Below are 112,388 nucleotides of genomic sequence, written 5' to 3'. Positions count from 1 at the left end.
TCGGTGATGTTGATCTCCTCCTCACCGGTATCCGGGTTCATGTGACGTCGCGAGGTCGACTCGCCTACGTCCTCCGAACCGAGCTTCTTGAATCGCATGGCCTCTCCTCGAGAAAGCGCGGTGGGTCGGCTGCTTTCGAGTCAACAATGAGAACCAGCAGGAGCCGCCGCAATTCTCGGTGCCCGCCTGCCTGCCCTCGCTCGCCCGGGCCTCAGCGCTGCGGGAGCGCCGCGCGGCCGGAGGGGTAGACGGGCTCCACCTCCAGCAGCACCATGGCCAGCGCCAGCACCCGGGACAGCGTCTCGCGCACCGTGTACCGCCAGGGTGTCGAGCGCCCCTCGTCCGCCGCCACGCCCCACGCGTCGATGCCCACCGAGTTGGCGATGAACAGCGCCCGCGACAGGTGGAAGCGCTGCGTGACGAGCAGCGCCCGCTTCGCCCCGAACACGGTGTACGCCCGCAGGCAGCTGTCGTACGTGGACAGCCCCGCCTCGTCTCCCTGCACCACCGACTCGGGCACGCCGCGCTCCAGCAGGTAGCGCCGCATGGCCCGCGTCTCGTGGTGGAAGGGCTTCGACTGGTCCCCACTCACCAGCACCGCCTGCACCTTCCCCTGCTTCCACAGGGCAATGGCCGCGTCCAGCCGCTGGGCGAGCACCGGTGAGGGCACCGCGCCCGGCGCCAGCCCCGCGCCGAAGACGAGGGCCACGGGGGCCTCGGGCGCTCCCGCCAGCGGGACGATGCGGTCCTCGTAGCTCACCCGCACGAGGTGCGAGAGGGCAAGCAGGCCCAGGCCGAACACGACCAGCGCGAGGAGGCCCCTGCGCACCCACACCCTGCTCGCACCGACTGGCTTCATGGACCCCGAGAACACCGGTGGAAGGTCCATTGTGTTCCGACGCACCGTCCCGGGAAAGGGCCGAGACGCCCCACTGTCTCAGGGTGACGTGCCCGCCTGGGCTCCGGACGACTTCAGCGAGAAGCGCTCGATGACCTCCAGCAGCAGCCGGGGCTCCACCGGCTTCTTGAGGAAGGCCGCCACGTCGTAGTTGGCCGCGTACACGGCCCTGTCTCGCGGGTTCATCGCCGCCATGCCCGCCGACAGGATGATGACGGGCACCCCGGCCAGCGTCGCGTTCGCCTTGCGCGCCGTCAGCACCCGGTGGCCGTCCATGACGGGCAGGGCCATGTCGAGCAGGATGAGCGAGGGGCGCGGCGGCGTCTCCAGGTACTTGAGCGCCTCCTTCCCGTTGCTCGCGGCGCGCACCTCGTAGCCCTGGAGCTCCAGGTACCCCTGGAGGGCCTCCCGGATGTCCGCGTCGTCCTCGACGATGAGCAGGGGTCCGCTGGAGGCTGGCATGGAAGGCTCTCCGAGGGGCATGAACACCCTTTCAAGGTAAGTCAGCCACCCACCACCGGGAGTCCCCTGGGGGCCTGCCCGCCTGCTTTGCCCCGGCCGACCCGGCGCCGACCCGGGACAGGCATGCCGCCGTTGACCGGCCCCCGCCCCGCCTATATAGGGGGCCCCGCCGCTGTCCCCTGTCCCACCTGGGCGACGCGGGCTTGAAACGTCCCACAGGAGCTTCCCGGTCCCATGGCGTCCCTTCGTGACATTCGCAAGCGCATCCGCTCGGTGAAGAACACGCGGCAGATCACCAAGGCGATGAAGATGGTGTCCGCCGCGAAGCTCCGGAAGGCGCAGGACGCCATCCTCGCCGCGCGCCCCTACGCGACGATGCTGGACCAGATCATCGCGGACCTGTCGGCGCGCTCCGGTGGGGAGAACCTCACCCACCCGCTGCTCGTGGCCCGCCCGGTGAAGAAGGTGGAGCTGGTCCTGCTCACCTCGGACCGTGGCCTCGCCGGCGGCTTCAACTCCAACGTCATCCGCCGCGCCAACCGCTTCCTCTACGAGAACACCGCGCTGGAGCGCATCCAGCTCGCCACGGTGGGCCGCAAGGGCAACGACTTCTTCCGCAACCGCGGCCAGGCCATCCGCAAGGACTTCGGCGGCCTCTACCAGCGCCTGAACTACCGCGCCGCCGCGGACATCGCCGAGGAGCTGGTCGCCAGCTACCTCAATGGCGAGGTGGACGCCGTCCACATGGTCTACAACGAGTTCGTCACCGCCATCACCCAGAAGGTCTCGGTGGTGCAGCTGCTGCCGCTGCAGACGCTCGGTGCCGCGGACCAGGCCCCCGCCGAGGGCGCCCCCGCGCTGGTGGACTTCAAGTACGAGCCGGACCGCCAGGCGGTGCTGGACCGGCTGGTGCCCCAGGCCGTCAACATCAAGCTCTACCGCGCGCTGCTGGAGAGCGTGGCCAGCGAGCACGGCGCCCGCATGAGCGCCATGGAGAACGCCACCTCCAACGCGTCCGACATGATCGGCAGCCTGACGCTCACCTACAACCGCACCCGTCAGGCGGTCATCACCAAGGAGCTGATGGAGATTGTCTCCGGCGCCGAGGCGCTGAAGTAACCCCCCGCCTCCAGCAGGTCGCTCCCTGGGCCCGCTCCGTCTATCGGGGTGGGCCCTTCGCGTTCAAGGTCTCCGGCGGCGGGTGGGAAGCCCCCAGAGCGGCCTGCCGTGGGCGTACCAGACGGACGGCAAGCAAGAGGGTAGCGCTTGGCGCGTGGGTCCGCTAAGCCCGACTTACCCCAGAAGTGCCCGGGAGGCTTGACCCTACGGGAGGCCCCCGGTAAAGGGGGCCCGCCCTCCCACTCGGGCCGAAATTTAGAAGGGCGCGGCGTATGGCCGCTCCCCCCGCGAGGCAGACGAATTCCATGAGCGCTCAAGTTCCGACGGCAGGCAGAGTCATCCAGGTCCTCGGCCCCGTGGTCGACGTCGAGTTCCCGCCCGGCGGGCTGCCCGAGGTCTACACGGCCCTGAGGGTCACCAACCCCAACCTGGGCGCCGAGCAGGACAACCTCGTGCTCGAGGTGGCGCAGCACCTGGGCGAGAACACGGTGCGCACCATCGCCATGGACTCCACCGAGGGCCTGGGCCGCGGCATGTCCGTGCGCAACATGGGCTCCCCCATCCAGGTGCCGGTGGGCAAGGCGACCCTGGGCCGCATCCTGAACGTCACCGGTGACCCGGTGGACGAGATGGGCCCCGTGAAGGCGACGGAGTACTGGTCCATCCACCGCGCGCCCCCGCCCTTCACGGAGCAGGACGTGCGCGTGCAGATGTTCGAGACGGGCATCAAGGTCATCGACCTGCTCGCCCCGTACACCCGCGGTGGCAAGATTGGCCTGTTCGGCGGCGCCGGCGTGGGCAAGACGGTGCTCCTGCAGGAGCTCATCCGCAACGTGGCCGTGGAGCGCGGTGGCTTCTCGGTGTTCGCCGGCGTGGGCGAGCGCACCCGCGAGGGCAACGACCTGTACCACGAGATGCAGGACACGGGCGTCATCAAGACCGACAACCTGGAGGCCTCCCAGGCGGTGCTCGTGTACGGCCAGATGAACGAGCCGCCCGGAGCCCGCGCCCGCGTGGCCCTGTCCGCGCTCACCATGGCGGAGTACTTCCGCGACGTGGACGGCCGCGACGTGCTCCTCTTCGTGGACAACATCTTCCGCTTCACGCAGGCCGGCTCCGAGGTGTCCGCCCTCCTGGGCCGCATCCCCAGCGCCGTGGGTTACCAGCCCACGCTCGCCACGGAGATGGGCAGCCTCCAGGAGCGCATCACCTCCACCACCAAGGGCTCGATTACCTCCGTGCAGGCCATCTACGTGCCCGCCGACGACCTGACGGACCCGGCGCCCGCGACGGCCTTCGCCCACCTCGACGCGACGACGGTGCTCAACCGCTCCATCGCCGAGCTCGCCATCTTCCCCGCCGTGGACCCGCTGGACTCCACCAGCCGCATCCTCGACCCGGCCGTCATCGGCGCCGAGCACTACGGCGTGGCCCGCAAGGTCCAGGGCATCCTCCAGCGGTACAAGGAGCTGCAGGACATCATCGCCATCCTCGGCATGGACGAGCTCTCCGAGGACGACAAGCTGGTGGTGGCGCGCGCCCGCAAGATCCAGCGCTTCCTGTCGCAGCCCTTCTTCGTGGCCAAGGTCTTCACGGGCAAGGACGGCCGCTACGTGAAGCTCCAGGACACCATCCAGGGCTTCAAGGAGATCGCCGACGGCAAGCACGACGACATCCCCGAGGGCGCCTTCTACATGACGGGCTCCATCGACGAGGTCGTCGAGAACGCCCGGAAGCTCGCGGCATCCTGAGTCGTCCCGCTTCGCACTCTCTCCCGAGGTGACCATGCGTCGCCACGTGCTTGCCCTGGCCCTGCTGTTCCTGGCGCTCCCCGCCCTGGCGGAGGAGCGCAAGGGGAGGGCCCGGGTGAGCGCCAACGGGCTCTTCAGCGTGCACCTGGTGGAAGTCGCGCCGGGCAACTGCCGGCTGGAGGTGACGAAGGAGAGTGGTCCCGCCTGGTCGCTGCCGAAGTGCCTGGGCTCGCTGGACGACTTCTACTTCGTCTCCAACGACGGCGAGCGCGTCTGGGTGCTGTGGTCGCTGGTGGAGAAGGGCAAGGCGGCGCCCGCGCCGGTGACCCGGGGGAAGAAGAAGCCCAAGGGGCCGCCCGCGTGGGCCAATGTGGTGGTGGCGGCGCAGTACGACAGCAAGGGCAACCGGCTCCAGGAGAAGCGGCTGACGGAGCTGCTCTCCACGCGGCAGCTCTCCGAGGTGCGCCAGCTCACCCACCACTTGAAGTGGCTGGAGGGCACGCTCGGCATCCCCGGCAAGGGGCCCCGGCTGACGGATGCCGGGGTGGTGGAGTTCGAGCCGGTGGGTGGAACCACCCAGCAGCTCACGTTCTGATGCGGTAGTTCGAGGAGCCTCATGGCCAAGCTGACCGTGGAGATTGTTACCCCTGAGAAGCGCATCCTGTCGGTGCAGGCCGACGAGGCCGTCGTCCCCGGCGGCCGGGGCCTGTTCGGCGTGCGCCCGGGCCACACCCCGTTCCTGTCGCTGATGGAGCCGGGTCCGCTGACGCTCATCGACGGTGGCCGACGCGAGTCCTACTTCGTCGCGGGCGGCTTCGTGGAGGTGGGCAACGACAAGGTGCTGGTGCTCGCCGACGCGGCCGAGCCCGTGGCCGGCATCGACGTGGAGGGCGCCCGCCGCCGCATGGCCGAGGCGCAGGAGCGCATGAAGGGCCTGTCCGCCGAGGACGCGCGCTTCGAGCTGGAGCAGGCCACGGTGCGCCGCGAGGCGGCCCGCATCGGCGCCGCCAGCGTCGCCCGCGGCTAGCCCTTCCGCTTCACCCCGCGTCCAGGGCCCGCCACGTGGGCCCGGCGCTCCCTTCAGTGCAGGCAGCGGCGCGCGAAGGCCCGGCGCCCCCATGACAGGGGCCCGCTTCGACGCCTGGTCGCTCCGGGAAGCGCTCCCCTGCCAGGCGGCGCAAGTCCTGCGGGACGTCCCGGGGCTTCCGCGCTCGCGGCGCAACTCCTGCGCGGCGACATTCCTCGCTTCCGCTCCCGGGAAGCCATGGCATTTAAGATGCATTCATAATGCATCATTGAGCGCCCGGACCCGGGCGCGAGGAGCAACACATGACCACGGCTGCAGCGGAGAAGAGCGTCTACGAGCAGATTGGCGGGGAGCCGGCGATGGCGGCGGCGGTGGAGGTCTTCTACCGGAAGGTGCTGGCGGACGACCGCATCAGCCACTTCTTCGAGGACGTGGACATGGAGCGCCAGGCGGCCAAGCAGAAGGCGTTCCTCACCATGGTGACGGGAGGGCCGGCGAACTACTCGGGCCGGGACATGCGCGCGGGGCACGCGCCCCTGGTGAAGCGCGGGCTGAATGACCTGCACTTCGACGCGGTGGCGGGGCACCTGAAGGAGACGCTGGAGGAGCTGGGCGTGCCGGCGCCGCTGGTGGCGCGGGTGCTGGCCATCGCCGAGGGCGCCCGCGCGGACGTCCTCAACCGCTAGGGACACGGAGCGCGCCATGGCGAAGGTGAAGCATGAGTCGCAGTGGTATCCGCTGGAGTCGGGCGAGAGCGTGCTGGACGGGCTGCTGCGGCAGGGCGTGTCCGTGCCGAACTCCTGCCGCGCGGGGGCCTGTCAGTCCTGCCTGATGAAGGCGGAGCGCGGCGCGGTGCCGGAGGCGGCGCGCGTGGGGCTGAAGGACACGCTCGTGGCCCAGGGCTACTTCCTCGCGTGCACCTGCCGGCTCCCGGAAGGCACGGAGCTGGAGGTGGCGGGCGCGGAGGCCCTGCGCGTGCCGGCGCGACTCACCTCGCTGGCGATGCTGTCCCCGGACGTGCTGCGGGTGCGGCTGATGCCAGAGACGCCCTTCGCGTACCGCGCGGGGCAGTACGTCTCGCTGGTGCGTGAGGACGGGCTCGCCCGCAGCTACTCGCTGGCGAGCCTGCCTCGCGAGGACTCGCTGGAGCTGCACGTGCGCCTCCTTCCGGGCGGGACGATGAGCGGCTGGCTGGCCGGCGAGGCGCGGCCGGGTGACAGGCTCTTCCTCCAGGGCCCCGCGGGCACCTGCTTCTATGTCCCCGGCCGTCCCGAGCAGCCGCTGCTGCTCGCGGGCACCGGCACGGGGCTGGCACCGCTGTACGGCATCGTCCGGGATGCCCTGGAGGCGGGCCACACCGGTCCCATCTACCTGTTCCACGGGGCGCGGGTGCCGGAGGGGCTCTACCTCCTCGACGAGCTGCGCGAGCTGGCGGAGCGCCACCCCCAGGTGCGGTACCGGCCGGGCGTGCTGGCGGGCGGCAGCCGGGACATCGCCGAGGGGCCGCTCGACGTGCTCATCCGCGCCGAGTGCCCGAAGCCGACAGGCTGGCGGGCCTGGCTCTGCGGAGACCCCGGATTGGTGCTATCCCTTCGCAAGAAGCTCTTCCTGTCCGGGCTCTCGCTGAAGGAACTCCACGCGGATGCGTTCCTGCCGAGCACCCCCCAGGCGGGAGCTTCAGGAAACGCCGCTGTTGGAGTCCGCTGACCGTGCACCTCACCCTCCACGCCGACTACTCGCTGCGCGTCCTGCTCTACCTCGCCACCCGTCGCGGGCGGCCCGTCTCCACGCAGGAGATGGCGGACGCGTACGGCATCTCCAAGCACCACCTGGTGCGGGTGGTGCAGACGCTGGCGGCGCAGGGCTTCGTGGACGCGCGCGCGGGGCGTGCGGGGGGCGTGACGCTGGGGCGCGAGCCGAAGGACATCAACGTGGGACAGGTGCTGCGCGCCGCCGAGCCGGACTTCCACCTGGTGGAGTGCTTCGAGCCCGCGCGCAACACCTGCCCGATTGCCCCGGCGTGCGGCCTCAAGGGCGTGCTGGCCGAGGCGCGCGAGGCCTTCCTCGCCATCCTGGACCGGTACACGCTCGCGGACCTCGTGAGCCGCTCGCGTCCGGACCTCGCGGACTTCTTCCTGCCCGCCCGCGCGGGATGACGTCCGGCACGCTGGAGCTGTTCCACCGCATCGCCGACCCGCCCTCCGCCGAGGCGCGGCGCTACATCGTCGACTACGCGCTGGAGGACCGCGTCGTCTTCCGCAACGTGGCGTTTCGCGAAGCGGAATCCGACTGGCTCCGGCTGGGTGGCCACACCACACCCGCGCTGTGGGACGGCACGCACCTGCACCAGGGCGCCCAGGCGGTGCTGGCGCGTTTGCAGGCCGTCGTCAACCTGGGCCGCGACGACGCGTGACGGGCGCTCGCTCGCGTGTGCCGACATTCGCGCGCCGCTGCCACCTGTGCGCCCCTCGTGCGCCATGAGTGTCGCGCGCGAAGCTTCTGGAGTTGGACACGTGTGCAGGTGCGTGGATGCATGCGTGGGCACGGGCTTGCCGCGCCCGTGCTGGTTGCGGTAGTCAGCCCGCCCGCGCACGTGCGTGAGTGAGTCGTGGGCGAGGGAGGGTGGACGGTGATGACAACGTGCGTGTTGGTGTATGAAGAGGGAGCGCCGCCCGCGCGGTGCACCACCAGGCCCGCCGAGCGCGCGTCAAGCCCCGGCATGCTTCTTCCCACCTTCGCGTTCGCGCGTTTCACGCGCTTCTCCCTGGCCGTCCGGCCCTGAGCCTCGGTTAATCTCCACGCCCCCATGCCGCTGACTCCCGCCGAGCGCCAGGACAGGTTCCATGCGGCGTTCGTGGGACTCGCCATCGGCGATGCGCTCGGCTTCCCGCTGCGCGGCATCCCGCCCGCGAGTCTCGCGCGGCTGCCGAACCTGGCGGATGACTTCGCGCCCCGGCCGCGCGGCAAGTTCGCCAAGGGCCAGTTCAGCGACGACACACAGTTGCTGCTCGCCGCGGCGGAGAGCGTCATCCGCGAGGGCAAGGTGGACGGGCGCAGCGCGGCGGCGCACCTGGCGTGGCTGTGGCAGGAGGGCATCATCCTCCAGCCGCCCCGGAGCCTCGCGGACGCGCTGCAGCGGCTGGCCGCGGGCACGCCGTGGATGAGCGCGGGCGCGTCGCTGGGCACGAAGTGCCCGTCCGTGCTCAGCCGCGCGCTGGTGGTGGGCCTGCTGGAGAGCGGCCACCGCGCGCGCCTGCCGCATGACGCCGGCGTCCTCACCGTCATCACCCACAAGGACCCTGTCTGTGCCGCGGCGGCGGCGGCCTTCGCGCAGGCCGCGGCGCTGGGCATGGAGGAGGAGGCGCTGACGCCGGCCGCCTTCTGCGAGGAGCTGGCGCTGGCGGCGGCGGTGCATGACAAGGGGCTGGCGGAGGAGGTCCGCCACCTGCCGCGGCTGCTCACGTGGGACCCCGTGCGCGCGCTGGGACAGCTGCGCAAGGTGGGCGTGCCCCCCAGCGAGCTGAAGGGCGTGGACGGGCTGCCGCCGCACGTGGTGCCGGTGCTGCTCACCTCGCTGTACGCCGCCCTCAAGGTGCCGCACGACTTCCGCGAGGCCGTGGCGCTCACGCTGCGCTGTGGCGGCGAGGCGGACGTGGCCGCGGCGCTCACCGGGGCCCTCATCGGCGCGCACCTGGGCACGCGCGCGATTCCGGCACGCCTGCGCAAGCAGGTGCTGTACTCGGAGAACCTGGTGGACACCGCGGACCGGCTCTTCCGCGCCCGCCAGGTGCGCGAGACGCTGGCCACCGCGCTGGCCCACCACCGTCGCCGCTGAGCGGCCCCCGAGGGGGCTGTTGGCCGGAGGGCAGGCGGGCGGGCTTGGGCCCTTCTGCTCTCGGGACTTCTCTGATGAGTGTCTGCTGACCACCTTGTGCGAAGGAGCGGGGCCGCATGGGTGCCAGCCAGGCATGCGAGCGCACGAGCGGACCCGCGAAAGTCAGCGCAGGAGGCGCACGTCGTGGACCTCGAATCGGAACGCCTGGAGCGAAGTCAACTGGAGTCGCTCTCCACGGCGGAGCTCATCCGGCATGCCCTGGCGGAGTCTCGCCTGCTGGTGCGAGCCGAGCTGCTGCACGCCAAGAAGGAGCTGCGTGACGAGCTGAAGGCCGCGCGCACCGCCGGCATCCTCATCGGCGCGGGCGCGGTGCTGCTGCTCGCGGCGGCGCTGCCCTGCCTCTTCGTGGCGCTGGGACTGGCGCTACCGCTGGGCGAGGCCTTGGGCGTGCTGGCGGTGGGCGTGGCGCTGCTCGCGATTTCGGGCCTCCTGCTGTTCCTGGGCATCAAGCGGGTGCCCAAGAAGCCGCTGCCACACACGCAGGAGCGGCTGAAAATGGACTACCAGCTCACGCGGGAGACGCTGCAATGAATGGCAACGGCCGCGACGAGAACGTGGGCGGGCCCGTCGCAATCGAACGGCACGCCGACCACCACATCACCCGGGGCATGGATGACCGGAAGCAGGTGGAGCAGACGGCGGACCGCATCCGCGACGAGCTCATGCTGACGCTGGAGGAGCTGGACCGCCGCCGCGAGCGCGCGCTCAGCCTTCGCTACCAGGCGGAGCAGCACAAGGAGCTGCTCATCGGCGTGGGCGCCGTGGCCATGGTGACGGTGGGGCTGGGCGTGGGCTACGCCATCTACCGCGCGCGCCACCGCGAGGCGCTGCTGCGCCGCCAGCGCCGCATCGCCCTGAAGCGGGCCTGGGAGCACCCGGAGAGCGTGGCCTACGCCGCGAACCAGCGCCCGCTCGGCATCGAGCTGGGACGCAAGCTCGTCCTCATCTTCGCCACCGCGCTCGCCACCCGTATCGCCCAGAACTCCGTGCGCACCCTGGTGCCGGCGCGCGGGGCCCCGACTGCCGCTGCGGGTGTCCAAAAGAATAGTTAATTGCAGCGAAGACGCGCATAAAGCAGACTGATGGTCATGACGGACCTGCTCTATGCGCGGGCGCAGATGGGCCTGTCGCTCGCGTTCCACATCGTGTTCGCGGCGGCGGGCGTGGCGTTGCCGGTCCTCATGGTGCTGAGTGACTGGAAGGCGCGGCGCACCGGGGACGCGGACTACCGGCTGCTGAGCCAGAAGCTGGCGAAGGGGACGGCCATCCTCTTCGCGGTGGGGGCGGTGAGCGGCACGGTGCTGTCCTTCGAATTGGGCCTGCTGTGGCCCGAGTTCATGGGGCAGTACGGCGAGGTGATTGGGCTGCCCTTCAGCCTGGAGGGCGTGGCCTTCTTCACCGAGGCCATCTTCCTGGGCATCTACCTGTACGGGCGCGAGCGGGTGTCGCCGGGCCTGCACCTGTTCTCCGGCGTCATGGTGGCGGTGAGCGGCGCGGCCAGCGCGTTCTTCGTCACGCTGGTCAACACCTTCATGAACAACCCGTCGGGCTTCACGGCCACGCCCGGGGGCGTGACGGACGTGGAGCCGCTGGTGGCCATGTTCAGCCCGGGCTGGCAGTACCAGACGGCGCACGTGCTGCTCTCCTGCTACCAGGCGAGCGCCTTCGCCATGGCGGGCATCCACGCCTTCGTGCTGCTGCGCCACCCGGGCGCGGCCTTCCACCGCAAGGCGCTGTCGGTGGCGCTGCCGCTGGCGTGTGTCACCGCGCTCCTGCAGCCGCTGGTGGGGGACCTCTCCGCGAAGCACGTGGCCCGTGAGCAGCCGGTGAAGCTGGCCGCCATGGAGGGGCATTTCGAGACGGAGCGCGGTGCGCCGCTGCGGCTGGGCGGACTGCCGGACGTGGAGACGGGGCAGGTGCCCTGGGGCGTGGAGATACCGAAGGGGCTGTCCATCCTCGCCTTCGCGGACCCGGACGCGGAGGTGAAGGGGCTGAAGGAGTTCCCCCGCGACGAGTGGCCGCCGGTGGCCAAGGTGCACCTGGCCTTCCAGGTCATGGTGGGCACGGGCAGCCTCATGGCGCTGCTGGCGCTGGTGACGCTGGCGCTCCGGTGGCGGCGGAAGGCGTGGCCGGACGGGCGGTGGCTGACGTGGGCGTGGCTGCTGTCGGGGCCGCTCGGGGTGGTGGCGCTGGAGGCGGGGTGGCTCGTCACCGAGTGGGGCCGGCAGCCGTGGATTGTCCGCGGCTTCATGCGCACCGCGGACGCGGTGACGCCGGTGCCGCACCTGGCGGCGCCCTTCTGGACCTTCACCGTGGTGTACCTCTTCCTCGGCGCGACGGTGGTGTTCCTCATGGTGCGGCAGGTGGCGGGCACGCTGCCGGGCCGGCACGGTGGCCAGGGCGGAGGTGACGCTCATGTCCACTGAGGCGGTGCTGGGCTTCGCGGTGGCGGGGACGTTCGTCCTCTACGCCCTCTTCGGTGGCGCGGACTTCGGCGGCGGCGTGTGGGACTTGCTGGCCAGCGGCCCGCGCAAGAAGGAGCAGCGCGCGCTCATCGCCCATGCGCTGGGGCCGGTGTGGGAGGTGAATCACATCTGGCTCATCGTCGGCGTGGTGCTGTTGTTCGCCGGCTTCCCGCGCGCCTTCGCTGTGCTGAGCGTGGCGCTGCACGTGCCGCTGACGCTGCTCCTGCTGGGCATCGTCTTCCGGGGCGCCGCCTTCACCTTCCGCACGTACGACATGCGGGGGGACGCGGTGCAGCGGCAGTGGGGCCTCGTCTTCAGCGTGGCGAGCGTCATCGCGCCGCTGCTGCTGGGCATGTGCGTGGCCGCGGTGGTGAGCGGCTCCATCCGCGTGGAGGGCCGCGTGGTGGTGAGCGGCTTCTTCGCGTCGTGGCTCACCCCCTTCGCCTGGGTGGTGGGCGCGCTGGCGCTGTGTCTCTTCGCCTTCCTGGCGGCGGTGTACCTCACGCACGAGGCGCCCACGCCAGAGCTGCGCGAGGACTTCCGCCTCAGGGCCCTGGGCTCGGGCGTGGCTGTCTTCGTCGCGGCGCTGGCGGTGCTGCTGTTCGCTCGGCAGGGCGCGCCCCGGGTGTGGCAGGGGTTGCTGCACTCGCCCTTCGCGCTGGCGCTCCACGCGGGCACCGCGCTGGCGTCGGTGACGGCCTTCGCCCTGCTGTGGACGCGGCGCTTCCGGTGGGCGCGCGTGGCGGCGGCCACGCAGGCGGGCCTCATCGTCCTCGGCTGGGCCGCCTCGCAGCATCCCTATCTGGTGGTGCCGGATGTCACTCTGAGCAGCGCCGCCGCGGGCCCCACCGCGCAGCGCATGCTGCTGGTGGCGCTGGGAGTGGGCGCGCTCACCGTGCTGCCCTCGCTCGCGCTCCTCTTCCGCGTCTTCCGGCCCGGGCCCGCGCCCTCCGCTGGCGCGGAGAAGTGAGCCGTTTCACAGGCAAACGTCATTTGACGTGCTACTCGTGAAAGTCCCGCGAGTCTTTTGTCAGACATGAATTGCAGGGATTGAAAACACGACACTCGGGCAATTGTCGGGTTTTCTCCATGCGGGCGGGTACCCGGGAAGTTCCGTGCTTGCGGAGTGGAACGCGTCCGTGACGCGCCGCAGGTACGCTCTCCCAGGCCGTCTGGCGCGCTGCGCCGCCCTCGCCGCGCCGTGACAGTTCCCTGAGTGAGAATGGGCTGGCTGTAGCTTTCCCGTGTCTGCCTTTGCGTGGGGTGTGACGAGCTGTGACGGCGTCCAGGCCGCGCATATCTCTGGGCTCCGATTGAAAGACACCCATGGCGGCGGATGTGGTTTTTGTTTGTTGAACGCAAGGAGTTGCGCTCACCGCGTTGATAAATACAGACAGAGAGCACACCGCTTCTGCCGACACGGGGGTCGTCGCATGGGTGCCATCACGCGTGCTGTCATGCTGTTGAGTCTCCTCTCGATTCTTGCTCCGGCGACATCCCAGGCGTCGGACTCGTTCGTGAACTGGGAGGACCCGCAGGTCCACCCGCTGGAGCTGACGCCGGATGGGACGCGGCTGCTGGCCGTCAACACGGCGGACAACCGGCTGATGGTGTTCGACCTGACGTCACGGGGCGGGCCGGAGCTGGTGGCCTCCATCCCCGTGGGCCTGGACCCGGTGTCGGTGCGCGCCCGGAGCAACCATGAGGCGTGGGTGGTGAACCACATCTCCGACAGCGTGAGCATCGTCGACCTGAAGCAGGGCTACGTGAAGGCCACCGTCCAGACGGACGACGAGCCCGCGGACGTCGTCTTCGCGGGCCACCCGCAGCGGGCCTTCATCACCTGCTCGCAGGTCAACCGCGTGCTGGTGGTGGACCCCCACCGCCTCGGCGCGGAGCCCCGGCGAATCACCCTCAAGGGCGAGGACCCGCGCGCCCTGGCCGTGAGCGCCGACGGCCGCTCCGTCTACGCCGCCATCTTCGAGTCCGGCAACGGCAGCACCGTCCTCGGCGGCGGCCTGCTGATTCCGGACGCCTTCCCTCCCAACGGTGTGGGTGACCCGCGCGGCCCGTATGGCGGCATCAACCCGCCGCCCAACGCGGGCGCTTCCTTCGAGCCGGCGCTCAACCCGGCCAACCCGCCGCCGCCGGCCGTGGGCCTCATCGTGAAGAAGGACGACCGGGGCCGGTGGATGGATGACAACCGGGGCGACTGGACGCAGCTGGTGAGCGGCGCGTACGCCTCGGTGACGGGGCGGCCCATGGGCTGGGACTTGCCGGACCGCGACCTGGCCATCATCGACACCCACAGCCTGAGCGTCACCTACGCCCCCCGGCTGATGAACCTGAACATGGCGCTGGCCGTCCACCCCTCCGGCTCCGTCACCGTGGTGGGCACCGACGCCACCAACGAGGTGCGCTTCGAGCCCAACGTCAACGGGCGCTTCCTGCGCGTGCTGATGGCGGTGGTGGACCCGAAGCGGCCCACCTCGCGCAAGGTCCATGACCTCAACCCGCACCTGAACTACGCCACGCCCACGGTGCCCCAGTCGCTGCGCAACCTGTCCGTCGGTGACCCGCGCGGCATCGCCTGGAACGCCTCCGGCACTCGCGCCTACGTGACGGGCATGGGCTCCAACAACGTGGTGATGGTGGGCCCGGGCGGCGCGCGCCTGGGGCAGGTGCCGGTGGGCGAGGGGCCCACGGGCGTCGTCTTCGATGCCCGCCGCGAGCGCGTCTACGTCCTCAACCGCTTCGGCGCCAGCGTGTCCGTGCTGAGCGCGGAGCGCCACCAGGAGCTGGTCCGCGTGCCCTTCTTCGACCCGTCCCCCGCCGCCATCAAGAACGGCCGCAAGCACCTGTACAACACGCACAAGACGTCCGGCCTGGGCCACATCTCCTGCGCGTCCTGCCACGTGGACGCGCGCATGGACCGGCTGGCGTGGGACCTGGGCGACCCGGCGGGGACGGTGAAGTCGCTGGACGGGCAGAACCTGGGCATGAACCTGCCCATGCCGGCCTTCGAGCCGTGGCACCCGATGAAGGGCCCCATGACGACGCAGACGCTCCAGGACATCATCGGCAAGGAGCCGCTGCACTGGCGTGGCGACCGCGCGAGCCTGGAGGAGTTCAACCCCGCCTTCGAGGGACTGCAAGGCGACGACGCCCAGCTCACCCCGAAGGAGATGGCGGAGCTGCGCTCCTTCCTCGCGACGCTGAGCTTCCCGCCCAACCCCTTCCGCGGCCTGGACAACTCGCTGCCGAAGAATCTGCCGCTGCCGGGCCACTACACCACCGGCCGCTTCGGCCCCGCCGGCCAGCCGCTGCCCAATGGTGATGCGACGAACGGGCTGAAGCTGTTCCAGCCGCCGAGGCTGCTCGCGACGGGGCTGTTCGCGTGCAGCACCTGCCACACCTTCCCCTCGGGCCTGGCGCCCAGCATGCAGTGGACCGGCACCATGTGGATGGACCTGCCGCGCGGGGCCAAGGGCGAGTCCCACCACGCGCTCGCCTCCACGGATGGCAACACGAACGTCAGCATGAAGGTGCCGCAGCTGCGCAACCTCTACGAGAAGGTGGGCATGGAGCTGACGCAGAAGGAGAGCCTCTCGGGCTTCAGCTTCCTCCACGATGGCAGCGTGGACTCCATTGCCCGCTTCGTCAGCGAGCCCGTCTTCCTCCCCGCCAGTGACCAGGAGGTCGCCGACCTGGTGGCGCTGCTGCTCTCCTTCGCGGGCTCGGAGCTGCCGCGCGGCGTGGCCACGGAGCTCTTCAGCCCGCCGGGGCCTGACAGCCTGGACTCGCACGCGGCGGTGGGACAGCAGGTGACGGTGGGTTCCTCGGGGCCCACGCCCGCGCAGCTGGGGCGGGTGCTGCTCTTCACGGCCCTGGCGGAGCGGGGCCAGGTGGGCCTCGTGGTGAAGGGACGGCAGCAGGGCCGGGTGCGCGGCTACACCTACGCGGGCCGCGGCGTCTTCCAGTCCGACCGGGCCCAGGAGAAGGTGAACGCGTACGTGCTGCTGGACCGCGCCGGTGCCGGCAGCGAGCTGACCTACACCGTGGTGCCTCCCGGTACGCAGTGGCGCATCGGCGTGGACCAGGACGAGGACGGCACGCTGGACCGCGATGAGCTGGACCGGGGCTGGCGGCCGGATGCGCCGGGCAATGAGCGGGACCTGGTGATGAATCTGGTCGAGGCGCCGCGGTAGGGCTCGCGGTGATGCCGGCCCTCCGAGGTTGCTCGGAGGGCTCGGGGTGCGACGGGGTAGGGGCATGAAGGCACAGCCTTCGCGCCCCTGCCCCGTCGCCGTTTCCTGGGGAGCCGCGTCATGACGCGGGGTGCGGGCGCACGGTGGACATGCCGTCCCACCGCGCCGCGCGAGGGGTTGCGCGCGCAATCCCGGGGCGATACGTCACCCGGGAGCCTCAATCGAGGACGCGGAGGACGCGTGAACTGCCGCTTCACCATGGCTGCGCACATGCTGGGAATGCTCGCGTGTGCGGCGCGCGAGGAGCGCTGTTCGCTGACGTCCGAGAACATGGCGCGCAGCATCCAGACGAACCCGGTGGTGGTGCGGCGGCTGCTGCGGGACCTGGCGCGCGCGGGGCTGGTGGAGACGAAGCGGGGCGTGGGCGGCGGGGTGTCCCTGGCCCGTGGCGCGGAGGACATCACCCTGCGCGACGTGTACGAGGCGGTGGAGGAGGACGCGGAGCTGCTCGGCCGCTACCCCTCCGGGCCCAGCCAGTCCTGTGACCTGGCCCCCGTGGTGGCCGAGTACCTGGAAGAGGTGGTGGGGCGCGCCGAGTCGGCCTTCAAGGAGAGCCTGGAGGAGACCACCGTGGCGATGATGTCCCGGGGGCTGGGCGCGCGCATGCGCCGCCGCAGCTCCCGCCGCCGCGCTTCAGGGAGCTGAGGGCGCCGCGGGCCACACGGCCCGGGGTTCCTCGTCCCCCTGCGCCAGCAGCACGCTGGCGCCCTCGAGCAGGTCCTCGGAGTCCAGCGCCTCCACCACGGTGCGCACGCCGGCATCCGCGTCCATCACCCGGCAGTGCACGCGCAGGCGCTGCTCCCGCAGCTCGCCGCCTTCCACCTCGCCATTGCCCGTCCAGCCGAGCGCGTCCGTGAGCAGCTCCTCCACGGCCACGCGCTTCTCCAGGTCATGGCCGGAGCCCTTTCCCTCCACGGCGTACTGGACGATGAGGGTGACCATGGCGTCCGGGTCGGGCTCGTCATAGCCCTGGTCCACGAGAGGACCGGCGGCCTCGGCGATGGCCATGTCCGGGTCCTCGTCCGGGGGCACGGGCTGCTGCCGCTCCTCGCCCACCTGGCCGACGGGGCCCCAGTGCACGGTGAGGCTGCCCTCGTGCACCCAGGCTTCCCAGTAGTGGAGGGTGTCGCCTTCCTTCTTGTAGAGCTTCAGCACGCGTGCGGTCTCATGCGGAGGGGCCCTGCATAGCATGGGGCGCGCCGGGGCTTCCCGTCAGAAGGCACGGCCCTGTCCTCCATCGACCGGTAGGGTGGCGCCCGTCACCCAGCGCGCGCGCTCCGAGCAGAGGAAGGCCACCACGTCGGCCACCTCCTCGGGGGCGCCGAAGCGGCCCCAGGGCAGCTCCTCGCGGACGAGCTTCTCCACCTTCTCCGGGTCCGCCTGCCGGCGCTTGTCCCAGCTCCCACCGGGGAAGAGGATGGAGCCCGGCGCCACGCCGTTGACGCGGATGCGGTGGCGGGCGAGGTCCACGGCCATCTCCTTGGTGAGCGCGGTGAGGCCGGCCTTGGCGGTGGTGTAGGGCGCGCTGGTGGCGTACTCGCGGCCGTAGATGGAGTTGATGTGGATGATGCAGCCGCCGCCCTTGGCGCGCATGACCTCTACGGCGCGCTGGCTGCACCACACGGCGGACATGAGGTTGCGGTCCATGATGGAGGCCCACTGCGCCACGGTGGCCGCGTCGAAGGCGCCCGCGCCGCCGCTGCCGCCCACGTTGTTGACGAGGATGTCCAGCGTGCCGAAGGCATGGACGGCCGCGTCCACCGCCGCCACCGCGCCGGGTTGGGTGGCCACGTCCGTCACCACGGTGGTGACGTCCGCGCCGGAGGCGCGCAGCTCCGCCGCGGTGGCCTCCAGTGCCTCGGCTCCGCGCGCGGTGAGGCACACCCGTGCGCCCTCGCGGGCCAGCACCGTGGCGATGGCCCGGCCGATGCCCCGGCTGCTGCCGGTGACGAGGGCCGACTTTCCTTTGAGCTCCAGGTCCATGGGAGTGGGTTCTATCGCTTCGGCCGGTAGGCGGGTTGGCACACAAAGGGCTGCGCTTCGTCCTCCGGGTGCAGTGGTGGTCCACTGCACAGATGTCGGGGTCGTTGGGGTCGCGGGGGCCTGGTACGAAGCTCGGTCGCAGATGAGCCCGTCCGGGCAGGGAGCGGTCCCTGCCGCACGTGAACTCGCAGGCCATCCAGACCTCGCCTGGACGTTCGTAGTCGGTGGCGCATTGCTGGCTATCCGGCCGGCGGCCTTCACCGCAGTGGGATTGAAGCTTTGATGCCGTGACGGCGCCGTTCGTGCTCATCGCCGGCCAGGGCGGGGCGGCGGACAAGCTGCTGCTGGACAACCTGTACTTCACGGCGGAGTAGCCAGCGGCTCGGGCCAGGAGAGGACTGTTCCTCCCTGACCCTCCTGCTCGGCTCAGGGAGCCATCATGGGCGAGGGCTCTACCCGTGTCAGCGCGGCCATCAGCCCCGCGGGCCCGAAGGGCTCATTGCGGCGCAGGCACTCCAGCAGGGCGGCGCGGGCAACCCGGTGCATGAGGTCCGAGTAGGAGTAGGGAACCTCGCGATTGCTCTGCCGGACCAGGGTCTCCACCTCGGTGGGGGTATGGTCGCTCCCTCGGAGCAGGTGCTCGAACAGGCGCTGGCGCTCAAGCTGCCCGGGCCGGGTGAACTCAAGCGTCAAGGCGGCCCGACGCCGGATGGCGGGGTCAAGCGCGTTCACCCGGTTGGTGATCATCAGCACCGCCATGCGCACCTTCTCCCGTGGCAGGGTGTCCAGTTGCTTGATGAGCACGTTGAGCCCCGCACGGTCCTCGTGGTGGGCCTGCTGCTCGGAGCGGCTCATGCCGATGTCGTCCGCCTCATCAATGATGAGCAGGCCATATCCCTTCCCCACCTTGGACTTGGCCTGGGCGAACGCCTCGGTCACCCTCGTAGAGAGTTCTCCCACGAGCCCGGTGCCGCGGATATCGGAGGGAGTCTCCAGGACCCGCACCTTCTCCCCGAGCTCACGAGCGAGGGGGGTACCCACGGAGGTCGCCAGCGCGGTCTTCCCACAGCCGACCTCACCGCTCAGCAACACCAGGGGGGTCGTTCGCTGAGCGGTCGCCGCGAGGGGAAGCCCCTCGGAGTGGTGGCGCTTGAGCCATTTGGAAAGGCGATCCGGAGCCAGCAGGAGGAGCAATTCCTCGAGCAGCAGCTGCTTCTGGTTCTCCAGGCCGATAAGCGCGTCGAAGCCTTCCTGCGCCTGATCCGACGGGTGAGTCGTCTCCACGAGTTGCATCCCAGCCATTACCAGTCCCCCATTCGCTTTCGAATCAGCCCATAGCCCTGGTCCGAGTACGCCCTGTCCCGTGTTCCCTCTCCCTGGAGCGATGACCCACCGGAGACCCAGTCACGCCTCGTCAGCTCGGTGTCCGTCTCCGAGTCCAGCTGCCCCTCCCGGAAGGAGACGAAGATGGAGCCCCGGGTGCCATCCGGCAGCATGTAGAGCCGCTGCCCGCCGGAGCGGGAGCCCTCGAGCAGCGAGCCGTCATCGCTGACGTCGTACCGGAACCCGACCCGCTGCCCCTCGGGCGTCCTGAACTGCAGCTCGAAGTACGCAACGACTTGGCGGAACAGCATGTACGTCAAGTCGTCATTCCACTTCTGGGCATTCTCCAGCGAGATGAACCCCCGCCTGGCGGCGCCCACGAGCTCGTCGAACACCGACTTCATGACCTCCCGGACCCGGGCCTCGGTGAAGGTGGAGGTCCTGGTGTGAGAGAAGGTCATCCGTCCACCTCGCAGTGGTTCCTGAACGGATTGCCGAACAGCTCCACCAGGGACTCCAGGCTCGCGACATCATCTCCGCGGAGGTCTGCGGCAAGCGCCCGGTTGATGCTGTCGCAGCCCTCTTCCAGCCATTCCGCCAGCTCTTCGACCTGGAACTTGTCCCACTGCGACACGACGTTGTTCTCGGGATTGACCGGGTCGAGGACCGTCCACACGGCGTTGCCCGAGGCGGCCGGGATGCGGGCGAAGTCGGAGAAGGCGACCCGCTCCCGCTTGCGCACCGTGCCGGCCAGGAGGCTGAACCACCGCGATAGCGTGCCGGCGTAGGTCTCCTCGACCTCGAGGCGGTCGTAGGCGTGCGCGCAGAGCAGGTCGAGGAGCATGGACGGCACGTCCTTGAGGACGCGCGCCCCATCCACCCGGAACTCCCGCCACCACTTGAGGAGCCGGACGCAGTCGTTGAAGCGGACCCGCCCCGCCAGCAAGTTGCTCTTCCCGCTGCGGGCTGTGACGAACTCGATGTGCTTCTGGACGGAGGTGTGGCGCCTTTCTCCGTTGGAGCGCAGCAGCACCTGGGCAAAGTCGTCCCCGGGGACGGCGAGCATGGGCACCAGATCGTAGCGGAGCTTGGTGCCGACGAAGTCGAGCTGGATGGAACTTCGCGTCGGGGTGCGGCTGGTCTCCGGATATGAGGTCTGCGCGTAGCGGGCAAAGCGCCGGAGCAACTCATCGATGCGCGCGCCGTCCTCGTCACGCGGCGAGACGACGAAGGGGAGGTCCACGTCCTGGCCCTCGACGTAGGAGTGGCCTTGCAGGTGCCTCCTCAGGCCCGTCTTCTTGGCGAAGGACCCGGAGTTCGGGGTGGAGCGCACCGTCAGCCCGTCCGCCTCCGCCTGGCTGCGGATACGGTCGCGGATCTCCTGCGACTGCTTGATGATGATGTCGTCCTTGTCTCCCGCGCGAATCCAATCGACGAATGAGGACATACGGCTGTGGAGCTGGCTCCTCGTGCTCAGCTTGACCATGGGAAGTACCTCTTTAGGGAAAAGGGTTCCACGCACCACGGTGGGTGGCGTGCAAAGCGTTAAGGGCAGATGAGGCTCTAGAAGACGTCGACCGAGGGCTGGCCGTCGGCCGCCGCACGGAGACACAAGCGCCATTTGTAACGAGGCGTTTTCTCCTGCTCGAAGTTGTAGACGTAGCAGGGCCGCATCCAGGTCGTATTCAGCTCCTGGCCCAGATGGAAGGCGATGCTGACCGGGACTGCCGCGAAGATGTGGACGCTCCGGACGTCGGGGTTGCTCGTGAGCTGAACGTCCAGCATCTGCCGGAGCTGCTGCGCGTAGGCTTGTGCCTGGGACTTGCGCCGGATGACGCCTCGTCCGAACGACTCAAGCCGGCCGTGGAGGTCGAGCCTCACTTCCTCGTCCTTCAGCACCTCGCGACAGTCTTCGAGCCGGACGGTAGCGGAGATGGAGAGCCGGAGCCTGGCGGCAGTCCCTGACTCGTGGCGCTGGTCCTCAATGATGAGCGGCGGGAAGGGCGCACTGGACTCCGCCTCCCAGGTGAAGCGCTTCTTGTCCCGGTCGTACTCGAAGACATGCACCGGGCGCGTCTTCGCCAGGTAGCCCGCGAGGACAGCCAGGGGGACGAAGGGAAAGCCGAAGTAGACGAGCTCGCTGCCGCGCTCCGAGAGGGCCCGCCGGAACCTTCCGCGAGAAGAGACGAGCTGCCGGACCTCTGCCTCGAGCTTCTCCCTGCTCCAGTCGCGGCCCTCCAGCGCACGCGTGTGGTCGATGGGCACTTCGCGAACGGTCCGGTTCAGGAAAAGCTCCGGAGCATCGGGCGCGTCAGGCGCCGTATCAGCCTTGGCATAGGCCTCGTGGCGGATGAGCACGAGGTCGCCGCGCGTCCCTGGAGGAGGGGGCGCAGGAGGAGCAACGAAGGGCCGGAGCGCGGCTGCGTCATCCTCGCGTGCGTAGAGCTGGAGCGAGGCCCAGTCCTTGTGCCGTTGCTCAATGTGTAGGCGCCGCCGGGCGATGGAGAAGGCCTTGCACAGGTCCTTGCTGCTACCGAGCAGCTCGGCATAGAGCGTCTCGGTCAGCAGGTTGGATCCCTCGGTGGACAGGGGCATCCTGGAGGCAATCACCGCGGGGACCCCCTGCCGATTCAGCATCTGGGCAACGCTCCCCACCAGGGGGCCCGGCCGACCAGCATCGCCGCTCTGACAGGCGCACAGGGTGACAAGCCGGAGCGAGCGGGCATCCCTGAAGAGTGGTCGCAGTTCCTCCGAGTCGAGGTGCTCAGGAGGGTGTCCCTTCTTCAAGGAGTCCAGGCGCAGCCCATAGGCTCCGTTGGGCTTCACTCCGCCATGGCAAAGCAGGTGGAGCGCGGTGACGGGTCTGGCGGTGTCGCTCAGTGCATTCGCTAGGGACGTCCGCGTCACCGGAGAGAGCACGTCGCGGTCCAGGTCGAACTCGAAGCGCTCCTTGCGGCAGGCCTCAGCAATGGCTTTGAGGTGACCGGCAATGGGCAGCGCACCGTCAGTCGCTGGGACTGCCACCAGGATGCGCCCCACAGGGCGAGGCAGCTCGTCCTCGGGCGGACGCTGCGGCCACTCGTAGCGGATGCAGCAGTCCGGCAGCTCGACGAGAGGACCGCCACCGGGTTTGAGCTTCAGCAGCTCCCAGGGCAGGTAGTACAGCTCGGGCGCATTCGAGCGGATGGTGACGTGGATGGGACGCCCGGCCTTGCACGCCTGGTTGATGCGGTCCTCATCCTTCGCCCACGGCGTCCCGTGTAGGAAGTCCTGGAGGTACTTCCCCAGCCTCGCGAAGACGTTGGAGTCCGGGATGGGCTTCTCCAGGTCGGCCATCGCCTGCACGAACTCGGGCTCACCCCAGGGGAAGGTGGCCCTGCTTTCATCCCGGTCCGTGTGCTCGATGCGGTACTCCCGGGGCCCGGTTGGAACCTCATGCGGGTCCTGAATGCGGGTCAGCAGCGAGAAGCTGAGTGAGACCTTTCGCGGGCTGGAATTTCCAGACATGGGCGTGTCTTCCAATGATGAGGTGAGGCACCGCAAATACAGACGCCAAGCGTGCGGTTATTACCTCGCCTCTTCAGTGCGTAGCGCCAGCCGCGCCGCGGGGTCTCCGAGCAGCACGTAGCCGGCGAGGTCCTGCCGCCGCAGCCAGAGCTCCGCCTTGTCCTGTGGAGCCACGGAGCACGGCTTCCCGGCCTCGCGCTCCAGCGCCTCCCGCAGGTAGAGCACCGCCAGCGTGCTGTTCGCCTCTCCGAAGAAGCGCAACAGGGTGTGGATGGCGGCGCCGACGCGGCGGCTATCGAGGAGCGCCTGGACCACGCCCAGGAAGCGGGAGGGCATTCCTCGGCCATGGTCATCGAAGCCAGAAGTCCAGGCGAGGTCCACATGTCCCATGACGGCCAGCGGTCCCTCCGGGTTGGCCAGCACGGTTTGAGGGAGCGCGGCGATGAAGGGCCGGTCCCCTTGCTTGGGCAGGGCACCTGCCAGGACACGGGCCGCCTCGGGGTCCGTGCTGGCGAGGTCGCGCAGCCATGGCGTGTAGGAACTCGGCGCCGGGGTCCCCGCGCTGAAGCAGGCAAGACAGAACCACACCCCTCCAGGAAGAAAGGGCCTCGAAGCCAGGTCTGCAGCTGTGAGGAGCTGTCCGCCCGGAAGAACGAGTGCCCCCTGTCGCTCACGTTGCTGGGCAAGGGAAGGCCATCCCTTACGAGGGGTCCCCGCTCCGTGACTCAGCGAGAACAGTACGGACGGCCCGGGCTCCGCCGCACGTGCCAGCAGTTCCCCCGAGGGGTCACCCGCCTTGCCAATGATGTCGTGGACCTCGACCAGCGGCCGACCCTCGTCCGTCGTCCGGCTGCGACAGTCCGAGACGCCCGGCTCGATGAGCATTTCCCGCCCCCACCGGGTCGCGTCCGAGCCGTCCAGAGCGGTGTAGAAGATCACGCGCGGCCGGTGTGCGCGGGCCTCCGTGGCCTCCCAGCGCAGCACCTTATCGACGTAGGCGTCGTAGCCCTCGTCCGTCGGGAACGTCAGGCGGCCCACGAAGGCATCCGTGCCCAGTTCCTGCTGCAGCTCCAGCGAGACCTCGTCTAGGTCCCCCAGCAGCAGCAGGTATCGCGGGCGCTCCGCCTCAGACACGGCTTCGTCCCGGAAGACCGTCCGCTTCCAGTTGGCGGCGCTCACGCCATCCATGCCGGGCGGCACACAGTAGATCTGAGCAGGCCTTCCTCCCTGCTGCGCCTCGCGGTGCTCCCGCAGCCGGCAGACCCGCGCGAGCAGCTGCTGGCCCCGCGGCCCCTGTGGCACCACGAGGCCCCACCGTTGCCGGGAGAGCCGGTCATGGTCACCACTGGTGTCCCACAGCCGCTCGGGAAGGTCGAGCGGCTCGGGCTTCGAGGGAAAGTGAAGGGCTTCCATGGGAAGCCCCTCTGGAATCACGGGCTGGCCGTCATCGGCATGGGCCAGGAGCAGTTCAAGAGCCATGGTGGAGTCCTTCATCGGGTGAAGTACCTGCGAAGGCGCGGCTCCGGGAGCGGTGGCAGGGCCCGCAGCTCCACCCGGGCTCCTTCTCGCTTCATCTGCTCGATGAAGTCCCCGAGCTGATCCTCCACCCGGCCCACGCGCATGAAGTGCTCCTCTGCCTGCGAGCCGAGCATTCCGAGCGCGAGGAACTCGGCCGGGTCATGCACCGGGATGATGAAGGTCACCCGGTTGGAGCCGTCCCCTCCCGACCACAGGGCGCCTGTCGGGGACGGCGCGTACCGCTCCACTCCGGTGGCGACCAGCCCGCCAACGGGAGGGTTGGGGGGCTTCTCATACTCGTGTCCCTCCCAGGGGGGATCGCAGACGTAGCGCTCCAGCAGCCAGTGGGGCAGCGGGGGCTTCGCATAGAGTTCCACCCTGGCTCCCTCTCGGACGTTCCGGGAGATGAAGTGCCCGAGGTGGTCGGCCACCACGCCCCGGGCCACGAAGCACACCTCCTTCGAAGCTCGGGCTACACCGAAGCCGACGAACTTGGAGGGCGGTGAGGCGGGCATGAGGAAGATGCGCCGCTCGGAGGCTTCCTCTCCGCTCCAGAAGGGGGCGTCGCTGGAGAACTCAAGGTCATGGTACGGCAGGCTTGGCTTGCTCAAGGAGGGCTCCTGTCCAATGGGTGGAGTCCCTGAAACCACCCGCTGAATAGGACGTGACCTGCCTCGGTCGTTACCTGCCGACGGAGAAGAAACGCCTCAGTCGAAGAGCAGGACGCTGTGAATCCATGAACCACCCCTGCCTTCAGCCAGCCAGCGCATGCGCTCGTCGCGGAGCGCGATGGCCGGGTCCACGCCCGAGCGCATGCGCTCACGGACCGCGTCGAAGAATGTGCCTGCCTCCAGGTCGAGAATCTCCACCGTCGCGGCGAGCACGCCGCGCGCCCCTGCCTCGATGAAGGCGGCAGGAAGGCTGAGTGGCTCGTGGAGTGCGTACGCGGTGTGCGCAGCGTGACAGGCGGCCAGGACGACGAAAGGCGCGCCTGATAGCCGAGCAGCCCTGACCCTGGGTGCGCGCAGCTCGCTCCTCCCCTGCTCCGAGGCCAGCAGCAAGTAGGAAGCGTCGGAGTATCTATTGAGGACGCCGTGCGTGAAGAAGTCGATCTCCGTGGCGTTCTTCATCGCCGCAAGCACCCGGGTGGGCGTCGCTTCCGCCCCCGCGAGGGTGTCCCGCTGCTCACCAAGGACACGGGCTGGAGTCCAGGTGTTGAGGCGCCTGAGAGGCGTGCCAGAGGGCAGCTCGACGTTGGTGACCACCAGGCGGACCGGACGGAGTGTCGTGGTCGGAGAGCGCTCCGACAGACGCGTCAGGTAGCTCCAGGCCATGTCCGGGGGCAGCAGGCCGGGCCGGCCATGCAGGGGCGGACGGGCGATGACCTGCACCCGCGTGCATGCCCGGAGAGGTGCAAGGAGCACTTCCGGCACGAGCCCGTCGAGCTGTGGCCCCAGGGGCTCGCGCCGTAGCGCATCGTAGTGGCCGAGCTGGTCCCCCGCGGCCCCTCGCACCACGAGCAGTGTCCGCTCCGAATCCACGGCGGCTACCAGCAAGCACTGCGGAGGGAGCACCTGCCCGCGCTCGCGTGCTACCAGCTCCAGTGCTTCATCGAAGGCGCCGCGGCGGCCCGCTTCCAGGATGAGCGAGGTGAAGCTATATGCGCGGGCCCTTCGTGCTGCCAGGTCCTCTTCTGGGCCGTGGGGCTCTGCTTCTTCGATGGCCTTCCAGAGCAGGCTTCGGCCCTGGCCAGCATCCCGTTCGATGAAGAAACGCCCGAGCACATGGGTGGCAATGGCCTTCTCTCCGGGGCCCAGGCCGTGCATGGCTTCGTTCAGCGCACGTCGCAGGGCGGCCTCATCGTCCGGCGCAGGCCGCATCCGCGAGATGTCGGCCAGGGTCAGCGCTCCACTGAAAGACAGCGGCAGCCCGGTGGCCAGCGCCGCATCAATCTCGGCGCGCGCTTCTTCCACCCGCAGCTGGTGCAGGGCGATGTCCGCCAGATGCTGGCGGACGCGGCGGACCGTCTCCAGGTCGTCCGGAGCACCCGCGAGGAACTCCGTGAAGTAGGCACGGGCGAGCGAGGCATCATTCACGAAGCGCGCGACCTGGGCGAGGTCCCAGAGGAAGTCCCGCTCCAGGGCCCACTCGTTGCCGGCACGGGCCTCCTGCCATCCCTCCGTTGCTTGATCTCGTGCGGCGTCGAACTGGTACAGCTGGATGTAGAGACCCGACAGCTCGCGCCGCAGGAAGATGCAGCGGTACTCCAGCCCGGGCGCGGGGCAGAGCTGTCTGGCCTGGACGAGCAACTGGACGGCCTGCTCCTTGCGTCCCGCGCGCTCCTCCACCGTCGCACGCACCTGCGCCACAAGCAGCTGGAACCAGCGGTCGCCCGTGGCGCTGGCCATGGCTTCGAAGCGGGCAAGATGAGGCCCAACGGCGTCCATGAGGACGAGCGCCCCCAGGAGGATGTCCTCCTCGTCCGACGCCAGCAACTCCGTGAGGAAGGGCTGCCGTCGCTCTGCCGGGAGCTGTTTCCGGACGAGCGCCGCATAGTCCTGAGCCAGTGGCGCGCGGCGCGAGAAGTCGGCATCGGCGACCCGGCGCACATAGGCCTCGAGTACGCCTGCCTCGGACCGGGCATCCAGTTCCTGGGCCAAGGGCACCAGCGCGAGGGCCCGCTCCCGGTCGGGTGCAGCCCGGACGGCGTCATAGAAAAGGAGCCTGGCGATGTAGAACTGGCTGAAGCCCTCGGGCGGCGAAACCGGAGCCGGGTCGAGCAGAGCCTTGCCCGCCGCGACAGCCTCGTCCCAGCGCGCATGTCGCTGGGTGGCATCCCCTTGCAGACTCTCGGCGCGCTGGGTGGCTTCCTGGGCCCAGCCTTCCTCCGCCAGGGCTGCCATCTGCCTGAATGCCCGGGCCGCTGTGAGCGGGAGCTTCAGTTCCTCAAGCGCCAGCCCTTGGTTCCACATTGCCTGAGGGTGCCTGGACTGCTTCGCGAGGGCTGCATCGGTATGGCGGAGGGCTTCCAAGAACTCGCCCGAGACCAGCTTGGCCACGGCGCTGTCATTGTCCCGGTCCGCAGAAGGCGGCAGTTCCTTGAGATGCTGAATGGCCTGCTTCGTGAAGTCCTTGTCATTGCGTACAAGGTAGACGGCCGCAGCGCCCTGAGGGTCCGCCTTCTCCAGGCGAGCCAACTCCTCAAGCGGCAGCCGCTCCGCTCCTCTGTCACTTCCCATCGTTTTCGATGCAGGAGGACGATAGCGGTCAGCATCTCGATAGGAGAGACGCCCGTCCAGCAGGCGCTGGGGACGGTCTGCCAGCCAGACGGCTCCCTGTCCCGGGCTGGGGGTTGAACGCGGCCAAACGCCCATTACCAGCAGCAGGAGCACGGACATGGAGGCCGCAGCCAATAAGGCGGTACGTCTCCATAGAGGCAAGGGCCCGGGCGCCGGCGAAAACGACTGGGGCCGGGGCCCGACTCGCTCGAAATGGCGCTTGCCGATGAGCTTGAGATGGAGCAGCTCCGTGAGCTCTCGCTGACAGCGAGCACACTCCGGAAGATGGTCCCGGAAGGTCTGTGCCGCATCCGGCGGCAAATCACCGTCGATGAAGGGCTCGAGCTTGTCACAGGCGCCAGCCATCAGTTCACCCCCGATTGGAGATACTTCCGGAGAATGGTGCGCAGCTTGACGCGTGCATCGTGCAGCCGCTTGGCCACTGTTCCAGCTCGAATGCCAAGCTCGCGAGCAATGTCGGGGTTCTTCTTTCCGGCGACATGGAGTTCGAAGGTGGTACGGCCCACCGAGCCCAGCAGGCTGATCGCCTCTTCTATCTGCTCTTCCGAGAGGGACTCGTATGCTGGCGGAGGCACAGGTTGCTCGTTCCTGGATTCGGCAGCCAGGCTCAGGTCGCTCACCCTCCGCGCCTGTACACGCTGTTTCCGGCACTGGTCATAGAAGATGTGGGTGAGAGTGGTCACCAGCCACTTCGCGGCGGTGCGCTCGTTCGGCAGTGGGCTTGCGCTGCCAAAGGTGGCCATGAACCGGGTCAGAGTCTCCTGGACGAGATCCTCTGCATCCGGTGCATTGCGGCAGATGACCTTTGCCTGGGCCAGGAGCCAGTCGCGGAGTTGCAGCGCAATCGCCCCCGCCGCGTGGCTGCGGTCTCCCATTCCCATCAAAGGTGAGGCCCCTCCATGGATCGCCGCATTCTGCTCTACGATATGCAAGGGCCTTTGCGGCGCGCGAGCCTCCATCACTGCAGCGGAGGAGGCCTCCGCAGGCAGTTTCTCTGCCAGTGGGGTTGTATGGGACACCAGGGCGTTGGGTGGGGCCATGAGGATCTCGTGCCCACCCGGACGGGAATCGCTGGATTATTACCTCGGAATTTCGAAGGGGTGACCTGACCGACTGGGTGCCAAGGTCTCCTCACGTCCTGCCGTCCTGCCGGCGCCGCTTCTTCTCAGGGGAGGGCTTCGGCTTCTCGTCCTCTGGCAGGGAGTCCATCCACGCGCGCATCGTCTCGGCCTGCGTGGCGCGGCCGGATGCGGTGAGGCGCTCAGCGGCCTTCGCCGCCTTGAGCACTACCCGGGGCGGCTCGGAGCGGAAATTTCCTTCACGGCCCTGGGCGCCTGGTGGACGGAGGAGCGCATGCCGGCGCCGGGTCAGCGCGCCAGCCGCTGAGCCCGTGGCGCTCCACGCGTCGTCGGCGTGTCAGGCGCGCTTCGCGTACCGGGGAGACAGTGCCTTGTCCGCGAGCCAGTCCGCCGCGTCCGCCCACAGCGAGTCGCGGAAGGGCGCGCGGAAGAAGCCGAAGTGGCCGATGGCCTGTCCCAGCTGCTTCGGAGAGAGCAGCCGGTGGTCCACGACGGCATCCGCGTAGACGGACAGCAGCGCGCGCACCGAGGCCGGCGAGGCGATGGGGTCGTCCGTGAAGCTGTAGGCCCGTAGCGGCAGGTACAGCGAGGCATAGGCCTCGCGGCGTGCCTCACCGCCCTCGCTCAGCAGGTAGCTCGGCGCCAGGCACCAGCGCGCCCACTGCTCGGCCACGCCCGCGGGCAGGTCCTCCGCCGTGCCGGCCCAGCCCGGCAGCTTCCCGTACGCCTTCACCAGCAGGGGCGCCAGCACGCGCCAGTTGAGCGCCATGCGCAGCCGCTGGGGAAAGAGCCGGTAGTAACCCGAACCCGACGCCACCGTGAGCAGCGCCGTCACCGCGCGCGCATTGTCCGCGAGCCCGAGCAGCTGTCCGCCCGCGCTATGCCCCACCAGCAGCACCCGGCGGCCCGGGAAGCGCTCGCGCACCGTGTCGATGGCGCCCGCGAGGTCCTTCGCTCCCCAGTCCTCCATCCGGGCCCCGAAGCCCACGAGCGACGCGGGGCGCGAACCGCCAATGCCCCGGTAGTCATAGGTGACGGTGGGCAGGCCCCGCCCGGCGAGGTACGCGGCGAAGCGCGCGTAGTACCGCTGGCGCGCCCCCGTGGCGGAGCTGATGAGCACCACGCCTCCCAGCTCCGCGCCCGTGTGGGGGTAGAGCGTCCCGGAGAGCGCGTAGCCGTCCCGGGCCCGGATGGGAAACGGGACTCCCGGGCCGGTGTCCAGGCTGAGGCCCGTCGCGTCCGACGTCGTCTCCGGCACCGCCGGTCCCACTTCCCGCTCCAGCATCGCCGCGTGAGCCATGTCCGTCCTCCCGTCATGGGGACCGCCGTGCGCGCCCCATTGTCGCGAGATAGCGCCGGGAGGGCTGCACGGATGCAGTGCTTTGCTGCACCATTGCAGGCATGGACATGCGATGGGACGACCTGCGGTACCTGCTGGCGGTGGCGCGCCAGGGCTCGCTCGCGGGCGCGGCGCGCGAGCTGCGCGTGGATGCCACCACGGTGGGACGCAGGCTGGACGCGCTGGAGAAGTCGCTCGGCACGCGGCTGGTGCTGCGCGGCGCACGGACGCTCGCCCTCACGGAGGCCGCGGAGGCGGTGGTGGCCCGGGCGCGGGAGATGGAGGACTCCCTGCGCTCGCTGCACAGCGCCGTGGCGACCGAGGCCCGCGCCGTGGGCACCGTGCGACTCACCGCCACCGAGTACCTCGCCCACGCCTTGATTGCTCCGCGACTGGGCGAGTTGCACACGCGCCATCCCGGCCTGGACCTGGAGCTGGTGGCGGGCAGCGAGTTGGTGGACCTCCAGCGAGGCGACGCGGACCTCGCGCTCCGGCTCGCGCCGCCTCGGGGAGACGCGCTGGTGGTGCGGAAGGTGGCGGACGTGGCCTTCGCCATGTACGCGGCGCGCGGCTACCTGCGCCGCCACGGTGCGCCCAGGCCCGGGGACTTCCGCGGGCACTGTGTCCTCCTCTACCGCGCGGCCCTGACCTCCGGCGCCGAGTCGGACGAGCTGAAGCGACTGACGGCGGGCGCGCGCCGGCTCCTCCAGAGCAACAGTTCCACCGTGCTGCGCGAGGCGGCCGCCGCCGGGCTCGGCGTCGCGCTGCTGCCGTGCCTCAGCGGTGAGCGGGACTCTCGGCTGACGCGCGTGGGCGCGGGCGTCCTGGCGAAGCGGCCCCTGTGGCTCGTCGTCCACAAGGACCTGCAGCGAAGCCCGCGCGTGCGAGCCGCCTACGACTGGCTGGCGGAGCTGTGCCGGAAGGAGCGGGCGGGGCTCGGTGGCAGCGAGGGCGAGGCCCGGTAGCCATGCTGGGCGACCCGACCTCGCGCCCCCCGCCGTCTCCACGCCGTCACTTCACGCGGTAGCGCACCTCCGAGGGCCCCGGGCCTCCGGAGCGCAGCACGCCCCGGTCCGGGTTGGCGGCCAGGTGCTCCAGCACCTTGAACACCGTCTCCACCTCGTCCGGCATGCCGAGGTCCGCGGCGAGCTGCTCGGCGGAGCGGGGCTCCGCGCGGGCCTCGCCCAGGCGCGCCGTCAGCTTGTGCTGCAGCTCCAGCACCGCGCCCGCGGCCTTCTTGCCCGCCTCCACACCCGGCTGGTGGTAGGCATTGATGTGCACCAGGCTCGCGTAGAAGCCCACCGCGCGCTCGTAGAGAGCAATCAGCGCGCCCACCGTGTGCGCGCTCACGTCCGGCACGGTGAGGGTGATGGACTCGCGGCCCTTCTCGTACAGCGCGCGGCGCGTGCCCAGCAGGAAGCCCAGCAGGTAATCCCCGCTGGTGACGCCGGGCTCCACCTCGAAGGTTGCACCCTGGCGGTCCTTCAGCACCTCGATGAAGGTGGCGAAGAAGTTGTTCACGCCCTCGCGGAGCTGCTGCACGTACGCGTGCTGGTCCGTGGAGCCCTTGTTCCCGTAGACGGCGATGCCCTGGTTCACCACCTTGCCGTCCAGGTCCTTCTCCTTGCCCAGCGACTCCATGACGAGCTGCTGGAGGTAGCGGGACATCAGCAGCAGCCGGTCCTTGTACGGCAGGATGACCATGTCCTTCGCGCCGCGCCCTCCGCCCGCGTGGTGCCACATCAGCGCCAGCAGCGCGGCCGGGTTCTTCGCCACGTCGCGCTGCCGCGTCGCCGCGTCCATCTCCCGCGCGCCCGTCAGCAGCCCGTCGATGTCCAGTCCCTGCAGCCGCGCCGGCAGCAGGCCCACCGCGGACAGCACCGACGTGCGGCCGCCGACCCAGTCCCACATCGGGAAGGTGCGCAGCCAGCCCTGCTTGCGCGCGTGCTTGTCCATCTCGCTGCCCGTCCCCGTGACGGCCACCGCGTGCTTGCTGAAGTCGAGCCCCTTCGCCTGGTAGGCGCGCTCGGTCTCCAGCATGCCGTTGCGCGTCTCCTTGGTGCCGCCCGACTTGGTGAGGACCAGCGTGAGCGTCTCCGCCAGCCTGTCACCCAGCTGCGCCAGCACCCGGTCCATGCCGTCAGGGTCCGTGTTGTCGAAGAAGGACACCTGCATCGTGTCCGTCGCCGTGCCCAGCGCGTCCGCCACCAGCTGCGGCCCCAGCGCCGAGCCGCCGATGCCCACCAATAGGAGATGTGTGAAGCGCTGCGCCTTCTGCGGCTTCACCTTGCCGGCGTGCACGTTCCGCGCGAAGTCGTGGACGGCCGCCACCATGTCGGTGATTTCCTTCTTCAGCCCCGGCTCCGGGGCCAGCTCCGGCGCGCGCAGCCAGTAGTGGCCCACCATGCGCTGCTCATCCGGGTTGGCGATGGCGCCCTTCTCCAGCGCCTCCATGGACGTGAAGGCCTCTTCCATGAGCGGGCGCATCCGCTCCAGGAAGTCCGCCGGGAAGTGCATGCGCGAGACGTCGAGCGTGAACCCCACGGACGGCACGACGCACAGATAACGCTGGTACCGCTGCCACAGCTCACGCTCGGTCATGGCTCCTCTTTCTCCTCGGCTGCTCGCGCGGAAGGTGCCGTGTGGCTTAGCGCCTCCGCATGCGGGTGGGAAGCCGCACGCGAGGGCAGCATGAGGACAGGGCCCTCACGGAGGCCCAGTGCTCAACACCTCACGGCCCTCCGGGGGGAGGGCCCGACACTGGAGGAGACTTCAGGCCGACGGCCGGGCGGCTTCCGGCGACGGCGGCGCCGAGGGAGGCGTCAGCGGCTCCGGCTTCCAGGCCGGGTTGCGGAAGACGTAGCCCAGCCGGTGCCGCCACGGGCCGGGCTTCAGCGCGTCACGGGCAATGGCCCCGAACTCGTGGAAGGCGATGCGCAGCGGGTTGTGCGTCTGGAGGTTCTTCGTCAGCCCGTACACGGGCTTCTCGCCCTCGGGCTCGAAGGTGCCGAAGAGCCGGTCCCAGATGATGAGGATGCCCGCGTAGTTCTTGTCGAGGTAGCGCGGGTTGGCGGCGTGGTGCACGCGGTGGTGCGACGGCGTGTTCAGCAACCACTCCAGCGGGCGCGGCAGCCGGCCGATGGCCTCGGTGTGAATCCAGTACTGGTAGAGCAGGCTGACGCCCTGCTGCACGACAATCATCACCGGGTGGAAGCCCAGCAGCGCCAGCGGCGCCCAGAACACCCAGGCCGTGGGCGGCGTCCACGTCTGCCGCAGCGCCGTGGAGAGGTTGTAGTGCTGGCTGGAGTGGTGCACCACGTGGGACGCCCAGAAGAAGCGGCTCTCGTGGTGGACGCGGTGGAACCAGTAGTAGCAGAGGTCCTCTGCGAAGAAGAGCAGCACCCAGGCCACCACGCCCGTGCCCATGCGCAGCGGCGTCAGGTGGTAGAGCGCGAGGTAGCCGGCGAAGGCGACGAACTTCCACCCCAGGTTGATGGCCGCGTTGCCCAGCCCCATCGACATGCTGGCGATGGAGTCCTTCCAGGTATGGCCCACCAGCGGCCGTCCCTCGTCCCGCAGCTTCTTCACCCAGAACGCCTCGGCGATGACCGTGATGAGGAAGACGGGAATGGCGGGGGTGATGAGGTCGGGGATGCGTGCTGCGTCCATGCTGGGCCTCCTATGGACGGGAGCGGCGGCGAGGCCGCTCCGGGGTGGGTGAGAACGCGGTGCGCATGAAGCGCGTGAGTGTGTCCAGCATGCGGCGGTGGGCCGGGTCGTTCGGCCGGGCGCTGCCTCCGACAACGGCGCCCTGCACCGCGTCCAGCGCCAATTCCACCACCGCGTCGAAGTCGGGGTGCGTGGTGGCCACCTCGGGGAACAGCTCGCGAGCGACGCGGTGCAGGTTCTCCCGGTGCGGCCCGTCCACCGCCTCCAGCGCCGCCCGCAGCTCCGGGTCCGTGCGCGCCGCCACGTACAGCTCGATGGCTGCCTGCAGCTCCGGGCGCTGGTACGCGGCCCACAGCATGTCCACCGCCGCCGCGACGCGGTCCCTGCTCGACGGCCGGGCCCCGACGCCCGCCAGGTAGTCCTGGATGATGCGCGGGAAGAGGTGCTCCACCGCCGCGGCGAGCAGCTCCTCCTTGGTGTCGAAGTGCGTGAAGAGGGCGCCCTGCGAGAGACCCGCCCGCTTCGCGACCTCCACCGTCGTCAGCCGCGCATGGCCCAGCTCCACCAGCGTGGAGATGGTGGCGTCCAGCAGCTTGCGGCGCGTCGTCTCGCGGCGCTCCTGCTGGGTGCGGCGGGGAGGGCGCTGCCCTTCCGGCGGAGAGGTCTTCGAGGCCATTTCACCCAGAGGATAACGCCAAACTTAACAAGTGACCAGTCACTAAGTTCAAAGGCAGGCGGGCGGCCCGGCGCCGCTCGGGTCGGGTGGCCTCAGCCGGGTGCGTCATTCCGGCGGGCGCGAGCGGCCGCTCACCGTCGCTTCCGGACCGCTCGGCCTCGGGCGGTCCAGCATGCGGGCCCGGGCCCGCATGCTCGGTTGCATGGCCTCTTCGTCTTCCCTGTTCGTGATGCAGCCGCTGTCCGGCTCCATTGCACCTCCGGCGGTGGTGTCGCGGCGGAGGGGGTGGCTCGGGTTCGTCCTGGGGCTCGTCGCCGTCCCGTGGGCCCTGCTGCTGCTGGCCGCCGCGGGCTTCGTCGGCGCTTCGCCTTCGGGCTGGGGTTACGCCGTGGGTTTCGCGCTCGTGTCGGCCGGACTCGTGTCGCGGCCCTGGCGGAAGCGCCGGGGGCTGACGCGGGCGGGGCTCGCTGTCCTGCTGCTCATCGCCCTGGCGCGAATGGTGTTCGCGGACGGCACCCACGTGGAGACCCTGCGCCTGCCGGACCGGGGCCACCGGTGGGTGAACCGCCTTGTCGCCGAGCGGGATGGAACGCTGCTCGCGGCCCACGCGCTGGTGCTGTCCGGTGGCGTGCCGCGCTCGGATTCGCGCGACTTCATCTCCGCGCTGGAGTCCGCGTTCGACCGGATGGACGCCGCCGAGGGCGCGTTCGCCACTCCCGCCGTCGCCACGTACCTGGGCCTCCAATCCTCGAAGTCCTTCGACACGTTGGTCATCTCGCCGCCCGACGGCGCTTCGTCCGATACGGCCGTCGTCTTCCTCCATGGCTACGCGGGCAACTTCGCCGTGTATTGCTGGCAGATGGCGCGGGCGGCCCAGGCCATCTCCGCGCTCACTGTCTGCCCCTCGGTGGGCCCCGCCGGGGACTGGTGGTCACCCCAGGGGGAGCGCACGCTGGAGGCGACGCTGGACTGGCTCGCGAGCTGGGGCATCCGCCGCGTCTATCTGGGCGGGCTGTCCAATGGAGGCGCGGGGGCCAGCGTCCTCGTGAGCCGGGTCTCCCATCCCCGCATCGAGCTGCGGGGCCTGGTCCTCGTCTCCGGGGCCGTGTCGCAGGCGCCCACGCACCAGGTCCCCACGCTGGTGGTGCAGGGGCGGACCGACTCCATGATGCCCACGCGCTCCATGCGCGCCTTCGCCGAGCGCCTGGGCAAGCTCGCGACCTATGTGGAGGTGGACAGCGGGCACTTCGCCTTCCTCGACCGCCATGCCGAGTGCGAGCGTGCCATCGCTAACTGGCTGCGCCAGCGCGAGGGGAAGTGAGCGGGGGAGGGGAGGACGACGCACTCCAGGCTCAGGGCGCCTTCGCCTTCACCGCCGACTCCACCTCCGCCAGCATCGCGTCCAGCTCCGCGCGTGGCAGCCACCGGCCGCGCAACACCACGCCGGAGAGAGCGCGCGTGTTGCGCACGTCCTTGCGCGGGTCCGCGTCCAGCAGCAGCAGGTCCGCGCGGCGGCCGGGCGCCACCGTGCCCCACTCGGCGGACTCGCCCAGGTACTCCGCCGCGCCGCGCGTGGCCGCCTCCAGCACCGCGTGCGCCGGCAACCCCGCCGCGGCCATGGCCTCCATCTCCCGGTGCACCGCGAAGCCCGTCACCATGAAGAACTGCGGCGAGTCCGAGCCCACCAGCAGTCCCGCTCCCGCCGTGTGCAGTCCCCGCACCACCTGACGCCGCAGCTCCACGAAGCGCTGCCTTCGCGCGGCGGGTGCTCCCGTCAGCTCCGGGTCGGAAAGGGCCTTCGTCCACGCCTCCACCGCCGCTGGGGGCGCGTAGCGCAGCTCCGGCCTCGCCCGCAGCATGTCGAGTTGGTCGGCGCTCGAGAGCAGCTCGAAGAGCTCCAGCGTGGGCGAGCTCCACACTCCCGCCTTCCGCGTGGCCTCCGCCAGTGCGGGGATGCGCGCCGCGTCCATCCGCTCCAGCGCGTCGGTGAAGTCGAGCTGGTCCACCACCGCCGGGTCACCCGGTGGCAGCAGCGCGGCGAGCCACCCGTCGAGGTGCTCCAACTGCTGCCCCGAGGCCAGCGCGTGCGCCAGCCCCACATCCGGCGTCACGTGGCCGTTCACGCGCAGCCCCTGCGCCTTCGCCTCGGCCATCATCGCGTCGTACGTCTCGCGCCCCAGCCCGCCGTGCGTCTTGAGCAGGTCGAAGCCCGCGGCCTTCTGCTCGCGTACGCGCTGGCGCGCCGCCTCGGGCCCCTGCACCGACTTGCCATGGAAGGAGGGGCCGGACACCAGCAGCCGGGGCCCCAGCACCTCGCCCTTCGCCACCCGCGCGCGCAGCTCCAGTCCCGTCGGCGCGGCACCCAGCGCCCGCGCGGTGGTGACGCCGTTGGCCAGCAGTAGCCGCATTTGCAGCCCCGCGTTGTCGCCCGCCGTCCCGGTCCCCTGCTGGAGGTGCAGGTGCATGTCCGCCAGCCCCGGCATCAGCCAGCGTCCACGCCCCTCCACCCGCGTCGCTCCCTCGGGGACGGGCGTGGAAGCCGTCGGTCCCAGCGCGACGATGCGGTCCCCGTCCACCAGCACCGTCTGATCCTCCAGCACTCCGTCTCCACCCGTCATCGGGAGCACCTTCACCCCCACCAGCGCCAGAGTGGCGACATGGGTGCGCGAGGTTGATTCCGGAGCGGAAGTGGGCAGTGCTTCGGGTCCGCTGCGGCAGGCCGTCCAGCAGACGAGCAGGCAGAGACTCCAGCGCCAAAGACGCGTTCTTCCCTCTACGGGCATGCGTGTACTCCTCCAGGAAGGAGAACGGAGCACAGCACCCCTGGTCGCAGGGCGCGCGGGCATCTGCGAAAATGACGTGGGAAATATCGGGGGCACTTGCCTCCGTTTCCTGCCCGCCCCGATATGAACCTCTCCGCCCTCCTCGTAAGCTCCCTCCTGGCTTCGGCGCCCTCGGTTCCCCACTCGACTGCCAACCACTCGGACAACATGCCCGAGGTCGGCGTCCCCTTCTCCTGTGGCCGCATCCACACGGTGAGCCAGGGACACGACACCGGCAGCCATCAGCACAACGACACGTACGCTTGGGACTTCCGCATGCCGGATGGCACTCCCATCGTCGCCGCGCGCGACGGTGTGGTGCGCCTGGCGCGTGGTGACAGCACGAAGGGTGGCTGCGACGAGAAGTTCGCTCCGTACGCGAACTACGTCGTTGTCTCCCACGGTGATGGGCTGGAGACGCAGTACCTCCACTTCAGCGCCGTGGTGGTGAAGCCGGGAGACCGCGTGAGGGAGGGCCAGCTCATCGGCTTCTCCGGCTCCACCGGTTGGGCCTGCGGCGCGCACCTGCACTTCAAGGTGGCGCGTGAGGTGGGCAAGGGTTGGAACAACCCGTCTGTCCCGGCGCGCATCGCCGGCTACGGTGACCCGGTGCGTGACACCCGCGTGGCCGCGCCCATCTGCAAGGATGCGGGCCAGCAGACCCTCATGGCCAGCAACGACGGCTCGCACACCCCGGGCCAGCCGGTGGTGTCCATGTCACCTGAGCGCCAAGAGGCGCTTCGCGGCCTCCCGCCCGGGGCGCAGACCATCATCGACGGCCTCAATCAGCCTCCCGCCCAGGGCGGCCAGGGCCTCGACGAAGCGCGCGCGCCCAGCCGCGCCCGCACGGCGAGCGGCCCCAGCGAGACTCGCTGAGGCCAGCAGCGCGCCCGCCCCGGCGAGCAGCACGAAGAGGGCCCCCGCGTTGACGAAGTACTCCATCGGCAACAGGGGGCCTTCCACGTAGGCGCGCACCACGCGCCAGCCCACGTGTCCCAGCAGCGCCAGCAGTGGCAGGTTGATGAGCGGCAGCACCAGCCAGCGCGCGGTGCGCCACCAGCCGGCCACCGCTTCCCCCACGCCGGTGGTGGCCGTGTAGCGCCACGCTCCGGCGCGCGCCCCCCGCACCGCGTCCAGCAGCGCGTCCACGTCCGGCACGCCCAGCAGCGCGGGCTCCAGTCCGCCGGCCCGCACCACGCTGCGCGCCTCCGCCAGCGCCGTGCGCGCGGCGGACTCCACGCCGAAGTCGTCCTCGAAGGGCTCCACCACCGCGGCTTCCGCGGCCCGAGCGCGCGTGCGTCCTCGCACCGCGTCCAGCGCCGTGGAGGCCGCCGCCACGGCCAGCCCCGCCGGAAGGCTGGCCCGCCCCACCAGCGCCGCCGCACCCAGCCCGCTTGCTCCCCATAGGGACAGCCGCAGCCCCCAGGCCGCGGGCCCCCAGAAGCGGCCACCGGCCTGCCGCCGCACCTCCGCCGCGAGATGACCGTGCGCCAGCCGCAGCCGTGCGTCGAAGTCCGCGCGCAGTGCCTCCGCCGCCTTCTCCAGCCCCGAGCCCAGCGCGTCGCGGGTGCGCGCCAGCAGTGCGTCCGTTTCCTGGAGCGCCGTGCCCACCCGGGACGACACCTCCTCCAGCGCTCCGAGCGCGTTGGTGCGCCGCACCCGCGCGGCCACCGCCTGCGTGGCCAGCCCGCGCAGGTGGAAGAGCAGGGCGCCGAACTCACCGGACACGTCGCGGCCGTCCTTCGCCGCCAGCGCGCTGATGGTGAAGACGGGCACGTCCTCCTGGGGCAGGCCGTACTGCTCGGAGGCCACGCGGCGCACCTGGGCCTTGAGCGTCTCGCGGGACTCCGGGGACAGCTCGTCCGCGAAGTTGAGGATGAAGACGAGCGCGCGGCGGCGGGCGAACTCCGCGAGGAACTCCACCTGCGAGGCCTCGGCCACGCTGCCCCGGTGCATCACCACCAGCGCTACGTCCGCGCGCTCCAGCGCGGCGCGCGCCACGTCGCGGTGGGTGGTGGCCACGCTGTTGAGGTCCGGCGTGTCGATGAACACCTGCCCGCCCCACAGGCCCTGCGGCCCGGGCGCGTACCGCACCACCCGCGCGCCCGTCTGGGCCAGCGCGTCCGCGGCGGCGCCTTCCGGAGCGAACACGGTGGCGGCGGTGCTGGTGGGCCGGTCCACTCCCTCGCGCGACAGCGACTGCCCGGCCAGCGCGTTGAGGAGGGTGGACTTGCCCGCGCCGGTGGCTCCCACCAGCGCGACGCCGAGCGGCGCATCCTTGCGCGCCACGCCCCGTGCGTAGTCGTCCACCAGCCGCTCCAGTCGCGCCGCGTGCGGTTGTAGCGCGGGCAGCTCCAGGGCGGTCTTCAAGAGGGTGCGAAGGGCTTCGGGGTCGGGAAGGCTCGTCTCGTCCACGTGGGGACGGAGCCTGTCCCGGCCGCGCCCGGGTGACTACGAAGAAGATGCACGGAGGGTGCGCCAGCGTGCACTTATCGGCCAGGGCCCGGTCGGCGCGTCCTTCCGCTCCGGAACCCGCGCGCCCGGCGCCAGGAGGGAAACGACCGGCGGGAGCCGATGAGCTGCTCCCGCCGGAGTGTAGGACTCAGCAGCCGGAGCAGCCGTCGGGCTCTTCACCACAGGCGAGGGTGGTGTACTCCGGGCACTTCGGCGGCTTCTGTGGCTTGTCGGCGCCGCCCTGGATGCGCGCCAGGTCCTGCACGAACAGCTCCTTCACCTTCTTGACCTTCTTCTCGGTGCTCATGGTGCTCTCCGTGTGTGGGGCGTGGGGTGTGTCGGTCCGTGCGTGCGCCCCGTGCAACGCCGCGGGCCGCTTCGGCAAGGGGAGAACGGCGGAGGCCCGCGGGCCTTTTCCGTCGGAAGCCTTTACAGGCCGGTGCGCCCGGGCAGGCGCCCTGCGTGGAGGGCCTGCCAGGAAGGACGCTTCCGGGAATGCACGCCGTGGCGGCGCGGAAGGCGGGAGGAGTAGAAGTGCTTCCACCATGGACCTCTTCCTGATGTCGCCCCCGGGGCGCGCGTGGGCCCTGCGTGGGCGGAACAACTTCCGCAGTCGCGAGGCCCCGCAGGTGGATGCGCGACAGGCCCGCCGGGAATGGCTGACGCTGGCGCGGGAGCTCGAGGCGCGCGGCGGCACGGTGGTGGCGCTGCCGTCTCCGTCCGAGCTGCTGACGGGCATGCCCTACGCCGCGGAGTGCGGGCAGGTCGTCCCGCGCGAGGGCGCGCCGCCGCTGTTCCTGCTGCCCCGGATGATGAGCGCGCACCGACAGACCGAGCGCGAGCACTGGGCGCCCCTGGCCCGAAGCCTGGGGCTGGAAGTGGTGGACCCGGGCGTGGGCATCTGGGAGGCGCACGGCGACGTGGCCACCTTCGACGGTGTGACGCTGCTGTTCTGGGGCGGGCGCACCACGCTCGATGGGCTGGAGGCCGCGGCGCGCTACTTCCCCGGCGAGGTGGTGCGCGTGCAGGTCCGCGAGCCCGCCTTCCATGGCAACATGGCCGTGCTCCCGCTGCCCGTGGTGGACCGGCTGATGGTGTGCGCGGACGTCATCGCTCCGGCCTCGTACGCATTGCTGCGCGAGCGCTTCGGTGAGCAGCGGCTGCTCACGGTGACGGAGGACGAAATCAAGGGCTACGCCACCAACGGGCTGCCGCTGGGTCGGGATTTGCTGGCGCCCTCGGTGGTGCCGGACGCGGTGCGTGCGCGGCTGGCCCTGCTGGGCATGCGCGTGGTGCCGCTCACCATGCGCGAGCTGTGCGAGAAGGGCGGTGGCTCGTCGCGCTGCCTCGTGTCGCGCGCGCAGGTGGACGCGGCGGCGGTGCGGATTCCGGACGAGTACCGGCTGGACGCGGTGGCGAAGGACATCGAAGCCGATGCGTGACGCGAGCGCGCTGACCCGAGGAGCGGAGGCGTTTCTCTCCCAGCACCCTGGCGTGTCCCTGGTGGCGCTGGGCTCGGGGGCGCATGCGGAGTCGCTGGACCTGGCTCCGCTGGGGCTGCCGGTGCGGTACCTGCCCGCGGAGCGGAACCTGGAGCTGGCGCAGCAGTACCTGCTGCTGAACCAGCTCGCCTTCGGTGGCATCGGCGTGCCGCGCTGGGTGCTGTCGGACTTGTACCTGCTGCCGGGGGCCATCGGTCTGCTGCGGTGCCCGGCGCGGATGGTGAGGCCGGAGGTGCGCGAGCGGCTCGGGCTGGCCGACGAGGACCCGACCATCGGCGCGGCGTACTACGCGGCGCCCTCGGTAACGCCGGGCCTGTTCATCGGCGTGTCGCTGCTGAGCTTCCTTCCGGGCACCGGCGCCGCGCCGTGGGTGAAGGTGCTGACGCTGGCCATGCTGCGCGCGCGCCGGCTGCGCGGCGTGGCCCAGTGGGACAACCCGAGCGTCCGCATCCACTCACGACTGGGCCCGCTGCGCCTGGTGGGCCGTGTGCCCGGAGGCCATGAGTACGGTGAGCGCACCTTCGTCTACGAGTCGGACGTGTCGGACGGCGCGCGTGTGGCGGAGGCGATGGAGCGGCGCGTGCCCCTGCCGCCCACGCGGCGGGTGGCTGTCACGGACCTGCCCGCGCTGAGCGGACTGCTGGACCGGGCGGAGGCGGGTGAGGTGCTGCACCTCGTCGCCCCCGGCCTGGACGCGGGGCACGTGCTGGTGCGCGAGGGCGAGCCCGGCTGAGTCAGGGCGCGGGCGTGGCGGGGGACTCCATGTCCTCCTGCAGCGCGCGGCGCAACGCGGCGGCGCCGTCACCGATGATGGGCTCGCCGTGCGCGAAGCAGACGGTCTGCACCGGCAGGTGGTCCAGGATGCGCTGGACGCTGTGCCGGGTGCGGAGCGGGTCGTCCTGGTACTCGCTGGGGACGAACTCCGGCGTGCCCGGGCTCTCGTGCGCCAGCAGGTCCGAGATGAAGGCCACGCTGCGCGGATGCTGCTGCACCCACAGCGTGTACATGGCCAGCGTGGGGCCTGGCGTGTGGAAGGAGACGAGGCCCCCGGGCAGCGTCTCGCCCGCCACGTAGGTGTAGTCCGGCGCTTCTTCCAGGCCGTGCGCGCCCTCGGGTGCCCACACCGGGATGCTGAAGGCCTTGCGGAAGCGCCACGCCGAGCGCTGGTGGTTGCCCGCTGTCAGGACGATGGCGGCGAGGTTGCCCAGCTCGCGCAGTGTGTCCTGGTCGATGGGGAGCGGGTCGATGAGGACGACGGCCCCATCCTCGTCCACCACCGCGTACGCGTCGCTGCGCGAGCCGCCGATGCGGTCATCGGACAGGGTCCAGTGGTGGATGCCAGGCACCAATTCGACGACGCGCTTCGCCTTCCCCTTGGGCTCGCTCATGCCGTGAACGTAGGCACCCGTGCCGTACGTCACCTGGACTCCTGGGACAGGTGACACACGGCTCGCCGGGTCTCCTGCTCCGGGGGCGGCCGGTCTGCACGGGAGAGGGCAGCCGCGACGCGAGAGGGCACCCCACCTTCCCGCATGGTGGAGAGAGTCATGCGTGGGGCCGCGCCGCGTCCGCTCGTGCTCTTCGACGGGGACTGTGGCTTCTGCCGCCGCTGGGTGGCGCGGTGGCGATTGAGCACGCGAGGGCGTGTGCGCTTCGAGCCGGGCCGGTGGTGGCATCGCTGGCTGCTCGGCCTCCGCAAGGCGGACCTGCGCCGGGCCATGCAGTTGGTGGAGCCCTCCGGGCGCGTGTCCCAGGGCGCGGAGGCGGTCTTCCGGATGCTCGCCTGGTCGCCCCGCGCGGGCACCCGGGTGGTGGCGAGGGTGGGGCTGCTGCCCGGCGTGCTGCACGTGGCGCGAGGCGCGTATGCCCTCATCGCCCGCAACCGACGCTCGGCGGCGCGAGTGGATGCGTGGCTCTTCGGGCGCGCGGTGGTTCCGCATGAGTACCGGCTGGTGCGCTGGGCCTTCCTCCGGCTGACGGGCGGCGCGTTCCTCATCGCCTTCACCTCGCTGGGGCGGCAGGTGCTCGGCCTCTATGGGAGCCGGGGCATCCGTCCGATTCGCGAGCGGTTGGCCGCGGAGAAGTTGGCGGAGCCAGAACGGGAGCGCTGGCGGCTGACGCCGACGGTGTTCTGGCTGGACGCGTCCGATGCCGCGCTGGTGCGTGGGTGCCGCGCGGGGCAGTTGCTGTCACTCGCGCTGCTCTTCAACCTCGCGCCCCGGCTCACGGTGTCGCTGCTGTGGGGGCTGTACCTCTCCTATGTCTCGGTGGGTCGCGAGTTCCTCTCCTTCCAGTGGGACGTGCTGTTGCTGGAGATGGGCTTGTTGTCGGCGCTCACCGCGCCTGGAGGGCTGAGGCCGGGCCTGGGCCGGGACGCGCCCTCCGCGCTGGACGTGTTCCTCTTCCGGCTGCTCGTGTTCCGGCTCTACTTCGGCTCTGGCATCAGCAAGCTCCAGTCGGGGGACGAGACGTGGCGCGAGCTGACGGCGCTGAACCACTATTACGAGACGGCGCCGCTGCCCACGCGCGGCGGCTGGTACGCGCACCACCTGCCCCCCGGGTTCCAGAGCGCGTCCACCGCGGCCACGCTCGGGTTGGAGGCGGGTGTGCCGTTCCTCGTCTTGGGCCCTCGGAAGGTACGGCAGCTCGCCTTCTGGGCCTTCGCGGGGTTGCAGGGCGCCATCCTCACCACGGGCAACTACGGCTTCTTCAACTACCAGGCGCTGGCGCTGGGGCTGTGGCTGCTGGACGACGCGGCGCTGCGGCGCGTGCTGCCGCTGGAGGCCGAGGGGCCCGCCCGGACGCAGCCCTGGTGGCGCGCGGCGCTGTCCACGGTGGTGGCCGCTCCGGTGCTGGTGCTCGGCGTGTCCGAGGTGCTTCGCCGCTTCGACTCGTGGCCCCTCCGCCATGAGCGCGTGCGGGGCACGTTGAGGTGGCTGGAGGCCCGCGCGCGGCCGCTGCGCTCCGTGAATTCGTATGGCCTCTTCAGCGTGATGACGGTGGAGCGCCCGGAAATCCTCGTCGAGGGCTCCGAGGACGGGGAGCACTGGAAGGAATACTCGTTCCGCTACAAGGTGGGCGACCCCGAGCGGCCTCCCCGGCTGGTGGCGCCCCACCAGCCACGCCTGGACTGGCAGATGTGGTTCGCGGCGCTGGGGGCTCCGACGAGCTGGTTCATCGCCTTCCTTGGACGGCTGCTGGAGGGCTCGCCGGAGGTGCTGAGGCTGCTCGAAGGCAACCCCTTCCCGGACGAGCCTCCTCGCATGGTCCGCGCGGTGCTCTACGACTACAAGATGGCCGACCTGGAGGAGCGGCGGCGCACCGGCACCTGGTGGAAGCGCGAGCGGGTGGGCCTCTATGTGCCGCCCCTGGCCCTGGCCCCGGGTCCCCGTCCGACGGGCCACGTCCCCCGTTTGCAGTGGGATGCCCAGGCATGAGGTAAGGCGGCACAAGAGTCGCCGTCTGCCTGGACGGTGAGCCTCCAGGTGGCGCGCGAGCGCGGCAGGCGTGCAGCCATGAACGGAGCGGACCCTTTTCCCACCGGGGCCTCTGCGTGGCGTTAGTATGGCCGCTGCTCTCCGCCCCCATCCGCCGTGAAGACGCGCCTTCCCTTCCGTTCCGTCCTTGTTCTCGTCCTCGGGCTGCTGAGCGCCTGCGGTCCGTCCCCTGGCACCATCACCGTCCAGCCGCTGGAGACGAAGTACCTGCGGACTCCGGGCCAGAACGTGAAGCTGGAGTACGTGGTCCTCGATACGGAGGGCCAGCGGATGTCCGACCCGAAGCTGCGGTGGACCAGCTCCGCCACGGACGTGGCCCTCGTCCAGGACGGCGTGGTGACGGTGCGCAAGTCCGGCAAGACGACCATCGGCGTCACCGGCGGCAAGATTCGCACGGCGATTCCGCTGGACCTCACCATCCTCAACTCGCTCGACGTGAGGGCTCCAGGCGCGGACTTCATGGAAGTGGGTCGCGTCATCAAGCTGCGCGTGGTGGCGAGGAGCGAGCAGGGCGACGCGCTCCCGGACGCCGTCCCCGAGTTCCGCACCTCCGACGAGTTGGTGGTGCGTGTGGAGGACGGTCAGCTCGTGGCCGGGCGTCCCGGCACCGCCACCGTCACCGCCATCCTGGGACACCTCAGCCGCGCCATCGCCGTGCAGGTGGTGCCGGCGGACTTCGCGCGCCTGGGCCTGAATCTCACCCACCATGCCTTCCAGCGGCGGGGCCAGTCCGTGCAGCTCCAGGCCCGCGCCTACAACCGCAACGGCGTCGTGCTCGAGAGCGTGCCGCTGGAGTGGTTCACCTCGGATGCCGCGGTGGTGTCCGTGTCGCCTGATGGCCGCGTGACGGCGGTGGGCACTGGCCGCGCGGTGGTCTCCGTCGTCGCGGGACGGCGGCGCTCGGCGGCGGAGTTCGTCGTTCCGTAGCGCGGGGTGCTGCCCGCGCTCGTGACAGCAGCCCCTCCTCCTCGGTGAGAGGAGGGGCGCGTCTACTTCTTCGGGGCCGGAGCCGGAGCCGCTTCCTTCCCCTTGAACAGGGGCGGCTTCACGCGGATGCGCTTGCCCTTCTTGTCGAGCCCTTCCTCCGGGCACGGCGGGCGGGGCCCGTCGCTCGGCGGCTGGATGGTGAACTCGACGCGGCGGTTGAGCGCCATGCCCTCTTCCGTCGCGTTGTCGGCCAGCGGCCGGCTGCGGCCGAAGCCCTGCGAGCACAGCCGCTCCGCCACCACGCCGCTCTCGATGAGGAAGCGCATGACGCTGGCCGCGCGCCGCCGCGACAGCTCCAGGTTGTACGCGTCGCTCGCGCGCGAGTCGGTATGGCCCTCCACCAGGATGCGGTCGACCTCCGGGTTCTCGTTCATCACCCGGGCCACCTCCTCCAGGATGGGGAAGGACTCGGAGAGGATGACGTCCTGGTCCGTGGCGAAGTTCACCTGCTCCAGGATGACAATCTTGTTCCCGTCGCGGCGCGCGAGCGGGCACCCGTCGCGGCCCCGGCTGCCGGCCGGCTGGTCCGGGCACTTGTCGAGCCGGTCCACCACGGCGTCGCCGTCCCTGTCCGTGTCCGGGCAGCCCGAGTTCCCCACGGGGCCCGCCACGTCCGGGCACAGGTCGCCTCCGCCAATCACCGAGTCTCCGTCCGGGTCCACCGGCGGCGGAGGCGGCGGGGTGGGCTCGGGAGGCTCCTTGAAGCGCTCCAGCGCCTCCCACTCGCGCGTCTTCGCCGGCACCCAGATGATGGAGGTGAAGAAGCTCAGCGTGGGCGACGCGAGCGAGCACCCGCAGCCCGCGCCACCGCCGAACGTGAAGGTGAGGCCGGTGGAGCTGTACCAGCGCAGGCCGATGAGCAGCTCGGCGGGCACCTGGCGGGGCTCGTCCGGAAGCTTCTCCAGGCCCACGGCGCCGTGCACCATGCCCACCGCGGTGATGCCGCTGCCGCGGATGATGGGCACCTCGGTGCCCACGCCGAAGGGCATCATGTCTCCCACCGACACGCCGTTGAAGACGTGGTCCGGCCGCTTCCAGAAGCCGCCGTTGAGCGCGATGAGGATGCCGTTGCCGAAGCGGTAGTCCAGCACGACGCCCGGTGCCCACGTCATCTCTCCGTCACCGGCGAAGGCCTCCTGGGCGCCGGTGGGGAAGCTCACGTTGAGCGTCAGCGCCGCGCCAAAGCCCTTGCCCTCCGCGGGCCTGCGAAGGCCGGGTACGGCCACCTTGCCGGTGAGCCGGAGGTCGCCGAGCACGAAGCTCTCCACGCTGCCTTCCGTGCCGATGACCTCCAGGTTCTCTCCGCCCTGCGCGAGGATGAGCGGCATGTCGACGCCCACCTCGGCCCAGTCGAACAGGCCCACGCTGGCCATGGCGTCGAGCTGGAGGCGGTTGCCGACGAGGGAAATCTTCCCCAGGTCCCCGCCCTCGGGCACCAGCGTCAGCGGGTTGAGCGAGTAGCTGAGGTACGGGCCTCCCGCCACGGACAGGTGCGACAGCGGGCGCGACTGCGTCACGACCACCAGGTCCTGAGGCGCGCCGGACGGGCGGAAGATTTGGGCGTTGAAGCGCGTGTCCGGCTGGGCGGTGGCGACGGTGGACAGGCCCAGCGCGAGGAGGAGGAGCGGAAGGTGCGAGGGCTTCATCGTGCGCGGCGCTGGGTGCGGAGGAGCAGGAGGCCGGCGGCGAGCAGCACCAGGACGGTGGTGCTTCCGGCGGGAGTGGCATCGGCGGTGGTGCCGCAGCAGAAGGCACCGCCCTGGGGCTTGGTGCCGGGCTTGCGGCGCCCGCGCTCGCACTCCTGCGTATCCGGCGAGCAGTACTGCACGCCGAGGCAGTCTCCGCTGTCCTCACAGGAGGTGGAGCAGCTGTTGGTCGAGACGTCGCAGGTGCCGCCGCAGGGGCAGTGCGCGTCGGCGAAGCACTCCACGCAGGTGCTGCCGTTGCAGACGAGCCCCTGGTTGCAGGTCACCGCGCACGCACCGGCGTTGTCACAGGTGCGGGTGGTGGGGTTGCACTGGCCGCTGCCGCAGTCGTTGTCGTCGCGGCAGCCCACGCAGGCGCTGCCCTGCACGGAGCCGTCGGAGAGGCAGAAGGGCGTGTCGCCCTCGCAGGCGGTGCCGCGCACGCCGCAGTGCCGGTCGGTGGTGGAGGCGGTGCACTCGCCGCTGAGGCAGAACTGGCCGTCGCTGCACTCCATGTCGTTGCGGCACTGGACGCAGACCTCGCCGTCCAGACAGAAGGGACGCTCGCCGGGGCACTTCGCGCAGCCGGGGCCGCAGGCGTCGGCGGTGTTGCACTCGGGCACCGAGTCCACGCAGGTGCCGTTGAGCGCGTCGCACACCTGACCCGGAGCACACTGGCTGTTGGTGGTGCACTCCACGCAGGACGGAGAGGCGCCGGGCGTCAGGGCCGCGCACTGGGTGCCATTGGGGCAGCAGTTGCAGGAGTTGCCCGCGCACGAGTCGTCCGTGGCGCAGGGGGTGCACTGGTGGCTGGAGCAGATCTCTCCGCGCGGGCACTGCGAGTCGTCATTGCACTCGTTGCACTCGTTGGCGTTCGGGTCGCAGACCTGGTCGCCGGGGCAGTGGTCGTCGGTGGTGCACTCCACGCAGGTGGAGGCGGCCACGTCGCACACGGAGCCGGGGCAGTCGCTGTCGTCGTTACAGCCGGTGCACTGGTTGGTCGCCGTGTCGCAGCGGCCGTTGTCGGGGCAGTCACCGTCATCGTTGCAGCCGCGGCAGACGTTGTCCGTCATGTCGCATCGACCGTTCGGGCAGTCGCCGTCGTCATTGCAGCCGCGGCAGCTGTTGTCCGTCAGGTCGCAGCGGCCGTTGGCGCACTGGCTGTCCTCGGTGCACTGCACGCACTGGGTGCGTTCATTGATGTTTGCGCAGTAGGGCGTGGACAGACCGCAGGGGGCGCAGGAATCGCCGCACTTGAGGGCCGAGTTGCATGGCGCACAGAGCGCGGCGGCGTTGCAGTAGTAGAACGGGTCGCAGCCACCGTTGCCTGGATCGTTGGCGAATTCGCGGCTGCACTGCTCGCAACGGTCGATATCCTCTGGAAACGAGGGGCGACCGTTCTCCGTCTGGAAGAACAGCTCCGGCGGGGCCAGGGCGAAGCCTGAAGCGTTCAGCTTGACGACAGGGGGGGTGACGTACTCCGACTCGAAGTCGGTGAAGGTTCCCGCGTAAGTCGAGAACTCCAGCGCAGCCGCGCTTCCGCCCTGCGCATAGAGGATTTCGACCGGATAGAGACCGGGGTTCTGGAACGTGACGCTATTGGTTGTACGCCACGTGGGGAAGAACCGCTGTGGAGGCAGATTGATGACCCGGTGTGCATTCGCGGCCCGGTCATAGATGACGAAGGCGACCCCATCGTCCGTGTAGAAGCCGAAGTGGATGGGGACGCCGACCCATTGAGGCGTGACGTTGATGTAACCCCGGTAGCGGGCGCCAAGTGGAGCGAACTGGCGCTGGGGAAACGTGCACCCACCCCTGCCACAGCCGGCCACCGAGTTCTCGAAGTCCCCATAACTCGGCTGCGGATTGGTGGGGTCGGTTGGGTCGCCCTGAGTGGCGTTGTTCGACTGGTCGAACACGATGCGCAGCACGGACGTCGAGCGGCGGTCCCGGCTCGTCTCCATGAACGAATTCATGTCCCGGATGAAATTGACGTCATCGGCGGGGAAGTCCACGTTCGGAGCGAGTGACTCGCTCGACGCCCTGCACAGTCCGGTGCCGACTTCGCTTGGCGAAGGCGCCACGGGAAGTCCGGAGATAACGACCGCCGGTTGCTTCGCTGCGACGGCGACGCCAGCGAGACACACCGACAGCACAGTGAGCGCGGTACGCGCGATGCGGAACAGGGGGGATTTCAAAGCGGCGTAAGAATGCTGGATTCCTCTGACAAGAGCAAATTCAAGCGTCTGCCGCGCGACGTGAAACGTACTGAGTCACTGACCTGACGTAGCAGGTTCTCCAGCCGGCTCGTAACGCGGTGGACACCTGACTCGGCTTGATAACCATGAACAGCGTGAAATTCCGGGCAGAAAACATGTGTCTCCGGCTCCCACCACCGCGCCTCCGAGGTCGGCTGTTTCAAGCCAGGACCCGCGCACTCACGCCCGGCGGCAGCTCACGTCCCCATCCTGTGAGCGGATGAGCGCGGCGGTCAGCTCGGTGCCGAGGGCGGCGCAGAGTACCTCGAAGGTTCTCCGCCTCGCGCCTCCGACGACGCTGGAGGGCTGGCTCGTGAGCGTCTCCGGGTGCCTCACGAAGATGTTGTAGCCCACGATGCAGCCATCCGCGCGGAGCACGGTGATTCCATCCGTGGCCATCATTCCCCGGAGGAGCTGGGCCGTGGCGCGCACGGCGGTGGCCGCGCTGTCGGTGGGGTCCGCGTGGTAGCGCTCCAGCAGCGCGACGATGTCCAGCGGGCGCGGCAGGATGATTCCGTCCACGAAGAGCATCGAGCCCGCGCGCTCCCGGGGCAGCACCGCCACCAGCGTGCCGTGCGAGCCCTGCATCACCTCGAAGAGGACGCGGCGGAAGAAGCCCCGGGCGCGCTCGCGGCTCGCGGTGGCCACGCCATCCGTGACGGCATCGGCCAGCTCATCCAGCACCTCCGGCGGCGAGGACGCATCCACGCGCGCACCGGACAGGTACACGTGCCGGCACAGCCCGCCGCACGCACGCAGCTCCAGCACGTTGTCCGCGAGCTGGAGCACGCCAATCACCCCTGCCCCGGCCTCGTCCGCCCGGCGCAGGCGCTCCAGCGGTGTCTCGGCCAGGGGGAACGGGTCCGTCCGGAAGACGCCGTAGGCGAAGCCCTCCGGCACGCGCAGCAGGTACAGCGCCCACCAGCGGCCCTGACCCAGCGGCGCGCACTGCTTCAGCGCCCGTTGAATCGTGGCCCGCGAGCGGGGACCGATGCCAATCGCGATGGGGTCATGCCCGCCCAGCTGCGCCAGCATCTGCCCCAGGTCGTCACAGACGAAGGCCATGGGGAACAGCGGCGCGCCTTCCTCGCGGTAGCGCGACAGCGTGACGATGAGCTCGCCAATGGAGTCCGCCGTCTGCGCGCACGACATGCGGGCTTCATCCAGGAACGTGCTGACCGCCTCGGTCAGCAGGTGGCGGAAGGACAGGACGAGAGGTGGCGAGCCCGGGGCGGCCGAGTCCGAGCCATTCATGACGGCTCCAGCATCGCGCATTGCCGCCGCTTGCGCACGGACGGAGTGACACCGTGCCCGCCTGCCTGCCCTGTGACCGCCGGGAGCTTCAGCGCGCCTGCTTCTTGAGCGTCACCAGGAGCTTGCGCAGGGCGCGCCACTCGTCGGGCTCGAAGCCCTGGAGGGTGCGGATGAGGCGGCGCAGCTCGGGCGGGTGCTCGGCGTAGGGCGGGGGCGGCTCGGCGACCTGCAAGGGGCTGGGGGGCATGGTGCCCGCGGGCAGCCCCAGCATCCGGTCCGCGGACTCGTGCAGCACGTGGCACAGCCGCCAGAAGGTGGGGATGCTGGGGAAGGCGCGGCCGCGCTCGATGCGGCCGTACACCTCGGTGGCCAGGTCGATGCGCTCGGCGACGTCCGCCTGGGTCAGCTCCTGGCGCACGCGTGCCGCCTGGGCATTCTTGCCCAGCGTCTTCTTCAGTGACGACTTCTCGCGCTCACCGAGCATACCCCTGGCCCATCCTGTAAAGTTCTGGGCCGTAGATACGACTTAATGGATTGGGAGCACAGGACACGCGGAGTGGGGCTGGCTGCAAGACCCGGCAGGTTGCTGTCCCGAACCGATTTCTCCCATCGGGACGGGAGCCCCTACCCCACCGGTGGCGTGGCCGTGGCCCCTCGTCAGGAAAGACCGGCCCGAGCCTCGTCAAGCCGCGCCGCCGTGCGCGTCCAATCACCGGCCAGCCCGTCCAGGTGACGCAGCACGTCCGCGAAGAAGCGCGCCTCCAGCGCACGTGCCAGGGTGGCTCCGTGCGCGTCCGCCCACTGCCGGGTGACGCGGGCCCGCACCTGCGCGCCCAGCAGGTCCACGAAGCGCTCCATCAGGGGCGTGGACAGCAGCGTGCCCGCCCACACCACCGCGTCGTGGCCGAAGCCTCCCGTGGCCACCGTCACCGCCGCCGCCGCGCCCGAGGGCACCGAGTACACCAGCGTCGTCAGCGCCTGGAGCAGCTCCTCGCGCATGCCCCCTTGCAGCTCCGCGCCCACCAGCTCGCGGCAGAAGGCATACAGCGTGGCCCGGTCCGCGGCGTGCGCATGCAGCGAGTCGAAGCCCAGGGGCTCCTCCAGCTTCGCCAGCATCACGGGGCCGAAGGCCTCCGCCAGCTTCGCGCGCGTCTCGTCGTCCCCACGCCAGGCGGCCACCTCCGGGGCGAAGGCGTCCACCAGCTTCCGCACACCGTCCTTCATGGAGTCGTCCACCGCGTGCGTGGGCGTGTCCGTGCCTTCCGGCTCCGGTCCGGTGAAGGACTGGCGCACCTTGCGGCTGACGAAGGTGAGCGCCGTGGCCAGCCCGCGGAAGGGCAGTCGCACCCACTTGTGGAAGTTGCTGCGTGCGTCCAGCTCGTCCCGGAAGGCGTCGATGAGGATGTCCGCCGGCACCGCCTTCAGCGCCGCGTGTCCGCCCACGCCATTCAGCTCGTGCCGCAGTCGCTGCCGCAGCCGCTCCGGCTCCTGCCCGGCCCGCGACGCGGCCCTGGCCACCACTTCCAGCTCCGCGCGCGCATCCGCCAGCGACGCTTCCAGCGCCCGGGCCTTCAGCTCCCGCGCGTGCTCGGCCTGTCCCAGCAGCGCGGACAGCGGAGGCCGTCCGTCCAGGGGCTGCGTGGCCAGCGGCTTCAGCCCCGCCTCCACGTCCGGCTGGTGCGGCGCCAGGTAGCGCGCCAGCGGCGGGTGGCCCACGTCCGAGGCCAGCTTGTCCAGGTGCCCGCGCGCCACCTCCTCGCGCGTGGCCTCGTTGTAGACGAGGAGGTACGGCCGCCCGTGCCCCACCGCCGCGCGCAGGAAGTCCACCAGCGCGGCGTTCTGGTACGTCTGCCGGCTCACCACGAAGACGAGCACGTCCACCGTGACGAGCAGCGCCTCGGCGCGCTCGCGGTTGTCGCGGTACACGCTGTCGAAGTCCGGCGTGTCCATGACGAGCAGCCCGCGTGGCACCGCGTCCGCCAGCACCAGGTACAGCCGCCCCGCCGGGCCCGCCTGGTCCACCGGCGCCACGTCGCCCGAGGCCACCGGCACCGTGTCGTAGCGCCGGGTGAGGAAGTCCTTCAGCGCCCCCGTCCACGTCTCCGGGTGCGCCGCCGCCAGGCACTGCTTGGTGAGGCCGCCCTCGGGCCTCGCCGGGGACAGCGCCGCGCCCACCAGCGAGTTGAAGAGGGTGGACTTGCCCACGTTGTTGGGGCCGGCGATGGCCACCAGCAGCAGGGGCGCGTCCGCGGAGCCCAGCCGGGGAAGCAAATCCCGGCGCAGGCGCTCGGCGAGGCGGCGCGCGGCGTCGGCGTCCGGCGCCTCCGGGAAGCGCTCGGGGACGGGCAGGGCGTCCAGGGCGGACGCGAGGGAGGTGCGCAGGGTGTACGGGTCTCTCATCACCGGAAGTCCGCGCACCAGAGCACGCACGCGGGGCCCTGCCCAGCAGCCTTCACTCACGGGTGTCAGCCGAGGACAGACGCGGGCAAGTAGCGCTAGGGTCTCCCCATGCGTATCCCTGCCGCCTGCCTGCTCCTGCTGGGGCTCGTCGCCTGCACCGCCGCCACCACGAATGCGCCCGCGGACGAGGCCCATGCTGGGGCCCCGCTGCCCTTCATCGAGGACGACTACAGCCGCGCGCTCGCCGAGGCGAAGGCGAAGGGGCTGCCCCTCTTCGTCGACGTCTGGGCCCCGTGGTGCCACACCTGCCGCTCCATGAAGGCCTACGTCCTGTCCGACAAGGCCCTGGCCCGGCACGCCGGCCGCTTCGTCTGGCTGGAGGTGAACACCGACCTGACGTCCAACGCGGCCTTCCAGGAGAAGTACCCCGTGGAGTTCTGGCCCACGCTGTACGTCATCGACCCGCGCCAGGAGAAGGCCCTGCTGCGCTTCGCCGGCAGCGCCACGGTGGCGCAGCTGGAGAAGCTCTTCGAGGACGGCGAGCGCGCATATAAAGGAGGCGTCACCGGCGCCGAGGCGCTGCTGGCCCGGGGCGACGCGCTGTACGGCGAGGGGCGCTCCGCGGAGGCCTCCGAGACGCTGTCGGAGGCCCTGGCCGAGGCGCCCGCCGACTGGTCCCGCCGGGGCCGCGCGGTGGAGTCGCTGCTGACGGCCATGTACGGCGCGAAGCTGTACGAGCCGTGCGCGCGCAAGGCGCTGGAGGAGCTGCCGAAGACGCAACGCTCTCTGTCCTGGGCCAATGGCGCGCTGCTAGGCCTGTCCTGCGCGCTGGGGCTGCCGGAGGACCATGCCGCGAGCAAGGAGCTGCGCGTCGCCACGGAGGCGAAGGTGGCCGAGGCCCTGGCGCCGCCGGCCATCGACATGGCGGCGGATGACCGCTCCGGCCTGTACGAGATGCGCGTGGCCGCGCGCGAGGCGGAGAAGGACGAGGCCGGCGTGAAGGCCCTCTCCGAGGAGTGGCTGAAGTACCTGGAGGCCGAGGCCGCGAAGGCGCCCAACCCGGACGCGCGCTCCGTCTTCGACTCGCACCGCATGGTGGCCGCGATGAAGCTGGGCGCGCCCGAGCGCGCGATTCCGGCGCTCGAGCAGAGCGAGAAGGACCTGCCCCAGGACTACAACCCGCCCGCGCGGCTGGCCACGCTGTACCGGCTGCAGGGGCGGCTGGATGACGCCCTCGCCGCGAGCGACCGCGCGCTGGCCCTCGTGCAGGGTGCGCGCCGCCTCTCGGTGCTCTCCGGCCGCGCGGACATCCTGGTCGCTCGCAAGGACTCCGCCGGCGCGGTGAAGACGCTGGAGGAGGCCATCGCCTTCGCGAAGACGCTGCCCGCCTCGCAGGTGTCGCCGCGCGCGGTGGCCGGGCTGGAGAAGAAGCTCGCCGGCCTCCAGCCGAAGTAGCGCTTCAGCCTGGCCCGCGGGCGGCGGCGCGGGTGTCCAAATCGAACAGCTCGAAGTCCTCGGGCGGGCACTCGCGCATGCCCCCGTCGGTGAAGACGAGCACCGCCTCGCCCGGCTTCACCGGCGGCGGTGCTCCGTGCGCGTAGTGCACGCGCGTGCCGTCCGTGACGAGGTGCCGCACCACGCCGTCACGTGTCTCCGCCGTCGGGAAGCCCAGCAGCTCGCGGCTGCGCTTGTCTCGCGTGTGTCCCACCACCTGCGTCAGCCCGGCGGGGAGCCGCCTCGGGTCGAAGCGTCGGCGCGGGGTGGTGCGCACGCGCTCGGCGTCCTCCGGCTTGAGGCTGGGGCGCTGGTAGAAGATGCCCACGCCCTCTCCCTTGAGGGCGTCGCCCGGCTGGTGCAGGCCCGGCACGGCCAGCGGCCCGTCCGTCCAGGCCGCCACCGCCGTGTCCATCGCCGCGTTCAGCGCGTCCGCCACCGCGCCCGCGTCCGCCCGTCGCGCGGCCGGCAGGCCCGTCACGTCCAGGTCCTCGTGGGTGCCGCCCGCGTGCAGCACCAGCAGCCCGGGCCCGGCCGCGTGGGCCACGCGGAAGCGCCGCGCGCGCAGCAGGTACTCCACCCACGTGCGTTGCGCCTCGCGGAAGTTGCCGAAGTCGCGCGCCACCAGCTCCGCGGTGGGCACGTTGGGCCAGCGGGCGAGGAAGGCGCGCTCCGCCGCCTCATCCGTGTCGCCGCCCACGTAGGCCCGGTCCGCCTCGGCCTGCGCGGCGGCGAAGGTGGCCTCCGTGAAGCCCGCCAGCTCGCCCACGCGGCCCAGGTCGTGGTTGCCCAGCAACATCACCGCCTGGTCCGCCGGGTGCGCGGCCAGCCACGCCACCAGCGCGAGCGCACTGGCGGCCGCCGCGTCGCGCTCGCTCGGCTTGCCCCAGTCGAAGTGGTCGCCCACCGAGACGAGCTGGACGTCCGGCCGCAGCCAGCCGTCATCTCCCAGCACGTCCTGGTGCGCGAGGATGGCCAGCACGCGGCCCAGGTCCGCCTGCGGGTCGCCCATGACGAGCCTCCGCTTCCGGGGGCGGCCGTCGGCGGGCGTCGAATGGGGGCCCTTCGCCACGGCCTCGGCGGCTCGGGTGAGGGCGGCCTGGATTCGGCTGGACACGTCGGCTCCGGCCTCAGGAGGTCTGGAAGAAGCGGGCGATGAGCGCCGAGCGACTCTCCACCTGGGCCTTGCTCAGCAGGTGCGTGACGTGGACCTCCACGGTGCGCTCCGCGCAGCCCAGCCGCCCGGCAATGGCCTTGTTCGTCTCGCCCTGGACGATGTGGGTGAGCACCTCCGACTCGCGCGCGGTGAGGGACCAGCGCGCCGAATGCGCATGCACGCGCGCGGCGGCGCTGGACGCGGTGCCGGTGTCGATGGCCAGGTAGTGCGACGGCAGGCCCGGGGTGCGCAGCGGCGTGAGCGTCAGCGGGCCGGAGCAGGGAACGCCCTGGGCGCCGCGCTTCAGTTGCTCCATCAACTCCGGCTCGCCGCGCTCCAGCCGCACCTTGCCGGCGCTGTTGGCGTGGACCACGCGGCCGCTGGCGCTGACGACCCAGGCCGCGCGCCCGAGCGCCTCCATCGCCACCTCCAGCGCGGTGGACATCAGCCCCGACTCGCGCAGCCGCGTCTCCATCGCCAGCCGGCGCTGCAGGGCCGGCGTCAGCGCCTGGAGCAGCCGCTGCTCGCGGTCCGTGAAGGGCTCGCCCCGGCCGATTCCCACCCAGCCGAGCAGCGTCGGGCCCTCGCACACCAGCGTGCGCAGCCAGGCCATGTGCTCCACGCCGAGATGCCGGAACACGGCGCCAGAGCGGGTAAGCGCCCGCTCGCGCACCGTCTCCAGCTCACCCTCGCTCAAGCCCAGCCGCCGCCCCACCTCGCCCGCGGGCAGGTCCGGCAGCGGCATCCGCTGCGACTCCGTCTCTGCCAGCGAGCGGAAGTGCAACGCCCGGTTGCGCTGGGCCGGCTCCGGCCTCGCCGGATCGAACCAGCCCCAGGGGTCGCCCACCGCGGACATGGAGCCATCCAGCGCCCCATGCACCGTCGCGCCCGGGAGCGAAAAGCCCGCGCAGTGGGAGTAGCTGGCGTTGTATCGCTCGGGGCCCACATCCACCCCGTAGGCGAGGGCCCGCTCCGCCTTCAGCGCCTCGCGCAGGGCGCCCAGCACCATGGGGAGAGACTCCGCACTGGGCTCGGCTTCCGCCAGCAGGACCTCAAGGTCCGCCAGCAGGCCCTGCTCCTCGGAATTCAAACGGATCAAGATTTGCTGAGTATACCCTCACGGGCGGGGTCCACGTCAGGGGCGACCCGGGATGGGCCCGCAACCGTCCTCGCCTGGACTTCCTGCGTACCCGGGCCTGGGGTGTAATCCGACCCGAGGGGTTTCCCTGATGGAATTGGGACCTGCCTGACGCGAGACTGCGCCGTCGGCTCCCGGGGGGGAGGGCCGCGGTGCGTGAGCGCGCGCCGGGTGCTCGGCCTCCGGGTACCCGGCGCGCAGCTCTTTCCGCCCGGTCCGGAGCTTCCTTCCCCAGCAGCGACAGGACGGGCCGAGCGCTCGCTTCGAAGGCGCGGTTCGCCGCGTCGCACGTCAGGTGTCGCGCAGCAGGCGCGGGAGCCGCTCGGACGGCACCACCCTTCGCATGAAGTGCAGCATGCCGAGCGCCAGGTGCGCGAGGCCGAACGCGAGCGTCGCCCAGCCAATCCACGCGCTGACGTCCTCCATGCCCAGGCCGACCAGGCCCCAGATGGAGAGCGCCGAGCCGACGGCCCAGGGAGCGCCGGTACGGATGTGAGGCGCGCTGAAGGCGGCGCCGAGCGAGAACAGGGCCGCGGCCAGCACGCCGAAGCCGAACCACTTGGGCTCGGAGATGGGGAAGATTGCCGCCAGGGCCAGTAGCGCGCTGAAGAGTCCGAGGATGGAGAGTCCCAGGGTCATGACGTCGCTCCGCGAAGTACCAGGATGAAGGTGGAGTCGCGGCGCCAGGAATCCAAGCGAGCGTGGGTTTCGCAGCGAAGCGCTCCGCCGAGCCCCTGGCGCGTAGCCCGCGACGCACTTCCGGCAAGCGGGCTTCGCGCTTTGCCGCACGGCGTCGTGCTCAAGGCCGCGAAACGGCTCCCTCCGCGCATTCGGCACGCCGCTGGCTACGGGGGATCCGCGACGGACTGACAAACGCAACACAGTGGGGGCGGTGCTCCCGACTGGAGGCCAGATGCGGAGTCACGGGAAACCCAGGGTGCGCGCTGGCGTGCTCACGCGCAGGGCGCGCTGAGCACGCACAGGGGATGACCGCGTGCGCCGGAGGGGCCGCGCGGAAACGAATGGACACCCAGGGAGGTGTGAGATGACGACGAAGAGCTCCGCGAAGCGGGCGCTGTGCATGGCCGTGGTGATGGCGGTCTCCGGATGCAGGACGCCCGGGAGCATGGGCTCCCAGGGCATGAGCGCCTCGGACTCGGGTGGCTCGGACTCGGGCGGCTCCAGCCAGGGCGACTCCAGCAAGTCGGATTCGGGGGGCTCCAGCGAGGGCGACTCCAGCAAGTCGGAAGGCTCGGGCGACTCCAGCAAGTCGGAGGGCTCGGGCGACTCCAGCAACTCGGATGGCAGCTCGGAGTCCAAGAGCTCGGAGGCGGGTGGCTCCAGCGAGAGCAACTCCAGCGACAGTGGCTCCAGTGAGCGCACCTCGCGCAGCTCCGAGGAGGGTGGCTCCAGCGAGGGCTCCAGCGGGACGGAGAAGGCGGAGGGCGAGGCGTCGCGCTCGCGCTCCGACAACAGCAGCCAGAGCAACAACGACAACGTGGTGTCGGCGGTGACGGTGGGCGCGCTGGTGGTGGGGCTGGGCGTGGTCATCTGGCAGGCGTACGCGGCGGCCGAGCGGCGCCGGGGCGGCGTGGAGCCGAAGGAGCTGGGACGCACGGCACAGGTGTATCTGCGCTCGCGCACGCACCAGCTCCGTGAGGACCTGGCGCTGGGCGCGGGCCCCACGGTGGAGGACCTGGCGGCGGCGGCGAACATCCGCCGTGAGAACCTGGGCACCTTCGGCCGCGTGCTGCGCTCGCACCGCAAGGAGCTGCTGGCGATGGCGGACGAGCGCCCCCTCACGCCCGAGCGCGCCCTCGCGTGGTTGGAGCGCGTGGGCGAGCTGGCCCGCGCCGACCCACGCCTGGAGGAGGACCGCCGCGCCTTCGTCCTCACCACGCAAGGTGCTGAGGGGACGGCGGAGGTCGCGCATTGAGCCGCCGGGTGGCCTGGCTGCTCGGCCTCGCCTGCGCGCTGCCGGTGGCGGCGGCGGAGTCGTCAGGGCAGGTGCGGGCGCTGGAGCCATCCGGTGCGCTGACAGTGGAGGCTCCGATAGAGGAGGCGTCGTCCAGCCTTCTGCCGGTGCTGGGGCTCCCCAGTCTGGTGCCCTCGGAGGAGTCGTCCCTGGCCGCGCGGGTGCGCGTGCTGGAGCGCTCCGGCGTGGTGCTGCGCGGCGCGGCGGCCCGGGACGCGGCGCTGGTGACCGAGGTGGAGGCGGGGCTCCAGTCCCTGCCGCCCGCGATGCGCCGTCCACCCGGAGGCCCGTTGGAGCTGGTGCTGCACCCGGAGCCGGCGCCGCTGGGCCTGGGCGACGGAACCCCCAGTCGGCCGGACTGGACGGAGAAGCGGGCGCGCTTCCACCTTTATAGGTATGCGCCCTCCAGCGAGCGCCGCGCCACGCTGCGGCTGTCGCGGCTGACGGAAGGAGAGGAGGAACAGCTGTGGCGCCGCCGCGCGGTGGTGCACGCGGTGGTCCAGCGCTGGGACGACGCGCACGGCTGGAGCGACACCCCGGGCTGGCGCCGACTGTCGGGCTGGCAGAAGCCCTTCGAGCGTCCGCTGGTGTGGAAGGAGGAGTCGCGCCTCAACTTCGCCGGGGCCTTCAGCCGCGCGCTGGGGCAGCGGAGCGCCTCGCTGGACCTGGTCACCTTCGCGGAGGAGCTGCTCGTCCCGCCGGAGTCGCTGCGTGCGGACGCGCTGCCGGTGGACGACCAGGTGCGCTGCCAGGAGTTCTCCAAGGCACGTGCCCTCGCGGAGCTGGTGGCCTCGACCGGGCTGGGCGCGCTGCCGCCGCGTGGAAGCTGCCCCACCTTCGAGGCCTGGGCGGAGCTGGAGTCGCTGTCGCACTTCGAGGTGCTGCTGGTGGCGTCCACCGGGCGCCAGCCGGAGTCCCTCTTCGGCCATCTGCTGCTGCGTCCGGTGTGGCACGAGGGCGCGGTGCCGCGCGGCCCCACCTTCGAGCGCGTGGTGCAGTTGGTGGCGCTCACCGGCATGGAGTCCAAGGGCCTGGGCTACATCGTGAAGGGGATGACGGGCGGCTACGACACCGTCTTCCTCACGGGGACGATGGGGGACCTGTCGCACGAGGCGCTGGAGCTGGAGCAGCGCTCCATCCGCCGCTTCCGCCTGCGCCTCACGGGCGGCGAGGGGGCGCGGATGCTGGAGCGGGTGTGGGAGCTCGAGCGGCGCGGGTACATGGGCTACTACTTCTTCACCGACAACTGCGCGAGCGCGCTCCTCTTCCTCCTCAATGGCGCGCTGGAGGGTGGCCGGCAGGTGCGGGCGCCCGGCGCGCTGTGGGTGCTGCCCACGGCCACGCTGGACACGCTCGCGCGCGTGGAGGTGGTGGGCGCGGACGGCCACGCCGGGCCACTGCTGGAGCACGTGCCGGACACCTTCGAGTCCACGGGCGACCGCGCGCTGCGCTCGCACACCGCGCGGGAGGAGGCCCTGAGCGCGCTGGCGGGCCAGGTGGGCACCGCCGAGCACGCGAAGCTCCAGGGCCTGCACACGCGCCTCCAGTCCCCCGAGCCCGACACGCGCCGCGCGGCCTACGAGGCGCTGCCGGAAGTCGTGGCGGCGGCGCTCGGCTCGGCGAGGCCCGAGGCGCGCGCGGGGGTGCGCGAGCGGCTTCACGCCTATGTCACCCACGCGGTGCGCGTGGAGCGCGCGGCGGTGGACCGGGCGGAGGGTGAGCGCCTGAAAATCGAGCGGGAGCAGCTGCTCGCGGTGAGGGTGCCGGTGCCGGGCGCGGCGGCAGCGGGCGTGCGCGAGCGCCAGCGCATCTTCGAGAGCGAGGACGCCCTGCAGCGGAGGCTGTCGGTGCTGGACCGCACCACGCTGTTGCAGGAGGCGCTCGCCGCCGCGCCGCGCCGCCCGCCCACGCCGGAGGAGCTGCGCGCGCTGGTGAAGGCCGAGCGCACCGAGGTCGCCTTCACCCGCGCCACGGAGGTGCAGGGCGCGCTCAACGACGGCGTGCTGGCGGAGGTGGACCCGGTGGCCTTCCTGGGCGAGGACCGCCGGCGCAAGGTGGAGTCGGAGACGGCGTGGGCGCGGGACGCACAGCGGGACTCGGGCGCGGGGCGCACGGTGGTGAGCCTGGGCGTGGACTTCCCCGACGTCGGCGGCGCGCGGCCGGTGGTGAGCGTGCGCACCGCGGGCATGGCCGAGGCGCTGGGCGACGCGCGCCTCCACGGCTTCCAGCCGAGCAGCGAGCTGCGCGTGCTGGACGGAGAGCTGTCCCTGGAGCCGCGCTGGGGCGTGCCCAGGGTGGTGTCCTCGGAGATGACGCTGGTGGGCTACCGCACGCTGCTGCGCGAGCTGCCGCAGTTCCGTGAGTCCGCGTGGGACTCGATGGGCTGGGGCGCGGCGGCGCGCGTGACGTCGGACCCGGAGCGCTTGCTGCCGTACCGGGCCTCGGTGCAGGCGGAGGCGCTGATGGTGCTGGACGAGGGCGCGCGCTTCTCGCACTTCACGGCGGTGGGCGTGGGCGGCCTGGCCACGCTGCACTGGAGCGGGTACGCGCTGGCGCCCGCGGCGGGGCCACGTCTCTCGGTGGCCCACCGCACGGGGCTGCCCGGCTCCGGGGCCAACGCGGTGCGGGTGGAGGCGGCCTATGCCCCCACCTGGCGCGTGGGCGACGACCACGTCACGCACGAGGCGGGGGCCTCACTCCAGGTGGAGTGGTGGCTGGGGCGCGCGGGGCCCTTCGGGGTGCTGCTCACTCCTCGCGCACAGGTCCACTGGGAGGCGTCGTCACGCTCTCCGTCGACGTGGTGGGACGGCTCATCGGAGCAGCGCCTGGCACTGGGGTTGGAGATGCGCTGACGCCGAGGGGGGCGCGCGGCAGGTAGTCGCCCGTCGTCAGCGGTCGGCTGGCCGCGCCCGCCACCGCGCCGATGAAGGTGCCGATGATGTGCAGCAACGCCCAGCCCCGGAAGCCCAGGCCGTAGAAGAGGTACGCGGAGTCATTCCGGCTCATGAAGAGGAGGACGTAGAGGGCCCCCGGCACCACGATGGAGGTCACCGTGGCCGCGGCGAGCGCTCGCTTCATGCGGCCCGCGTGGTAGCCGCCGAAGACGCCACCGATAAGGCCGTTGAAGAAGGGAATCCAGAAGGTGACGGTGGTGCCGATGACCATCGTCAGGATGCTGCCGATGAGGATGGGGCGCTTGAGGACGATGGTCTCCGGCTTCATGCCGATGCCCGGGGGCAGCCCGACGGGGATGAACTCCCGGTGGACCTCCGGAGTGTACGAGGGAGGTGTCGTGCCCATGTCGGGTCCGGTCCTGATGAATTCAGCCATGTGTCTTGCTCCCATGCGGACAGGGTGAAGACCTGCTGCATGTCCTTGAGGTTGGGACGGTGGCGGGAACACGGAAGGGCCGCTGGCTGCGCCGAGGGGCTGGCCACCCTGCGAGCCCTGGAACCCTGGAGCCCTCGCTGCGGAATCCCGGCCGGGTGCACACCTCCGGAGGGAGCCACGTGAAGATGGGCACGAGACGTGGCGGATGGGTGGCCTGCGGCTATGCTGCCGCGCCCGGCCGCACCCCCTACTACCTCGCACGGATATCCTCATGAGCCTTCGCCGCAGCCTGCTGACCGCCGCCCTCGTAGCCACCGCCCTCCTGTCCGCCTGCACGCTGCGCCCGCGCTACAAGGACGTGGTGCAGCCGGGCACCTCCACGAGCGTCGCGGGGCAGACGGTGGCGCTGCGCGTGCTGGACGCGGAGACGAACCAGCCCGTGGCGGGCGCCCGGGTGCTCGCGGGCGACAACCGCTCCCGCCTGTCCGCCATCAGCGATGTGGAGGGGCTGGTGAAGCTCCAGGTGTCCCCCGACCTGCTGAAGGAGAACCCGCTGGTGGAGGTGGTGCTGCCCTCGGGCGTGCGCGCCTACCGCCTGCAGCTCATGCCGTCGGGCGAGTCCCCCGCGCCGATGAGCGTGCCCGAGGCTCCCGCCGCGCCTGTCGCCCCCGAGGCCCCTGTTGCTCCCGAGGCGCCTGCCGCTCCGGCGGCGCCCGAGGCCCCTGCTGCGCCGAATGCGCCCGAGGCCCCCGCGTCCGCGGGCGAGCCCGACGCCGGCACCTGATTCGGTGCGGCACTGCCTCCGCGCGAGGGCTCAACCGAGCTTCGCGCGGAGGAAGTCCACGGTGCGCTTCCATGCCGTCTCGGCGTGGTCGCGCGAGTAGACCTCAGGTGAACCAGCGCACCAGCCGCTTGCCCTGCATCTTCCGGTACACCTGGAGGCGGCGGCGGAACTCGTCGGTGATGTGCGTGAAGCGCACGCCGTAGCGGCCCCGCACGCGCTCCCCCGCGGCCCGCTGCGTCCACACGACTTCACCCTGGAAGGGCAGCTCCTCGTCTCCCACGGCGATGGAGCCCTGGACGGGCATCCCCGGCTTCAGCGGCTGGAGCAGCTCCGCGCAGAAGCCGCCCTCGGACACGTCGTGCGTGTAGACCGGCAACATCCCGCGCAGCCGGACCGTCAGCCGGTGCGCGAAGCGGGGCAGATTGCGTGGCTGGAGCATGACCGTGATTATGGCATTTTCCATCTTAATTGGAAAACAGGGCCGCCCGGGGAGCTGCCAGGCTTGCTCCGGTGGGGCTACAAATCCTCGGAAGGACTGAGGAATCTCCCAGGGCGGAGGCAGGCATGTCGAAGGCATTCACCAAGGAGGACTCGGGCGGGGACGAGGGGCTGCTGCCCGCGCGGCCCCGTCCGGCGTCGGGGGAGAAGCGCTACATCACTCCCGAGGGCTACCGCGCGCTGCAGGAGGAGTTGCTGGCGTCGCAGGGGCCGGACACCGGGGCGGAGGGGCTGACGCCGCTGGAGGCCGGAGTGCGGCGCAAGGAGCGGGAGCGGCGCGCGCGGGAACTGGCGGCGACGCTGGAGGAGGTGCGGGTGGTGGAGCCGGACGCGGCTCAGGCGGGCCGAGTCTTCTTCGGCGCGTGGGTGGAACTGGAGGACGAGGACGGAAGTCGGGTGCGCTACCGCATCGTCGGGCCGGACGAGGCGGACGTGAAGGCGGGGCGGTTGAGCGTGGAGTCGCCGCTGGCGCGGGCGCTGCTGGGCAAGGAGGTGGGCGAGTCCGTGGTGGTGGAGCGGCCTCGGGGGGCGGTGGAGTACACGGTGGCGCAGGTGGACTACGCGACGCAGTGAGGGAGGCACGAAAGCATGCTCCGTGAAAGGCGCCCGGTTATGTTGCGCGCCCGTCATTCCCTCCCTCGCGGAGTCGTGAACATGCGAAGTCTCCTGGCTGTCCTGGTGGTCGTCCCCTCGGTGGCGCTGGCGCAGCTGCCCGACCCGGCGAAGGCAACCGTGACGAGCGCCCCCGTCGCCGGCAACGTGCACATGCTGACGGGCGCGGGTGGCAACATCGGCGTGTCGGTGGGCCCGGACGGCCTGCTCATCGTCGACGACCAGTTCGAGGTGCTGGCGCCGAAAATCAACAAGGCGTTGGACAAGCTGAGCAAGGCGAAGATTGCCTACGTGCTGAACACGCACTACCACTTCGACCACACGGGCGGTAACGCCGTGTTCGGACGCGAGGGCCGCATCATCGCGCAGCGCGAGGTGCGCACGCGACTGATTGCGGGCGTGGACATGGGCGCGATGGGCAAGATTCCTCCCGCGAAGAAGGAGGCGCTGCCGGTCATCACCTACGACACGGGCATGTCCCTCTACTTCAACGGCGAGGAGATTCGCCTGACGCACCTGCCGGCGGGCCACACGGATGGCGACACGCTGGTGCACTTCACGGGCTCCAACGTGCTGCACATGGGTGACCACTTCATGGTGGACGGGTTCCCGTTCATCGACCTGCACGGCGGCGGCTCGGTGGAGGGCTACCTGCGCAACGTCGAGAAGGTGCTCCAGACGCTGCCCCAGGGCGCGAAGATCATCCCGGGCCACGGGCCGCTTTCGGGTCGCGAGGAACTGGAGCGCTTCGTGGCGGCGATTCGCGAGTCCGTGGCGCTGGTGCGCACGAAGCGCGAGGCCGGCAAGACGCTTGCGCAGGTGAAGGCGGAGGGCCTGCCGGAGAAGTTCAAGCCCTGGGGCGCCGGCTACATCAAGCAGGACATGTGGCTGGAGACGGTGTTCACCAGCCTGGAGCAGGGCGCGAAGACGGCGACCCCGGGCACGCCGTAGTCTGCTTCGAGCACCCGGGGCCCGCCCGTCACGTGGCGGGCCTCGTGCTTTCTCGCCTCACCTTCGCGTGGCGATGACGGTGCTGAGCGGGGTGAACGGCTCGGGAAGGACTCCGTCCCGGACCTCGACGCTGAAGCCCTCCGCCTCGAGCAGCGCGCGGGCGCGAGGCACCAGGAACGTCAGGTAGTACATGACGAAGGGCGGCTTCCAGAGCGCGTTGCGCACGCGCATGGCCGCGTTGAAGCCCTTGGCCAGCCAGAAGCCCGGATGGAGCTTCGACGGCGGGTGCGAGGTGACGAAGAGGAACCGGCCTCCGGGGCGCAGCGCGCGGGCGATGCCTCGAACGAGGCGCGGCTCGTCCTGCTCCAGGATGTGGCCGAAGGCGCCGAAGCTGGTGACCACGTCGAACTCCCCGTCGAACGGGAGCTCCAGCGCGTCGCCGCGCACGAAGTCGAAGCGCGCGTCGCCGGGAGCGCCGGAGAGGCGGCGCGCGGCCTCCTCCAGCATGCCCTGGCTCAGGTCGAACCCGGCGACGCGCTCTCTCGCCAGGGGGCGCAGGAAGCGCATGGCGGCGCCGGTGCCGCAGCACACGTCGAGCGCGCTGCCGACGGAGCCGGGTGGCCCCAACTGCTCGACGGCGGCCTTGAGCACCGGGTCCGGGGTGCGGAAGGGCGTGTAGTCGAACTTGGGCGCGAGCAAATCGTATCCGCGCTCGACGGAGGTGAGGGCCTGCTCGGCCAGCTCCCGGAGGGTGGGCCCTTGGCGGTGGAACATGGTGGCTTCCATGTATCGCATCCACGGAGGGTGCAGGTGACGCGCGGTGGCGGAATGCCTCCCAGTGGAAGCCAGGCGACGCGGGGCGGGGGGCGGGGAGGATGGGCTAGGCTGCACGCCCCATGCGCCGAGTCGCCGCGGTCGCCTTCCTGGCGCTCCTCTCCCTGTCCTGCCGTGACGAGCGGCTCGTGCCGTCGCTGCCCCCGGGCTACCACGTGGACACGTACGCCCAGCGCTCCGCCTCGGCCGTGGACGTGCTGTGGGTGGTGGACGATTCGGGCTCCATGGCGCCGCGTCAGGAGGCGCTGGCGCGCAACTTCCAGGCGTTCATCTCGCGGTTCTCCGAGGGGCGCATCGACTTCCGGATGGGCGTGGCGACGACGGACCTCTTCACGCGTCCGGGCGAGCTGGTGGGCGAGCCGCGAGTCCTCGCCCCCGATACACCGGAGCTGGAGCGCGCCTTCGGAAACAGCGTGAGGGTGGGGACGCAGGGCAGCGCCTACGAGGCGGGCCTGGAGGCGGCGAGCCGGGTGCTGGAGCGCCAGGCGTCGGAGAACGCGCCGGTGCTGGAGGCCCGCGCCGCGTGCGAGTCCGGCTGTGCCTCGGACGCGTGCCGTGAGGGCTGCGCGGCGGTGCATCGGGTCGACTTCCTGCGTCCGGGCGCCTGGCTGTACCTGGCCTTCGTGACGGACGAGGACGACCGCTCGCCGCACGAGGTACGCGCGTACTGGCGCGCCTTCGAGCAGGCGAAGGGGATTGGGAATGATGGGACGGTGGTGGCGTCGGCCATCATCGGAGACGTGCCGGGGAACGGGTGTGGCGCGGAGCCGGGGACGCGCTACGCGGAGCTGGTGGCGCTCACGGGCGGCGAGCTGGGCAGCATCTGCGACGAGGACTTCGCGGACACGCTGCGCACGCTGGCGACGAGCGCGGTGGGCCTGCGGCGCACCTTCGCGCTGGAGCAGGCGCCGAGGGCCGACTCGCTCCAGGTGCGCGTCCGCTACCCGTGTGCCACGGCACCGGAGTCCCTGCGCGGCTGCGAGTCCGTGGACCGCACGGCTTGCGATGGCCAGCCGGCGGAGGCGCTGGATGCGGTGTGTACTCCGGCGCGGGGTGGGCCGGACGGGTGGGCGTATGAGCCGGGGCGGCGCGTGGTCTTCTTCGCGGGCGACTCCGTCCCGGGGCTCGGCACGCGGGTGGAGCTGGAGTACGTGGAGGAGGACGCGTCGTGAGGCGTCGTTCCACCGTCCCACTGCTCGTGCTCCTCTGGCTCGTTGTCGCCGCATGTGGCGGGGACGGTGCCGCGCGCCCGGTGCTGCCCCGATGGGTGGCGCCGGAGCCGACGCTCGACTTCGGGCCGGTGCCCGCGCTGAACGAGCGCACGGTGATGCTGCCACTGGTGAACGCGGGCCGTGCTCCATTGCGAGTGCTGGCAGTCACGGTGCGCGAAGCGGAGTCACCCTTCCGCGTGGTCTCCGCACCGGGAGAGGTCGCCGCGCAGGGTGAGGCCCTCGTGACGCTGGCCTTCCTCCCACCGCGCGAGGCGCCCTACACCGCGACGCTGGAGCTGCGCACGGATGACCCGGAGCAAGCCACGGCGGAGGTTGCGCTCCGGGGCGAAGGCCGCACGGCGGCGGTCATCGATTTGGAGCCCGAGCAGCTCGACTTCGGCCGGGTGGCGGAGGCAAGCGCGGCGGTGCGGACCTTCACCGTGCGCTCACGGGGCACCGCGCCCCTGGTGTTGGAGGACATTGGGCTCACGGGCGGGACGCCCGCCACCTTCGAGCTCGTGGGCTCCACGCGAACGCCCGCGGTGCTGGACGTGGGAAGCGAAGTCTCGCTCACGGTGCGCTACACGGTGCCCGCGGGTGCGCTGCCCGAAGCCGCGAGCGGTATCCTGCGCCTGCGCACCACGGACCCTGACTACCGAGAGGTTACGCTTCCCTTGAGAGGCGCGGTGAATCGCGCGCCCGTGCCTGCCGTGGTCGCGCCCGAAGCGAGCGCGCCGGGGCAGGACGTGGTGCTCGACGGTACGGGCTCGATGGACCTGGATGGGGACACACCGCTCACGTACCAGTGGGTGCTGCGTGAGCGTCCCATGGGAGCGCAGGCGTCCATTACCCAGTCCGGGGCACCTGCCACGGTGCTGCGCCTGGACCCGGTGGTGCCGGGTGGGTACGCGGTGGACCTGCACGTCACGGATGCGGCCGGAGCGCGGAGTCTTCACCCCGCGACAGCGCGAGTGGTGGCGGTGCCAGCACAGCGGTTGTGGGTACAGGTGTCCTGGGACAATGGGGTGACGGACCTGGACCTGCACGTGCTGCGCGGAGTGGACGCGGTGCTGGGCGCCGCGCCCGACGACTGCCACTACGCGAACCCGCGTCCCGACTGGGGAGGGCCCGGCCCGCTGGATGACCCGGAGCTGCTGCGCGACCGGCTGACGGGCTACGGGCCCGAGGTGTTCGGCTACGAGAGCCCCGTGTCCGGCACGTACCGTGTCGCGGTGGTCCTGGCCCGGGAGAATGGTGCGGTGGACCCGCGCAGTGAGGCGACGGTGCGGGTGTACGACCGGGGCGTGCTGCGCGGGGAGTACCGCCGCACGCTGGCAAGGCAGGGTGAGGTGTGGACGGTGGCGGACGTGCAGTGGCCCTCGGGCATCGTCACGGAGGTGCCGTGATGCTGCGCTGTGCCGGCCTATCCGCTCCATCCCTCCGGGCACAGGCCACACGGGTGCTGGTCACCCTGCTCGTCGGCGTGCTCATCACCGCCTGTTCCTCGGACCCCGCGAAGCCGGTGCCGGATGCGGGCCCTGGCGTGACGGCCTGCGTGCACCGCGAAGACTGCGAAGGAGGCCAGGTCTGTGGGACGGCGGGCTTCTGCGGCCCATGCGAGTCCAGCGGGCAGTGTCGACTCAAGGAACGCTGCGACACGGAGGCGCGAGTCTGCACCCTCCAGGAAGACTGGGGCACGGACTGCACGGCGAGCGCGGACTGCGCGCTGGGGATGTGGTGCCGGCAGGGGCTCTGTCGTCAGCGTGAGGACGTGGTCCTGTGTCCGTCTGGTACGAACGAAGAGTGTCCCTCGGGCCAGCGCTGCAATGGCGCCAACCTCGTCTGCGAGGAGGACCTGGGCTGCGTGGACGACGCGGACTGTGGCGCGGAGGAGCGCTGCAACACCGGGCTGCACGCCTGCGTCCCAAGGTGCACCGAGGCCACTGCATCCCAGGTCTGTGAGTCCGGAGAGCGCTGCGCGGACGGCCACTGCGTCCAGTGCGAGGTGGATGCGGAGTGCGGAACGGGCCTTCGCTGTGATGCCGCGGGGCGCTGCGCGGCGACGCCAAGTTGCTACTCGGACCGGGACTGCACGGTGCCCCTGCTGTGCCACGTGCCGAGCGGACAGTGCCTGCCGGAGCCTCCGCCATGCACCTCGGACGAGGTCTGCGAGGCCGACCAGCGCTGTGACGTGGGGACCGGAACGTGTGTGCCGAGGGCCTGCGCGCCGGATGCGCTGGAGCCCAATGACTCGGTCCGCACGGCGTACGCGGTGCGCGCGAGCCGCTACCTGGGCCTCACGCTCTGCCCGGACGACGCGGACCATTTCTCCATCGCGCTGGAGCGAGGCGACCAGCTCGGGGTGAACGTGGAGGCGGATGCGTTCGCGGAGCCGCTGTTCTCCACCACGCTCCAGGACGCGAGCGGCCGGGTGCTCGCATCGGGGCGCTTCCTGGCCACCCACGTCGCGGCGGCGCCTGGCCTGTACACCGTGCGCATCTCGTCGCGAGGGAGCGAGCCCCGTTCCTACGACGTGGGCTTCTTCCTCTCGCGAGGCACGCCGTGCGACGACGACGGCCATGAACCCAACGACACGCCCGCCACGGCGACGTCGCTGACGGAGGGCGCGGCGCTGGAAGGGATGCTGTGTCCCCAGGACCAGGACCACTTCCGCTTAACGGTGCCGGCGGGCAGGGGCGTGCGTGTGGCGCTGTCGAACTACGTCGCCGCGAGCGGCCTGCTGCGCCTGTGTCTGTTCAGCGGAGCTGAGGCCATGGCGCTGGGCTGCTCCACCGATGCCACGGGAGCGACGCTCTCACTGCCCGCCAACGTCGCTGGAGGCCAGACGCTCACCGCGCGAGTCACCGGAGCCGATGCGCGCACGGCGAACGGCTACACCCTCCAGGCGGAGCTGCTGCCATGAGCCGCGGCTTTGGAGTCCTGTGCCCGCGGTGCCTGGTGCGGCTGTCACTCCAGGCGGAGCTGCTGCCATGAGCCACGGCTTCGGAGTCCTGTGCCCCAGGTGCTTGGTGCTGCTGTCCCTCCTGTCCGTGCTCGCGGCCTGCGGCGACACCCCACGTCCGCCCGGAGCCACGCCTGACGCGGGGCTCCTCGACGCGGGGCTGGGGCACGACGACGCGGGCACGGACGCAGGCACCCAGGGAGACGCCGGAACGCTCCAGCCTCCGACCCTCCTCTCCTCACTCCCTGCGAGGGGAGAGAGTGGCGGAGGAACCTGGGTAAGGCTGACCGGCAGCGGCTTCCTCCAGGGAGTGGCGACAACCCCGTCTGAGGCCGCCCGGCGCACCGTGCTGAAGGTGGGCGAGCGCGAGGTGCGGGACTTCCAGCTCATCGACGACACCTCGCTGGACCTGCGCACGCCACCGGGAGCCCCCGGCCCCACGAGCATCACGCTGGAGAACCCGAGAGGCACCGCCCGCTGCGAAGCCTGCTTCACCTGGTTCGAGTCCTTCGACCTGCGCGACCTCACCCCCGCCACAGGCGCGCGCTCCGGAGGCAACACGGTGACGCTGGTGGGCACGGGCTTCCCGTCCGCTCCAGGGCTCCAGGTACTCTTCGGCGGAGTGGCAAGCCCCGCTGTCACACGGGTCTCCTCCACCGAGCTCCGAGTCCTCGTCCCCCGTGCTCACAACGCGGGCGTCGTGGACGTACGGGTCCACGGGCAGGGAAGCGGAGGTGTGCTGCGGCGCGCGTACCGCTACATCGAGGACACGCGAATCACAGACCTCGCGCCGCTCACCGGTCCCCAATCAGGCGGCACGAGCGTGGTGCTCACCGGGCAGGGCTTCGAGGGCGCCACCGCGGTCCTCTTCGGAGCCACACCCGCGTCCCTGCTTCAGGTGGACTCCCCAGCTCAGCTCACGGCGGCCGTGCCGTCAGGCCCGAGCGCGGGCGCCGTGGACGTGACGGTCATCACCCCACGGGGCACGTGGACGGTGCGCAATGGCTTCACCTACGAGGACCCTCGAGCCACCTTCACGCTCCACGGAGTCTTCCCACGCGTGGGCACGAGGGCGGACGGCACGGTGACACTCACGGGGAGCGGGCTCGACACGCCCGGACTCGCGGTCGCCTTCGGTGGAACGCCCGTTCCGCTCGTCAGCGTCACCTCGACCACGGCCACCGTCACCGTACCCGCGCAAGCCGCCCTGCCACGCCTCGTCACCGTGAGCGCCATGTCGGGCGCGGCGACTTCCAGCCTTCCGAACGGCTACACCTTCCGCCTCTCCCTCTCCCAGGTGACACCAGTGGCGGGCCCCTCCGGGACGCGGGTGACGGTGGAAGGAACGTTCATTCCACCCGACGCGGTGGTGCGGGTGGGGGCGCTCCAAGCCACGGCCGTGACGGTGCTCACCGAGGACCGGCTGAGCTTCACGACGCCCCCAGGGGGGGCAGGCGCGCACGCCCTCCACGTCTTCTCCGCGAGCGACCCGGAGAACGAAGTCCTCCTGCCGGCCGCCTTTGCCTACGAGGCACCCCTCACCCTCGCCCAGGTGGAACCCGCGCGAGGCGCCATCGCCGGAGGCACCCGGGTGACGTTGCGTGGCGCGGGCTTCAGTGAAGGCACCACCGTCACCTTCGGAGGCGAGCCCGCGACGGACGTGCAGGTCCTGGACATCCACACGCTGACCTGCCGCACCCCGTCCTCACGCATGCAGGCGCCCGTGGAGGTGGCCGTCACGCACGCAGCCACGCGCACCGCACTGCCCGAAGTCTTCACGTACTTCGACCCCAGGGGCCCGGGAGGACTCTCCGGCGGGCCGCTCACGGGGACGCTGAATGTCACGGTGCTCGACACCTCGTCCGGCGCGTATGGCCAGCCGGTGCCGGGCGCACGGGTGATGCTCGGCACGGACGCGGCGACACCGCTCGAGGGGCTCACGGATGCGCGGGGGCAGCTCACGCTCTCGGACACGCGGATGGTGGGCGCGCAGGTGGCCACGGTCTTCAAGCAGGACTACGACGTGGTGACGGTGGCGGGCATCCGCGCGGAGAACCTGACGGTGTACCTGCGCCAGCTCGCGAGCAACGGCAACCCCGGCAACCCGCCCGAGCCTCCCCGGGCCGCCATCACCGGCCGCGTGCGCGGCTTCAAGCCGCCAAGGCCCCTCGGTCCGGGCGAGGTGCTGGAGGTCCGCGTCTTCGTAGCGCAGCCGAGCCCGACTTCGGGCCCTCCCTTCGCGGGGCCCGGAGACCGGCGCGCGGACACCTGGCGAGTGCGCGAGGAGGGCGGCTCCTACCGGGTCCACACGCAGCCCGGAGTGCGCGCGGTGTACGCCGTGCTCGGCGTGCTGAAGGACGAGGCGGACTTCGAGCCCTACCTGCTGGGCGTGCGCCGGGGCATCGCGGCCTCGGCCACACGAGTCGCCGAGGGACACGACGTGGTGCTCGACATGCACCTGGACGTCGCGGCCCCGCTCACCGTGGACGGCCCGGTCATCGTGGCGGGCCAGCCCGCGCTGCACCAGGTCTACGCCTGGCTGGACCTGGGCGCGGAGGGGCTGGTGCCGCACCCGCACAACTGGGGCACGGGCACGCGCTTCTTCTCCCTCATCGAAGGCACGGGGCCCCTGCTCACCTTCCCCGGCCTGCCACGGCTGGACGGTGCAAGCCTTCTGTTCCTCGACCTGCTGCGAGGCAGCACTACGTATCCGCAGAGCCTGCTCTACCACCGCCAGCCGGGAGACCCCGGTGACGGCGTGACGCTCGGCCCCATGTTGCCGCTGCCCGTCTTCACCGAGCCCGCGTCGGGAAGCCGCTTCTCCGGCGCGGTGGCCTGGAGCCTGGGAGCCACCGCCTCCGTGTCGGACGTGCAGCAGCTCACCCTCGTCGCGCTGGGCGCGGGGACGGGCATCCGCTGGACGGCCATCCTCCCCGGAGGAGAGACGCGGGTGACGCTGCCGGCCCCCGCGCTGGAGGTGCTACGCGCCGGGCTGCCCGAGGACACGCGCCTGCGCGCCGAGCTGTCCATGGCGCGAGTGCCCCGCTTCGAGTACTCGCAGTGGACGCTGGAAACGCTGTCGCCCGCGGCGTGGACGGCCTACGTGCTGGGCCGCTCGGAGGTCTACGACCCGTGAACCGCCGCTGCCCGTGGCTCGCCCCGCTGCTGTTGCTCGCCCTCGCCGCGTGTCGCGAGGACCCGCCGGAGCCGGGCACGGCCTGCCGCGCGGACGCGGACTGCGGCACGCCAGTCGAGGCATACCGCTGCGACACGGAGACGAACGCCTGCCGCTGCCGCACGGACGTGGCCTGTGGCCCGGGTGAGCTGTGCAACGCCGCGGGCTTCTGCCAGGACCGCGCGGGCTGTGAGTCGAACGCGGACTGCGACGACGCCTCGCTCTTCTGCGACACGGGCACCGGCACGTGCCTGACGCGAGGCCGCTGCACCTCGGACCTGCACTGCCCACAAGGCGAGGTGTGTGACGTCTCGCGCACCACCTGCGTGTCCGGCTGCCGGAGCGAGGGAGACTGTCCGGGCACGGCCTGCCGCTGCGGGGACGCCCCATGTACCTGCGAAGCCACCACGCCCGAGGGCCGCGCGGCCTGCGTGCTCGGCGTGTGTGACGCGGCCTTCTGCGCGGACGACCCGGGCTGCGCCTTCGGCGAGCGCTGTGGCGCAACGGCAAGCGGCGCGCCCTCGAGCTGCTACAGCGACTTCGACCCCGTGCGCCGCCCCTACTGCGCGAGCTGCACGTACGGCGGCGGCCTCCAGGTCTGCGGGCGTGGCGCGAACTTCTGCCTGCGCGAGGCCGCGAGCCCGGGCACTGCCTTCTGTGGCGTGGACTGCTCGGAGGGGCAGGGCTGTCCGAATGGCTACCAGTGCGCGGACGTGGTGGTGGCCGCGAGCCGCGCGCGGTGCCGCTCCGATGCGGAGTGCGCGTCGTCGCCCTCGCTGCCGTGCCGCGAGGACCCGGACTGCGGGCGTGGCGGGCGCTGCGTGAAGGCGCCGGGGCAGGACGCGGGTGCGTGCGCGGGCCGCTGCGCCATCGACGAGGGCGACGTGGAGGGCTTCTGCACCTGCCAGCAGGACGCGGACTGTGTGCAGGACGCGTGCAGCCAGGGCGCGTGCACGGTGAGCCGCCGGCCCTGCACCGGGGACGCGGACTGCCGGCCCATCCGCTGTGTGGACTCCGGAGGCGTGGGCGGCTGCCTCGTGGGACAGAACTGCGCCCCTGACGAGGGGCTGACCTGTGTGGAAGTCGCACCCCGGTAACTCCGCGTGTTTCCGGGGCTTTGGGCGCGCCTGCACGGAGGTGCGACACCGAGGAGCATGGCGACGCAGCCCGCATTGAATGCCGGGCGGGGACCCCCGTCAGAAGGTGCAAGCAGGACGACGGAGGTTGAACAACATGGCTCTCAAGACTGGTATCGCGTCCCTGGTTCTCGGCACCCTTCTCTTCGGCTCCACGGCGGCTCTGGCGGAAGACGGCAACGTGCGCGACTGGGCCAACCAGGAGGCCGCGCGGCGGCAGAGCGGTGACAACAACTACCGGGATGACCGCCGCGACCGCCACAACGACCGCGACGACCGCCGGGGCGGTGGCTACGTCGAGGTCCACGTCCACGGAGACGCCTGCCGCCATGGCCCGGCTCCGCTGCCCCCTCCGCAGGCCCGGGGTCGCTACGAGCTGCAGACGGTGAACCGCTACGTCGAGGGCCGCCATGAGCGCGTGTGGGTCCCCGAGGTCTGCAAGGAGCGTCACAACCGGCGCTCGCGCGTCACCAAGTGCACCGGCGGCTTCTACGAGCAGCGCTGGGTGCCCGCCCGCTACGAGCAGGTGCAGGAGTGGGTCTGGGTGTCCCACGGCCACAACGGCGGCTGGAACGGCAACCGCACCCACGCGGCCAGCTACCACCCGTAGCGAAGACGGCTTCTGGCTCAGGGGGAAGTACCGCCGCAGGGGACAGTGCAAGTACCGCGGGGCGCGTTGGACTACGGGGGTAGTCCGATGCGCCCCGTGCCTTTTCAGGTCTCCGGTGCCTTTCCCCGCGTGGCCTGTTACTGAATGCGCCCCATGGGGACCGCATTCGTTACAGGAGCCGGCATCCGCATCGGCAGCGCGGTGGCCCGGGCCCTCGGGCACGCCGGGTATGACCTGGCGCTCCATGCGAACCGCTCGCTCGAGTCACTCGGGGCGCTGGCGGAGGAGCTCCGGGCGCTCGGCCGCCGCGTCACCCTTCATTCCGGAGACCTGAGCCAGCCGGAGGCGGTGGACGCGCTGGGCACCCAGGTGCGCGAGGCCTGGCCCGCGCTGGACGTGGTGGTCCACAACGCCGGCCTCTACGAGCGCGTGGACTTCGCCTCCATCTCCCGCGAGCAATACCGCACCATGCTGGCGGTGAACCTGGACGCGCCCTTCTTCCTCACCCAGGCACTGCTGCCGTCCCTGCGCGCGGGGAAGGACCCATTGGTGGTGCACATCACCGACGTGGGCGGCGAGCGGCCGGTGAGCCACTACGCGCACTACTCGGTGAGCAAGGCGGGCCTCATCATGCTCACCCGCGCGCTGGCGGTGGAGCTGGCGCCGCACGTGCGCGTCAACGCCGTCTCGCCCGGAGCGGTGGCCTTCCCGGAGCACTACGACGCGGCGGCGCGCGAGGCGGTATTGAAGCGCATCCCCATGGGGCGCGAGGGCAGCGTGGAGGACATCGCACGCACCATCGTCTTCCTCGCCCGTGAGGCGCCGTACCTCACCGGCCAGGTCATCGCCGTGGATGGCGGCAGGAGCGCGCAGCTATGACTGGAGAGCACCCCTTCCACCCGCTCGGAGGCGCAACCTCACAGGGCCGGCCGCTGGACATCATCGAGCTGCGGGGCCTCACGGTGGACTGCATCGTGGGCGTCTTCAACCGCGAGCGCTTCACGGCCCAGCCGCTGCGGCTGGATGTGGCCCTCTTCCTGGACACGCGGAACGCGGCGACGGGCGGACGGCTGGCGAACACGGTGAACTACGGCCGGCTGGCGGGCGAGCTGCGCTTCCTCCTGGAGGCGTGCCGCTTCGAGCTGCTGGAGTCCGCGGTGGAGGCGGTGTGCCGCTACGTGCTCGCGCCGCCCACGGAGGACGCGCCCCACGCCCAGGTACACGCGGCCACGGTGCGCGTCACGAAGCCACAGGCGCTGGGCGGGCTCGTGGTGCCGTCCCTGCAAATCCACCGCACGGCGGCGGAGATGGAGTACCGGGGCGAGGACAAGGCCTTCGGACGCGTGGACATCATCCACGAGGGCGCGGGCTATGGCGTCTACCGGCTGCGGGTGAAGCCGGGGGGGGCCATCCCCACGCACGTCCATCAGCAGATGGAGGAGAGCGAGCTGGTGCTGGGCCCCGGGTTGCTGCTGCAGGGGCAGTCGGTGGAGCGCGGCATGGCCTTCCACTGGCCGCGCGGCTTCCCGCACCGCTACGACAACCCGACGGCCATCGAGCAGTCGGTGCTGTGCGTGGACCGGCCGGGCTTCATCCCCACGGACGAGGTGGAGGCAGCGGTGCCTCCGGAGGGACTCGCGCCCGCCACGGGCGTGTCCTACTACCCGCACGAGGCGCCCGTGGCGCCGGGCTCGCCCGCGGAGCGGAGCCCGTGAGCGCGACGGGCCGATACGTGGAGTGCGAGCCAGCACCTGCTCGGCCGCCTGGCACAGCCAGCGGCGCGCTGCCTCCTGGGCGCCTCCTGGCTCACAGGGACGGAGGGGGGCACGACGGGGGGCTACTGCTCAGGGAGTGAGGCGCGGTATTAAGCGGCGATGGTCCTGGACAGGCGGCTTCAGCTCTTCGTGGTGCTGGCGGGGGTGTTCGTCACCTCGCTGGTGGTGGGCGACCTCATCGGCGTGAAGCTGTTCGAGGTGAAGCTCGGCCCCATCATGGCGGTGATGTCCATCGGCATGCTGCCGTTCCCGGTGACGTTCCTGCTCACGGACATCCTCAACGAGTTCTACGGGAAGAAGGCGGCCCGCTTCATCACCTGGGTCGGCTTCTTCATGGCCATCTTCTGCTTCACGGTGATTGCCATTGCCGTGCAGGTGCCGTGGGCGCCGCTCACGCGCTCTCCGGACTGGCAGGGCGCGGTGGAGGGCTCGTTCAACAACATCTTCGCCGGCTCGCAGCGCATCCTGGTCGCGTCGATGATTGCCTATCTCGTCGGCCAGTTCTGCGACATCGCCATCTTCAACCTGCTCAAGCGCGTCACGCAGAACAAGATGCTGTGGCTGCGCGCGACGGGCTCCACGCTGGTGTCGCAGCTCATCGACACGGCGGTGGTGCAGTTCGTGGCGTGGACGGGGCTGCTTCCCACCGCGACCATCCTCAACATCATCTTCACGTCGTACACGGTGAAGCTGCTGGTGGCGGTGGGCCTGACGCCCTTCATCTACCTGGGCCACGCCTTCGTGGAGCGCAAGCTGGGCATCAAGCCGATAGTGCTGGGCGCGGACGGCGAGCCCCTCGCGTCCCCCGAGCAGGGCGTGCCCGTCGAGGCCCAGTCCCGCGCCGCCTGACGCACCCGTCGGTCAGGGCACCCGTCGCTGGAGGAAGACGTCGGTGTCGTCCGCGGAGAAGGAGCGGGTACCGAAGGCGCGCGTGCCGAAGAACATGCCCGCGCCCACCACGTCTCCGTCTGGCAGGAAGGTGACGTCCCGGAGCAGGGGCGTCGGGAAGCACGGGGTGGTGACGTAGACGTCCTGCCAGAGGACCTCTCCCGTGGCCGACAGGCGCGCCAGCTCCGAGCCGCACCCGTGCCGCCACACCACCGCCGAGCCCCCCTCCGCATCCACCGCGAGACGGGAGCCCTCCGAGCCGCTCAGCTCCTCGCTGTCCAGCACGCGCCCCCACCGCGGCTCGCCATACGCATCCGCCGCCAGGGCGAACACGGTGCGGTAGCAGCCCCGCTGCGAGCAGGGCGTCTTCAGGGTGTCGCGTCCCCACTCGATGGTGCCGTTGAAGTCACCCGTGAAGAGGAAGCCGCCATCCGGGAGGAAGGACACGTCCGTGAAGGTCGGCATCCCGGGGCCCACCTCCCGCTCCCAGCGTGGCTCGCCGTCGGGCGACAGCCGGACGATGAAGCCATGGCTCTCGAAGGGGCCCACGGGCTTGTGGCCCGCCATGACCAGGCCGCCCTCCACGTCCAGCGCGGCGACGGACGCGGAGGCCATCGCGGGCACCTCTCGCTCCCAACGCCGGCCTCCCTCCGCGTCGTAGCGCTCCACCACGAGCCCGTGCGCCACCACCAGCTCTCCCTGCCCATCCGGGAGCAGCGCCTTCACCGGGCCGGTGGCCCGCGCCCAGCGGGGACTTCCATCTGGCCCGAGCTTCACCACGAAGGCGCTGTGGGTGAGGACCGTCCCGCCCACCCGAAGTTGTCCCTCCACCTTGCCGGCCACGAAGATGTCGCCCGAGGAAGCGACGGCGAGCAGCGGCGCTTCCACGTCCGCGACGCCGCCCTGGAGCGCCTCGGGCGTGAAGCTCCGGCTCCACAGTGGCTGCCCGTTGCCGTCATGGCGTGACAGCGTGAGCGTGGTGCCGTCAGGGTCCAGGGACGCATAGGCGGGAGCCGGGGCCTCGCTCGCCCCGAGCAGGACGACGCCGCCACTCCCGTCCGCCGCCAGGGCCGTGACGTCCTGACGCCCCGCCACCGCGGTGTGCACCGTCCAGCGCGCGTCTCCCGGGACGAGTCCGGGGGGGACGGGCGCCTCCGGACCGGGTGCCTCGTCCTCGACGGGGGGTGGTGTCGGGGGACTCGTCTTGCCGTGGTCGCAAGCCCCGCCGAGCGCGGTCCACACGCCCAGCGCCAGCCCCGCCGTGCCTGTCCGCCAACGCCCCATGCCCGTCCCCACTCCCGCCCCGCAGCTCCGGCCGACGGCAACCTGTGCCCGGCTGCCCTCGGAGGCAAGGGTGCGGTCCGGAACCGGACGCCGTGTGCCCGACGACACCCCAGGGCCGCGAGACTTCAGGGCTCGCGGAGCGTTGCGCCGGTGACACCCGTGAGCTCGCACCCGCGGGCCTGACCTCAGACGCCCTGGTGCACCAGCGGGGCGAGGATGTCCCTCCAGTGGGAGTAGATGGAGAAGTGCCCACCGCCGGAGAGGAAGTGGGGCACGGCGCGCGGAATCCGCGTGGCCAGGTACTGCCCCATCTGCGTCGGGACGATGCTGTCCCCCTCCCAGTACCAGAGGTCCACCTCGCAGCGAATCTCCTCCAGCGACACGCCCCACGGTGACGCGAGGATGTGCGCCTCGCGCCGCATGCCCGCCACGCCATGCCGCGTGGCCTCGCGCCGCCAGCCCTGCACCTGCGCGCCGATGAGCGGGTCCGCCAGCACGGCGCGGTCATCCGGCGACGCATGCGCCAGCACCGCGGCCAGCGCGCGCTCCGGGTTGGCGCGCACCTGGCGGTCATGCATGGCCATCATCGGGTGCAGCAGCCACTCCGGCCACGCCGCCAGCGAGTACGCGTTGCGGTAGTCCCGATTCACGCCCTCCATGGCCCCCGGCCGCTTCAGCGGAGACGCCCCGGAGACGATGGCCGCGCGGGTGAGCCGCGCCCCCAGCTTCCACGCGCAGGCCGCGACATACGGCCCGCCCGCGGACACCCCGAAGAGGGCGAAGCGGCCCACCTTCAGCGCGTTGGCGAGCTGCTCCAGGTCGTCCGGGAAGTCGAGCAGCGTGCGCCCGGGCTGGTAGTCCGACAGCCCATACCCCGGCCGGTCCGGGGTGATGAGGCGCACCCCCAGCCCATGCGTGAGCCGGTCATCCGGGTGCCGCATGTAGCGCGAGCCCGGGTTGCCGTGGATGAAGAACACCGGCAGCCCGTCCAGGTCTCCCGACTCGACGTACGCGAGCCGCCGCCCGTCCCGCAGGCGGATGGAGCCCTCGCGCACCTGCACTCCCGCTCCCGTCGTCTCCGCGTCCGTGGTGGAAATCATGGGTCCATCGTCTTCGAGCGCTCGCCAATCCAGGCGGCGATGGAGGGCCACACGACGGTGGAGCCCTTGCTGGAGGCGGACAGGCCGATGTGGCCCACCGGGTAGCGCCGCGTCTCGCTGTCCTTGGAGGACACCAGCGACGGCAGCGGCTCGCTCATGGCTGGCAGGGCGATGCTGTCCTGCTCGGCGATGACATTGAGCACCGAGCACTGGATGCGGCCCAGGTCGATGGACTTCTCTCCCACCTTCATCTGGCCCTTGGGAAAGAGGTTCTGCTGGTAGCAGTCCTTGATGTACTGGCGGTAGACCTCGCCGGGGAAGGGCACTGGGTCGGCGCCCCAGCGCTCCATGGCGAGGAAGGTGGTGACGAAGTCCGGTTCGTCGATGCGGCGGCACACCTCCAGCCAGCGCGTGAGGCGCTGCACCGGCGCCGCCATCATGAAGCCGCTCTCCAGCACCTTGGTGGGCACGTTGCCGTACGCGTCCACCAGCGAGTCCACGTCGAAGTGGTCCGCCGCCGTCCACAGCGTGTAGACGCCGCCCTTGCTGAAGTCCACGGGCGTGGCCTGCGCCACGAGGTTGCGCACGCCCTCGGGGTAAAGCGACGTGTAGGCCAGCGCCATGGTGCCGCCCATGCAGTAGCCGTAGAGGGTGAGCTCGCGGCTCTTGCTCACGCGCAGCGTCCACTGCACCGCCGTCTGGATGACGCCGCCCAGCAGCTCCGCCCAGTCCATGCGCTCCTCGTTCTGCCCGGGCACGCCCCAGTCGATGGCGTAGACGTCATAGCCCTCGCGCGTGAGGTGCTCGATGAGGCTGCGGCCGGGCAGGAAGTCGAGGATGTACCAGCGGTTGATGAGCGAATAGACGAACAGGATGGGCGTGCGGTAGCGGCGCCGGGGCGCGGCGTAGCGCAACAGCCGCATGCTGCCGCGCGTGTACACCACCGTGTGGGGCGTGGCGCTGATGGGCGGCTCCCGCACGCCGGACGCCTTCTCGATGATGGGCCGGAGGTACGGGTACGGATTCATGGGCCGCGCCTTGAGGATGCTGGCCACGGCGCGCGGGAGGTCGAGCTTGCCCGCGACGAACGCGCGGAGACGCTGGGTGGTGGACGCGGTCATGTCAGGCGCGGCGCTTGGAAGGCGCGCGCTCCCTGGCGGGGAGCTCGCGGGTTTCGTTGGCGGGACGCTCGGGCGCGGGGGCCGGGGCCTCTGTCGGGTGGACCAGGTCCACCACCGTCTCGAGCTGGATGCCGAGCGCCTCCACCTGGTCATTCACCCGGCGGAGCTGGTCTCTCAGCGCCTCCACCTCGGAGGGCGTGGGCAGGCGCAGAGTGTGCAGGGTGCGCTCCACCAGCCCCCGGCGGCGGATGCGGACATTGAAGCCCTGGCGCATGAGGCTGCCGCTGACGCGCAGGTAGGTGGGGCTCTCGGCGACCTTCGCGAGCACCCGGGTGAGGCCCTGCTCGGCGCGGGTGAAGACCTTGCCGGTGCGCGTCTGCGGGTGGGTGAGGTGTCCCAGCAGCTTCAGGCCGCGGGCGAGGAGCCCCCTGTTGGGCGCCGGTGGGTCCGACTGACTCATGGTGGGGACATTATCCCAAGGAGGAGTGGGGCGGGCGGGGTGCGCCGGACCCGTCGGCGGACGGTCCTCGCACCGGGAGCGCGGGTGGCTTGCCACGCCGGGAGGGCTCGGGGAGCATCGCTGTCATGCCGAACATGGTCATCGCCGTGTACCGGCCCCGAGAGGGGCGGCAGTCCGAGTTGCTGGAGCTGGTCCGGGAGCACGTGCCCGCCCTGCAGAAGCTGGGGCTCGCCACGAAGCGCCCGGCCCTGGTGATGCGGGCGAAGGACGGCTCGCTGGTGGAAATCTTCGAGTGGGTGTCCGCCGAGGCGGTGGAGAAGGCCCACCACCACCCGGAGGTGCAGATGCTCTGGCAGGGCTTCGAGGAGGTCGCCGAGTGGTCTTCACTCGGGTCGCTGGAGGAGGCGAAGACGCCCTTCTCGCACTTCGATTTGGTGGAGCTGAAGTAGACGACGCTCCGCCGGGAGCTCACTTCGGCCAGAGCTGAGCCAGCTCCAGGGGAAGCGCCTCGAAGGGCTCGGCGTGGACCACGGCGTCGCCCGCGTGCACACCGAGCCTCTGCCACTCCCTGCCCGTCAGGCGGTAGACCTCCAGTGTCTGGAGGCGCGGGTCCACGAACCACAGGTGCCGCACGCCCTCGCGAGCGTACACCGCCATCTTCCGGCTCCGGTCCAGCGCTTCCGTGGAGGGGGAGAGCACCTCGCAGACCCAGTCGGGAGGCAGCGTCACCCAGACGTCGCTCGGCGTGTGCGGCATCCGCTCGCTCCTCCAGCCGGCGAGGTCGGGGATGAGTCTGTCCGCGCCCAGCTGCAGATTGGGCTCGCCCACGATGACCCACCCGCCAAGACCCTGGGTACCTATGTCATAGGGGCCGAGGAGGACTCCGAGCCGTGAGGCTGCCCGGGCATGCCGAAAGGCTCCCTTCGGGCTCACGTACAGCTCGCCATCGATGACTTCACCGACGACCGTCTCGGGTAGGCGCTCCAGCGCTTCGTAGAGACTCTCCAGTCGCGCCTTGTCGCTCATGTCCTCAGGATGTGGCCCTGCCCCGTTCGTCGCAAGCCGCTCCGCCCCCTGCACCTGGATGTCTTCGCTCATGTGTCCAGCATGCACCAGACCTCTGACATCCTGTGCGTTGGGGACAATCCTCCAGGTAACTCTCGAAAATACGGGCCCTCCCTCAATCCGCGGAGGCGTAGCGCTCGAAGGTGCGGGGAATGCCCTTGTCCTCGTCGACGTCCCGGAAGGTGACGGGGATGCTGACGCCGCCCTTCTCCACGTCGAAGTGGATGTGGCCGGTGAGGCTGTTGCCCACGTTGCCGACCAGCGCCAGCGTGTCCCCCTGCTTCACGGTGTCGCCCTTCGACACCTTCGCGCTGTCCTTCATGACGTGGAAGTAGCGACCCACGGTGCCGTCGCTGTGGGTCACCTCCACGCGGTTGTTGGGCTTGCCCTTGCCATTGCCGTCGTGGGTGTCCTCCACCCGCGTCACCGTGCCCGCGCGCGCCGCCAACACCGGCGTGCCGCACTGGCGGCGGAAGTCCCAGGCGAAGGCCTCGTCCTCCTTGTGGTTGAGGTTCGAGTTGTTGCCCTGGACTATCCACGAGCGGTCCCCATCGGGGTACGGAAGCCGGTAGGGCGAGCTGGCCGCGGTCGGGTAGCTGGCGCTGTCGATGGAGCCTCGCAGCAGCAACCACGCGCCCAACCAGATGATGGCCCACAGGCCGTACACCACCGACGCGGTGACGATGACCTTCCGCGCGCTGGGCAGCTCCAGGTGTCGCCCGCCCTCCGCCTTCACGTCACGCGCGAAGTAGGGCGCGATGAACCACACCGCCAGGCTGAGCCCGCTGCCCACCAGGCCGCCCCAGTGGTACAGCCCGGACAGCCAGACGGGGCCGCAGGAGGCGAAGGCGCCGAACCCGAAGGCGAACGCCGTGATGATGAACAGCAGCGCGCCAATCATGGGGAGCGCGTTCATCCAGAAGAGGCTCGAGTCGAGCCGGTTCGCCTGGCCATTCCGGACGGCCAGCGCACGCCGCAACCCGTGAAGGGTGAGCACGATGAACCCGCCCCATGCCAGGAGGGCCACCACCGCGGTGGGCACCATGGGCCCGTCACCGGCGAAGCCCGCGAAGGAAGAGAAGAACATCACCCCCGCGTAGACCAGCAAGAGGATGAGGAGACCCGAGGCCGCCGTTCCATAGGATTTCATCGCTGTTCCCCCTTCCATCGCGGACGCCGACCCGGCCCGCCGCGCATGGCTTCTCTTTCGGGGAACGGCGGACGGGGCAGGGTGTCGTCCGCGAACAGGGCCCGCCGCCAGACGGGGCCTTCTCGGGACGCCGAGCCCACGGTGGGCCGCACGAGCGCACGCTCGGGGATGCCGCCCCCGGATGACCCACGCGAACGCCAGGTCCGGCGGCAGGCCTGCGCGCTCGCTTCAGGACGTTGCCCTGCGCGGGCGTGCGAGCGCGGCCTCGCGTGCCGCCTCGCCCGTGCTCGCTGCTCAGCCCTGCCGCTTTATCGGCAGCGGTCCGAAGGACTGCACCACCGGCATCAGGGACACGATGTTGATGTTCACGTGCGCCGGGCGCGTCGTCACCCAGTGCACCGTGTCCGCGATGTCCTCGGGCGTCAGCGGCTGGGTGTTGGCGTAGGGGGACGCGGCGCGGGCCTCGTCACCCTTGAAGCGGACGTTGGAGAACTCCGTGCCGCCCACCAGCCCGGGCTCGATGTCCGTCACGCGCACCGCCGTGCCATGCAGGTCCGCGCGCAGGTTGAGGCTGAACTGGTGCACGAAGGCCTTGGTGGCGCCGTACACGTTGCCGCCGGGGTAGGGGAACTCGGCGGCGATGGAGCCCATGTTGACGATGTGGCCCCGGTTGCGCGCCACCATGCCGGGCAGCACCGCGTGCGTGCAGTACAGGAGCCCCTTCACGTTGGTGTCCACCATCGTGTCCCAGTCCTCGACGCGCGCCGACTGCGCCAGGTCCAACCCCAGTGCGAGGCCCGCGTTGTTGACCAGCACGTCCACCTCGGCGAACTCCGCCGGCAGCGCGCGCACCGCGCGCTCCACCGCTTCGCGGTCGGTGATGTCGAGCGTCACGGGCAGCAGCCGCTCGCCCAATTCCGCCCGCATCGCCTCCAGCCGCTCCGTCCGCCGCCCGGTGGCGATGACGCGCGCTCCGTCCTGGATGAAGCGGCGGGTGATGGCCAGACCGAATCCGGCCGTGGCTCCGGTGATGAGCACGTTCATGGGTTCCCCTCCGACGCGCGCGTGAGCGCGCTCAGTCGTCCTCGCCCTGGTAGATGCAGCCGCTGGTGCACGTCTCGCGGACCATCACCCGGCTGAGCTGGGGCAGGGTGGGGCGCAGCCGCTTCCAGATCCACCGCGACAGATTCTCGCTGGTGGGGTTCTCCAGGCCCTCCACCTCATTGAGGTAGTAGTGGTCCAGCTTCACCCTCAAGGGCTCGAAGGCCTCCTTGATGTCGGCGAAGTCCATCACCCAGCCGGTGCGCGGGTCCGCGGGCCCACGCACATGGATTTCCACCCGGTAGCTGTGCCCGTGCAGCCGGCTGCACTTGTGGCCGGGGGGAACGTTCGGCAGCCGGTGAGCGGCCTCGAAGGTGAACTCCTTGAAGATGTCCAAGGCGACTCCTGACAGCGGGTAGGGCGCGGCTCATATCCCGCGCGCTTCCCCCCTCGTCAAGGAACGCTCGGCCACGCCGCGCGCGTGAGCACACCGCGCGCACACGCGCATGTCCGCCCGCTCCCATCCAGGCCGGCCTACTCCCAGGGTGAAAAAGAAGAAGCCTGACTCGGGAATATCTCCCCCTCCACGTGCCCACATTCGCGCTCCGCTCCGGCGAATGTCCGGCCCCTGCTGCATCAGCGTTGCTTCTTCCCGCTTCACGCAACCATGCGGAATCGCGATTCCTGCCTCCTTCCCCTGCGTCCCAGCAGGCGTGGGTTGCCGGAGGAAGCGGGAATGAACAGCGCGGGGCCCTGCATTGGCGGCCGTCCTCGCGAGCGCCCCACGCATCGCGACCCACACAAGGAGTCTCACAGGATGCGCCAACGGTCCCCGCTGATACCGGCCCTCTGCTCCGCTGTCCTGCTCTGCGTCCTCGCCTGCAATGGCAAGGGAGAGCTCTCTCAAGACACCGGCGCGCATCCCACCCCGGATGAGGCCCCCTCGACGGAGACCCCGCCCATCACCACGCCCGAGCTTCCGGGCACCCCTGACGACGAGACGCCGGAAGACCCCGACCCGACGCCGAGCCCGCTCCCCATTCCCGAGCTGCCGCCCACCCCGACGCCGACTCCCACGCCGACGCCGACGCCTACTCCCACGCCGACGCCCACCCCCACGCCGACTCCCACGCCGCCGGAGTTCACGCGCATCCTCTGGGTGGCTCCGACGGGCAGCGACACGGCGTCCGGCACGCAGAGCGCGCCGCTGCGCACGGTGACGAAGGCGCTGGCGCTGCTCAGGCCGGGCGAGGCCGTGTACCTCAAGGCCGGCACGTATACGGAGCGCCTCAAGCTGGAGGAGAAGGGTGGCTCGGAGGCCTCGCCGCTGACGCTGAAGGCGGCCCCCGGCGCCACGGTGACGTTGAAGCCCACGGGCAGCGCGTCGGCGCTGGTGGACGTGCGCGGCGCGTACTGGCGCATCCAGGGGCTCACCCTGGACCTGGGGGGTGACGACTCCTTCGCGGTGCTGTTCCGGGGCGTGGGCTCGCACCATGGCGTGCTGCGCGACAGCACGGTGAAGAACGGCACCGCGGGCGCCGGCGTCAACGTGTGCGAGAAGGCCGCTGACGTCCTCATCGAGAACAACGTCATCACCAACTTCACCCGCGGCAGCAGCGACAGCCACGGTGTCATCCTCCAGACGACGTCCCGCAACGTGGTGGTGCGCGGCAATGACATCCACCACAACTCCGGGGACGCGGTGCAGTGCATCGGCCCCGAGGGCGGCGCCACCATCTCCGGCACGCCCTTCGACAACCTCCTGGTGGAGGACAACGAGCTGCACGAGAACCGGGAGAACGGCGTGGACGTGAAGACGTGCACCCGCGTCACCCTGCGCGGCAACATCATCTGGGGCCACAAGACGTCGGGCAGCTCGCGCGGCGAGGGAGTGGTGGTGCACCTGTCCGCGAAGGACGTCACCCTGGAGGACAACGTCCTCTACAACAACGGCCGCGCCATCAGCATCGGCGGCGTGCGCGAGGGCGCCCCCCCCACCAACATCATCATCCGCCGCAACCTCGTCCGCGACGCGCTGGGCGGGAGCGAGGAGGGCAGCGGCATCCGCGTGGACACCTCCACCAACGTGAAGGTGCAGCAGAACACCGTGTGGAACATGCCCGGCCCCTGCCTCGTCTTCGGCCATGGCGACACCGGCGCCAGCGCCAGCCTGGACATCCGCAACAACGTCTTCGCCGGCTGTGGAATCACCGTGCGCGGGGGCCCCGGCCGCTCCGGCGCCGTGGTGGACGCCAACCTCTACTTCCGCTCGGGGGGCGCGGGCATCTTCCGCCTGGACGGCGTGGAAATGGGCTTCGCGGACTGGAAGGCGGACAGCGGCCTGGACCGCCGTTCGCTGGAGAAGTCTCCGGCCTTCCAGAACATCGACACCGGAGACTTCCGCCTCGCGTCCACCTCGCCGGCCCGGAACGTGGGGCTGTCCCTGGGGCTGACGCACTGTGGGGCGGCGCCGGACCTGGGGGCGTTCGAGTCGGACTGCCCCTGAGCCGTCCGGCCGTGTAGAGTGGGGTCCCCTGTCCCCCTGGACCCCACTTCCCACGTGACGTCCTCGCTGGAATTCGCTCTCGGCATCACCCTGGTGCCCCCTGCCTCGCCCGCGCGTGAGGCGCTGGCCGCCTCGGCCGCGCGTGCAGGTCTGCGGGTGGTGGACGGCCTGGAAGCGGCCGCCCTCGCCCTCGTGGACCTCACCGCTCCCGGCGGCCACACCGCGCTGCGGACCCTGCTGGAACGTCCCCGGACCACCTTCCTCACCCTGGTGGTGCTGGTGGAGCCGGGCGAGCGTGGCTTCGCCGAGGCGGAGGCCCTCAAGCCCGCGGACATCCTCACCACCCCGGTGGGCACCCACGAGCTGGCGTGGCGGCTCCAGTGCGCCGCCGCCCGCCACGTGGAGCGCGAGGAGCAGGAGCGCAGCCAGGAGGACCTGGCCCTCCTGCTGGAGCTGACGGCGGAGTACGCGGAGACCTCCGACGTGGAGGCGCTCCTGCACGGCGTCACCCGCCGGCTGGCGGAGAAGCTGCAAATCGCCCGCGCCACGCTGGTGATGCTCGGCCGCAACGCCGACGAGGGCATCATCGTCGCCGCCAGCGACGACCCGGCCCTCAAGGACTTGCGCATCGAGCTGTCGCGCTACCCCGAGATTCGCGAGGTGATGCGCACCGGCAAGCCGGTGGTGATGCAGGAGGCCTCCACCCATCCGCTGCTGGGGGACGTGGAGCGCCGGGCGGTGGCCGCCAGGGGCATCCACGCCATCGCCGCGCTGCCGCTGCCCATCCGCGGACAGGTGCGCGGCGTGCTGCTGGTGCGCGCGGCGGGCACGCGCCGCACCTTCACGCCGCGGGAAATCGACTTCCTCACCACGGTGGCGCACGCCACGGCGGTGGCGCTGCGCAACGCGTCCGTCCTCCAGTCGGTGCGCGGGCAGACGGAGGCGGAGAAGACGGCGCGTCTGGCCGCCGAGGAGCAGGCGGCGTCCTTCAAGCCCTACCAGCTCTTCTTCGCGCACGTCAGCGAGGGCGTGGCCATCCTCGACGACAAGGCGAGCGTGCTGTCGCTCAACCCCTCGGGCGCGGCCATGCTGGACATGCCCGCGCATGAGGCGCGGGGCCGCCACCTGCACCAGGTCACCCAGCCGGTGGACGAGTGCGTGCTGATGGAGCTGGTGACGACGGCCTCGCATGGCGAGGCCCGCTCCGGCGTGGACGTGGAGGTGCGCACCGGCACGGGCCGGCGCCTCACGCTGTCCATGTCGGCCGCGCCGATGCGCGACGAGGAAGCCGCCACCATCCTCTCCTTCCGGGACGTCACCGACGCGCGCAAGCTGGAGTACGAGCTGCGCCAGACGAAGGACTTCCTGGAGCGGCTCATCGACTCGTCGGTGGACGCCATCATCGCGGCGGACCTGAAGGGCCGCATCATCCTCTTCAACAAGGGCGCGGAGGCCATGTGCGGCTACACCTCGCAGGAGGCCCTCGGCGGACTCTCCGTCCACCAGCTCTATCCGCCCGGCGTGGCGAAGCGGGTCATGGCCATGATTCGTGGCCCGGAGCACGGCGGCAAGGGCCGGCTGTCCCTCACCCGCGAGGAGCTGCTGCACCGCTCCGGTGAGCGGGTGCCGGTGAACATGACGGCGTCCATCGTCTACGAGGGCGGCCGCGAGGTGTTCAGCGTGGGCATCTTCACGGACATGCGCGCCCGCATGCAGCTGGAGCGCAAGCTGTCCGACGTGGAGACGCGGCTGGAGGAGAGCGAGAAGAGCGCCGTCATCGTCGCGCTCGCCGGCACCGCCGCGCACGAGCTGAACCAGCCGCTCACCTCGGTGATGGGCTACGCCGAGCTGCTCAAGCGCAAGCTGAAGGAAGAGGACTTCGCCTGGAAGCCGGTGGACATCATCTACCGCGAGGCGGAGCGCATGGCGGAGATCGTCCGGAAGATTGGGAAGATCACCCGCTACGAGACGAAGTCGTACATGGGGGCGCAACAGATTCTCGACCTGGACAAGGCCTCCTCCCATGAAGACTGAGCCCCGAGTCGTGCGCATTCCCGGCGGCCCCCAGGCCGAGTCCTTCCAGGCCTTCTTCGAGGCGCTCGACGCGCCCTCGGCCATGTGCGACCCGGGCCTGCGGCTGGTGGCCGTCAACGATTCCTTCCGCCGCTTCTGCGCCGAGCACCACGTGTCCGTGGACGACGTGGCGCGGGCGCTGTCCGGGGCCTGCGTGCCCTCGGACGGCGCGAGCTGTGACGTGGAGCTGCTGTCCGACCTGGCCGGCGTGGTGCTGACGCTGTCGCGCCGCGGAGACGTGGTGGCGGTGCGCGCGCGCAACGAGCCGGAGCTGGCGCGCAACCGGCTGGTGGTGGCGGAGAAGGCCCTGCTGGAGCAGGCGCGCACGGAGAGCGTGCTCCTCGATTTGGGCCGCAGCGTGGCCGAGGCGGGCGGCGAGGAGGAGCTGGTGGCCGCCGTGGCGCGCGGGGTGAAGGAGCTGTTCCCCGGGCGCTCCTTCTGCATCCGGATTACCGACGCGCGCACCGGCGGGCTGACGTCGCTCTACGCGGAGGGGCGGCTGAAGGAGGGCGCGCACGAGCCGCTGGCGCTGCTCCAGCGCGCGGTGGACAAGACGAACCTGGCGCCCGCGTCGCTGCCTCCGGGCCGCGTGGCGGTGATGAGCGAGGTGCCGCTCCTGTTCCATGGCGGCACCCACGGGGTGAGCGCGCCGCTGGTGGCCAGCGGGCAGCTCTTCGGCGCCATCAACATGGAGTACCCGGAGGGCTTCGAGGCGGACGTGCAGCACGACGAGCGCGTCCTCCTGCAGCTCGCCAACCAGGTGGCCGTGGCGGTGAAGAACGCCAAGCTCATCGACGAGCTGACGTTCGTCCGCAAGTACCTGGAGGACCTGCTGGAGAAGGCCAACGCGCTCATCCTGGTGGCCAGCCGGGACAAGCAGGTGGTGGTCTTCAACCAGGCCATCAGCGCGCTCACCGGCTTCCGCAAGGAGGACGTGCTGGGCAAGGACCTCTTCTGGCTGGTTCCGGAGAGCGAGCACCTGCGGCTGACGCAGGTCATCGCCGCCGCCATGCGCGGCGAGTCGGTGAACAGCTTCGAGACGCGCCTGCTGGCCCGCGACGGCGGCGAGGTGCGCGTGTCCTTCGCCACCTCCTCCATGCTCACCCAGCACGGTGAAGTCGAAGGCGTCATCGCCATCGGCCAGGACATCACCGTGGTGAAGGAGCTGGAGAAGCGCATCATCCACGCGGAGAAGCTCGCCTCCATCGGTCAGCTCGCCGCCAGCGTGGTGCACGAAATCAACAACCCGATGACGGCGGTGGCCACCTACGCGGACGCGCTGCTCCAGCGCTCGCGGACGACGCCGGGCGCCAACCCGGCGGACCAGGAGAAGCTGAAGAAAATCCTGGAGAGCAGCCACCGCATCCTGCGCTTCACCCGGGATTTGGTGAGCTACGCGCGGCCGGCGCAGGACAAGCCGGAGCGGGTGCAGCTCAACGCCGTGGTCGACATGGCGGTGGGCTTCTGTGAGCACGTGGTGGCGCAGGCGCGCGTCAGCGTGCACCGCGAGTACTCGGAGCTGCCGCCGCTGTCCGCGGTGCGCGCCAACCTGGTGCAGGTCTTCGTCAACCTCATCACCAACGCGTGTCACGCCATGCCGCCGGGCGGCGCGGTGCACCTGTCCACGGGTCGGGACGGGCAGGACGCGGTGGTGACGGTGCGCGACACGGGCACGGGTATCGACCCCAAGCACCTGCAGCGCATCTTCGAGCCATTCTTCACCACCAAGCCGGAAGGGAAGGGCACCGGCCTGGGACTGTCCATCTGTCAGGGCATCGTGGAGAACCACGGCGGCCGGCTCACGGTGCAGAGCACCGTGGGCGCGGGCACGACGTTCACCGTGCGGCTGCCGCTGCCGGTGGGGTGAGGCGGGAGCGGCTCAGCGCGGAGCCATGAGCGCGTTGACCTTGGAGTAGGGCATGGCGCCCTCGGTCAACGGGGCGGTGGCTCCGTCACGCAGGAAGGCCGTGGCGAGCGCCGCCGCCCTGCCGAAGACGGCTTCGGAGATGGATGACCCCGCGCTCAGGCGCCGGACTCCCAGCGCCTCCAGCTCCGAGGGAGAAGGCAGGCTCGGCCGCGCCATCACGTTCAGCGGCAGTCCCGCCGCCGAGGCAATCGCGCGGATTTCAGCGGCGTCCACGACGCCGGGGACGAAGAGGCCATCGGCCCCCGCCGCGCGGTAGCGCTCGGCGCGCGCCAGCGTCTCCTCGACCTGTCGGCCCTTGGGCGCCAGCCCGCGCAGGTAGACGTCCGTCCGGGCATTCACGAACAGGTCCACTCCGAGCCGGGCGCTGACGCGCTTCACCTGCTCGAGCTTCGCGCAGAGCAGGTCCGGCGTGCCCGCGCCGTCCTCGATGTTGATTCCCACCGCGCCTGCATCGATGACCGTGGCCACGGCCTCGGCCACCGCGGCGGGGTCGCTCGAATAGCCGCCCTCCACGTCCACGGTGAGCGGCACCCGGATGACGCGGGCAATCTCCGTCACCGTGGTGGCCAGCAGCCGCACCGGCAGGTGGTCTCCGTCCGCGTACCCGTGCGCCCAGGCCACTCCGGCGCTGGTGGTGGCGACGGCCTTCGCGCCCAGGCTCTCCATCAGCCGCGCGCTCCCGGCATCCCAGGCGTTGGTGAGGAGCAGCAACCCTTCGGTGTGCAGCCGGCGGAACACCTGGGCGTTCATGGACTGGGGCGACGTCATGGGACTTCCTTTCGATAGCCTTCGTGAGCCAGCAGCCAGCGCTTCCGCTCGAGTCCGCCGCCATAGCCGGTGAGCGTGCCATTGGCGCCCACCACGCGATGACATGGGACGACGATGCCCACCGGGTTCGCGCCATTCGCCATCCCCACCGCGCGCACGGCGGCGGGCCGGCCGATGCGGCGCGCGAGCTCGGAGTAGGACACCGTGGTTCCGCAGGGGATTTCGCGCAGGGCCGCCCACACGGTTCGCTGGAAGGGCGTTCCGCCCGTCTCCACCGGCAGGCTGGCGATGACGCCGAGGTCTCCCGTGAACCAGGCGCGCATCACCTGCGTGAGGCCGCCGGGGTTCCGCTCCGGTTCGAGCACGAAGCCGTGCTCCCCGTAGTGCAGGCGCAGCAGCCGGAGCAGGCGCGCCTCGTAGTCGGTCCAGTCGATGGCGCGCAGCCGTCCCTCACGGTCCGCGACGATGACCAGCTCGCCGATGGGCGTGTCCGTCCTATCGATGAGCAGGCGCAGGGGCTCAGCCATGACGGGCCTCCCGGGCACGCTGGCTCGCCACCGCATCGGCGGCCCACAGGTGCTGCGCGGCATATGCCCGCCACGGCCGCCAGGGCTCCGCGCGTTGCAGCAGGTCCTCGGGGGTCGGCCGCTCGCCCGCATCATTGGCCGCGCCCCGGAGCAGGCCGATGTCGCTGGCCGGAAACGCGTCCGTCTCCCGCAGCGCGCGCAGCGCGATGTACTGCGCCGTCCACTCGCCCACCCCGCGAATGGAGCGCAGTCGTGCAATGGCCTCCTCCACCGTTCCGAAGGGATGGAACAACTGCGCGTCCGCGAGCGCCGCCTCCGCCATCGCCTTGAGCGCCGCCCGCCGCGCCGCGGGCATGCCCAGCGCGCCAAGGTCGGTCGCCGCCACGCGCGCGGGGGAGGGGAACGTGCGGGACAGCCCCGCATGGAGGCTGGCCGTCTCCGGCAGCGTCTCACCACAGAGCGCCACCAGCCGTCCGGCGAGCTGCCGCGCGGCGACCACCGTGACTTGCTGCCCGAGGATGGCGCGCACCGCGAGCTCGAAGCCGTCCCAGCCGCCCGGAGCGCGCAGGCCCGGGCGCAGCGCCAGCAGGGGCGCCAGGAACGGGTCCCTCGCGAGGTGCGCGCCAATGGTCTCGATGTCCGCGCCCACGTCGAACACCCGCCGCACGCGGGCGAGGATGGCCGGGAGCGACTGCACGCTGGGGACGCGGACCGTGACGGCCAGGCTGTCACGCGCCGGCTCGTGTCGGACCTCGACCGTCCCCAGCCGCCCGTCCTGCGACACGGTCCGCCGATACAGCCCGCCCACCACCTGCTCGACGCCGTCGATGGCGCGCGCCTCCAGGTACGCGAGCATCGCCGGCCAGTCATAGGGCGGACGGTAGCGGAGCCGGAGCGTCACCCCCGCCTCCGCGACGGAGCCCGCCGGCAGCTCCGTCTGGGCCTTGCGGCGCAGCGCGCTCGGCGGGCGTTGATACAGGCCCTGGAACGTCTCGTTGAAGCGCCGGATGCTGCCGAAGCCGGCGGCGAGCGCCACCTCCGCCATGGGCATCCGCGTCTCCTGGATGAGCTGCTTGGCGAACAGCACCCGCCGCGTCTGCGCCACGGCCACCGGCGAGGCCCCGAGGTGCTGCTTGAACAGCCGGCGAAGCTGGCGCCCGCCCACGCCCAGCCGCTCGGCCAACGCGTCCACGCCCGCCTCGTCCCCGTCGAGCCCTCCCTCCGCGATGATGGCCAGGGCCCGGGACACGGTGTTGGACGTGCCACGCCAGGACGCCAGGTCTGGCGCCGTCTCCGGACGGCAGCGCAGGCAGGGGCGGAAGCCCGCCTCCTGCGCGGCGGCCGCCGAGGCATGGAAGCGGCAATTCTGGAGGTACGGCGTCCGCGCCGGGCAGACCGGCCGGCAGTAGATGCCCGTCGACGTCACCCCGACGAACAGCCGTCCGTCGAACCGGGCATCGCGGGTCTGGAGGACGCGGTAGCAGGCGTCGCGGTCGAGCAGGTCCATGCGCGGACACTTCTCACGTCCCGTGGAAGCGCTCTCGCGGTTTTCGGACATGGACACCCCCGGCCTGTCAGCGCTCGCCCTCGTCGTCCAGCTCGCGGGTGAACTCCTCCTTCGACAGCAATCCCTTGCGCGCCATGATCCGCATCAGCGCCCAGAACTTCCGCTCCAGCTCCTCGATGCGGTCCGGGTCCTCGCGGGCCTGCCCGAAGAGGTAGTCCAGGTCGTCCAGCATGCCGCCACCGCTCGCCGCGGGCTTCGGCTTCGCGGCGGCCGCCTGCCCGCGCCGCTGCTTCCGCTGCTCCTCCCGCTCGCGGATCAACTCCGCCAGGGACGTGCGCTGGGTCGTCTCCCCCGGCGGCAGCTCCTCCCCGACGATGACCTCATCCTCCTCCTCCGGAGGGGGCGCGGCCTTCGCCACCGGGGCCGCCGGCCTCGCGGGTGCGGCCGGGGGCCTTGCCGCCACGGAGGGCCGGGCCGACGGAGCCGGGGCCGCCGCTCCCGCCCCGTTCGCCACCGCCACCGGCACCTTGTGGTAGTAGCGCAGAATCGCGCTCCGCACCGCCGACAGCGCCGCCACGCGCGGGCTCACCTTGAGGCCGGTGGTGAACTCGATTTCCTCCACCGCCGTCACGTTGAGCGGATCACTCATCGCCACCACGAGCTGGCGCCGTCCGCCCACGCTCTCCAGTGCGATGGGGAACAAATCGTGCTGCTCACAGAAGCGCGCGCGCAGCAGGTGCACCGCCGCCCACTCCGGGGTGATCGCCGCCAGGTCCACCTGGGGCATGCCCAGCGCCTGGCTCAGCGCGCCCGCCAGCGTGGCCTCCGTAATCGCGCCTTGCGCGATGAGCGTGGCCCCCAGCCGCTGCCCCGACTTCCGGTGTGCCTGGAGCCCCACTTCGAGCTGCGCGACGCTGATCGCCCGCTGTTCCAGCAGCAGCTCGCCAATGCGCTTCCTCGCCATGGCGGCGCATTAGCACGCGTTCCAGGGCCCCGGAAGCGGGCGCCGTGTCACATTGAATGCCCTTTGGGAATCCCCCCGGAAATGCTCGCCTTGTTGCTGGGGTAACCACCTGGCAAGGGGTGGTCCGGCGCAAAATTCCTGTGAGATTTCAGCACTTAACGTCGCCTGGGCGTGCCTTGACACCCCTGCCTTGCATTCCTAAAGTCGGCACACCGTTTTCAACGAGCATTCCTGCCGCCCATGAGGGTGGATCATCCGCCCGGGGGGGCGGCAGGCATGTAAGGCCCGCCTCAGCGGGCCCAGCCGCCTAGTGGAGGCATCAAGCGATGAACCTGGGGTATCTGACGAATCTGACCGTACTTGCGAACACCGGCGGCCCCGAGCGTGGCCTCTTCGAGGAGCTGGCGAAGCGCTGGGAGGCCGGTCAGTGGGGCATGTACCCCATCGCCGTGTGCCTCGTCATCGCACTCGCCATCATGGTCGAGCGCGGCATCGTCCTGTTCGGCAAGGCCTCCATCAACAAGGAAGCCTTCCTGCGTGGGCTGAAGAAGCACATCTACGCCGGTGACCTGGACAAGGCCATCAACTACGTGGCCGGCCAGAAGGTCACCCCGCTCACCAGCGTCATCAAGGCCGGCCTGATGAACGTGCCGAAGGGCAACGACGAGGTCCAGGCCGCCCTGGACGAGGCGAGCCTGCGCGAGACGCCCCGCCTGGAGGCCCGCACCGGCTACCTCGCCATGCTCGGCAACGCGGCGATGCTCGCCGGTCTGCTCGGCACGGTGTCCGGTCTCATCTCCTGCTTCGAGGCCGTGGCCAACGTGAACCCGGCCGACAAGGCGACCATTCTCGCCAACGGTATTTCTGAAGCCATGAACTGCACGGGCTTCGGGCTGGTGACCGCAATCCCCGCGCTGGTGGCCTTCTCCGTGCTGATGGGCCGCACCCAGTCGCTCATCAACGACATCAACGAGACCAGCGTCTCCGTCCTCAACCTCATCGTGGCGAACAAGGACAAGTTCAAGAACATGAACGTCCCCGCGCCCCGCGACGAGGAGTAGTCGGTCGGGAACCCGGAGCCCGGGCGCGCTGTCCTGTCCCCGCGAGGGGACGCACGGCGCGCCCACTGAATCTCACCGGCTCTTCATTGAGCCCGGCCCCAGGAGGAGAGTGCCATGGCCGGCGGAATGGACACAGGTCAAGGTGGCAAGGGCAAGAAGTCGCTCGACGTCGCCATCAACCTGACCGCGTTTATCGACCTGATGGCAGTGACCATCAGCTTTCTCATCATGACGGCGGTCTGGACCCAGATTGGCCGGCTCCAGGTCTCCCAGGCGGGAGGCCCCTCCACGGAGGAGGAGCAACAGAAGGAAGAGCAGCTCAAGACGGTCCAGCTCAACCTGCTGATTACTCCCACCGAGCTGCGGCTGACGGCGGACCAGAGCGCCTTCGACCCGATTCCCCTCACCAAGGATGCCAAGGGCAAGACGGACCTGACCAAGCTGGTGGCGCGCTTCAAGGAACTGAAGGCGCAGCTGCCGGACCAGACCGCCATCACCCTGCAGCCCGAGGACAAGGTCCGGTACGAGGACCTGGTCCGTATCATCGACGAGTGCATCGGCTCCGGGTTGCCCCAGGTGTCGGTGTCCGCGGCGATGGGCTAGCCGTACACGGAGCTAAACACACGTCATGGCCATCCAGGTCCCAGGCAAGCGGTACGGCAAGCGCCTCCAGCACTCCAAGGTGTTCGGACACGGCGCACACGGCAAGAAGAGCGGCTACGCCGACCTCCTCATCACCCCGCTCGTCGACATGTTCGTCATCATCGTGCTCTTCCTCATCGCGAACTTCTCCGCGACGGGCGAGGTGCTGATGATGACCAAGGACATCGAGCTTCCCGAGGCGATCAACGTCAAGGAAGTGGAGATGCACCCTGTCGTCATGGTGTCCAACGACCAGATCAGCGTGTCGGGCACCATCGTCGGCCGTGTCGAAGACTTCTCCAAGGACGAGTACCTCAACATTCCCGCGCTGGAGGAGAAGCTGCGGGACATGAAGAAGCAGTACGAGGACCTCCACGCCATGGCGAAGGACGACGCGGGTGGCTTCAAGGGTGACATCAACATCCAGGGCCACAAGGACGTCGAGTACTCCATCATCAAGCGGGTGATGTTCAGCTGCGCCACGGCCGGCTACAACAACATCAACTTCGCGGTGATGACCGTCGCTGGCGACGCGCCCGCGGGCCCCACGGCCCAGGTGACGCCGTAGCCGGCAACTGAAGCGGGCCCGAAGCCCCGAACGCCCTGGCCCACCGGCCGGGGCGTTTTCGTTTTTTCTGGAGACCTCATCCCATGCAGCTTCGTGCCGTTGTCTTCGACCTCGATGGGACGCTGGTGGACTCGCTGGGCGACATCGCGGACGCGATGAACCACGCGCTGGCGCAGCACGGCGTGCCCACGCACCCGGAGGCGGACTACCTGCGCTTCGTCGGTGAGGGCGTGAAGGAGCTGGTGCACCGGGCCGTGCCGGCCGGGCGCGAGGACCTGCACGAGCCGGTGCTGGCCGCCTACCGCGCGCACTACGACGCGCACCTCTTCGACCGGACGGCGCCGTACCCCGGTGTCACGGGGGTGCTGGCGGCGCTGGCGGAGTCGGGTGTGCGGATGGCGGTGCTGAGCAACAAGTCGGACGGCTTCGTGAAGCGGCTGGTCGCGAAGCTGCTGCCGGGCGTGCCCTTCGTCGCCGTGTATGGCGAGCGGCCGGGCGTGCCGCGCAAGCCGGACCCCACGGCGGCGCTGGCCCTGGCGGCGGAGCTGGGCGTGACGCCCGGTGCGTGTGGCTTCGTGGGAGACACCGCCGTCGACATGGACACGGCGCGCGCGGCGGGCATGTACGGCGTGGGCGTCACCTGGGGCTTCCGGAGTCATGAGCTCCAGGCCCACGGCGCGCGCGCGGTGGCCACCACCGCGGACGAGCTGCTGGCGGCGCTGCGCGACGCGCGCCTCACTTGAGGGCGGGACTGCTCGTCATGTCGGTTCGGGCTCTTGTGGATGCATGGCCTGTAGCGGTCAGGGGCTCAGGGGCGGCAGGCCCTTCCGGGTGGCTCCCGGAGTGCGTCCGTAGCGGCGCATGAAGGCGTTGCCCAGGTGGCCCTGGTTGGCGAAGCCGGCCTCCAGCGCCACCTCGGCCAGCGGCAGCCGCGTGTCCAGCAGCAGGGCGAGTGCGTGCCGCAGGCGGACCTCCTGCTGGTGCTGGTGGACGCCCGTCCCCATCACCCGGCGAAACACCCGGCACGCATGGAAGACGGACACGCCCGCGCCCCGCGCCAGCGCCTCCAGGGAGAGGCGCTCGTCGAAGCGGAGCGCCACCGAGTGGGCAATCGTCCCGGCGATGGTTTGCTCGCGCGTGTTAGGCGCGTCTCCGCGCTCCGGCCTCGTGGGCGGGGACACCACCGCGCAGAGGGCCTCCTCCACCTGGAGGCGCTCCACCGGCTCCTGGCGGGCCACCCGGGCCAGCACGGCCTGGAGTCTCACGTAGGCCTCCGCGCTGACCGGGAAGGTCCTCGTGTCCGGGTCCATCCACCGGAACACCCAGGGGCCGCGCACGGAGAGGCAGGCGTCTCCACCTCCGTGGGGGTGGCTGATTTCGCAGGGCTGGTGCGCGCGTGTCCGCAGGCCGACGCCCGGGCCCACCACCGCGCGCGTCGTCGCGTCGCGGAACTGGAAGCGGCCATGCAGCGCGAGCACGAGTCCCTCGCCGTCCGAGCACTCCTCCTGGAGGCGCGGGCCGTCGTGGCCGTCGCAGGTCACTCGCGAGAGCTGGAGGTCCGGTTCCCGGAGCAGGGGCGAGGCGTGAAGGCGCGGCATCGCCCAAAGATGTCGCGGCCCGGCGGGTCCGACAAGGGCTGCGAGCGTGTGCTCCGGAACGTCGGGAGCAAGGATTTGTAAGACGGCCGCGTCCGCCCTCACTACCGTGCGTCTTCACCGCGGCGATGTACCGACGGACCTTCCTCTCCCTCGCGGGGACCCTGCTCATGACCTCCCAGCGGACCGAAGTGACTTCTGGCACGGCCCCCACGTCGCGGTGTCTCCGCGCGCTCGTCTGGAATCGGAGGGATTCACCGGGGAGCGAGTACTTCGAGCTCCGCGAGTCCACGGACGGATGGATGCTGGCCGGCTCGGTGGTGCTCGCGGAGGGCGGCCTGCCGTACGCGGTGGACTACACCGTCTTGTGTGACAGGCAGTGGCTGACGCACGAGGCCCGCATCTTGCTGAAGCGCGGGGACGTGGAGCAGTCGCTCACCCTCCGCGTGGACGCGCAGCGGCGCTGGTGGCGGGGCGGGGATGAGTTGCCCCAGTTCCGTGGGTGCTCCGACGTCGACCTGAGCTTCACGCCCTCCACCAACACGCTGCCCATCCGCCGGCTGTCACTGGAGGTGGGGCAGGGGAGCGATGTGACGGCCGTGTGGGTCCGCATGCCGGACCTCTCGCTGGAGCCGCTGCCCCAGCGGTACACGCGGCTGACGTCCACCCGCTACAGGTACGAGAGCCGGGGCGGCAGCTTCGTGGCCGAGGTGGAGACGGATGAGCTGGGGCTCGTCCTGAACTACCCGCCCGGCTGGGAGCGCGTCGCCTTCACGAAGCGCTGACAAAGTGACCCAGCACGCGGTACGCGAAGCGACAGGCCCCGGGCCCGCCGCCGCGTGGAGCCCGTGTCTGTCCATTCGCATGGAGGAAGTCATCATGTTGCATCACGAGTCGCCGCTCTCCGAGCGGGCGCTGGAGTTGCTGCGTGCCGAGGGGCCCATGCCTGCGCTCGCGGAGAAGCTGAACCTGTTCGGCCGCTTCGTCGGCGCCTGGAACGCGGAGGTGGTGTTCTACGGCGAGGACGGCACGGAAGTGTTCCGCCAGCCCGGAGAGTGGTCCTTCTCCTGGGCCCTCGACGGCCGCGTCATCCAGGACGTGCTCATCTATCCCAACGCCGAGGCTGGCCTGAGCGCGGCGGTGGGCGAGCGGCGCATCGGTACGACGCTGCGCCACTACGACGCGAAGGCGGACCACTGGCGGGTCATCTGGCTGGGTGCCACCACCGGGTTCCTCTCCGTCCTGAAGGGTAGACCTGTGGGCGACGAAATCCACATCGAGGGGACGGACCCGGACGGTCACCTCTTGCGCTGGATGTTCACCACCATCACCGAGGACACCTTCGTCTGGCGTGGCCTCCTGTCCAAGGACGGTGGCGCCACCTGGCGCGTGACGCAGGAGATGCCCTGCAGGCGCCGCACGACTCCGAGGCCCCCGGGCGCCTGACGTCACGCGGTCCGTGCGAGCGCCTCGGAGGGCAGCTCGATGAGGAACTCCGTCCCCTGGCCCACCTCGCTCCGCACGGAGAGCGTGCCGCCATGCTTGTGCACCAGCGCGGAGACGATGGCGAGCCCCAGGCCCGTGCCCTGCGTCTTGGTGGTGAAGAGCGGCTCGAAGATTTTCGGCAGCACCTCGGCGGGAATCCCCGGCCCGTCGTCCACCACGCGGAGGCGCCAGGGCGCCGCCTCGCCTCCCTCGGCGTGGACGCGCACGGTGCCGCCGCTCCCCGGGGGCACCGCCTCCACGGCGTTCTGCACCAGGTTCACCAGCACCATGCGGAACAGCTCGCGGTCCAGCCGTGGCACCGGGAGCGACTCCGGCACACCGTTGAGGAGTCGCACCCCCGCACGCGTGGGCACCACCCCGAGCACCTCGTCCACCAGGGGGCGCAGCGCGCAGGGAGTGAGCTGGGGCGGTCGCTCGCGCGCGAAGTCCAGCACGTCGGAGATGATGCGGGCGCACACCGCCAGCTCGCGCTCGGTGACGTCCAGGAAGTGGAGGATGCGCGAGTCCGTCAGCGCGTCCTGCAGGTTCGCCACCCGCAGCAGGACGCAGGACAGCGCCGTGCGCGCGGCGGCCAGCGGGTTGCGCAGCTCATGGCTGATGCTGGCGGCCAGCTGCCCCATGCTGGCCAGCTTCTCGATGCGGGAGTACTGCTGCTGGAAGTCGCGCAGCTCCTGCTCGGCGCGCACCAGCGCCTGCTGCTGCGTGTGGAGTTTCTGCTCGTGCGCCAGCTCCACCTCCGCGCGGCGCTCGGCGGACTCCAGGGACTCGCGCTGGAAGACGCGGCACGCCGCGAGGAGCACGACGTTGGTGATGGCCACCCAGAAGGCGTGCTCCAGGAAGCGCCACCAGGCCGGGTCCGCCGTGCCGTAGACGGACTCCGGCCACAGCAGGCCCCGCGCGAAGTGGTCCAGGATGGTGGTGGCGCTCGCGGACAGCAGCACCCACGCGTCCCGGTAGAAGGCGAGCAGCGCCAGCGACGCGAAGATGTGGAAGTGCGTCTCGATGCGCCCGCCCGTCAGGTGGATGAACAGCGCCGACCAGAGCAGCTGCGCCACGCCCATCACCTGCCGCGCGGGCAGGGTGCCCGGCCAGCAGCGCGCCAGCACCAGGGGCAGGACGCAGAGGGCCGCGCCGAGCAACACGGCCGTCTGCACGTGCGACAGCGCCGTGCGCTTCCCCTCCCAGGCCAGGGGCGAGAAGGCCAGCGCCACCAGCACTCCGCACACCCACTGGCCCGCCATCAACCCCGCGAACAGCCCATCCACCCTCCGCCGGATACCCTGCAACTGAGATGCGTGAAGCCGGACCGTGCGCTCCTGAAGTGACGGTGCGGTCATGTGCAAGAAGGACTCCTCTGGCAGCGCGTCAAATACGCGGTGGAAAATGCCGCGACCATGGAAGGACCTGCTTCAACACCACGGCCCAGGGCCGCCCGGCTGTCTCGCCGGGAGCACCTGGGCCGCCTGGATGCACTGCACAGCGGTGAAGGTCCGTCGTGCATGGAACGTCTTGCTCGGTTCAGCTGTGGAAGGCTCCCTCGGGTTCTGCCGGGTCACTGCCGGGCCACGAGGTATTGCGCGGTCGGTGGTCGGGTGGATCTCCCCGCCTGTCCGGTCTCCTGCTCCGGGCGTGCGGGACGCGGGCCGTGCTCCCGCACTCGCGGCGTCGCGTCGCGTCTGAAGCGCTCTGCACGCGGGTGCGGGACTGTTCGGAAGCCATCACCCGCTGAGGCGTAGCTGTGCCGGGCAAGGCTCCGTGACACCTGCCGTGAATCCGTTCCCGTGCGGGCGGCGTACTGGGGCAAGACATGCGAGCCCCGATTTTTCGCCCCCGCGTCGCCTTCCGCCTCGCCGTCGCCGGGGCCGCGCTGCTGGCGCTCCGGTGTGACAGCAGCCCTCCCGCAGGGGAGCGTGTGCCCTTCACCCCCACCTCGGACGCGGTGGTGCTGGAGCGCGTGCCGGCCACCGCGGGCGATGCGCGCGCCCGGGAGCGGGCCTCGCTGCGGCGCGCCCTGGCGGACCAGCCCGGACAGCTCGACCTGGCGCTGCGCCTGGCACGGCTGGACATCGAGGAGAGTCGCGCGCTGGGAGACCCGCGCTACCTCGGCCGGGCCCAGGCGGCGCTCGCGCCGTGGTGGGACGCGCCCACCCCGCCGCCCGGAGTGCGGCTGCTGCGCGCCACCATCCTCCAGGGCCGGCACGAGTTCTCCGCCGCCCTGGCGGACCTCGACGCGGTCGTGCGCGAGGACCCGGGCGACGCGCAGGCGTGGCTGACGCGCGCCGTCGTGCTGGGCGTGCGCGGCGAGCACGCCGAGGCGTCCCGGAGCTGCGCGCCGCTGGCCGCCCTGGCCGGGCCGCTGACGGCCACCGTGTGCGAGGCCCAGGTGGAGAGCCTCGCCGGCCGCTCGCGCAGGGCCTACGCGCTGCTCGCGGACGCGCTGGCCCGGGGGAGTCCGGGGCCGGAGGCGGAGGCCTGGGCGCTCTCCACGCTGGCCGAGGCCGCCGCGCGCGCGGGTGACACGGCGCGCGCGGAGAAGCTCTTCGTCCGCACGCTCGCGATGGACGCGAAGGACGCCTATACGCGCGCCGCCTACGCGGACCTGCTGTTGGATTTGGGGCGCCCGCGCGAGGCGGCGACGCTCGTGCGCGGCCACACCGGGGACGACAACCAGCTCCTGCGCCTCGTGCTCGCGGAGACGGCGCTCGGTTCGCCCGAGGCCGCCCCGCTCGCCGCCGAGCTGGCCGAGCGCTACGCGGCCAGCCGCCTGCGCGGAGACGGCCTGCACGCGCGCGAGGAGGCCCGGTTCGCGCTCCATGTGGAGAAGGCGCCGGACAAGGCCCTCGCGCTGGCGCGGGCCTCGTGGGAGGCGCAGCGCGAGCCGTGGGACGTGCGCCTGCTGCTGGAGGCCGCGCTCGCCGCGGGCCAACCGGAGGCCGCGGCACCCGCCCTGGAGTTCCTCCAGGCCCGCGGCGCCGAGGACCCCGTCGTGCTGGAGCTCGCCTCGCGCGTGCGCAGGAGCCTGCCTTGAGCCGCCTTGTCTCGCTGTTGCTGTTGCTCGCTCCCCTGTCCGCGCTCGCGCACAAGCCGAGCGACAGCTACCTGCACCTGATGCGCGACGGCAGCGGCGTCTCCGGCCGGTGGGACGTGGCGCTGAGGGACTTGGACGAAGTCCTCGCGCTGGACGCGGAAGGGGACGGCACCATCACCTGGGGCGAGCTGCGCGCGCGCCAGGCGGACGTCACCGGCTATGTGCTCGGGCGCCTGGCGCTGGGCGCGGACGGCGCCCCCTGCTCGCTGGAGCCGGGCGGGGCCCCGCGCGTGGTGCGGCACTCGGACGGGGCCTACGCGGTGCTGGACTTCAGCGCGCGCTGCCCGGCGACGCCGGGGGTGCTGGACGTGGACTACTCGCTCCTGTTCGACCGGGACTCGCAGCACCGCGGCATCGTCCAGGTGGGCGGGGCGGGCGGCAGCGAGACGCTGGTCCTCTCCGCTTCGAGCCATGTCGCGCGGGTGGCGCTGGACGGGCTGTCGCCCTGGCGCCGCTTCGGGGAGATGGTGGTGCAGGGCGTGGTGCACATCTTCGAGGGACTGGACCACCTGCTCTTCCTCTTCGCCCTGCTGCTGCCGTCGGTGCTGCGCCGGGAGGCGGATGGCCGCTGGGTGCCCGTGGCGCGCTTCGGCCCGGCGCTGCGGGACGTGGTGAAGGTGGTGTCCGCCTTCACCGTGGCCCACTCGCTCACGCTGAGCGCCGCCGTGCTGGGCCTCGTGTCGCTGCCCTCGCGCTTCGTCGAGTCCGCCATCGCCGTGAGCGTCATCGCCGCCGCGCTCAACAACGTCTTCCCCGTGGTGCGGGGCACGCGCTGGGTGGCGGCGCTCGCGCTGGGCCTGCTGCACGGCTTCGGCTTCGCGTCCACGCTCGCGGACCTGGGGCTTCCCGCGGGTAGCCTCGCCGTCACGTTGCTCGGCTTCAACGTGGGCGTGGAGCTGGGGCAGCTGGCCTGCGTGGCCGGCTTCCTTCCGCTGGCCTTCGTCCTTCGAGGCTCGGTGCTCTACCGGCGCGCGGTGTTCGTCGGCGGCTCGGTCGCCATCGCCGTGGTGGCCTGCGCCTGGCTCGCCGAGCGCGCGTTCGGCGTGACGGTGTTCATCACCTGACGCGAAGCCCGCGCGCCGGGACAGTGGCGCGATTGCGCGCGCATCCGCGCAAGCGGTGCGTCCGTAAAGCCAGGACCGGAGGTGCAATCGGTCTCGGCTGCGTGCCCCGGTGCAGTCCCTGTTTCAACCCCACACCACAACAGGAGAAGCGAATGAGAGCGAAACAGCTCGCGGCGGCATTGACCGTCGCGACCGCCCTGGGTGCCCCTGGCGCCCTGGCATCCAGTCACCGGGAAGCGCCGTTCATCACCGAGATGCCCAAGGTGGACGGCACCGACTTCTACATGTTCCGCAGCTACGAGACGGGCCGTCAGGACTACGTCACCCTGATTGCCAACTACCTGCCCCTGCAGGACGCGTACGGCGGGCCCAACTACTTCATGCTGGACCCGGATGCGCTGTACGAAATCCACATCGACAACTCGGGTGATGCCGTCGAGGACATCACCTTCCAGTTCCGCTTCAACAACACCCTGTCCGGTAGCGGCAACGGCGCCACCCTGCCCATCGGTACCGGGGACCAGCTGAAGAACGTGGCGGTGCCGCTCGTGCAGGTGGGGCCCATCACCGCGGCGGACCGCAGCCAGCTCAACGTCGAGGAGTCCTTCAGCCTGAAGGTCGTCCGGGGCAACCGCCGCACGGGCACCGCCGCGGACGTGACGAACGCCACCGGCGGCGCCACGTCCTTCCTCAAGCCGACGGACTACATCGGCACGAAGACGTTCGGGGACGCCGCGGCCTACGGGGCCTACGCCAGCCAGCACATCTACTCCGTGAACATCCCCGGCTGCACCGGCCAGGCGAAGGTGTTCGTGGGGCAGCGCAAGGAGTCCTTCGCCGTCAACCTCGGTCCCATCTTCGACCTGGTGAACGCGCCGGCCTCCGTCATCGCCAACGACGCCAACCGCAACGCGGTGCCCAACCCGCTGGCGAGGAAGAACATCACCACGCTGGCGCTGGAGGTCCCCATCTCCTGCCTGAAGGCGGGCACCCAGCCCGTCATCGGCGGGTGGACCTCGGCGAGCGTGCGCCAGGCGCGCGCCCTCAACCCGAAGGCCACCTTCACCCGCCCGGCCCGCGAGGGCGGCGCGTGGACGCAGGTGAGCCGCCTGGGCATGCCGCTGGTCAACGAGGTCGTCATCGGCCTCAAGGACAAGAACCTCTTCAACGCCAGCGAGCCCAAGGACGACGGTCAGTTCGCCGACTACGTCACGCACCCCACGCTGCCCGCGCTGCTCCAGGCGCTCTTCACCGAGGCCGGAGTGCGGGCCCCCACCGTGTTCCCCCGCGCGGACCTGGTGGCGGCCTTCCTCACCGGCGTGCCGAACGTCAACGCCAACGGCTCCACGGCGGAGATGCAGCGCCTCAACACGGACCTGCCGGCCACCGCCTCGGCCCAGCAGAACAACCTGGGCGCCGCCGCCTGCTTCGTCAACGGCGTGCTCACCCTGGGCAATACGGGGTGTGACCCGGCGGGCTTCCCCAACGGCCGCCGTCCCGGTGACGACGTGGTGGACATCGCCCTGCGCGTGTCCATGGGCTACCTGCTGGCCAACGACACGCAGGCGCCGTCGCGCAACATTCCGTTCCACGACGCCGTGCTCCAGGACGCGTCGCAGTTCGACGCGGCCTTCCCCTACCTGCGGACGCCCAACCCGGGCGCCAACGGCGACGGGACCTGAAGCCATGGGCAAGTTCAGAGCGATGGCCTGCATCCTGGCCCTGGGGTCCGCCCTGGCCTACTCCGGATGCAGCGACGACCTGGATGACAAGCCGGGCGCCGGCCCCTTCCCGACTCCCATCCCCGACGCGGGCGTGGCTCCTGATGCGGGCACCGACGCGGGCACGGAGTTCACCGGCTTCGTGAAGGACCTCATCGAGAACCAGACGACGGCCGCGGGCACGCCCGTGGAGGTGGAGAACCGGAACTTCGTCGACACCGAGCCGACGGACGCCTTCCCGGAGACGTTCTTCCAGTAGCGCCTTCCGTGCGGTGAAGTGAAAGGGCCCGGCGCCGTGGGAGTTTCCCACCGGCTCCGGGCCCTGTCGTTTCCAGGCGTGCTCGCGTGCGTCAGGGAGCCTGCGTCAGCTCTCCCAGCGAGAAGCCATCCACCGCCGACAGGCGGCTGCGCCAGAGCGAGCCCCCCAGCGCGTGGGAGGACGTCCCGGAGACGATGCGCGCGTTCTTCAGGTGGATGTAGCCATAGCCGGCGGGCTGCGCGTCCGTCTCCTCGCGGTACAGCTGCTGGGCCGGCTTGGAGAAGCTCTCCTTGATGGCCTTGGCTCCCTCCTCGGACACCCCCAGGCGCTTGAACACGTCGGATACCTGGCCGGCGGACAGCTCAAGGTACTCCTTGCCGCTGATGAGCTGGCCGGTGACGACCGTGCCTCCCACCGACAGCGTCACGCCCATCGCGGACTTCGACGCCGTGACGATGTGGACGAGGGACTCCAGATACCAGTCGACCTCGGGCTGCTTCTCGCTCTTCTGCGTAGTGGGCTGGGTCATGGGCGAAACCCTACAGCCCGTGAATCCCAGAGCCAAGAGAACGACTGGCCGCGAGCGGCGGCAAAAGGGACGACGCGGGCCGGCGCCCCCCTGGACGCCGGCACAGGCCGGCGACCTTCTGGAAACCCGGCCCGCGCTGCTACACGACTGTGACGCGGTATTTATCCTTGTCCTCGGCCCGGCTGTAGGCCGTGGCGGCGGCGATGATGTGGCACACCCAGCCGAGGCACCCACCGGTGCCGATCCACGCACCCGGGGTGATGATGAGCCAGAAGACCCCGCGGAGAATGTCCCCGTTGTAGATCTGACCCAAGCCGGGGAGCAGGAAGGACAGCAGGGCTGCGATTCCGGGACGCGACATCGTTTGGGTTCAACCTCCTTGTCATTCCCTACGCACCCGGCCCCGGCCCATTGCATGGCCCGGGCTATCGGTTCCTGGACGCTTGCCTGCCTGCTCTCCCGTGGGCAGGTGCAATGGCCGGGCGGACCCGGTTAGCATGGCGTCCGTAGGTACCCGCCAGTCGTCAGGCGGGACCTGGGGGGATGGGTGATTTTCGGGCTGCTCCGAGCCAATGCGCGCACGTTCCACGTCAGGCCTCTCATCGAGGTGCTGGCCCTGGCCGTCGTGTATTTCGCGGCCGGCCGGCTGGGCCTCTCCCTGGCCACCGTGGGGGGGAATGTCAGCCCCGTGTGGCCTCCCAGCGGCGTGGCGCTGGCGGCGCTGGTGTGGCTGGGGCCGTCGCGCTGGCCCGGCGTGCTGCTGGGGGCCTTCTTCGTCACGTGGCTCACGGGTGTGCCGGCCCCGGTGGGCCTCGGCGTCGCGGTGGGCAACACGCTCGCGGGCGTGGGTGGGGCGCTGCTGCTGCGGCGGGCGGGCTTCGACAGTGGCCTGGGGCGCATCCGGGACGTCGTGGTGCTGTGCGCGGGGGCGGGCGTCCTGTGCACCGGCCTCAGCTCCTCCGTGGGGCCGCTGGCGCTGGTGCTCGGGGGCGTGCTGCCGTGGCACGAGCTGGGCCACGCCGTCTGGGTGTGGTGGGTGGGCGACCTGATGGGTGTGCTGGTGGTGACGCCGCCGCTCCTGGCGCTGAGGCGGCCGAAGTGGCCCCGGCGGTGGGACGAGGCGGTCCTGCTGGCGGGCCTCACCACGGTGCTGGGCGCGACGGTGTTCTTCCTCCCCGGCGCGGCGGCCAGCGCGCGGCATGCGGCGACCTTCCTCCTGTTCCCCATGTCCGCCTGGGCGGCGCTGCGCTTCGGCGCGGGGGGCGCGTCGGCCGCCACGCTGGCCATCGCCGCCGCCGCCGTCGCGGGGACGGCGTATGGGCAGGGGCCCTTCTCCAGCGGCCAGCGGACGGAGGACCTGCTGGTGCTGCAGCTCTTCGTCGCCGTCACCTCCGTCACCGGCCTGCTGCTGGCGGCGGCGAGCGACGAGCGCCGCCGCGCGGTGGAGAAGCTCCAACTGCTGGGCACCACCGTGCGCGGCGTCCATGAAGGCGTCCTCATCGCCGAGGTGCTGGCCCCGGGCTCGCTGCGCACGGTGTTCGCCAACGAGGCCCTGGGCACGCTGGTGGGCCAGCGCCTGGAGGACCTGGTGGGCAGGGACCCATGCGACCTCTACGGGACGCAGGACCCGGAGCTGACCCGGCGGGTGAGGGCGGCGCTGCTCGCGGGCGAGCCGCTGTGCACGGAGGTGCCGCTGACGCGCAAGGATGGAAGCCTGCTGTGGAGCGAGGTGCTGCTGTCGCCGGTGCGCGCCACCGGAGAGGACATCACCCACTTCGTGGCCACCCACCGCGACATCACCGCCACCAAGGAGCTCCAGGCCCGGCTGGTGGCCGCCGAGCGCGTGGCCGCGGTGGGCACGCTCGCGGCGGGCGTGGGGCATGAAATCAACAACCCGCTGGCCTACCTCGTGCTGAACCTGGAGTCCTCCGTGCGCCACCTCTCCGAGGTCAGCCTGCCCGGCACGCGCGAGGCGCTGACCGGCGTGCGGGGCGCGCTCGAGGGCGCGGAGCGAATCCGCCTCATCGTGAGGGACCTCCAGGTGTTCAGCCGCCAGAGTGACCAGGACCGGGGGTTGGTGGACCTCAACGCGCTGGTGCCGCCCGCGGTGCGCATCGTCAGCCACGCGCTGCGCCACCGGGCCCGCGTGGTGGAGGAGTTCGGGCCCGTGCCTCGCGTGCTGGGCAGCGAGGCCCGGCTGGGGCAGGTGCTGCTCAACCTGCTGGTGAACGCCATGCAGTCCATCTCCGAGGGCAGTCCCACGCTCAACGAGGTGCGGGTGCGCACCAGCACGGACGTCACCGGCCGCGCGCGCGTGGACGTGGTGGACACGGGCGCCGGCATTCCCGCGCACGTGCTGCCCCGCATCTTCGAGCCGTTCTTCACCACCAAGCCCACCGGCGAGGGCACCGGCCTGGGGCTCGCCATCTGCCAGCAGATTGTCCGCGCGCACGGGGGCGAGCTGGAGGTGCGCAGCGAGCCGGGCCGGGGCTCCGTCTTCAGCATGCTGCTGCCGGCCGCGCCGGTGCAGGTGAGCACGCCCTCGCGGCCGGTGCCCTGTGCGACGCTGCCTGGCACCCGCTCCCGCCGGGGACGCGTGCTGGTGGTGGACGACGAGCCGCGCCTGGCGCAGTCCATGCGCCTGCTGCTGGAGCCGTACCACGACATCGTCACCACCACGCGGGGCAGCGAGGCGCTGGCGCTGGTGGCGGCGGGCCACCGCTTCGACGTCATCCTGTGTGACTTGCAGATGCCGGAGACGGACGGCGCCACCGTCTACCGCCGCCTGTGCGCGCAGGCGCCCTCCCAGGCCGAGCGCGTGGTGTTCATCTCCGGCGGGGCGTACACGGCGGAGTCGCGCGCCTTCATCGACAACGTGCCCAACCGCGTGCTGGAGAAGCCCGTCCGCCCGGAGGTGCTGATGGCCACCGTGGACGCCGCGCTGTCGGACGGAGGGCCCTTGATGGAGCCGGAGCCCGTCGCCGCCATCGCGGGAGGCTCGCGGCACTAGCCCGGCGTGCTATAGAGGGCCAGTTACAAGAGTACGGGGGCCGGACCGACATCGCCACGAGAGACGTCACGATGCGCAATGGCAGAGGTCCGTCGCTTCCCCCCAACCGCCGGCTCCGAAGAACCCTCGCCGGGCTGCTGGTCTCCATCCCCACGCTTTCGTACATGGCCTGCGGAAGCGAGGACGACGGTGGCTGCATCCCGTACGGCCCCGAGGAGGCCACCCGGACGACCACGGAGTGGGTCCCGGATGGCTCCGAGCCCACGCACGCCAACTGCATGGAGGCGTGCGTGCCGCAGAACCTGCCCGACTTCCGGGGCTGTGAGCTGGAGTCGCGCCCCGGGAGCTATGCGGATGGAGGAGGGAGCGGGCAGTACCTCTCCTACTCCTGCCGGTACATCGCGCCCGGAGGGTGCCGCACCGACGGACGCCATCCCGAGGGGCTGCTGGCGGGGCGGGTGGAGGCGCGGTGCGCGCTGGGCGCCCTCTTCGCGGAGATGGCGTGGCTGGAGGCCGCCTCCGTGCCCGCCTTCCTCCGGCTCGCGGACGAGCTGAAGGCGCACGGCGCTCCCGACGCGCTGGTCCGGGCGGCCCGGCGCGCGGCGGGCGAGGAGGTCCGCCACACGCGTGCCATGGAGGCGCTGGCCCGGCGTCACGGCGCGTCCGTGGCCGCGGTGGAGCTCGCCCCCTTCGCCGAGCGCTCACTGGAGGCCATGCTGTTGGAGAACGCGCGCGAGGGCTGCGTCCGCGAGACGTATGGCGCGGTGGTGGCTGGCTGGCAGGCGCGCAACGCGGGGGACACGCAGGTGCGCGCGGAGCTGGGGCGGATTGCCGGGGATGAGCTGCGCCATGCCGAGCTGGCCTGGGCCGTGGAGGCCTGGGCGGCGGAGCGACTGACGGCCGCGGAGCGCCAGCGCGTGCGTGAGGCGATGCACGACGAGCTCCACACGCTGGAGCGCCTCGTGGAGCAGGAGGAGCCCGAGGCCGTGCTGGTGGAGCAGGCGGGGCTGCCCTCGCGGGATGCCGCCCGCCAGCTGCTCCGGGGGCTCCAGGTCCTGGCCGCCTAGCCGGCTCGCGTGTCCAACACCCCTCGAAGCATGGCGGGGGTTCGTTGGATGCGTGTCATTGGCCCGGCCGTCCCCGTGAAGGGCATCTTCCGGGGCGGGGGCCCTCTCATCGCGTGGTTCAAGGAGCCCGCGGGGAACGTGTTCTCCGTTCTCCAAGAAAATTAGACAACCCATCACCTAGGTAGGAAGTTCAGTAACACAAGAAAATCCTAGGGGTACTTGAGCAACAGGTAAAACACGTGAGACTCTGATTGCAGCTGTATCCGCCCAGGTATTTCTCTCCTCGAAGGGGGCAACTGATGCAAAGCAGGGTACGTGGAGCGCTTGGTTTCGCGGCGCTGTCGTTTCTCGTAGGTGCGTGCAACGAGGCCGCTCCGGCGGCTGACACGAAGGCTCCCGAGACGGGGACCGAAGCTCAGCAGCTGGAGAACGGTGCCACCGTCATCGAGACGGACAAGTCCGGCGCCGCGAGCTTCATCGGTGGCGAGCTGGGCACGCTGCCCGTCATCGAGGCGACGGTCGCCGAGTCGCTGCAGTCCGCGCAGCTGGCTCCGGTGGTCGCCACGGTGGCGCCGCTGCTGAAGCTGGCGCCCGCGAACGTCGTCTTCACGAAGGCGTACAAGGACGTGCAGGGCGATGTGCACTACCGCTTCGCGGTGCGTCACAACGACCTCCCCGTGTTCGGCGGTGAGTTCCGTCTGCACTCGCGCGACGGCAAGGTCTTCGCCGCGAACACCAACGTTCGCAGCGACCTGAAGGCCGTGGAGAAGGCCACCATCTCCGCCGATGCGGCGGCGAAGACGGCCGCCTCGGACCGTGAGACCCTCGAGGGCTTCGTGACCAGCCCCGACGCGGAGCTGGTGTACTGGCGTGACGGCGACGAGCTGCGCCTGATGTACAAGCTGGTGCAGACCGGTGAGAAGGCGGACGGTACCCCCGTGCGCGACATCCTCCTGGTGGACGCGACGACGGGCGACCTGCAGCTGCGCATCCCGACCATCCACGAGGCGCTCAACCGCCGGATGCACAACGGCAACAACACCAGCACCCTGCCGGGCGCGGTGGTGCGCACCGAGGGTCAGCCGGAGCACGCTGACCCCGTGGTCAACACCAACTACG

At 70.9% G+C, this 112,388-nt stretch carries 100 protein-coding genes and 2 pseudogenes (1 of these 102 running past the window's edge); 54 read left to right on the top strand and 48 right to left on the bottom strand.

All coding sequences use genetic code 11. The annotated features are described in order from the left end of the window. The 3 genes from G4D85_RS41910 to G4D85_RS41900 all read right to left on the bottom strand — a co-directional run. Window positions 1–98, bottom strand: partial view of a hypothetical protein gene (locus G4D85_RS41910; protein WP_164019881.1) — the start only. It extends 175 nt beyond the left edge of the window; the window shows 98 of its 273 coding nt (coding positions 1–98); it begins with the start codon at window positions 96–98; its stop codon lies off the left edge, out of view. Window positions 99–211: 113 nt separating this feature from the next. After that, complete coding sequence (locus tag G4D85_RS41905) at window positions 212–859, bottom strand: SanA/YdcF family protein (RefSeq protein ID WP_240359819.1); 648 nt, start codon at window positions 857–859, stop codon at window positions 212–214. 78 nt (window positions 860–937) lie between these two features. Continuing rightward, entirely contained in the window at window positions 938–1,360 is a 423-nt protein-coding gene (locus G4D85_RS41900) for a response regulator (RefSeq protein ID WP_240359818.1), read from the bottom strand. A gap of 234 nt (window positions 1,361–1,594) precedes the next feature. Between G4D85_RS41900 and atpG the strand changes: the two genes are divergently transcribed. The 15 genes from atpG (at window position 1,595) to G4D85_RS41825 (ending at window position 16,530) form a co-directional block, all read left to right on the top strand. Next, on the top strand, window positions 1,595–2,479 hold the full coding sequence (gene atpG, locus G4D85_RS41895) for an ATP synthase F1 subunit gamma (protein ID WP_164019879.1): 885 nt from the start codon (window positions 1,595–1,597) through the stop codon (window positions 2,477–2,479). Between the two features lie 305 nt (window positions 2,480–2,784). Continuing rightward, on the top strand, window positions 2,785–4,230 hold the full coding sequence (gene atpD, locus G4D85_RS41890) for a F0F1 ATP synthase subunit beta (RefSeq protein ID WP_164019878.1): 1,446 nt from the start codon (window positions 2,785–2,787) through the stop codon (window positions 4,228–4,230). A 34-nt stretch (window positions 4,231–4,264) separates the two neighbouring features. Next, the gene (locus G4D85_RS41885) at window positions 4,265–4,825 is read left to right on the top strand and encodes a hypothetical protein (protein WP_164019877.1); all 561 of its coding nucleotides are present in this window, start codon (window positions 4,265–4,267) and stop codon (window positions 4,823–4,825) included. 21 nt (window positions 4,826–4,846) lie between these two features. Then, the gene (locus G4D85_RS41880; protein ID WP_164019876.1) at window positions 4,847–5,257 is read left to right on the top strand and encodes a F0F1 ATP synthase subunit epsilon; all 411 of its coding nucleotides are present in this window, start codon (window positions 4,847–4,849) and stop codon (window positions 5,255–5,257) included. A gap of 302 nt (window positions 5,258–5,559) precedes the next feature. Further along, on the top strand, window positions 5,560–5,943 hold the full coding sequence (locus G4D85_RS41875; RefSeq protein WP_164019875.1) for a group I truncated hemoglobin: 384 nt from the start codon (window positions 5,560–5,562) through the stop codon (window positions 5,941–5,943). A gap of 16 nt (window positions 5,944–5,959) precedes the next feature. Then, the gene (locus G4D85_RS41870) at window positions 5,960–6,964 is read left to right on the top strand and encodes a 2Fe-2S iron-sulfur cluster-binding protein (RefSeq protein ID WP_164019874.1); all 1,005 of its coding nucleotides are present in this window, start codon (window positions 5,960–5,962) and stop codon (window positions 6,962–6,964) included. Between the two features lie 2 nt (window positions 6,965–6,966). Beyond that, window positions 6,967–7,413, top strand: coding sequence for an RrF2 family transcriptional regulator (locus G4D85_RS41865; RefSeq protein WP_164019873.1), 447 nt, complete (start codon window positions 6,967–6,969; stop codon window positions 7,411–7,413). Further along, entirely contained in the window at window positions 7,410–7,670 is a 261-nt protein-coding gene (locus tag G4D85_RS41860) for a hypothetical protein (protein ID WP_164019872.1), read from the top strand. Before G4D85_RS41865 ends, G4D85_RS41860 begins: the two co-directional genes overlap by 4 nt. A 393-nt stretch (window positions 7,671–8,063) precedes the next feature. Further along, a complete protein-coding gene (locus G4D85_RS41855; RefSeq protein WP_164019871.1) occupies window positions 8,064–9,092 on the top strand; it encodes an ADP-ribosylglycohydrolase family protein in 1,029 nt (342 codons plus the stop codon). 183 nt (window positions 9,093–9,275) lie between these two features. Next, window positions 9,276–9,683, top strand: a complete 408-nt coding sequence (locus tag G4D85_RS41850) for a phage holin family protein (RefSeq protein WP_164019870.1) — start codon at window positions 9,276–9,278, stop codon at window positions 9,681–9,683. Beyond that, complete coding sequence (locus tag G4D85_RS41845) at window positions 9,680–10,204, top strand: hypothetical protein (RefSeq protein ID WP_164019869.1); 525 nt, start codon at window positions 9,680–9,682, stop codon at window positions 10,202–10,204. The genes G4D85_RS41850 and G4D85_RS41845 overlap by 4 nt, the downstream gene beginning before the upstream one ends. Window positions 10,205–10,240: 36 nt before the next feature. Further along, window positions 10,241–11,578, top strand: coding sequence for a cytochrome ubiquinol oxidase subunit I (locus G4D85_RS41840; RefSeq protein ID WP_275900360.1), 1,338 nt, complete (start codon window positions 10,241–10,243; stop codon window positions 11,576–11,578). Next, window positions 11,568–12,587 (top strand): cytochrome d ubiquinol oxidase subunit II, encoded by a 1,020-nt coding sequence (locus G4D85_RS41835; RefSeq protein WP_205525940.1) that lies wholly within the window; start codon window positions 11,568–11,570, stop codon window positions 12,585–12,587. Before G4D85_RS41840 ends, G4D85_RS41835 begins: the two co-directional genes overlap by 11 nt. Before the next feature lie 487 nt (window positions 12,588–13,074). Further along, window positions 13,075–15,825: a hypothetical protein gene (locus tag G4D85_RS41830; protein ID WP_240359817.1), complete on the top strand. Its 2,751-nt coding sequence runs from the start codon at window positions 13,075–13,077 to the stop codon at window positions 15,823–15,825. A gap of 240 nt (window positions 15,826–16,065) precedes the next feature. Then, on the top strand, window positions 16,066–16,530 hold the full coding sequence (locus tag G4D85_RS41825; protein ID WP_205525939.1) for an RrF2 family transcriptional regulator: 465 nt from the start codon (window positions 16,066–16,068) through the stop codon (window positions 16,528–16,530). Here the strand turns inward: G4D85_RS41825 and G4D85_RS41820 are convergent. From G4D85_RS41820 to G4D85_RS41765, 11 genes are all read right to left on the bottom strand, one after another. Continuing rightward, the gene (locus G4D85_RS41820) at window positions 16,519–17,040 is read right to left on the bottom strand and encodes a hypothetical protein (protein WP_205525938.1); all 522 of its coding nucleotides are present in this window, start codon (window positions 17,038–17,040) and stop codon (window positions 16,519–16,521) included. The two genes, G4D85_RS41825 and G4D85_RS41820, sit on opposite strands and share 12 nt — an antisense overlap. A 57-nt stretch (window positions 17,041–17,097) precedes the next feature. Beyond that, window positions 17,098–17,868, bottom strand: a complete 771-nt coding sequence (locus G4D85_RS41815; RefSeq protein ID WP_164019863.1) for an SDR family NAD(P)-dependent oxidoreductase — start codon at window positions 17,866–17,868, stop codon at window positions 17,098–17,100. Between the two features lie 426 nt (window positions 17,869–18,294). After that, complete coding sequence (locus tag G4D85_RS41810) at window positions 18,295–19,152, bottom strand: ATP-binding protein (RefSeq protein ID WP_205525937.1); 858 nt, start codon at window positions 19,150–19,152, stop codon at window positions 18,295–18,297. Window positions 19,153–19,169: 17 nt separating this feature from the next. After that, entirely contained in the window at window positions 19,170–19,652 is a 483-nt protein-coding gene (locus G4D85_RS41805) for an HORMA-1 domain-containing protein (RefSeq protein ID WP_164019861.1), read from the bottom strand. Further along, window positions 19,649–20,677, bottom strand: a complete 1,029-nt coding sequence (locus G4D85_RS41800) for a CBASS oligonucleotide cyclase (RefSeq protein ID WP_205525936.1) — start codon at window positions 20,675–20,677, stop codon at window positions 19,649–19,651. The genes G4D85_RS41805 and G4D85_RS41800 overlap by 4 nt, the downstream gene beginning before the upstream one ends. 77 nt (window positions 20,678–20,754) lie before the next feature. Beyond that, window positions 20,755–22,698, bottom strand: a complete 1,944-nt coding sequence (locus G4D85_RS41795) for an SAVED domain-containing protein (protein ID WP_164019859.1) — start codon at window positions 22,696–22,698, stop codon at window positions 20,755–20,757. A gap of 60 nt (window positions 22,699–22,758) precedes the next feature. After that, complete coding sequence (locus G4D85_RS41790) at window positions 22,759–24,177, bottom strand: hypothetical protein (RefSeq protein WP_164019858.1); 1,419 nt, start codon at window positions 24,175–24,177, stop codon at window positions 22,759–22,761. An 11-nt stretch (window positions 24,178–24,188) separates the two neighbouring features. Further along, on the bottom strand, window positions 24,189–24,827 hold the full coding sequence (locus G4D85_RS41785) for a hypothetical protein (protein ID WP_164019857.1): 639 nt from the start codon (window positions 24,825–24,827) through the stop codon (window positions 24,189–24,191). A gap of 96 nt (window positions 24,828–24,923) precedes the next feature. After that, window positions 24,924–27,614 carry a CHAT domain-containing protein gene (locus G4D85_RS41780; RefSeq protein WP_164019856.1) on the bottom strand — a complete coding sequence of 897 codons (2,691 nt, stop codon included), beginning with the start codon at window positions 27,612–27,614 and terminating at the stop codon, window positions 24,924–24,926. Between the two features lie 245 nt (window positions 27,615–27,859). Continuing rightward, window positions 27,860–28,555: an RNA polymerase sigma factor gene (locus G4D85_RS41775; RefSeq protein WP_205525935.1), complete on the bottom strand. Its 696-nt coding sequence runs from the start codon at window positions 28,553–28,555 to the stop codon at window positions 27,860–27,862. A 376-nt stretch (window positions 28,556–28,931) separates the two neighbouring features. Then, complete coding sequence (locus tag G4D85_RS41765) at window positions 28,932–29,894, bottom strand: alpha/beta hydrolase family protein (protein ID WP_164019853.1); 963 nt, start codon at window positions 29,892–29,894, stop codon at window positions 28,932–28,934. Window positions 29,895–30,001: 107 nt separating this feature from the next. On the opposite strand from G4D85_RS41765, the gene G4D85_RS41760 reads away from it, so the two are divergent. Then, window positions 30,002–30,898 carry a LysR family transcriptional regulator gene (locus G4D85_RS41760; protein ID WP_205525934.1) on the top strand — a complete coding sequence of 299 codons (897 nt, stop codon included), beginning with the start codon at window positions 30,002–30,004 and terminating at the stop codon, window positions 30,896–30,898. Between the two features lie 46 nt (window positions 30,899–30,944). Here G4D85_RS41760 and G4D85_RS41755 read toward each other — a convergent pair whose 3' ends face one another. The 3 genes from G4D85_RS41755 to G4D85_RS41745 form a co-directional block, all read right to left on the bottom strand. Next, entirely contained in the window at window positions 30,945–32,534 is a 1,590-nt protein-coding gene (locus G4D85_RS41755; RefSeq protein ID WP_164019851.1) for a glucose-6-phosphate isomerase, read from the bottom strand. A 171-nt stretch (window positions 32,535–32,705) separates the two neighbouring features. Next, window positions 32,706–33,602, bottom strand: coding sequence for a sterol desaturase family protein (locus tag G4D85_RS41750; RefSeq protein ID WP_164019850.1), 897 nt, complete (start codon window positions 33,600–33,602; stop codon window positions 32,706–32,708). Between the two features lie 10 nt (window positions 33,603–33,612). Next, a complete protein-coding gene (locus G4D85_RS41745) occupies window positions 33,613–34,278 on the bottom strand; it encodes a TetR/AcrR family transcriptional regulator (protein WP_164019849.1) in 666 nt (221 codons plus the stop codon). A 202-nt stretch (window positions 34,279–34,480) separates the two neighbouring features. Here G4D85_RS41745 and G4D85_RS41740 point away from each other — a divergent pair, with 202 nt between their 5' ends. Then, complete coding sequence (locus G4D85_RS41740) at window positions 34,481–35,599, top strand: alpha/beta fold hydrolase (RefSeq protein ID WP_240359816.1); 1,119 nt, start codon at window positions 34,481–34,483, stop codon at window positions 35,597–35,599. A gap of 31 nt (window positions 35,600–35,630) precedes the next feature. On the opposite strand, the gene G4D85_RS41735 is transcribed toward G4D85_RS41740, so the two are convergent. Then, on the bottom strand, window positions 35,631–36,896 hold the full coding sequence (locus G4D85_RS41735; RefSeq protein WP_164019848.1) for an amidohydrolase family protein: 1,266 nt from the start codon (window positions 36,894–36,896) through the stop codon (window positions 35,631–35,633). A 288-nt stretch (window positions 36,897–37,184) separates the two neighbouring features. Between G4D85_RS41735 and G4D85_RS50490 the strand changes: the two are divergent. After that, window positions 37,185–37,634, top strand: a pseudogene (locus tag G4D85_RS50490) (M23 family metallopeptidase); the annotation flags it as partial. 183 nt (window positions 37,635–37,817) lie between these two features. On the opposite strand, the gene G4D85_RS41725 reads toward G4D85_RS50490, so the two are convergent. Together G4D85_RS41725 and G4D85_RS41720 are read right to left on the bottom strand one after the other, a co-directional pair. After that, complete coding sequence (locus G4D85_RS41725) at window positions 37,818–39,515, bottom strand: GTPase (protein ID WP_164019847.1); 1,698 nt, start codon at window positions 39,513–39,515, stop codon at window positions 37,818–37,820. 187 nt (window positions 39,516–39,702) lie between these two features. Next, window positions 39,703–39,861, bottom strand: coding sequence for a hypothetical protein (locus tag G4D85_RS41720; RefSeq protein ID WP_164019846.1), 159 nt, complete (start codon window positions 39,859–39,861; stop codon window positions 39,703–39,705). A gap of 238 nt (window positions 39,862–40,099) precedes the next feature. Here G4D85_RS41720 and G4D85_RS41715 point away from each other — a divergent pair, with 238 nt between their 5' ends. Both G4D85_RS41715 and G4D85_RS41710 read left to right on the top strand, forming a co-directional pair. Then, window positions 40,100–40,996: a dimethylarginine dimethylaminohydrolase family protein gene (locus tag G4D85_RS41715; protein WP_164019845.1), complete on the top strand. Its 897-nt coding sequence runs from the start codon at window positions 40,100–40,102 to the stop codon at window positions 40,994–40,996. Next, window positions 40,989–41,789 (top strand): hypothetical protein, encoded by an 801-nt coding sequence (locus G4D85_RS41710; RefSeq protein WP_164019844.1) that lies wholly within the window; start codon window positions 40,989–40,991, stop codon window positions 41,787–41,789. The genes G4D85_RS41715 and G4D85_RS41710 overlap by 8 nt, the downstream gene beginning before the upstream one ends. Before the next feature lies 1 nt (window position 41,790). Here the strand turns inward: G4D85_RS41710 and G4D85_RS41705 are convergent, their stop codons facing one another. After that, a complete protein-coding gene (locus G4D85_RS41705; RefSeq protein WP_164019843.1) occupies window positions 41,791–42,444 on the bottom strand; it encodes an MBL fold metallo-hydrolase in 654 nt (217 codons plus the stop codon). Between the two features lie 159 nt (window positions 42,445–42,603). On the opposite strand from G4D85_RS41705, the gene G4D85_RS41700 reads away from it, so the two are divergent. After that, the gene (locus tag G4D85_RS41700; protein ID WP_240359815.1) at window positions 42,604–44,493 is read left to right on the top strand and encodes a lipase maturation factor family protein; all 1,890 of its coding nucleotides are present in this window, start codon (window positions 42,604–42,606) and stop codon (window positions 44,491–44,493) included. Between the two features lie 156 nt (window positions 44,494–44,649). Further along, a complete protein-coding gene (locus tag G4D85_RS41695) occupies window positions 44,650–45,480 on the top strand; it encodes an Ig-like domain-containing protein (RefSeq protein WP_164019841.1) in 831 nt (276 codons plus the stop codon). A gap of 62 nt (window positions 45,481–45,542) precedes the next feature. Here G4D85_RS41695 and traB read toward each other — a convergent pair whose 3' ends face one another. The 5 genes from traB to G4D85_RS41670 all read right to left on the bottom strand — a co-directional run bounded on the left by traB (window position 45,543) and on the right by G4D85_RS41670 (window position 53,137). Next, window positions 45,543–47,186 (bottom strand): outer membrane exchange protein TraB, encoded by a 1,644-nt coding sequence (traB, locus tag G4D85_RS41690; protein WP_164019840.1) that lies wholly within the window; start codon window positions 47,184–47,186, stop codon window positions 45,543–45,545. Next, window positions 47,183–49,423 carry an outer membrane exchange protein TraA family protein gene (gene traA / locus G4D85_RS41685; protein ID WP_164019839.1) on the bottom strand — a complete coding sequence of 747 codons (2,241 nt, stop codon included), beginning with the start codon at window positions 49,421–49,423 and terminating at the stop codon, window positions 47,183–47,185. The genes traB and traA overlap by 4 nt, the downstream gene beginning before the upstream one ends. Before the next feature lie 240 nt (window positions 49,424–49,663). Next, window positions 49,664–50,737 carry a hypothetical protein gene (locus G4D85_RS41680; protein WP_205525933.1) on the bottom strand — a complete coding sequence of 358 codons (1,074 nt, stop codon included), beginning with the start codon at window positions 50,735–50,737 and terminating at the stop codon, window positions 49,664–49,666. A gap of 88 nt (window positions 50,738–50,825) precedes the next feature. After that, window positions 50,826–51,221 (bottom strand): helix-turn-helix transcriptional regulator, encoded by a 396-nt coding sequence (locus G4D85_RS41675; protein ID WP_164019837.1) that lies wholly within the window; start codon window positions 51,219–51,221, stop codon window positions 50,826–50,828. A gap of 173 nt (window positions 51,222–51,394) precedes the next feature. Beyond that, window positions 51,395–53,137, bottom strand: coding sequence for a GTPase domain-containing protein (locus G4D85_RS41670; protein ID WP_205525932.1), 1,743 nt, complete (start codon window positions 53,135–53,137; stop codon window positions 51,395–51,397). 108 nt (window positions 53,138–53,245) lie between these two features. Here G4D85_RS41670 and G4D85_RS41665 point away from each other — a divergent pair, with 108 nt between their 5' ends. Then, window positions 53,246–54,592 (top strand): thioredoxin family protein, encoded by a 1,347-nt coding sequence (locus G4D85_RS41665; RefSeq protein WP_164019836.1) that lies wholly within the window; start codon window positions 53,246–53,248, stop codon window positions 54,590–54,592. Between the two features lie 4 nt (window positions 54,593–54,596). Here G4D85_RS41665 and G4D85_RS41660 read toward each other — a convergent pair whose 3' ends face one another. The 3 genes from G4D85_RS41660 to G4D85_RS41650 form a co-directional block, all read right to left on the bottom strand. After that, window positions 54,597–55,748 carry a metallophosphoesterase gene (locus G4D85_RS41660; RefSeq protein WP_164019835.1) on the bottom strand — a complete coding sequence of 384 codons (1,152 nt, stop codon included), beginning with the start codon at window positions 55,746–55,748 and terminating at the stop codon, window positions 54,597–54,599. Between the two features lie 13 nt (window positions 55,749–55,761). Further along, complete coding sequence (locus G4D85_RS41655; protein ID WP_164019834.1) at window positions 55,762–56,886, bottom strand: response regulator transcription factor; 1,125 nt, start codon at window positions 56,884–56,886, stop codon at window positions 55,762–55,764. Between the two features lie 330 nt (window positions 56,887–57,216). Beyond that, window positions 57,217–57,564 (bottom strand): hypothetical protein, encoded by a 348-nt coding sequence (locus G4D85_RS41650; RefSeq protein WP_164019833.1) that lies wholly within the window; start codon window positions 57,562–57,564, stop codon window positions 57,217–57,219. A 406-nt stretch (window positions 57,565–57,970) separates the two neighbouring features. Here G4D85_RS41650 and G4D85_RS50035 point away from each other — a divergent pair, with 406 nt between their 5' ends. Further along, window positions 57,971–58,861: a hypothetical protein gene (locus G4D85_RS50035; RefSeq protein WP_240359814.1), complete on the top strand. Its 891-nt coding sequence runs from the start codon at window positions 57,971–57,973 to the stop codon at window positions 58,859–58,861. Further along, window positions 58,858–61,752 carry an Lnb N-terminal periplasmic domain-containing protein gene (locus tag G4D85_RS41640; RefSeq protein ID WP_164019832.1) on the top strand — a complete coding sequence of 965 codons (2,895 nt, stop codon included), beginning with the start codon at window positions 58,858–58,860 and terminating at the stop codon, window positions 61,750–61,752. Before G4D85_RS50035 ends, G4D85_RS41640 begins: the two co-directional genes overlap by 4 nt. Here G4D85_RS41640 and G4D85_RS41635 read toward each other — a convergent pair. Continuing rightward, window positions 61,646–62,230, bottom strand: a complete 585-nt coding sequence (locus tag G4D85_RS41635) for a hypothetical protein (RefSeq protein WP_164019831.1) — start codon at window positions 62,228–62,230, stop codon at window positions 61,646–61,648. The two genes, G4D85_RS41640 and G4D85_RS41635, sit on opposite strands and share 107 nt — an antisense overlap. Window positions 62,231–62,501: 271 nt before the next feature. Here G4D85_RS41635 and G4D85_RS41630 point away from each other — a divergent pair, with 271 nt between their 5' ends. Continuing rightward, window positions 62,502–63,014 (top strand): hypothetical protein, encoded by a 513-nt coding sequence (locus G4D85_RS41630; protein ID WP_164019830.1) that lies wholly within the window; start codon window positions 62,502–62,504, stop codon window positions 63,012–63,014. 103 nt (window positions 63,015–63,117) lie between these two features. Here G4D85_RS41630 and G4D85_RS41620 read toward each other — a convergent pair whose 3' ends face one another. After that, window positions 63,118–63,453: a PilZ domain-containing protein gene (locus G4D85_RS41620; protein ID WP_164019829.1), complete on the bottom strand. Its 336-nt coding sequence runs from the start codon at window positions 63,451–63,453 to the stop codon at window positions 63,118–63,120. 125 nt (window positions 63,454–63,578) lie between these two features. Between G4D85_RS41620 and G4D85_RS41615 the strand changes: the two genes are divergently transcribed. Further along, on the top strand, window positions 63,579–64,085 hold the full coding sequence (locus tag G4D85_RS41615; RefSeq protein ID WP_164019828.1) for a GreA/GreB family elongation factor: 507 nt from the start codon (window positions 63,579–63,581) through the stop codon (window positions 64,083–64,085). 81 nt (window positions 64,086–64,166) lie between these two features. Continuing rightward, window positions 64,167–65,075 (top strand): MBL fold metallo-hydrolase, encoded by a 909-nt coding sequence (locus G4D85_RS41610; RefSeq protein ID WP_164019827.1) that lies wholly within the window; start codon window positions 64,167–64,169, stop codon window positions 65,073–65,075. A gap of 57 nt (window positions 65,076–65,132) precedes the next feature. On the opposite strand, the gene G4D85_RS41605 is transcribed toward G4D85_RS41610, so the two are convergent. Beyond that, window positions 65,133–65,849, bottom strand: coding sequence for a class I SAM-dependent methyltransferase (locus tag G4D85_RS41605; RefSeq protein ID WP_164019826.1), 717 nt, complete (start codon window positions 65,847–65,849; stop codon window positions 65,133–65,135). Window positions 65,850–65,971: 122 nt separating this feature from the next. Here G4D85_RS41605 and G4D85_RS41600 point away from each other — a divergent pair, with 122 nt between their 5' ends. From G4D85_RS41600 to G4D85_RS41560, 9 genes are all read left to right on the top strand, one after another. Beyond that, window positions 65,972–67,081, top strand: coding sequence for a vWA domain-containing protein (locus tag G4D85_RS41600; RefSeq protein WP_164019825.1), 1,110 nt, complete (start codon window positions 65,972–65,974; stop codon window positions 67,079–67,081). After that, the gene (locus G4D85_RS41595; RefSeq protein WP_164019824.1) at window positions 67,078–68,526 is read left to right on the top strand and encodes a choice-of-anchor D domain-containing protein; all 1,449 of its coding nucleotides are present in this window, start codon (window positions 67,078–67,080) and stop codon (window positions 68,524–68,526) included. Before G4D85_RS41600 ends, G4D85_RS41595 begins: the two co-directional genes overlap by 4 nt. Then, window positions 68,526–70,043, top strand: a complete 1,518-nt coding sequence (locus G4D85_RS41590; protein WP_164019823.1) for a hypothetical protein — start codon at window positions 68,526–68,528, stop codon at window positions 70,041–70,043. The genes G4D85_RS41595 and G4D85_RS41590 overlap by 1 nt, the downstream gene beginning before the upstream one ends. Window positions 70,044–70,110: 67 nt before the next feature. Next, window positions 70,111–73,218 (top strand): IPT/TIG domain-containing protein, encoded by a 3,108-nt coding sequence (locus tag G4D85_RS41585; protein ID WP_164019822.1) that lies wholly within the window; start codon window positions 70,111–70,113, stop codon window positions 73,216–73,218. Beyond that, the gene (locus G4D85_RS41580; protein ID WP_164019821.1) at window positions 73,215–74,354 is read left to right on the top strand and encodes a hypothetical protein; all 1,140 of its coding nucleotides are present in this window, start codon (window positions 73,215–73,217) and stop codon (window positions 74,352–74,354) included. Before G4D85_RS41585 ends, G4D85_RS41580 begins: the two co-directional genes overlap by 4 nt. A gap of 136 nt (window positions 74,355–74,490) precedes the next feature. Continuing rightward, window positions 74,491–75,003 carry a hypothetical protein gene (locus G4D85_RS41575; protein ID WP_240359813.1) on the top strand — a complete coding sequence of 171 codons (513 nt, stop codon included), beginning with the start codon at window positions 74,491–74,493 and terminating at the stop codon, window positions 75,001–75,003. 153 nt (window positions 75,004–75,156) lie between these two features. Beyond that, window positions 75,157–75,882, top strand: a complete 726-nt coding sequence (locus G4D85_RS41570; protein WP_164019819.1) for an SDR family oxidoreductase — start codon at window positions 75,157–75,159, stop codon at window positions 75,880–75,882. Continuing rightward, window positions 75,879–76,718 carry a dihydroneopterin aldolase gene (locus G4D85_RS41565; RefSeq protein WP_164019818.1) on the top strand — a complete coding sequence of 280 codons (840 nt, stop codon included), beginning with the start codon at window positions 75,879–75,881 and terminating at the stop codon, window positions 76,716–76,718. Before G4D85_RS41570 ends, G4D85_RS41565 begins: the two co-directional genes overlap by 4 nt. A gap of 159 nt (window positions 76,719–76,877) precedes the next feature. Next, window positions 76,878–77,627, top strand: coding sequence for a queuosine precursor transporter (locus G4D85_RS41560; protein WP_164019817.1), 750 nt, complete (start codon window positions 76,878–76,880; stop codon window positions 77,625–77,627). Window positions 77,628–77,639: 12 nt separating this feature from the next. Here G4D85_RS41560 and G4D85_RS41555 read toward each other — a convergent pair whose 3' ends face one another. From G4D85_RS41555 to G4D85_RS41540, 4 genes are all read right to left on the bottom strand, one after another. Next, window positions 77,640–78,950: a PQQ-binding-like beta-propeller repeat protein gene (locus G4D85_RS41555; protein ID WP_164019816.1), complete on the bottom strand. Its 1,311-nt coding sequence runs from the start codon at window positions 78,948–78,950 to the stop codon at window positions 77,640–77,642. Window positions 78,951–79,135: 185 nt separating this feature from the next. Continuing rightward, complete coding sequence (locus G4D85_RS41550; protein ID WP_164019815.1) at window positions 79,136–80,050, bottom strand: alpha/beta fold hydrolase; 915 nt, start codon at window positions 80,048–80,050, stop codon at window positions 79,136–79,138. Then, window positions 80,047–81,171 carry an alpha/beta fold hydrolase gene (locus G4D85_RS41545; RefSeq protein WP_164019814.1) on the bottom strand — a complete coding sequence of 375 codons (1,125 nt, stop codon included), beginning with the start codon at window positions 81,169–81,171 and terminating at the stop codon, window positions 80,047–80,049. Before G4D85_RS41545 ends, G4D85_RS41550 begins: the two co-directional genes overlap by 4 nt. A 1-nt stretch (window position 81,172) precedes the next feature. Beyond that, the gene (locus G4D85_RS41540) at window positions 81,173–81,631 is read right to left on the bottom strand and encodes a poly(R)-hydroxyalkanoic acid synthase subunit PhaE (protein ID WP_164019813.1); all 459 of its coding nucleotides are present in this window, start codon (window positions 81,629–81,631) and stop codon (window positions 81,173–81,175) included. A 125-nt stretch (window positions 81,632–81,756) separates the two neighbouring features. Here G4D85_RS41540 and G4D85_RS41535 point away from each other — a divergent pair, with 125 nt between their 5' ends. Then, window positions 81,757–82,080 carry a hypothetical protein gene (locus tag G4D85_RS41535; RefSeq protein ID WP_164019812.1) on the top strand — a complete coding sequence of 108 codons (324 nt, stop codon included), beginning with the start codon at window positions 81,757–81,759 and terminating at the stop codon, window positions 82,078–82,080. 19 nt (window positions 82,081–82,099) lie between these two features. Here G4D85_RS41535 and G4D85_RS41530 read toward each other — a convergent pair whose 3' ends face one another. From G4D85_RS41530 to queD, 4 genes are all read right to left on the bottom strand, one after another. Then, a complete protein-coding gene (locus tag G4D85_RS41530) occupies window positions 82,100–82,729 on the bottom strand; it encodes a Uma2 family endonuclease (protein WP_338052943.1) in 630 nt (209 codons plus the stop codon). A gap of 82 nt (window positions 82,730–82,811) precedes the next feature. Continuing rightward, complete coding sequence (locus G4D85_RS41525) at window positions 82,812–83,846, bottom strand: M23 family metallopeptidase (RefSeq protein ID WP_164019811.1); 1,035 nt, start codon at window positions 83,844–83,846, stop codon at window positions 82,812–82,814. Between the two features lie 294 nt (window positions 83,847–84,140). After that, window positions 84,141–84,890, bottom strand: coding sequence for an SDR family NAD(P)-dependent oxidoreductase (locus tag G4D85_RS41520; protein ID WP_164019810.1), 750 nt, complete (start codon window positions 84,888–84,890; stop codon window positions 84,141–84,143). Between the two features lie 31 nt (window positions 84,891–84,921). Further along, entirely contained in the window at window positions 84,922–85,284 is a 363-nt protein-coding gene (queD, locus tag G4D85_RS41515) for a 6-carboxytetrahydropterin synthase QueD (protein ID WP_164019809.1), read from the bottom strand. Window positions 85,285–85,704: 420 nt separating this feature from the next. On the opposite strand from queD, the gene G4D85_RS41510 reads away from it, so the two are divergent. Genes G4D85_RS41510 through G4D85_RS41500 form a run of 3 tightly spaced genes read left to right on the top strand, consistent with a single transcriptional unit; the run spans window position 85,705 to window position 91,333 of the window. Continuing rightward, complete coding sequence (locus tag G4D85_RS41510) at window positions 85,705–87,393, top strand: right-handed parallel beta-helix repeat-containing protein (protein WP_205525931.1); 1,689 nt, start codon at window positions 85,705–85,707, stop codon at window positions 87,391–87,393. Between the two features lie 54 nt (window positions 87,394–87,447). Next, window positions 87,448–89,427: a GAF domain-containing sensor histidine kinase gene (locus tag G4D85_RS41505; RefSeq protein WP_240359812.1), complete on the top strand. Its 1,980-nt coding sequence runs from the start codon at window positions 87,448–87,450 to the stop codon at window positions 89,425–89,427. Further along, the gene (locus tag G4D85_RS41500; protein WP_164019806.1) at window positions 89,417–91,333 is read left to right on the top strand and encodes an ATP-binding protein; all 1,917 of its coding nucleotides are present in this window, start codon (window positions 89,417–89,419) and stop codon (window positions 91,331–91,333) included. The genes G4D85_RS41505 and G4D85_RS41500 overlap by 11 nt, the downstream gene beginning before the upstream one ends. Window positions 91,334–91,345: 12 nt before the next feature. Here the strand turns inward: G4D85_RS41500 and G4D85_RS41495 are convergent, their stop codons facing one another. The 4 genes from G4D85_RS41495 to G4D85_RS41480 form a co-directional block, all read right to left on the bottom strand. After that, window positions 91,346–92,161, bottom strand: a complete 816-nt coding sequence (locus G4D85_RS41495; protein ID WP_164019805.1) for an isocitrate lyase/PEP mutase family protein — start codon at window positions 92,159–92,161, stop codon at window positions 91,346–91,348. Further along, the gene (ogt, locus tag G4D85_RS41490) at window positions 92,158–92,688 is read right to left on the bottom strand and encodes a methylated-DNA--[protein]-cysteine S-methyltransferase (RefSeq protein ID WP_205525930.1); all 531 of its coding nucleotides are present in this window, start codon (window positions 92,686–92,688) and stop codon (window positions 92,158–92,160) included. Before ogt ends, G4D85_RS41495 begins: the two co-directional genes overlap by 4 nt. Then, window positions 92,681–94,195 carry a DNA-3-methyladenine glycosylase 2 family protein gene (locus G4D85_RS41485; protein WP_164019804.1) on the bottom strand — a complete coding sequence of 505 codons (1,515 nt, stop codon included), beginning with the start codon at window positions 94,193–94,195 and terminating at the stop codon, window positions 92,681–92,683. The genes ogt and G4D85_RS41485 overlap by 8 nt, the downstream gene beginning before the upstream one ends. 67 nt (window positions 94,196–94,262) lie before the next feature. Beyond that, entirely contained in the window at window positions 94,263–95,159 is an 897-nt protein-coding gene (locus G4D85_RS41480; RefSeq protein WP_164019803.1) for a GspE/PulE/PilB domain-containing protein, read from the bottom strand. Between the two features lie 326 nt (window positions 95,160–95,485). On the opposite strand from G4D85_RS41480, the gene G4D85_RS41475 reads away from it, so the two are divergent. The 4 genes from G4D85_RS41475 to G4D85_RS41460 all read left to right on the top strand — a co-directional run bounded on the left by G4D85_RS41475 (window position 95,486) and on the right by G4D85_RS41460 (window position 98,173). Beyond that, entirely contained in the window at window positions 95,486–96,220 is a 735-nt protein-coding gene (locus tag G4D85_RS41475; protein WP_164019802.1) for a MotA/TolQ/ExbB proton channel family protein, read from the top strand. Window positions 96,221–96,334: 114 nt separating this feature from the next. Beyond that, window positions 96,335–96,823, top strand: a complete 489-nt coding sequence (locus tag G4D85_RS41470) for an ExbD/TolR family protein (protein WP_164019801.1) — start codon at window positions 96,335–96,337, stop codon at window positions 96,821–96,823. A gap of 25 nt (window positions 96,824–96,848) precedes the next feature. Next, the gene (locus G4D85_RS41465) at window positions 96,849–97,430 is read left to right on the top strand and encodes an ExbD/TolR family protein (protein ID WP_164019800.1); all 582 of its coding nucleotides are present in this window, start codon (window positions 96,849–96,851) and stop codon (window positions 97,428–97,430) included. An 83-nt stretch (window positions 97,431–97,513) separates the two neighbouring features. Further along, window positions 97,514–98,173, top strand: a complete 660-nt coding sequence (locus tag G4D85_RS41460; protein ID WP_164019799.1) for an HAD family hydrolase — start codon at window positions 97,514–97,516, stop codon at window positions 98,171–98,173. A gap of 57 nt (window positions 98,174–98,230) precedes the next feature. Here G4D85_RS41460 and G4D85_RS41455 read toward each other — a convergent pair whose 3' ends face one another. Continuing rightward, the gene (locus G4D85_RS41455) at window positions 98,231–99,028 is read right to left on the bottom strand and encodes a helix-turn-helix transcriptional regulator (RefSeq protein ID WP_164019798.1); all 798 of its coding nucleotides are present in this window, start codon (window positions 99,026–99,028) and stop codon (window positions 98,231–98,233) included. 167 nt (window positions 99,029–99,195) lie between these two features. Here G4D85_RS41455 and G4D85_RS41450 point away from each other — a divergent pair, with 167 nt between their 5' ends. Both G4D85_RS41450 and G4D85_RS41445 read left to right on the top strand, forming a co-directional pair. Then, window positions 99,196–99,810 (top strand): putative glycolipid-binding domain-containing protein, encoded by a 615-nt coding sequence (locus G4D85_RS41450; protein ID WP_164019942.1) that lies wholly within the window; start codon window positions 99,196–99,198, stop codon window positions 99,808–99,810. 94 nt (window positions 99,811–99,904) lie between these two features. Further along, window positions 99,905–100,471: a hypothetical protein gene (locus G4D85_RS41445; protein ID WP_164019797.1), complete on the top strand. Its 567-nt coding sequence runs from the start codon at window positions 99,905–99,907 to the stop codon at window positions 100,469–100,471. 2 nt (window positions 100,472–100,473) lie between these two features. On the opposite strand, the gene G4D85_RS41440 is transcribed toward G4D85_RS41445, so the two are convergent. Next, window positions 100,474–101,868 carry a sensor histidine kinase gene (locus tag G4D85_RS41440; RefSeq protein WP_164019796.1) on the bottom strand — a complete coding sequence of 465 codons (1,395 nt, stop codon included), beginning with the start codon at window positions 101,866–101,868 and terminating at the stop codon, window positions 100,474–100,476. A gap of 470 nt (window positions 101,869–102,338) precedes the next feature. Between G4D85_RS41440 and G4D85_RS41435 the strand changes: the two genes are divergently transcribed. The 4 genes from G4D85_RS41435 to G4D85_RS41420 all read left to right on the top strand — a co-directional run bounded on the left by G4D85_RS41435 (window position 102,339) and on the right by G4D85_RS41420 (window position 106,663). Next, complete coding sequence (locus tag G4D85_RS41435; RefSeq protein ID WP_164019795.1) at window positions 102,339–103,559, top strand: tetratricopeptide repeat protein; 1,221 nt, start codon at window positions 102,339–102,341, stop codon at window positions 103,557–103,559. Continuing rightward, a complete protein-coding gene (locus G4D85_RS41430) occupies window positions 103,556–104,683 on the top strand; it encodes a HupE/UreJ family protein (RefSeq protein ID WP_164019794.1) in 1,128 nt (375 codons plus the stop codon). Before G4D85_RS41435 ends, G4D85_RS41430 begins: the two co-directional genes overlap by 4 nt. 152 nt (window positions 104,684–104,835) lie before the next feature. Beyond that, window positions 104,836–106,365, top strand: coding sequence for a DUF4331 domain-containing protein (locus G4D85_RS41425; protein WP_164019793.1), 1,530 nt, complete (start codon window positions 104,836–104,838; stop codon window positions 106,363–106,365). Window positions 106,366–106,369: 4 nt separating this feature from the next. Beyond that, entirely contained in the window at window positions 106,370–106,663 is a 294-nt protein-coding gene (locus G4D85_RS41420) for a hypothetical protein (RefSeq protein WP_164019792.1), read from the top strand. A 91-nt stretch (window positions 106,664–106,754) separates the two neighbouring features. On the opposite strand, the gene gvpU is transcribed toward G4D85_RS41420, so the two are convergent. Together gvpU and G4D85_RS41410 are read right to left on the bottom strand one after the other, a co-directional pair. Next, window positions 106,755–107,192 (bottom strand): gas vesicle accessory protein GvpU, encoded by a 438-nt coding sequence (gene gvpU, locus G4D85_RS41415; protein WP_164019791.1) that lies wholly within the window; start codon window positions 107,190–107,192, stop codon window positions 106,755–106,757. A 139-nt stretch (window positions 107,193–107,331) separates the two neighbouring features. Next, a complete protein-coding gene (locus tag G4D85_RS41410) occupies window positions 107,332–107,553 on the bottom strand; it encodes a DUF5683 domain-containing protein (RefSeq protein ID WP_164019790.1) in 222 nt (73 codons plus the stop codon). A gap of 186 nt (window positions 107,554–107,739) precedes the next feature. Here G4D85_RS41410 and espC point away from each other — a divergent pair, with 186 nt between their 5' ends. From espC to G4D85_RS41395, 3 genes and pseudogenes are all read left to right on the top strand, one after another. Beyond that, window positions 107,740–110,202 carry a serine histidine kinase EspC gene (gene espC, locus G4D85_RS41405; protein ID WP_240359811.1) on the top strand — a complete coding sequence of 821 codons (2,463 nt, stop codon included), beginning with the start codon at window positions 107,740–107,742 and terminating at the stop codon, window positions 110,200–110,202. A 71-nt stretch (window positions 110,203–110,273) separates the two neighbouring features. Continuing rightward, window positions 110,274–111,269: a hypothetical protein gene (locus G4D85_RS41400; RefSeq protein WP_205525929.1), complete on the top strand. Its 996-nt coding sequence runs from the start codon at window positions 110,274–110,276 to the stop codon at window positions 111,267–111,269. Window positions 111,270–111,568: 299 nt separating this feature from the next. Further along, a pseudogene (locus G4D85_RS41395) lies at window positions 111,569–112,388 on the top strand (M4 family metallopeptidase); the annotation flags it as partial.

It is taken from the genome of Pyxidicoccus trucidator (assembly GCF_010894435.1).
Classification (GTDB): domain Bacteria; phylum Myxococcota; class Myxococcia; order Myxococcales; family Myxococcaceae; genus Myxococcus; species Myxococcus trucidator.
This window is presented reverse-complemented; position numbering and strand designations above follow the sequence as displayed.

Excerpts from the sequence above, each read along its gene's own strand:
- G4D85_RS41835 (WP_205525940.1), top strand. The coding sequence starts at position 11,568 with ATGTCCACTGAGGCGGTGCTGGGCTTCGCGGTGGCGGGGACGTTCGTC.
- G4D85_RS41445 (WP_164019797.1), top strand. The coding sequence starts at position 99,905 with ATGTTGCATCACGAGTCGCCGCTCTCCGAGCGGGCGCTGGAGTTGCTG.
- G4D85_RS41745 (WP_164019849.1), bottom strand. The coding sequence starts at position 34,278 with ATGGCCTCGAAGACCTCTCCGCCGGAAGGGCAGCGCCCTCCCCGCCGC.
- G4D85_RS41790 (WP_164019858.1), bottom strand. The coding sequence starts at position 24,177 with ATGGCTCTTGAACTGCTCCTGGCCCATGCCGATGACGGCCAGCCCGTG.
- G4D85_RS41905 (WP_240359819.1), bottom strand. The coding sequence starts at position 859 with ATGAAGCCAGTCGGTGCGAGCAGGGTGTGGGTGCGCAGGGGCCTCCTC.
- G4D85_RS41675 (WP_164019837.1), bottom strand. The coding sequence starts at position 51,221 with ATGCTCGGTGAGCGCGAGAAGTCGTCACTGAAGAAGACGCTGGGCAAG.
- gvpU (WP_164019791.1), bottom strand. The coding sequence starts at position 107,192 with ATGACCCAGCCCACTACGCAGAAGAGCGAGAAGCAGCCCGAGGTCGAC.
- G4D85_RS41495 (WP_164019805.1), bottom strand. The coding sequence starts at position 92,161 with ATGACGTCGCCCCAGTCCATGAACGCCCAGGTGTTCCGCCGGCTGCAC.
- G4D85_RS41410 (WP_164019790.1), bottom strand. The coding sequence starts at position 107,553 with ATGTCGCGTCCCGGAATCGCAGCCCTGCTGTCCTTCCTGCTCCCCGGC.
- G4D85_RS41610 (WP_164019827.1), top strand. The coding sequence starts at position 64,167 with ATGCGAAGTCTCCTGGCTGTCCTGGTGGTCGTCCCCTCGGTGGCGCTG.
- G4D85_RS41855 (WP_164019871.1), top strand. The coding sequence starts at position 8,064 with ATGCCGCTGACTCCCGCCGAGCGCCAGGACAGGTTCCATGCGGCGTTC.
- G4D85_RS41840 (WP_275900360.1), top strand. The coding sequence starts at position 10,241 with ATGACGGACCTGCTCTATGCGCGGGCGCAGATGGGCCTGTCGCTCGCG.
- G4D85_RS41510 (WP_205525931.1), top strand. The coding sequence starts at position 85,705 with ATGCGCCAACGGTCCCCGCTGATACCGGCCCTCTGCTCCGCTGTCCTG.
- G4D85_RS41590 (WP_164019823.1), top strand. The coding sequence starts at position 68,526 with ATGCTGCGCTGTGCCGGCCTATCCGCTCCATCCCTCCGGGCACAGGCC.
- G4D85_RS41530 (WP_338052943.1), bottom strand. The coding sequence starts at position 82,729 with ATGAGCGAAGACATCCAGGTGCAGGGGGCGGAGCGGCTTGCGACGAAC.
- G4D85_RS41775 (WP_205525935.1), bottom strand. The coding sequence starts at position 28,555 with ATGGCCCCACCCAACGCCCTGGTGTCCCATACAACCCCACTGGCAGAG.
- G4D85_RS41470 (WP_164019801.1), top strand. The coding sequence starts at position 96,335 with ATGGCCGGCGGAATGGACACAGGTCAAGGTGGCAAGGGCAAGAAGTCG.
- G4D85_RS41900 (WP_240359818.1), bottom strand. The coding sequence starts at position 1,360 with ATGCCAGCCTCCAGCGGACCCCTGCTCATCGTCGAGGACGACGCGGAC.
- G4D85_RS41795 (WP_164019859.1), bottom strand. The coding sequence starts at position 22,698 with ATGTCTGGAAATTCCAGCCCGCGAAAGGTCTCACTCAGCTTCTCGCTG.
- G4D85_RS41710 (WP_164019844.1), top strand. The coding sequence starts at position 40,989 with ATGCGTGACGCGAGCGCGCTGACCCGAGGAGCGGAGGCGTTTCTCTCC.
- G4D85_RS41520 (WP_164019810.1), bottom strand. The coding sequence starts at position 84,890 with ATGAACGTGCTCATCACCGGAGCCACGGCCGGATTCGGTCTGGCCATC.
- G4D85_RS41545 (WP_164019814.1), bottom strand. The coding sequence starts at position 81,171 with ATGACCGCGTCCACCACCCAGCGTCTCCGCGCGTTCGTCGCGGGCAAG.
- traB (WP_164019840.1), bottom strand. The coding sequence starts at position 47,186 with ATGAAGCCCTCGCACCTTCCGCTCCTCCTCCTCGCGCTGGGCCTGTCC.
- G4D85_RS41635 (WP_164019831.1), bottom strand. The coding sequence starts at position 62,230 with ATGGCTGAATTCATCAGGACCGGACCCGACATGGGCACGACACCTCCC.
- G4D85_RS41565 (WP_164019818.1), top strand. The coding sequence starts at position 75,879 with ATGACTGGAGAGCACCCCTTCCACCCGCTCGGAGGCGCAACCTCACAG.
- G4D85_RS41830 (WP_240359817.1), top strand. The coding sequence starts at position 13,075 with ATGCTGTTGAGTCTCCTCTCGATTCTTGCTCCGGCGACATCCCAGGCG.
- G4D85_RS41880 (WP_164019876.1), top strand. The coding sequence starts at position 4,847 with ATGGCCAAGCTGACCGTGGAGATTGTTACCCCTGAGAAGCGCATCCTG.
- G4D85_RS41460 (WP_164019799.1), top strand. The coding sequence starts at position 97,514 with ATGCAGCTTCGTGCCGTTGTCTTCGACCTCGATGGGACGCTGGTGGAC.
- G4D85_RS41620 (WP_164019829.1), bottom strand. The coding sequence starts at position 63,453 with ATGCTCCAGCCACGCAATCTGCCCCGCTTCGCGCACCGGCTGACGGTC.
- G4D85_RS41805 (WP_164019861.1), bottom strand. The coding sequence starts at position 19,652 with ATGACCTTCTCTCACACCAGGACCTCCACCTTCACCGAGGCCCGGGTC.
- G4D85_RS41585 (WP_164019822.1), top strand. The coding sequence starts at position 70,111 with ATGAGCCACGGCTTCGGAGTCCTGTGCCCCAGGTGCTTGGTGCTGCTG.
- G4D85_RS41550 (WP_164019815.1), bottom strand. The coding sequence starts at position 80,050 with ATGATTTCCACCACGGACGCGGAGACGACGGGAGCGGGAGTGCAGGTG.
- G4D85_RS41755 (WP_164019851.1), bottom strand. The coding sequence starts at position 32,534 with ATGACCGAGCGTGAGCTGTGGCAGCGGTACCAGCGTTATCTGTGCGTC.
- atpG (WP_164019879.1), top strand. The coding sequence starts at position 1,595 with ATGGCGTCCCTTCGTGACATTCGCAAGCGCATCCGCTCGGTGAAGAAC.
- G4D85_RS41440 (WP_164019796.1), bottom strand. The coding sequence starts at position 101,868 with ATGACCGCACCGTCACTTCAGGAGCGCACGGTCCGGCTTCACGCATCT.
- G4D85_RS41735 (WP_164019848.1), bottom strand. The coding sequence starts at position 36,896 with ATGACGGGTGGAGACGGAGTGCTGGAGGATCAGACGGTGCTGGTGGAC.
- G4D85_RS41845 (WP_164019869.1), top strand. The coding sequence starts at position 9,680 with ATGAATGGCAACGGCCGCGACGAGAACGTGGGCGGGCCCGTCGCAATC.
- G4D85_RS41535 (WP_164019812.1), top strand. The coding sequence starts at position 81,757 with ATGCCGAACATGGTCATCGCCGTGTACCGGCCCCGAGAGGGGCGGCAG.
- G4D85_RS41400 (WP_205525929.1), top strand. The coding sequence starts at position 110,274 with ATGCGCAATGGCAGAGGTCCGTCGCTTCCCCCCAACCGCCGGCTCCGA.
- G4D85_RS41455 (WP_164019798.1), bottom strand. The coding sequence starts at position 99,028 with ATGCCGCGCCTTCACGCCTCGCCCCTGCTCCGGGAACCGGACCTCCAG.
- G4D85_RS41670 (WP_205525932.1), bottom strand. The coding sequence starts at position 53,137 with ATGAGAGACCCGTACACCCTGCGCACCTCCCTCGCGTCCGCCCTGGAC.
- G4D85_RS41575 (WP_240359813.1), top strand. The coding sequence starts at position 74,491 with ATGGCTCTCAAGACTGGTATCGCGTCCCTGGTTCTCGGCACCCTTCTC.
- G4D85_RS41605 (WP_164019826.1), bottom strand. The coding sequence starts at position 65,849 with ATGTTCCACCGCCAAGGGCCCACCCTCCGGGAGCTGGCCGAGCAGGCC.
- G4D85_RS41650 (WP_164019833.1), bottom strand. The coding sequence starts at position 57,564 with ATGACCCTGGGACTCTCCATCCTCGGACTCTTCAGCGCGCTACTGGCC.
- G4D85_RS41525 (WP_164019811.1), bottom strand. The coding sequence starts at position 83,846 with ATGAAATCCTATGGAACGGCGGCCTCGGGTCTCCTCATCCTCTTGCTG.
- G4D85_RS41680 (WP_205525933.1), bottom strand. The coding sequence starts at position 50,737 with ATGAATGGCTCGGACTCGGCCGCCCCGGGCTCGCCACCTCTCGTCCTG.
- G4D85_RS41570 (WP_164019819.1), top strand. The coding sequence starts at position 75,157 with ATGGGGACCGCATTCGTTACAGGAGCCGGCATCCGCATCGGCAGCGCG.
- G4D85_RS41555 (WP_164019816.1), bottom strand. The coding sequence starts at position 78,950 with ATGGGGCGTTGGCGGACAGGCACGGCGGGGCTGGCGCTGGGCGTGTGG.
- G4D85_RS41450 (WP_164019942.1), top strand. The coding sequence starts at position 99,196 with ATGACCTCCCAGCGGACCGAAGTGACTTCTGGCACGGCCCCCACGTCG.
- G4D85_RS41540 (WP_164019813.1), bottom strand. The coding sequence starts at position 81,631 with ATGAGTCAGTCGGACCCACCGGCGCCCAACAGGGGGCTCCTCGCCCGC.
- G4D85_RS41860 (WP_164019872.1), top strand. The coding sequence starts at position 7,410 with ATGACGTCCGGCACGCTGGAGCTGTTCCACCGCATCGCCGACCCGCCC.
- G4D85_RS41500 (WP_164019806.1), top strand. The coding sequence starts at position 89,417 with ATGAAGACTGAGCCCCGAGTCGTGCGCATTCCCGGCGGCCCCCAGGCC.
- G4D85_RS41715 (WP_164019845.1), top strand. The coding sequence starts at position 40,100 with ATGGACCTCTTCCTGATGTCGCCCCCGGGGCGCGCGTGGGCCCTGCGT.
- G4D85_RS41700 (WP_240359815.1), top strand. The coding sequence starts at position 42,604 with ATGCGTGGGGCCGCGCCGCGTCCGCTCGTGCTCTTCGACGGGGACTGT.
- G4D85_RS41870 (WP_164019874.1), top strand. The coding sequence starts at position 5,960 with ATGGCGAAGGTGAAGCATGAGTCGCAGTGGTATCCGCTGGAGTCGGGC.
- G4D85_RS41765 (WP_164019853.1), bottom strand. The coding sequence starts at position 29,894 with ATGGCTCACGCGGCGATGCTGGAGCGGGAAGTGGGACCGGCGGTGCCG.
- G4D85_RS41420 (WP_164019792.1), top strand. The coding sequence starts at position 106,370 with ATGGGCAAGTTCAGAGCGATGGCCTGCATCCTGGCCCTGGGGTCCGCC.
- G4D85_RS41600 (WP_164019825.1), top strand. The coding sequence starts at position 65,972 with ATGCGCCGAGTCGCCGCGGTCGCCTTCCTGGCGCTCCTCTCCCTGTCC.
- G4D85_RS50035 (WP_240359814.1), top strand. The coding sequence starts at position 57,971 with ATGACGACGAAGAGCTCCGCGAAGCGGGCGCTGTGCATGGCCGTGGTG.
- G4D85_RS41800 (WP_205525936.1), bottom strand. The coding sequence starts at position 20,677 with ATGGTCAAGCTGAGCACGAGGAGCCAGCTCCACAGCCGTATGTCCTCA.
- G4D85_RS41740 (WP_240359816.1), top strand. The coding sequence starts at position 34,481 with ATGGCCTCTTCGTCTTCCCTGTTCGTGATGCAGCCGCTGTCCGGCTCC.
- G4D85_RS41815 (WP_164019863.1), bottom strand. The coding sequence starts at position 17,868 with ATGGACCTGGAGCTCAAAGGAAAGTCGGCCCTCGTCACCGGCAGCAGC.
- G4D85_RS41615 (WP_164019828.1), top strand. The coding sequence starts at position 63,579 with ATGTCGAAGGCATTCACCAAGGAGGACTCGGGCGGGGACGAGGGGCTG.
- G4D85_RS41560 (WP_164019817.1), top strand. The coding sequence starts at position 76,878 with ATGGTCCTGGACAGGCGGCTTCAGCTCTTCGTGGTGCTGGCGGGGGTG.
- G4D85_RS41480 (WP_164019803.1), bottom strand. The coding sequence starts at position 95,159 with ATGGCGAGGAAGCGCATTGGCGAGCTGCTGCTGGAACAGCGGGCGATC.
- G4D85_RS41435 (WP_164019795.1), top strand. The coding sequence starts at position 102,339 with ATGCGAGCCCCGATTTTTCGCCCCCGCGTCGCCTTCCGCCTCGCCGTC.
- G4D85_RS41630 (WP_164019830.1), top strand. The coding sequence starts at position 62,502 with ATGAGCCTTCGCCGCAGCCTGCTGACCGCCGCCCTCGTAGCCACCGCC.
- G4D85_RS41665 (WP_164019836.1), top strand. The coding sequence starts at position 53,246 with ATGCGTATCCCTGCCGCCTGCCTGCTCCTGCTGGGGCTCGTCGCCTGC.
- G4D85_RS41465 (WP_164019800.1), top strand. The coding sequence starts at position 96,849 with ATGGCCATCCAGGTCCCAGGCAAGCGGTACGGCAAGCGCCTCCAGCAC.
- G4D85_RS41780 (WP_164019856.1), bottom strand. The coding sequence starts at position 27,614 with ATGTCCGTGCTCCTGCTGCTGGTAATGGGCGTTTGGCCGCGTTCAACC.
- G4D85_RS41750 (WP_164019850.1), bottom strand. The coding sequence starts at position 33,602 with ATGGACGCAGCACGCATCCCCGACCTCATCACCCCCGCCATTCCCGTC.
- G4D85_RS41425 (WP_164019793.1), top strand. The coding sequence starts at position 104,836 with ATGAGAGCGAAACAGCTCGCGGCGGCATTGACCGTCGCGACCGCCCTG.
- ogt (WP_205525930.1), bottom strand. The coding sequence starts at position 92,688 with ATGGCTGAGCCCCTGCGCCTGCTCATCGATAGGACGGACACGCCCATC.
- G4D85_RS41705 (WP_164019843.1), bottom strand. The coding sequence starts at position 42,444 with ATGAGCGAGCCCAAGGGGAAGGCGAAGCGCGTCGTCGAATTGGTGCCT.
- G4D85_RS41475 (WP_164019802.1), top strand. The coding sequence starts at position 95,486 with ATGAACCTGGGGTATCTGACGAATCTGACCGTACTTGCGAACACCGGC.
- atpD (WP_164019878.1), top strand. The coding sequence starts at position 2,785 with ATGAGCGCTCAAGTTCCGACGGCAGGCAGAGTCATCCAGGTCCTCGGC.
- G4D85_RS41720 (WP_164019846.1), bottom strand. The coding sequence starts at position 39,861 with ATGAGCACCGAGAAGAAGGTCAAGAAGGTGAAGGAGCTGTTCGTGCAG.
- G4D85_RS41885 (WP_164019877.1), top strand. The coding sequence starts at position 4,265 with ATGCGTCGCCACGTGCTTGCCCTGGCCCTGCTGTTCCTGGCGCTCCCC.
- G4D85_RS41760 (WP_205525934.1), top strand. The coding sequence starts at position 30,002 with ATGCGATGGGACGACCTGCGGTACCTGCTGGCGGTGGCGCGCCAGGGC.
- G4D85_RS41485 (WP_164019804.1), bottom strand. The coding sequence starts at position 94,195 with ATGGACCTGCTCGACCGCGACGCCTGCTACCGCGTCCTCCAGACCCGC.
- G4D85_RS41875 (WP_164019875.1), top strand. The coding sequence starts at position 5,560 with ATGACCACGGCTGCAGCGGAGAAGAGCGTCTACGAGCAGATTGGCGGG.